Source organism: Micromonospora haikouensis (assembly GCF_900091595.1).
GTDB classification, from domain to species: Bacteria; Actinomycetota; Actinomycetes; order Mycobacteriales; family Micromonosporaceae; genus Micromonospora; species Micromonospora haikouensis.
Map to the genome: position 1 here is coordinate 1 of NZ_FMCW01000015.1, position 112,688 is coordinate 112,688.

Annotated in this window: 101 protein-coding genes, 3 tRNA genes, 1 rRNA gene and 5 pseudogenes (1 of these 110 running past the window's edge); 52 read left to right on the forward strand and 58 right to left on the reverse strand. The window is 72.9% G+C overall.

The features are described 5' to 3' along the window. Positions 1–161: ribosomal RNA gene (locus GA0070558_RS16545) — 16S ribosomal RNA — on the reverse strand; the annotation flags it as partial. A 620-nt stretch (positions 162–781) separates the two neighbouring features. Between GA0070558_RS16545 and GA0070558_RS16550 the strand changes: the two genes are divergently transcribed. Further along, positions 782–1,009, forward strand: coding sequence for a hypothetical protein (locus GA0070558_RS16550; RefSeq protein WP_077938703.1), 228 nt, complete (start codon positions 782–784; stop codon positions 1,007–1,009). Positions 1,010–1,027: 18 nt separating this feature from the next. Here the strand turns inward: GA0070558_RS16550 and GA0070558_RS16555 are convergent, their stop codons facing one another. The 6 genes from GA0070558_RS16555 to GA0070558_RS16580 all read right to left on the reverse strand — a co-directional run bounded on the left by GA0070558_RS16555 (position 1,028) and on the right by GA0070558_RS16580 (position 6,474). Next, positions 1,028–1,825, reverse strand: a complete 798-nt coding sequence (locus GA0070558_RS16555; RefSeq protein WP_091280831.1) for a carbon-nitrogen hydrolase family protein — start codon at positions 1,823–1,825, stop codon at positions 1,028–1,030. Positions 1,826–1,913: 88 nt separating this feature from the next. Beyond that, positions 1,914–3,209 (reverse strand): ATP-dependent Clp protease ATP-binding subunit ClpX, encoded by a 1,296-nt coding sequence (clpX, locus tag GA0070558_RS16560; protein WP_043966350.1) that lies wholly within the window; start codon positions 3,207–3,209, stop codon positions 1,914–1,916. Positions 3,210–3,418: 209 nt separating this feature from the next. Beyond that, positions 3,419–4,081, reverse strand: coding sequence for an ATP-dependent Clp protease proteolytic subunit (locus tag GA0070558_RS16565; protein WP_091280835.1), 663 nt, complete (start codon positions 4,079–4,081; stop codon positions 3,419–3,421). 14 nt (positions 4,082–4,095) lie between these two features. Beyond that, positions 4,096–4,737 carry an ATP-dependent Clp protease proteolytic subunit gene (locus GA0070558_RS16570; RefSeq protein WP_091280838.1) on the reverse strand — a complete coding sequence of 214 codons (642 nt, stop codon included), beginning with the start codon at positions 4,735–4,737 and terminating at the stop codon, positions 4,096–4,098. Between the two features lie 171 nt (positions 4,738–4,908). Next, on the reverse strand, positions 4,909–6,255 hold the full coding sequence (tig, locus tag GA0070558_RS16575) for a trigger factor (RefSeq protein WP_091280842.1): 1,347 nt from the start codon (positions 6,253–6,255) through the stop codon (positions 4,909–4,911). A 145-nt stretch (positions 6,256–6,400) separates the two neighbouring features. After that, positions 6,401–6,474, reverse strand: a tRNA-Pro gene (locus GA0070558_RS16580). Positions 6,475–6,700: 226 nt separating this feature from the next. Here GA0070558_RS16580 and GA0070558_RS16585 point away from each other — a divergent pair. Beyond that, positions 6,701–6,774 (forward strand) — tRNA-Gly (locus GA0070558_RS16585). 337 nt (positions 6,775–7,111) lie between these two features. Here GA0070558_RS16585 and GA0070558_RS35000 read toward each other — a convergent pair. Both GA0070558_RS35000 and GA0070558_RS16595 read right to left on the reverse strand, forming a co-directional pair. Next, positions 7,112–7,477: pseudogene (locus GA0070558_RS35000) on the reverse strand (P-loop nucleotide/nucleoside kinase family protein); the annotation flags it as partial. A 47-nt stretch (positions 7,478–7,524) separates the two neighbouring features. Next, positions 7,525–8,961 carry an RICIN domain-containing protein gene (locus GA0070558_RS16595; RefSeq protein WP_091280845.1) on the reverse strand — a complete coding sequence of 479 codons (1,437 nt, stop codon included), beginning with the start codon at positions 8,959–8,961 and terminating at the stop codon, positions 7,525–7,527. A 178-nt stretch (positions 8,962–9,139) separates the two neighbouring features. Between GA0070558_RS16595 and GA0070558_RS16600 the strand changes: the two genes are divergently transcribed. After that, a complete protein-coding gene (locus GA0070558_RS16600; RefSeq protein WP_091280850.1) occupies positions 9,140–9,577 on the forward strand; it encodes a hypothetical protein in 438 nt (145 codons plus the stop codon). Between the two features lie 20 nt (positions 9,578–9,597). Here the strand turns inward: GA0070558_RS16600 and GA0070558_RS16605 are convergent, their stop codons facing one another. Together GA0070558_RS16605 and GA0070558_RS16610 are read right to left on the reverse strand one after the other, a co-directional pair. Beyond that, positions 9,598–10,347 (reverse strand): cellulose binding domain-containing protein, encoded by a 750-nt coding sequence (locus GA0070558_RS16605; protein WP_091280854.1) that lies wholly within the window; start codon positions 10,345–10,347, stop codon positions 9,598–9,600. A 244-nt stretch (positions 10,348–10,591) separates the two neighbouring features. After that, positions 10,592–11,062: a MarR family winged helix-turn-helix transcriptional regulator gene (locus GA0070558_RS16610; RefSeq protein ID WP_091280857.1), complete on the reverse strand. Its 471-nt coding sequence runs from the start codon at positions 11,060–11,062 to the stop codon at positions 10,592–10,594. Positions 11,063–11,172: 110 nt separating this feature from the next. Here GA0070558_RS16610 and GA0070558_RS16615 point away from each other — a divergent pair, with 110 nt between their 5' ends. The 3 genes from GA0070558_RS16615 (at position 11,173) to GA0070558_RS16625 (ending at position 15,334) form a co-directional block, all read left to right on the forward strand. After that, the gene (locus tag GA0070558_RS16615) at positions 11,173–11,736 is read left to right on the forward strand and encodes a YceI family protein (protein ID WP_043966316.1); all 564 of its coding nucleotides are present in this window, start codon (positions 11,173–11,175) and stop codon (positions 11,734–11,736) included. Positions 11,737–11,777: 41 nt separating this feature from the next. Beyond that, positions 11,778–12,542, forward strand: a complete 765-nt coding sequence (locus tag GA0070558_RS16620) for a pirin family protein (protein WP_091280862.1) — start codon at positions 11,778–11,780, stop codon at positions 12,540–12,542. Positions 12,543–12,631: 89 nt separating this feature from the next. Further along, positions 12,632–15,334 carry an Hsp70 family protein gene (locus GA0070558_RS16625; RefSeq protein WP_091280868.1) on the forward strand — a complete coding sequence of 901 codons (2,703 nt, stop codon included), beginning with the start codon at positions 12,632–12,634 and terminating at the stop codon, positions 15,332–15,334. An 85-nt stretch (positions 15,335–15,419) separates the two neighbouring features. Here GA0070558_RS16625 and GA0070558_RS16630 read toward each other — a convergent pair whose 3' ends face one another. After that, positions 15,420–17,300 (reverse strand): propionyl-CoA synthetase, encoded by a 1,881-nt coding sequence (locus tag GA0070558_RS16630; RefSeq protein WP_091280871.1) that lies wholly within the window; start codon positions 17,298–17,300, stop codon positions 15,420–15,422. A gap of 265 nt (positions 17,301–17,565) precedes the next feature. Then, positions 17,566–18,120 carry a hypothetical protein gene (locus GA0070558_RS16635; protein ID WP_091280873.1) on the reverse strand — a complete coding sequence of 185 codons (555 nt, stop codon included), beginning with the start codon at positions 18,118–18,120 and terminating at the stop codon, positions 17,566–17,568. A gap of 109 nt (positions 18,121–18,229) precedes the next feature. Between GA0070558_RS16635 and GA0070558_RS16640 the strand changes: the two genes are divergently transcribed. Both GA0070558_RS16640 and GA0070558_RS16645 read left to right on the forward strand, forming a co-directional pair. Then, positions 18,230–19,462 (forward strand): GNAT family N-acetyltransferase, encoded by a 1,233-nt coding sequence (locus tag GA0070558_RS16640; RefSeq protein ID WP_091280876.1) that lies wholly within the window; start codon positions 18,230–18,232, stop codon positions 19,460–19,462. 66 nt (positions 19,463–19,528) lie between these two features. Further along, a complete protein-coding gene (locus tag GA0070558_RS16645) occupies positions 19,529–19,855 on the forward strand; it encodes a hypothetical protein (protein WP_043966308.1) in 327 nt (108 codons plus the stop codon). Between the two features lie 33 nt (positions 19,856–19,888). Here the strand turns inward: GA0070558_RS16645 and GA0070558_RS16650 are convergent, their stop codons facing one another. The 3 genes from GA0070558_RS16650 to GA0070558_RS16660 all read right to left on the reverse strand — a co-directional run bounded on the left by GA0070558_RS16650 (position 19,889) and on the right by GA0070558_RS16660 (position 22,407). Beyond that, positions 19,889–20,356 (reverse strand): ribose-5-phosphate isomerase, encoded by a 468-nt coding sequence (locus tag GA0070558_RS16650; protein ID WP_043966306.1) that lies wholly within the window; start codon positions 20,354–20,356, stop codon positions 19,889–19,891. Positions 20,357–20,447: 91 nt separating this feature from the next. Then, positions 20,448–21,647 carry a DUF1015 family protein gene (locus GA0070558_RS16655; protein WP_091280880.1) on the reverse strand — a complete coding sequence of 400 codons (1,200 nt, stop codon included), beginning with the start codon at positions 21,645–21,647 and terminating at the stop codon, positions 20,448–20,450. Between the two features lie 160 nt (positions 21,648–21,807). Further along, positions 21,808–22,407 carry a mycothiol-dependent nitroreductase Rv2466c family protein gene (locus GA0070558_RS16660; protein WP_439709611.1) on the reverse strand — a complete coding sequence of 200 codons (600 nt, stop codon included), beginning with the start codon at positions 22,405–22,407 and terminating at the stop codon, positions 21,808–21,810. Positions 22,408–22,653: 246 nt separating this feature from the next. On the opposite strand from GA0070558_RS16660, the gene pepN reads away from it, so the two are divergent. Both pepN and GA0070558_RS16670 read left to right on the forward strand, forming a co-directional pair. Next, entirely contained in the window at positions 22,654–25,209 is a 2,556-nt protein-coding gene (gene pepN, locus GA0070558_RS16665) for an aminopeptidase N (RefSeq protein WP_091280886.1), read from the forward strand. 90 nt (positions 25,210–25,299) lie between these two features. Further along, positions 25,300–25,863 carry a Uma2 family endonuclease gene (locus GA0070558_RS16670; protein ID WP_091281177.1) on the forward strand — a complete coding sequence of 188 codons (564 nt, stop codon included), beginning with the start codon at positions 25,300–25,302 and terminating at the stop codon, positions 25,861–25,863. Between the two features lie 179 nt (positions 25,864–26,042). Here the strand turns inward: GA0070558_RS16670 and GA0070558_RS16675 are convergent, their stop codons facing one another. Genes GA0070558_RS16675 through GA0070558_RS16730 form a run of 12 tightly spaced genes read right to left on the reverse strand, consistent with a single transcriptional unit; the run spans position 26,043 to position 37,097 of the window. Continuing rightward, positions 26,043–26,450, reverse strand: a complete 408-nt coding sequence (locus GA0070558_RS16675) for a DUF5130 family protein (RefSeq protein ID WP_043966300.1) — start codon at positions 26,448–26,450, stop codon at positions 26,043–26,045. Next, the gene (gene ctaJ / locus GA0070558_RS16680; RefSeq protein ID WP_431896366.1) at positions 26,437–26,745 is read right to left on the reverse strand and encodes an aa3-type cytochrome oxidase subunit CtaJ; all 309 of its coding nucleotides are present in this window, start codon (positions 26,743–26,745) and stop codon (positions 26,437–26,439) included. The genes GA0070558_RS16675 and ctaJ overlap by 14 nt, the downstream gene beginning before the upstream one ends. Positions 26,746–26,794: 49 nt before the next feature. After that, complete coding sequence (locus tag GA0070558_RS16685; protein WP_091280887.1) at positions 26,795–28,258, reverse strand: amidase; 1,464 nt, start codon at positions 28,256–28,258, stop codon at positions 26,795–26,797. 50 nt (positions 28,259–28,308) lie between these two features. After that, positions 28,309–29,430: an amidohydrolase family protein gene (locus tag GA0070558_RS16690; protein WP_256091981.1), complete on the reverse strand. Its 1,122-nt coding sequence runs from the start codon at positions 29,428–29,430 to the stop codon at positions 28,309–28,311. Then, positions 29,430–29,954 carry a 3-hydroxyanthranilate 3,4-dioxygenase gene (locus tag GA0070558_RS16695; RefSeq protein ID WP_091280892.1) on the reverse strand — a complete coding sequence of 175 codons (525 nt, stop codon included), beginning with the start codon at positions 29,952–29,954 and terminating at the stop codon, positions 29,430–29,432. Before GA0070558_RS16695 ends, GA0070558_RS16690 begins: the two co-directional genes overlap by 1 nt. 36 nt (positions 29,955–29,990) lie before the next feature. Next, positions 29,991–30,419, reverse strand: a complete 429-nt coding sequence (locus GA0070558_RS16700) for a RidA family protein (protein WP_091280895.1) — start codon at positions 30,417–30,419, stop codon at positions 29,991–29,993. After that, positions 30,416–31,204, reverse strand: a complete 789-nt coding sequence (locus tag GA0070558_RS16705) for a 2-keto-4-pentenoate hydratase (protein WP_077938672.1) — start codon at positions 31,202–31,204, stop codon at positions 30,416–30,418. Before GA0070558_RS16705 ends, GA0070558_RS16700 begins: the two co-directional genes overlap by 4 nt. Then, entirely contained in the window at positions 31,201–31,995 is a 795-nt protein-coding gene (locus GA0070558_RS16710) for a 2-keto-4-pentenoate hydratase (RefSeq protein ID WP_091280898.1), read from the reverse strand. The genes GA0070558_RS16705 and GA0070558_RS16710 overlap by 4 nt, the downstream gene beginning before the upstream one ends. After that, entirely contained in the window at positions 31,992–33,473 is a 1,482-nt protein-coding gene (locus tag GA0070558_RS16715) for a 2-hydroxymuconic semialdehyde dehydrogenase (protein WP_091281180.1), read from the reverse strand. The genes GA0070558_RS16710 and GA0070558_RS16715 overlap by 4 nt, the downstream gene beginning before the upstream one ends. Before the next feature lie 23 nt (positions 33,474–33,496). Further along, positions 33,497–34,843: an FAD-dependent oxidoreductase gene (locus GA0070558_RS16720; RefSeq protein ID WP_091280901.1), complete on the reverse strand. Its 1,347-nt coding sequence runs from the start codon at positions 34,841–34,843 to the stop codon at positions 33,497–33,499. Then, complete coding sequence (gene kynU / locus GA0070558_RS16725) at positions 34,840–36,120, reverse strand: kynureninase (RefSeq protein ID WP_091281183.1); 1,281 nt, start codon at positions 36,118–36,120, stop codon at positions 34,840–34,842. Before kynU ends, GA0070558_RS16720 begins: the two co-directional genes overlap by 4 nt. 14 nt (positions 36,121–36,134) lie before the next feature. Continuing rightward, a complete protein-coding gene (locus GA0070558_RS16730) occupies positions 36,135–37,097 on the reverse strand; it encodes a tryptophan 2,3-dioxygenase (protein WP_091280904.1) in 963 nt (320 codons plus the stop codon). Between the two features lie 145 nt (positions 37,098–37,242). Between GA0070558_RS16730 and GA0070558_RS16735 the strand changes: the two genes are divergently transcribed. The 3 genes from GA0070558_RS16735 to GA0070558_RS16745 all read left to right on the forward strand — a co-directional run bounded on the left by GA0070558_RS16735 (position 37,243) and on the right by GA0070558_RS16745 (position 39,314). Beyond that, a complete protein-coding gene (locus GA0070558_RS16735; protein ID WP_091280907.1) occupies positions 37,243–37,677 on the forward strand; it encodes an Lrp/AsnC family transcriptional regulator in 435 nt (144 codons plus the stop codon). Between the two features lie 233 nt (positions 37,678–37,910). After that, a complete protein-coding gene (locus GA0070558_RS16740; RefSeq protein WP_091280910.1) occupies positions 37,911–38,414 on the forward strand; it encodes a hypothetical protein in 504 nt (167 codons plus the stop codon). A gap of 12 nt (positions 38,415–38,426) precedes the next feature. Beyond that, positions 38,427–39,314: a class F sortase gene (locus tag GA0070558_RS16745; RefSeq protein ID WP_091280912.1), complete on the forward strand. Its 888-nt coding sequence runs from the start codon at positions 38,427–38,429 to the stop codon at positions 39,312–39,314. Between the two features lie 30 nt (positions 39,315–39,344). Here GA0070558_RS16745 and GA0070558_RS16750 read toward each other — a convergent pair whose 3' ends face one another. Next, positions 39,345–39,887 carry an HNH endonuclease gene (locus GA0070558_RS16750; RefSeq protein ID WP_043966647.1) on the reverse strand — a complete coding sequence of 181 codons (543 nt, stop codon included), beginning with the start codon at positions 39,885–39,887 and terminating at the stop codon, positions 39,345–39,347. Between the two features lie 264 nt (positions 39,888–40,151). On the opposite strand from GA0070558_RS16750, the gene GA0070558_RS16755 reads away from it, so the two are divergent. From GA0070558_RS16755 to GA0070558_RS16765, 3 genes are all read left to right on the forward strand, one after another. Further along, positions 40,152–41,231, forward strand: a complete 1,080-nt coding sequence (locus tag GA0070558_RS16755; protein WP_091280915.1) for a mechanosensitive ion channel family protein — start codon at positions 40,152–40,154, stop codon at positions 41,229–41,231. A 299-nt stretch (positions 41,232–41,530) separates the two neighbouring features. Next, positions 41,531–42,922 carry an MFS transporter gene (locus tag GA0070558_RS16760; protein WP_091280919.1) on the forward strand — a complete coding sequence of 464 codons (1,392 nt, stop codon included), beginning with the start codon at positions 41,531–41,533 and terminating at the stop codon, positions 42,920–42,922. 137 nt (positions 42,923–43,059) lie between these two features. Continuing rightward, on the forward strand, positions 43,060–43,479 hold the full coding sequence (locus GA0070558_RS16765; protein WP_091280922.1) for a globin: 420 nt from the start codon (positions 43,060–43,062) through the stop codon (positions 43,477–43,479). A gap of 49 nt (positions 43,480–43,528) precedes the next feature. On the opposite strand, the gene GA0070558_RS16770 is transcribed toward GA0070558_RS16765, so the two are convergent. The 4 genes from GA0070558_RS16770 to ettA all read right to left on the reverse strand — a co-directional run bounded on the left by GA0070558_RS16770 (position 43,529) and on the right by ettA (position 47,164). Continuing rightward, the gene (locus GA0070558_RS16770; protein ID WP_043966274.1) at positions 43,529–44,113 is read right to left on the reverse strand and encodes a type III secretion system chaperone family protein; all 585 of its coding nucleotides are present in this window, start codon (positions 44,111–44,113) and stop codon (positions 43,529–43,531) included. Positions 44,114–44,244: 131 nt separating this feature from the next. Beyond that, entirely contained in the window at positions 44,245–44,958 is a 714-nt protein-coding gene (locus GA0070558_RS16775) for a DUF8185 domain-containing protein (protein WP_091281185.1), read from the reverse strand. A gap of 71 nt (positions 44,959–45,029) precedes the next feature. Further along, on the reverse strand, positions 45,030–45,485 hold the full coding sequence (locus GA0070558_RS16780; protein WP_077938665.1) for an acyl-CoA thioesterase: 456 nt from the start codon (positions 45,483–45,485) through the stop codon (positions 45,030–45,032). 2 nt (positions 45,486–45,487) lie between these two features. Beyond that, complete coding sequence (gene ettA, locus GA0070558_RS16785) at positions 45,488–47,164, reverse strand: energy-dependent translational throttle protein EttA (RefSeq protein ID WP_077938664.1); 1,677 nt, start codon at positions 47,162–47,164, stop codon at positions 45,488–45,490. A 214-nt stretch (positions 47,165–47,378) separates the two neighbouring features. Here ettA and GA0070558_RS16790 point away from each other — a divergent pair, with 214 nt between their 5' ends. From GA0070558_RS16790 to otsB, 4 genes are all read left to right on the forward strand, one after another. Continuing rightward, the gene (locus tag GA0070558_RS16790) at positions 47,379–47,657 is read left to right on the forward strand and encodes a hypothetical protein (protein ID WP_091280925.1); all 279 of its coding nucleotides are present in this window, start codon (positions 47,379–47,381) and stop codon (positions 47,655–47,657) included. Beyond that, the gene (locus GA0070558_RS16795) at positions 47,654–48,040 is read left to right on the forward strand and encodes a hypothetical protein (protein WP_091280927.1); all 387 of its coding nucleotides are present in this window, start codon (positions 47,654–47,656) and stop codon (positions 48,038–48,040) included. Before GA0070558_RS16790 ends, GA0070558_RS16795 begins: the two co-directional genes overlap by 4 nt. Positions 48,041–48,181: 141 nt before the next feature. After that, positions 48,182–49,582, forward strand: a complete 1,401-nt coding sequence (locus tag GA0070558_RS16800) for an alpha,alpha-trehalose-phosphate synthase (UDP-forming) (protein ID WP_077938661.1) — start codon at positions 48,182–48,184, stop codon at positions 49,580–49,582. Beyond that, positions 49,579–52,185: a trehalose-phosphatase gene (gene otsB, locus GA0070558_RS16805; protein ID WP_091280930.1), complete on the forward strand. Its 2,607-nt coding sequence runs from the start codon at positions 49,579–49,581 to the stop codon at positions 52,183–52,185. The genes GA0070558_RS16800 and otsB overlap by 4 nt, the downstream gene beginning before the upstream one ends. Positions 52,186–52,329: 144 nt before the next feature. Here otsB and cobA read toward each other — a convergent pair whose 3' ends face one another. The 3 genes from cobA to cobC are packed head-to-tail and all read right to left on the reverse strand — an operon-like array spanning position 52,330 to position 55,951. Next, positions 52,330–53,574 carry a uroporphyrinogen-III C-methyltransferase gene (cobA, locus tag GA0070558_RS16810; protein WP_077938659.1) on the reverse strand — a complete coding sequence of 415 codons (1,245 nt, stop codon included), beginning with the start codon at positions 53,572–53,574 and terminating at the stop codon, positions 52,330–52,332. Further along, on the reverse strand, positions 53,571–54,683 hold the full coding sequence (gene cobT, locus GA0070558_RS16815; protein ID WP_091280932.1) for a nicotinate-nucleotide--dimethylbenzimidazole phosphoribosyltransferase: 1,113 nt from the start codon (positions 54,681–54,683) through the stop codon (positions 53,571–53,573). Before cobT ends, cobA begins: the two co-directional genes overlap by 4 nt. Further along, a complete protein-coding gene (gene cobC / locus GA0070558_RS16820) occupies positions 54,683–55,951 on the reverse strand; it encodes an Rv2231c family histidinol phosphate aminotransferase CobC (protein ID WP_256091982.1) in 1,269 nt (422 codons plus the stop codon). Before cobC ends, cobT begins: the two co-directional genes overlap by 1 nt. Positions 55,952–56,072: 121 nt before the next feature. On the opposite strand from cobC, the gene GA0070558_RS16825 reads away from it, so the two are divergent. Continuing rightward, positions 56,073–58,205 carry a transglycosylase domain-containing protein gene (locus tag GA0070558_RS16825; protein WP_091280935.1) on the forward strand — a complete coding sequence of 711 codons (2,133 nt, stop codon included), beginning with the start codon at positions 56,073–56,075 and terminating at the stop codon, positions 58,203–58,205. Positions 58,206–58,215: 10 nt separating this feature from the next. On the opposite strand, the gene GA0070558_RS16830 is transcribed toward GA0070558_RS16825, so the two are convergent. Continuing rightward, complete coding sequence (locus GA0070558_RS16830) at positions 58,216–59,607, reverse strand: cobyrinic acid a,c-diamide synthase CobB (RefSeq protein ID WP_091280938.1); 1,392 nt, start codon at positions 59,605–59,607, stop codon at positions 58,216–58,218. A gap of 221 nt (positions 59,608–59,828) precedes the next feature. Between GA0070558_RS16830 and GA0070558_RS16835 the strand changes: the two genes are divergently transcribed. Together GA0070558_RS16835 and GA0070558_RS16840 are read left to right on the forward strand one after the other, a co-directional pair. Continuing rightward, complete coding sequence (locus GA0070558_RS16835; protein WP_091280941.1) at positions 59,829–60,650, forward strand: SURF1 family cytochrome oxidase biogenesis protein; 822 nt, start codon at positions 59,829–59,831, stop codon at positions 60,648–60,650. 270 nt (positions 60,651–60,920) lie between these two features. After that, positions 60,921–61,598 (forward strand): hypothetical protein, encoded by a 678-nt coding sequence (locus tag GA0070558_RS16840; RefSeq protein ID WP_256091983.1) that lies wholly within the window; start codon positions 60,921–60,923, stop codon positions 61,596–61,598. 59 nt (positions 61,599–61,657) lie between these two features. On the opposite strand, the gene GA0070558_RS16845 is transcribed toward GA0070558_RS16840, so the two are convergent. The 4 genes and pseudogenes from GA0070558_RS16845 to GA0070558_RS16860 form a co-directional block, all read right to left on the reverse strand. After that, positions 61,658–63,295, reverse strand: coding sequence for an ATP-dependent DNA ligase (locus GA0070558_RS16845; protein WP_176734241.1), 1,638 nt, complete (start codon positions 63,293–63,295; stop codon positions 61,658–61,660). Positions 63,296–63,557: 262 nt separating this feature from the next. Further along, entirely contained in the window at positions 63,558–63,764 is a 207-nt protein-coding gene (locus GA0070558_RS16850; protein WP_043966249.1) for a hypothetical protein, read from the reverse strand. A 113-nt stretch (positions 63,765–63,877) separates the two neighbouring features. After that, positions 63,878–65,230, reverse strand: coding sequence for a dipeptidase (locus GA0070558_RS16855; protein WP_176734246.1), 1,353 nt, complete (start codon positions 65,228–65,230; stop codon positions 63,878–63,880). Beyond that, positions 65,223–65,896 (reverse strand): annotated as a pseudogene (locus tag GA0070558_RS16860) (uridine kinase family protein); the annotation flags it as partial. The gene GA0070558_RS16855 and the pseudogene GA0070558_RS16860, both read right to left, overlap by 8 nt. 125 nt (positions 65,897–66,021) lie before the next feature. Here GA0070558_RS16860 and GA0070558_RS16865 point away from each other — a divergent pair. After that, positions 66,022–66,423, forward strand: coding sequence for a rhodanese-like domain-containing protein (locus GA0070558_RS16865; protein WP_043966639.1), 402 nt, complete (start codon positions 66,022–66,024; stop codon positions 66,421–66,423). A 68-nt stretch (positions 66,424–66,491) separates the two neighbouring features. Here the strand turns inward: GA0070558_RS16865 and GA0070558_RS16870 are convergent, their stop codons facing one another. The 4 genes and pseudogenes from GA0070558_RS16870 to ssb all read right to left on the reverse strand — a co-directional run. Continuing rightward, the gene (locus GA0070558_RS16870) at positions 66,492–67,553 is read right to left on the reverse strand and encodes a hypothetical protein (RefSeq protein WP_091280956.1); all 1,062 of its coding nucleotides are present in this window, start codon (positions 67,551–67,553) and stop codon (positions 66,492–66,494) included. Between the two features lie 275 nt (positions 67,554–67,828). Next, positions 67,829–69,373, reverse strand: coding sequence for a cobyric acid synthase (locus tag GA0070558_RS16875; protein WP_091280960.1), 1,545 nt, complete (start codon positions 69,371–69,373; stop codon positions 67,829–67,831). A gap of 131 nt (positions 69,374–69,504) precedes the next feature. After that, positions 69,505–70,476 (reverse strand): annotated as a pseudogene (locus GA0070558_RS16880) (cobalamin biosynthesis protein); the annotation flags it as partial. Positions 70,477–71,217: 741 nt separating this feature from the next. Continuing rightward, a pseudogene (ssb, locus tag GA0070558_RS35220) lies at positions 71,218–71,823 on the reverse strand (single-stranded DNA-binding protein); the annotation flags it as partial. Positions 71,824–72,160: 337 nt separating this feature from the next. Here ssb and GA0070558_RS16890 point away from each other — a divergent pair. The 7 genes and pseudogenes from GA0070558_RS16890 to GA0070558_RS16910 all read left to right on the forward strand — a co-directional run bounded on the left by GA0070558_RS16890 (position 72,161) and on the right by GA0070558_RS16910 (position 78,109). Then, complete coding sequence (locus tag GA0070558_RS16890; protein ID WP_077938645.1) at positions 72,161–72,607, forward strand: HPF/RaiA family ribosome-associated protein; 447 nt, start codon at positions 72,161–72,163, stop codon at positions 72,605–72,607. Positions 72,608–72,703: 96 nt separating this feature from the next. After that, positions 72,704–73,690, forward strand: a pseudogene (locus GA0070558_RS16895) (alpha/beta hydrolase); the annotation flags it as partial. A 267-nt stretch (positions 73,691–73,957) separates the two neighbouring features. Next, positions 73,958–74,030 (forward strand) — tRNA-Arg (locus tag GA0070558_RS16900). Between the two features lie 78 nt (positions 74,031–74,108). Continuing rightward, on the forward strand, positions 74,109–75,578 hold the full coding sequence (locus tag GA0070558_RS16905) for a tyrosine-type recombinase/integrase (RefSeq protein WP_091280970.1): 1,470 nt from the start codon (positions 74,109–74,111) through the stop codon (positions 75,576–75,578). A 155-nt stretch (positions 75,579–75,733) separates the two neighbouring features. Then, a complete protein-coding gene (locus tag GA0070558_RS32850) occupies positions 75,734–75,916 on the forward strand; it encodes a hypothetical protein (protein ID WP_141722227.1) in 183 nt (60 codons plus the stop codon). Further along, positions 75,903–77,003, forward strand: a complete 1,101-nt coding sequence (locus tag GA0070558_RS32855) for an LPO_1073/Vpar_1526 family protein (RefSeq protein ID WP_141722228.1) — start codon at positions 75,903–75,905, stop codon at positions 77,001–77,003. Before GA0070558_RS32850 ends, GA0070558_RS32855 begins: the two co-directional genes overlap by 14 nt. A gap of 71 nt (positions 77,004–77,074) precedes the next feature. Next, entirely contained in the window at positions 77,075–78,109 is a 1,035-nt protein-coding gene (locus GA0070558_RS16910) for an NAD-dependent epimerase/dehydratase family protein (protein ID WP_091281191.1), read from the forward strand. Here GA0070558_RS16910 and GA0070558_RS16915 read toward each other — a convergent pair. Further along, positions 78,089–79,303 carry a hypothetical protein gene (locus GA0070558_RS16915; protein ID WP_256091984.1) on the reverse strand — a complete coding sequence of 405 codons (1,215 nt, stop codon included), beginning with the start codon at positions 79,301–79,303 and terminating at the stop codon, positions 78,089–78,091. The two genes, GA0070558_RS16910 and GA0070558_RS16915, sit on opposite strands and share 21 nt — an antisense overlap. Positions 79,304–79,503: 200 nt before the next feature. On the opposite strand from GA0070558_RS16915, the gene GA0070558_RS16920 reads away from it, so the two are divergent. From GA0070558_RS16920 to GA0070558_RS16975, 12 genes are all read left to right on the forward strand, one after another. Next, a complete protein-coding gene (locus GA0070558_RS16920) occupies positions 79,504–79,746 on the forward strand; it encodes a helix-turn-helix domain-containing protein (protein WP_091280973.1) in 243 nt (80 codons plus the stop codon). Positions 79,747–80,097: 351 nt separating this feature from the next. Further along, positions 80,098–80,340 carry a DUF6284 family protein gene (locus tag GA0070558_RS16925; protein WP_091280976.1) on the forward strand — a complete coding sequence of 81 codons (243 nt, stop codon included), beginning with the start codon at positions 80,098–80,100 and terminating at the stop codon, positions 80,338–80,340. A gap of 12 nt (positions 80,341–80,352) precedes the next feature. Continuing rightward, positions 80,353–80,562, forward strand: a complete 210-nt coding sequence (locus GA0070558_RS16930; RefSeq protein WP_091281198.1) for a hypothetical protein — start codon at positions 80,353–80,355, stop codon at positions 80,560–80,562. Further along, positions 80,559–81,458 (forward strand): ABC transporter permease, encoded by a 900-nt coding sequence (locus GA0070558_RS16935; RefSeq protein WP_091280980.1) that lies wholly within the window; start codon positions 80,559–80,561, stop codon positions 81,456–81,458. Before GA0070558_RS16930 ends, GA0070558_RS16935 begins: the two co-directional genes overlap by 4 nt. Before the next feature lie 93 nt (positions 81,459–81,551). Next, entirely contained in the window at positions 81,552–82,019 is a 468-nt protein-coding gene (locus GA0070558_RS16940) for a DUF3307 domain-containing protein (protein ID WP_091280986.1), read from the forward strand. 88 nt (positions 82,020–82,107) lie between these two features. Further along, positions 82,108–82,329 carry a hypothetical protein gene (locus GA0070558_RS16945; protein WP_091280989.1) on the forward strand — a complete coding sequence of 74 codons (222 nt, stop codon included), beginning with the start codon at positions 82,108–82,110 and terminating at the stop codon, positions 82,327–82,329. 133 nt (positions 82,330–82,462) lie between these two features. Next, positions 82,463–84,652 carry a P-loop NTPase family protein gene (locus GA0070558_RS16950; RefSeq protein WP_091280993.1) on the forward strand — a complete coding sequence of 730 codons (2,190 nt, stop codon included), beginning with the start codon at positions 82,463–82,465 and terminating at the stop codon, positions 84,650–84,652. 147 nt (positions 84,653–84,799) lie between these two features. Next, positions 84,800–85,039 (forward strand): hypothetical protein, encoded by a 240-nt coding sequence (locus GA0070558_RS16955; protein ID WP_091280996.1) that lies wholly within the window; start codon positions 84,800–84,802, stop codon positions 85,037–85,039. A gap of 41 nt (positions 85,040–85,080) precedes the next feature. After that, positions 85,081–85,326, forward strand: a complete 246-nt coding sequence (locus GA0070558_RS16960) for a DUF4326 domain-containing protein (RefSeq protein ID WP_439709608.1) — start codon at positions 85,081–85,083, stop codon at positions 85,324–85,326. Further along, entirely contained in the window at positions 85,323–85,622 is a 300-nt protein-coding gene (locus tag GA0070558_RS16965; protein ID WP_091281002.1) for a hypothetical protein, read from the forward strand. Before GA0070558_RS16960 ends, GA0070558_RS16965 begins: the two co-directional genes overlap by 4 nt. 37 nt (positions 85,623–85,659) lie before the next feature. After that, complete coding sequence (locus GA0070558_RS16970) at positions 85,660–87,627, forward strand: DUF3987 domain-containing protein (protein ID WP_141722229.1); 1,968 nt, start codon at positions 85,660–85,662, stop codon at positions 87,625–87,627. Positions 87,628–89,617: 1,990 nt separating this feature from the next. Then, a complete protein-coding gene (locus GA0070558_RS16975; RefSeq protein WP_091281005.1) occupies positions 89,618–90,181 on the forward strand; it encodes a dihydrofolate reductase family protein in 564 nt (187 codons plus the stop codon). A 125-nt stretch (positions 90,182–90,306) separates the two neighbouring features. Here the strand turns inward: GA0070558_RS16975 and GA0070558_RS16980 are convergent, their stop codons facing one another. From GA0070558_RS16980 to GA0070558_RS16995, 4 genes are all read right to left on the reverse strand, one after another. Then, positions 90,307–91,152 carry an ABC transporter ATP-binding protein gene (locus tag GA0070558_RS16980; RefSeq protein ID WP_256091985.1) on the reverse strand — a complete coding sequence of 282 codons (846 nt, stop codon included), beginning with the start codon at positions 91,150–91,152 and terminating at the stop codon, positions 90,307–90,309. A 127-nt stretch (positions 91,153–91,279) separates the two neighbouring features. Next, positions 91,280–92,125 carry an ABC transporter permease gene (locus GA0070558_RS16985; protein ID WP_091281008.1) on the reverse strand — a complete coding sequence of 282 codons (846 nt, stop codon included), beginning with the start codon at positions 92,123–92,125 and terminating at the stop codon, positions 91,280–91,282. Then, positions 92,122–92,964, reverse strand: a complete 843-nt coding sequence (locus GA0070558_RS16990; RefSeq protein ID WP_141722230.1) for an ABC transporter permease — start codon at positions 92,962–92,964, stop codon at positions 92,122–92,124. The genes GA0070558_RS16985 and GA0070558_RS16990 overlap by 4 nt, the downstream gene beginning before the upstream one ends. Before the next feature lie 64 nt (positions 92,965–93,028). After that, positions 93,029–93,994 carry an ABC transporter substrate-binding protein gene (locus tag GA0070558_RS16995; RefSeq protein ID WP_176734243.1) on the reverse strand — a complete coding sequence of 322 codons (966 nt, stop codon included), beginning with the start codon at positions 93,992–93,994 and terminating at the stop codon, positions 93,029–93,031. A 1,119-nt stretch (positions 93,995–95,113) separates the two neighbouring features. On the opposite strand from GA0070558_RS16995, the gene GA0070558_RS17000 reads away from it, so the two are divergent. From GA0070558_RS17000 to GA0070558_RS17025, 6 genes are all read left to right on the forward strand, one after another. Beyond that, entirely contained in the window at positions 95,114–97,990 is a 2,877-nt protein-coding gene (locus GA0070558_RS17000; RefSeq protein ID WP_218107005.1) for a helix-turn-helix transcriptional regulator, read from the forward strand. A 125-nt stretch (positions 97,991–98,115) separates the two neighbouring features. Further along, positions 98,116–100,869, forward strand: coding sequence for a helix-turn-helix transcriptional regulator (locus GA0070558_RS17005; RefSeq protein WP_091281015.1), 2,754 nt, complete (start codon positions 98,116–98,118; stop codon positions 100,867–100,869). A gap of 140 nt (positions 100,870–101,009) precedes the next feature. Then, the gene (locus GA0070558_RS17010; protein WP_256091986.1) at positions 101,010–101,780 is read left to right on the forward strand and encodes an MBL fold metallo-hydrolase; all 771 of its coding nucleotides are present in this window, start codon (positions 101,010–101,012) and stop codon (positions 101,778–101,780) included. 136 nt (positions 101,781–101,916) lie between these two features. Further along, positions 101,917–102,726, forward strand: coding sequence for an alpha/beta fold hydrolase (locus GA0070558_RS17015; protein WP_091281021.1), 810 nt, complete (start codon positions 101,917–101,919; stop codon positions 102,724–102,726). A gap of 14 nt (positions 102,727–102,740) precedes the next feature. Then, the gene (locus GA0070558_RS17020) at positions 102,741–103,571 is read left to right on the forward strand and encodes an alpha/beta fold hydrolase (protein ID WP_228986612.1); all 831 of its coding nucleotides are present in this window, start codon (positions 102,741–102,743) and stop codon (positions 103,569–103,571) included. After that, positions 103,568–104,362: an alpha/beta hydrolase gene (locus tag GA0070558_RS17025; protein WP_077938621.1), complete on the forward strand. Its 795-nt coding sequence runs from the start codon at positions 103,568–103,570 to the stop codon at positions 104,360–104,362. Before GA0070558_RS17020 ends, GA0070558_RS17025 begins: the two co-directional genes overlap by 4 nt. A 142-nt stretch (positions 104,363–104,504) precedes the next feature. On the opposite strand, the gene GA0070558_RS17030 is transcribed toward GA0070558_RS17025, so the two are convergent. The 3 genes from GA0070558_RS17030 to GA0070558_RS17040 all read right to left on the reverse strand — a co-directional run bounded on the left by GA0070558_RS17030 (position 104,505) and on the right by GA0070558_RS17040 (position 106,211). Beyond that, positions 104,505–105,296, reverse strand: coding sequence for an inositol monophosphatase family protein (locus GA0070558_RS17030; RefSeq protein WP_091281024.1), 792 nt, complete (start codon positions 105,294–105,296; stop codon positions 104,505–104,507). A gap of 229 nt (positions 105,297–105,525) precedes the next feature. Next, a complete protein-coding gene (locus tag GA0070558_RS17035) occupies positions 105,526–105,828 on the reverse strand; it encodes a hypothetical protein (protein ID WP_091281209.1) in 303 nt (100 codons plus the stop codon). 80 nt (positions 105,829–105,908) lie between these two features. Next, positions 105,909–106,211, reverse strand: a complete 303-nt coding sequence (locus GA0070558_RS17040; RefSeq protein ID WP_091281027.1) for a hypothetical protein — start codon at positions 106,209–106,211, stop codon at positions 105,909–105,911. Between the two features lie 307 nt (positions 106,212–106,518). On the opposite strand from GA0070558_RS17040, the gene GA0070558_RS17045 reads away from it, so the two are divergent. Beyond that, positions 106,519–107,403 (forward strand): helix-turn-helix domain-containing protein, encoded by an 885-nt coding sequence (locus GA0070558_RS17045; RefSeq protein WP_091281030.1) that lies wholly within the window; start codon positions 106,519–106,521, stop codon positions 107,401–107,403. Beyond that, entirely contained in the window at positions 107,400–107,597 is a 198-nt protein-coding gene (locus GA0070558_RS17050; protein ID WP_091281033.1) for a DUF397 domain-containing protein, read from the forward strand. The genes GA0070558_RS17045 and GA0070558_RS17050 overlap by 4 nt, the downstream gene beginning before the upstream one ends. A 54-nt stretch (positions 107,598–107,651) precedes the next feature. Here GA0070558_RS17050 and GA0070558_RS17055 read toward each other — a convergent pair whose 3' ends face one another. Beyond that, complete coding sequence (locus GA0070558_RS17055) at positions 107,652–109,085, reverse strand: glycoside hydrolase family 30 protein (protein ID WP_091281036.1); 1,434 nt, start codon at positions 109,083–109,085, stop codon at positions 107,652–107,654. Between the two features lie 230 nt (positions 109,086–109,315). Next, the gene (locus GA0070558_RS17060) at positions 109,316–109,675 is read right to left on the reverse strand and encodes a hypothetical protein (protein ID WP_141722231.1); all 360 of its coding nucleotides are present in this window, start codon (positions 109,673–109,675) and stop codon (positions 109,316–109,318) included. A gap of 254 nt (positions 109,676–109,929) precedes the next feature. On the opposite strand from GA0070558_RS17060, the gene GA0070558_RS17065 reads away from it, so the two are divergent. Further along, on the forward strand, positions 109,930–110,412 hold the full coding sequence (locus tag GA0070558_RS17065) for a DUF488 domain-containing protein (RefSeq protein ID WP_091281042.1): 483 nt from the start codon (positions 109,930–109,932) through the stop codon (positions 110,410–110,412). On the opposite strand, the gene GA0070558_RS17070 is transcribed toward GA0070558_RS17065, so the two are convergent. The 3 genes from GA0070558_RS17070 to GA0070558_RS17080 form a co-directional block, all read right to left on the reverse strand. Next, positions 110,378–111,217, reverse strand: a complete 840-nt coding sequence (locus GA0070558_RS17070; RefSeq protein WP_091281044.1) for a DUF8757 domain-containing protein — start codon at positions 111,215–111,217, stop codon at positions 110,378–110,380. The two genes, GA0070558_RS17065 and GA0070558_RS17070, sit on opposite strands and share 35 nt — an antisense overlap. A gap of 99 nt (positions 111,218–111,316) precedes the next feature. Further along, positions 111,317–111,943 (reverse strand): ribonuclease FAU-1 family protein, encoded by a 627-nt coding sequence (locus tag GA0070558_RS17075; protein WP_091281046.1) that lies wholly within the window; start codon positions 111,941–111,943, stop codon positions 111,317–111,319. A gap of 42 nt (positions 111,944–111,985) precedes the next feature. After that, on the reverse strand, positions 111,986–112,688 hold the 3' portion of the coding sequence (locus tag GA0070558_RS17080) for a dihydrofolate reductase family protein (protein WP_091281049.1). 26 nt of this gene lie beyond the right edge of the window; only the last 703 of its 729 coding nucleotides appear in the window; its start codon lies off the right edge, out of view; the stop codon is at positions 111,986–111,988.

Here is a 112,688-nt window from a genome sequence, read left to right on the forward strand (position 1 = left end):
AGCCCCCGTTTCCGAGGGTTATCCCAAAGCCTAGGGCAGGTTGCTCACGTGTTACTCACCCGTTCGCCGCTCGAGTACCCCGAAGGGCCTTTCCGCTCGACTTGCATGTGTTAAGCACGCCGCCAGCGTTCGTCCTGAGCCAGGATCAAACTCTCCAACAAAAACCTGTTGAACAATCCATCCCGACAACAAAAAGTGTTGCCAAAGGAATCCCCACCAGACCGGCAAAGCCGACCCAGCGCGGGGTATCAAACTACTTGGCACTGGCTTATCAAGCACCCTGTTGAGTTCTCAAAGAACAACCACACACCATCCGGAGCCCTACACTGTAGGGCTGCCTTCCGGGGCAACCTCTCTAACTTACCCGATCTCATCTTTGCTGTCAACCCTGTTCCCAAGGTTTACGCTCAGATTTGCTCGGGCCCACGGCGACGCACGCCGAAAAACGGCGGTCGTTTCTGTCGTGGAGAGCCGCAGACCGGCCGATCGCCGCTTCGCGGCCACCCGCCCGGCTCCTGCCGGCCCCAGCACTCTACCCGGTCGGCTTCGCGATCGCAACCCCGTCTCACCGGAGTCGCCCCGCACCGCCCGGACCAGCCTCGCTCGGCGTCTCCGCCGCGAGCCTGTGCCCGCTCTCAGCCGGTTTGTCCGGCCTCCCGCGTGCAGAGAGAAAGTTACGCGTACGGCCTCGGGAAGGCAAATCAACGCCTGTCACTGTCCCGACGGAAAGGGCCCCGCCACGCACACCGAAATCGCGCCCGCGCATGTCAGAGTGTCTGGCATGGATGACGCCCTCCCCCGCCAGGCGACGCCCCTCGCCGAAGAAGCCCTGCTCGGACTGCTGCTGCCGTTCTGGCAGCTGGTCATCGGCGCCGTGGTGGTGGCCGTCATCCTGCTCTCCGTGGGCCGGCTGGCGCGGCGTGGACGCTCGCGGATGTCCGCCGCGCTGCTCATCACGGCCACCGCCATCGCCGGGCTCACCGTGCTGGGGGTGCTCCTGCAGAGCTGACCCACGGGCCCGGGCGCTTCAGAGCCGGCGGTTCGCCAGGCTGGGCAGCTCGGTGCGAATGGTCCGGAGGCGGTCCAGGTCCAAGTCGACGACGGTGAGACCGGGACCGTCCGGCACCTGGCCGAGGACCGTCCCCCACGGGTCGACGACCATGCTCCGGCCGAAGCAGGTGCGCCCCGGCTCGTGGTCGCCGGTCTGACCGGCGGCGGCGACGAAGCACTGGTTCTCGATGGCCCGCGCCCGCAACAGGACCTCCCAGTGGTCGCGCCCGGTGTGCACCATGAACGCGGCCGGCACCACCAGCAGCGTGGCACCCCCATCCGTGGCCAGGTGCCGGTACAGCTCCGGGAACCGGAGGTCGTAGCAGATCGACAAGCCGACCCGGACGCCCTCGACGTCGACCACCACCGGCTTGTCTCCCGGCGCCACCGTCGCCGACTCCAGGTATGACACCCGGCCGGGGATCTCCACGTCGTACAGGTGGATCTTGCGGTAGGTCCCGACGAGCGCGCCCGTGCGGTCGAAGAGCAGGGAGGTGTTCCAGGTGTGGTCCCGATCCGGGCCCGCCTCGTGGAACGACCCGGCGTGCACCCAGATGCCGAGCCGCCGGGCGACGTCGGCGAAGAACCGACCCACCGTGCCGTCCACCGGCTCGGGCGCCGGCATCCGGGCTGCGGTGCCGAGATAGTCGACATACTCCGGGAGGACCGCCAGGTCCGCGCCGGCCGCTGCGGCCCGGACCAACAGGGCCTCCGCGGCCGCGAGATTGGCGGCCCGGTCGTCGCGGGAGTTCAGCTGGCAGACGGCGACACGCATGACCCTCAGCGTACGGCTGGCGGGGCCCCCGCGACAGCCTCCACCGCCGGCGGAGGGGTCGTGCACCCTCCCCGCCGGACGGGGAGGGTCAGGCGGACTTCTCCTCGCGGTCCCGGCGGGCCCGGCGGCCGGTGAACTCGCGCGGCACGATCGTGGGGTTGACGTTCTCCAGGACCACCTCGCGGGTGATCAGCACCCGGGCGGCGTCGGGGTTGCTCGGCACCTCGTACATCACGGAGAGCAGGACCTCTTCCATGATGGCGCGCAGGCCCCGGGCCCCGGTGCCGCGCAGCATCGCCTGGTCGGCGATGGCCTCCAGGGCCGGCGGCTCGAACTCCAGCTCCACGCCGTCGAGCTCGAAGAGGCGCTGGTATTGCTTCACGAGGGCGTTGCGCGGCTCGGTGAGGATCCGCACGAGGGCGGACCGGTCGAGGCTGCGGACGTTGGTGATCACCGGAAGCCGGCCGATGAACTCGGGGATCAGGCCGAACTTCAGCATGTCCTCGGGCATGACCTGGCTGAAGATGTCGTCGGTCGACCGCTCGGAGACCGAGCGGAGCCGCGCGCCGAAGCCCGTCCCGCCGTGGCCCGTGCGGGCCTCGATGATCTGGTCGAGGCCGGCGAAGGCGCCACCGCAGATGAACAGCACGTTGGTGGTGTCGATCTGGATGAACTCCTGGTGCGGGTGCTTACGCCCGCCCTGCGGCGGCACGTTGGCCACCGTGCCTTCGAGCATCTTCAGCAGCGCCTGCTGGACGCCCTCGCCGGAGACGTCCCGCGTGATCGACGGGTTCTCCGACTTGCGGGCGATCTTGTCGACCTCGTCGATGTAGATGATGCCGGTCTCGGCGCGCTTGATGTCGTAGTCGGCGGCCTGGATCAGCTTGAGGAGGATGTTCTCGACGTCCTCGCCCACGTACCCCGCCTCGGTGAGGGCGGTGGCGTCCGCGATCGCGAAGGGGACGTTGAGCATCCGGGCGAGGGTCTGCGCGAGGTGGGTCTTGCCGCACCCGGTCGGACCGAGCAGCAGGATGTTGGACTTGGCCAGCTCGACGGCGTCACTGCCGGAACCCGGCGCGCCGGCCGCCTCGGCCTGGATCCGCTTGTAGTGGTTGTAGACGGCGACCGCGAGCGCCTTCTTTGCCTGGTCCTGGCCGACCACGTAGTTGTCGAGGAACTGGCAGATCTCCATCGGCTTGGGAAGCTCTTCCCACTTCACCTCGCCGGACTCGGCCAGCTCCTCCTCGATGATCTCGTTGCAGAGATCGATGCACTCGTCGCAGATGTAGACCCCGGGGCCCGCGATGAGCTTCTTCACCTGCTTCTGCGACTTGCCGCAGAAGGAGCATTTGAGTAGGTCGCCGCCGTCACCGATCCGTGCCACCTACGTTCTCCCTGCACTCATCGGCCGGTGCACCGGCCATGACCTGCGGACGCTGCGCTCCGTCCGTCTCCGTTCGCTCGCCGGACCGTCCCGACGCAGCGGTACGGGCCCGACGTTACCCGCTGGCGGGGGTTTCTCCGACCCCCAAATCGGGCGTGTCAGAGGTCGGCCGGGAACGCGCCCGGCCGACCCCCGACCCCATGCTCGGCTCAGCTGGCCGCGTTGACGGCGAGCAGCCCCTTCTTGCGGCTGGTGAGGATCGTGTCGACCAGCCCGTACTCCTTGGACTCCTCGGCCGTCATGATCTTGTCGCGGTCGATGTCCTTGCGGACCTTCTCCACGGGCTGGTTGCAGTGCCGGGAGAGCATGTCCTCCAGCTGCGTGCGCATCCGCAGGATCTCCCGGGCCTGGATCTCGATGTCCGAGCCCTGCCCGTAGCCGCCCTCGGTGGCCGGCTGGTGGATGATGATCCGCGAGTTCGGCAGCGCCATCCGCTTGCCCGGCGTGCCGGCGGCGAGCAGCACCGCGGCGGCGCTGGCGGCCTGCCCCAGGCAGACGGTGGAGATGTCCGGCCGGACGTACTGCATCGTGTCGTAGATCGCCGTCATCGCGGTGAACGAACCACCCGGCGAGTTGATGTACATGATGATGTCGCGGTCGGGGTCGGTGCCCTCGAGCGTCAGCAGCTGCGCCATCACGTCGTTGGCGGACGCGTCGTCCACCTGGACGCCGAGGAAGATGATCCGGTCCTCGAAGAGCTTGTTGTACGGGTTGGACTCCTTCACCCCGTACGACGTGCGCTCGACGAACGACGGCAGGACGTAGCGGTTGTGCACGGCCGCGAACTGGGGCGGCAGGCTCAGGTCGGTCATCGTCAGCTCCTCGGTCAGCTCAGGGTCCCGGCGCCTTCCGGAACCTGCGCGGCTCCGGTGATCACCTTGTCGATGAAGCCGTAGTCCATGGCCTCCTGGGCGGTGAACCAGCGGTCGCGGTCCGAGTCCGCCTCGATCTGGGGCTGGGTCTGGCCGGTGTGGAAGGCCACCCGCTCCTGGAACATGCGCTTCGTGTACAGCATCTGCTCCGCCTGGATGGCGATGTCCGACGCGGTGCCGCCCATGCCGCCGGACGGCTGGTGCATCATGATCCGCGCGTGGGGCAGGGCGTAACGCTTGCCCTTGGTGCCCGCGCAGAGCAGCAGCTGCCCCATGGAGGCGGCCATGCCCATCGCCACCGTGGAGACGTCGTTGTCGATGTACTGCATCGTGTCGTAGATCGCCATGCCCGAGTAGACCGAGCCGCCGGGCGAGTTGATCCAGAGGAAGATGTCCCGGTCCGGGTCCTCCGCCGCGAGCAGCAGCAGCTGCGCGCAGATGCGGTTGGCCACCTGGTCGTTCACCTCGCTGCCGAGGAAGATGATGCGCTCCCTGAGCAACCGGTTGTAGACCGAGTCGTCGAGGTTGCCAATGTTCTCGCCACCGCGGGCATCGATCGCCCGGAGCGGCTTCGCTGGGATGTGCATGTCGGTCATGGCAGCCCTTCGCTCTCCGTACCGTCCTACCCGACACTAACCGCTCGCCCGGGCGGCAGAGTCCCGGTCGGGGCGCTTTTCGCTCTCAGCGCAGCCCCTCCGAGACGTACCCGGAAAAGGGCTCGGGCCGCCGCCCACCGCAACCGGTGGACGGCGGCCGCACCCGAGGTGTCAGTGCTCGTGGTCGTGGGCCTCTTCGCCCTCGGCGCGGATGGCGTCGAGGCTCACCTCGTTGCCCGCCGTGTCCTTGATCTTGATGCGCTCCATCACCGAGGCCAGCGCCTTGCCGCGCCGCACGTCGCCGAAGACGGCCGCCGCGCTGCCCGAGCGGACGAGCTGGTCGTAGTACTGCTGCGGGGGCATCCCGGCGCGCTGCGCGCGGTGGACGATCTCGTGGCCGAACTCGTCGTCGGAGACCTGGACCTCCTCGGCGTCGGCCAGGGTGTCCAGCAGCAGCTGGATCTTGACGCCGTCGGTCGCCGCCTCGTTGAGCTCGGCGTCGATCTGCTCCTCGGTCTTCTCCTCGGCCGCGAGGTATTCCTCCAGGGAGGCGCCGATCCGCTCCAGCTGGTCGATCATGGCCTGCTTGCGGCCCTCGACCTCCTCGCGCACGACGCCCTCCGGCGCCGGCACCCCGGCGGCCTCGACGAGCTGCTCCAGGGCCTTGTCGCGGGCGGCATAGATCTGCTCGACCCGCTTGCCCCGGGTGACCCGCTCGCGCACGTCGGCGCGCAGCTCCTCGATGGTGTCGAACTCGCTCGCCATCTGGGCGAAGTCGTCGTCCAGCTCCGGCAGCTCCTTCTCCTTGACCGTGCGCACGGTCACCGCCACCTCGGCGTCCCGGCCGGCGAAGTCGCCGCCGACGAGCTGGGTGGTGAAGGTGGTGCTCTCGCCGGCGGCGAGGCCGACGAGGGCCTCGTCCAGCCCCGGCAGGAGCTGCTTGCTGCCGACCTCGTGGGAGATGTTGGTCGCCGAGCCGCCCGGGACGTCCTCGCCGTCGACCGTGGCGTTCAGGTCGATCTGCACGTAGTCGCCCTCGGCGGCGGCCCGCTCGACGGTCTTCAGGGTGGCGAACCGCTCGCGCAGGTTCTTCACCTGCTCCTCGATCTCGCTGTCGTCGATCTGGAGCTCGTCGACGGTGACCTCGATCGAGTCGAGCTCCGGCAGGGTGATCTCGGGCCGGACGTCCACCTCGGCGGTGAAGTTGAGGGAGTCGCCGTCGTTGAACTCGGTGATCTCGACCTCGGGGCGACCGAGGGTCTTCAGGTCGTGCTCGCGGACCGCGGCGAGGATGTTCTGCGGGATGGCCTCCTGCACCGCCTCGTTGAGGACGGTGCCCCGGCCCACCCGCTGGTCGATCACGGCGGCCGGCACCTTGCCCCGCCGGAAGCCGGGCACCTGCACCTGCGAACCGATCTCCCGGTACGCCTTCTTGAGGCTCGGCTCGAGCTCGACGAACGGCACCTCGATGGCGAGCCGCACGCGCGTCGGGCTCAGAGTCTCGACGGTGCTCTTCACAGGCGTACTCCTTGACGGATCTCAGTTGAGTCTGGGCGTGATTCAGCCCATCGAGTGTAGGCGAGCCGACGCGGCCCCTCGGCAGCGCCCGGGGCACCAGGTGGGAACCGGCGGCTCCCAGGGGTGCCCCGGCCGCGGACGACAGTCGGGGTGGCGGGATTTGAACCCACGGCCCCTCGCTCCCAAAGCGAGTGCGCTACCAAGCTGCGCCACACCCCGTGGCGACGAGAAGTGTATGCCGTCGAGGCGCGGCGGGGGTGCCGGGGCCGGACGCGCCGCCTCCGCGCCGCCTCCGCGCCGTCATGTCGGCGACATCGCGGTATCCCGGGGCGGGGATACCGCCACCTCCCCGGCATGACGTGGATCATGGATACGCGCGGACAGGATGCGCGCCGAACCGGGGCACCGGGTAGGCTGTCGGCGCACCCCGTGCACCGGGGCGCACGCGGGCGTAGCTCAATGGCAGAGCTTCAGTCTTCCAAACTGACGGTGCGGGTTCGATTCCCGTCGCCCGCTCCACACCCTCCGGCCCAGCTTCAGGAGTGGTTCTCCCTGAACCCGGCCGGTCGCTGTTCCTTCGTTGCGGCTCCGGGTCCCGGTTCGTTGTCAGCCCGGTCGGCGGACCGCCGCCCGTTCGCGGTGGCCCGAGCAGGGCGACGACCGCCGCCACGACCCTCTCGACGGCCGGAGCCGCGTCGTCCGACGTGTCGACTTCGACGACGGCGTCGACGCCCTCCGGCGGTGCGAAGATCGACCGCCCCATCTCGCCCCGCCGGAACAGGGCGAGAAGTTGCTGGTCGACAGCCCCGCCACCGGCCGCCCGCGCAGCCAGTCGCCGGCCGATGACCGCCTCCCGGGCGACGACGTGCACGGCCAGCACGCGGCTGCCACCCGCGAGCAGCGCGCGCAGCAGGTCGTGGGACAGCACCGAGGACTCGACGACGAGGCTCACCCCGGAGGCGGCGAGCAGCCGGGCCGCGTCGACCATCACGGCTTCGGCCCGGAGGCTGACGGGACCACCGGCGACGTGGAAGTCCCCGGCGAGCCGTACCCGACCGTCCTCGCCGACGGAGGCGGAGGACAGGGCGAGACCGGTCTTGATCTCGTCGCGGGTCAGGAACGGGATGCCGAGGTGACCGGCCGTCGCGGAGGCGACGGTCGTCTTCCCGGCGCCCGGGCACCCGCACACCGCGATCACCACCGGCCGCTCCCGCACTGACATCCGCCGATACTGACCGGCCAGGACGTTCCCGGCTACCGGGGTCGTCGTCAGGACGGGGTACGCGACCACTGCTGGTTGGTGGCACCGCTGCAGGCGTACTGCTGGATGTCCGCGCTGTCGCCGGTGCCGGCGTTGACCACGTCGAGGCACTTGCCGCTGTGCCGGGCCCGGAGCTGGAAGTAGTCGCCGGTAGCGGCCCACTGCCACTGCTGGTTGGTGCCGCTGCCGCAGGTGTACTGGATGATGTTGGCGCCGTCGGCCGTGGACGCGTTGGCGACGTCGAGGCACTTGCCGCTGTTGGCGTTGACGACGCGGAAGTAGCCGCCGCCGGCGTCCTGGAACTCCCACTTCTGGTTGCCGCCGCCGTTCCAGGTGTACTGCCTGACCTCGGCGTTGTTGGCCGTGGAGTAGCCCACCACGTCCATCACCCTGCCGCTGTGCCGGGCGGTGACGCGGTAGGAGGCGGGCGAGTTGCCGGTGACCGTCCCGGTGGCCGTGTCGATGGTGACGGACGGGTACCAGGTCAGGCTCATGCTGGTGCTGGACGGGAAGGCGATCGGCAGCCAGACGTACTGCGAGTCGCCGACGGGGCCGCCCCAGGCGCCCGCCCAGCGGTCGCCCAGGTACAGGTAGCTGGTGGTGGAGGTGCCCTGGATGGGCAGCACGTAGGCCGGCTGGGAGCTGAACGTGTTGCTGTTGCCCACGTCGGTCCAGCCGCTCCACGGCCCGGAGATGCTCGGCGCGGTGGCGTACTTCGCCTGGTTGGGGCTCCAGCCCGTCGCTCCGGAGGTCAGCAGGAAGTACGTGCTGCCCCGCTTGAACATCGCGGGCGCCTCGCGGTGGGCGCCGTCCCAGAAGTTGCCCACGAGGGTGGCGACGTTCAGGTAGTCCGAGGTGAGCCGGTAGATGTGCAGGTCGTAGTTGTCGTCGGCGGCCGAGATCATGTACGCCGTACCGTTGTCGTTGTAGAGCGTGATGTCGCGGGACATGTGCTGTCCGAGCGGCCGGAAGCTGCCGTGGTAGGTGTAGTTGCCGTCCACGGTGGCCGACGAGGCCACGGCGGCCCGCGCCTCGTTGTAGTCGGAGCCGTTCTCCTTGTGCATCCACATCACGTACCGGCCGGTGCTGGCGTTGTAGATGACCTTCGGTCGCTCGATGTTGGCGCGCTGCAGCTCGGCGGCCGACGACTGGGTCAGCACGTTGTTGCGGAACTCCCAGGTGCGCAGGTCGGTGGAGCGGTAGACGGAGACCGCCCGGAAGGTGTTGTCGGCGTTGCGGTTCTCGCCGAACCAGTAGTAGTAGTCGCCGACCTTGAGGACACCGCCGCCGTGGGCGTGCACCACTGCGCCACCCGTGTCGGTGAACTGGGTGCCGTTGGTGACGGTCACCGGGGCGGCCGTGGCCACGGTGGTCGGCCCGACCACCGTCGCGATGGCCACGGTGAGCGCCATTCCCAGCGACAGGAGACGTCCGCCTCTGCTCATCCGATCGTCCTTCCGTCGGTCAGGACGGCCGCGCCGACCTCGACATCCGCCGCAGGGCCCCGACGCCGCGACGCGGCCGAGGCTGGGCTGCACGTGCATTAACCCATCGATGGTCACCCATGCGCAACAACTCGGTAACCGGAGTGTGGGACGCCCGCCGCCGGATTACCCTCGTGCGGTGCGGAAGCGGACACGCGTCGTCCTCGGACTGGTCACGGCCGTCGCGCTCGCCGCGCCGGTCGCCGTCGCCGGCGTCCACCTCACCCACCGCCGCGACGAGGACGGCTACCTGGCGTACCTCAAGGAGTACGGCGATCCGCACAGCGACGCCCCGGTGCCGGTGCTGCCGCCCGCCGCCGACCTGCTCGCCGAGGGCGACGCGGCCTGCGACTGGATGCGGGAGCAGCCGTACGCGCTGTGGCGGACCGCGCCGCGGTACCACTTCATCGCCGTCTACGAGCGCTACCTGCAGCGTGTCTCGGGCCGCCCACCGCGTTGGGGCACCGGCCTGCCCGACATCAACATGGTGGTGGCGGGCGCCTGGGCGTACCTCTGCCCGGCCGACTGGGAGCTACGGCAGCCCCGGCGCCGCCCCTTCGCCCCCGAGCCGGACTGAAGCACTGACCGGGCTGACGGTTAGCGGCCGCAGGTCAGCGTGGGGACGCCGGCCGCGCCGCTGGACCACACCATCATCCCGAACGTCGTCGAGGCGCCGGGCGCCAGCGTGCCGTTGTACGACGCGTTGCGGACGACGACGTCGGCCCCGCTGGTCTCCGCCACCCCGTTCCAGGCCGCCGAGATGCGCTCGTCGCCGGGCCACCGCCAGGACACCCGCCAGCCCTGGACCGGTTCGCCGCCGCTGGCGCGCACGGTGACCGTGGCGGTGAAGCCGCCGATCCACCGGTTGTCGACGGTGGCGGTCGCGGTGCACACCGACTGCTCGGTGGTGCGGGCGGGCCCACCGATGACGTACGGGTCCTTCTTGCCGTCGGGCTCGCTGAACCGGAACCAGTAGTCGGTGCCCGGGGTCAGCCCGCCGATGGTCACCGTCCCGTTGCGCTCGGGCCCGGTGAGTGCCTGGGCTGCGGGGTTGCGCCACTGCTCGGCGTCGGAGCGGCTGGTGAAGAGGAGGACCTGCATCGGCGGGTCGTAGCCGCAGGGCGGGCTGAGCAGCATCGTGTAGGTGATGGTCAGGCTCGTCGTGGTGGTCGCCGTCACCTGACCCCAGATCGGCAGGGCCGGCGGGCACGCCACGGTCGGGGTGGGGACCGGCGGCGCCGGGGTCTGCATCGGGGCGGGGGGCGCGGCGGCGGCGCCGGCCGCGCCGGCCCAGGTGGCCAGGGTCAGGGGCGCGGCGGCGAGCACCACGCCGGGCATGCGGAACATCCGTACCTCCTCGGATCGCGGGACGCGCCGACCGACTGGCGGGCAGCGGTCGGCGGCGGTCGCCGGGAGGGCGGCCCGGCGCCGGATGGCCCTGCCACCCCGCGCGCCTTCCCAGGCTGGTTCGGGGCTTCGCGCCGGCTCCCGGGCGCGCGACCCAGCGACAGCCTTCCATTCGATAAACGTCGATGCAATAAGCCGTTCCGGTCGGGCGCGGGCAGCCGTCAGGACAGCCGCCGGCGCGCGGTCAGGCCGGCCGGCGTTCGGCGTTCAGGCCGTCGACGACGCGGGTGGCGATGCGCTCCAGGGCGCGTACCTCGTCGGGGTCGAGCTGGTCGAAGACGAGCCGCCGGACGGTGTCGACGTGCGCGGGCGCGGCGGCTTCGATGGCCGCGCGGCCGGCGGCGGTGAGCACCACGAACGCGCCCCGGGCGTCCTGGGGGCACTCCTCGCGGTCGACCAGGCCCCGGCGCTGCATGCGACCGAGGTGGTGCGACAGGCGGCTCTGCTCCCACTGGAGGTCGCGTTGCAGCGCGAACGGGCGCAGCCGCCCGTCGGGGGCCTCGGCGAGCTGGACCAGCACGCCGTAGTCGGCGAAGGAGAGCCCGGAGTCGGCCTGCAACTGCCGCCCCAGCCGCGCGGCCACCTCGGCCTGCATGCGCAGGTACGCCCGCCAGGCGCGCTGCTGGTCGTCGTCGAGCCATCGGGTGCCGGTCATGACCCCAGCGTACCAGTGATGCATGACACGTCATGGACGGAATGAATGATGCGTCATGTAGGTTGAGGCCAACGTACATGACACATCATGAGACCCCGGAGGAGATCGAGATGAGCACCGCAACCGGCGCCGACCTGGCCCAGCTGACCGGCACCTACACCATCGACCCGAGCCACACCCGCATCGGCTTCGTGGCCCGGCACGCGATGGTGACCAAGGTGCGCGGCGCGTTCAACGAGTTCGAGGGCTCCGTCGCCTTCGACGCGGCCGACCCCGCCCGCACCGACGTGCGGGTGACCATCCAGGCCACGAGCATCGACACCCGCAACGCCCAGCGCGACGCGCACCTGCGCAGCAACGACTTCCTGGACATGGAGACCCACCCGGAGATCACCTTCGTCTCCACGGCGTTCCGGCAGACCGGCGAGGACACCTTCGACCTGACCGGCGATCTGACCGTCAAGGGCGTCACCAACCCCGTCACGATCCCCTTCACCTACGAGGGCGCGGCCAGCGACCCGTTCGGCAACCTGCGCCTCGGCTTCGAGGGCGCGGTGACGATCAACCGCAAGGACTACGGGGTGACCTGGAACGCGGCGCTGGAGACCGGCGGCGTGCTCGTCAGCGAGAAGATCACCCTGGAGTTCGAGGTCTCGGCGATCAAGAACGCCTGACCCCGCTCCCCCTCCCACCAGCGGCCCTGAGAGGACATCCCATGAGCGCCACGCTGACCCCCCGGGTGGACATCCGCCGGGCCGACGACCGGTACAAGACCGACATCGCCTGGCTCGACTCCAAGCACTCGTTCTCGTTCGGCAACCACTGGTCCCCCGACAACACCCACCACGGGCTGCTGCTGGTGAACAACGACGACGTGGTCCGGGCGGGCACCGGCTTCGAGACGCACCCGCACCGGGACATGGAGATCGTCACCTGGGTCCTCCAGGGGTCGCTGGTGCACCAGGACTCCACCGGCCACTCCGGCGTGATCTACCCGGGGCTGGCCCAGCGGATGAGCGCCGGCACCGGCATCCTGCACTCGGAAAAGAACGACTCGTGGCGGCTCGGCGGCGAGCGGCACACCGAGCCGGTGCACTTCGTGCAGATGTGGGTGGTGCCCGACGAGCCCGGCGTCACCCCCGGCTACGAGCAGCTGGAGATCGGCGACGAGCTGCTCACCGGCGGCCTCGTCCCGGTCGCGTCGGGGATGGACCGGCACGCCGACGCCGCCGCCATCCGGATCCGGAACCGGTACGCCGCCCTCTACGCGGCCCGGCTCCAGCCCGGCCAGAGCGTGCAGCTGCCCGAGGCGCCGTACCTGCACCTGTTCGTGCCCCGGGGCGCGGTGACCCTCGAAGGCTCGGGCGCGCTCGGCACCGCCGACGCGGTCCGCTTCACCGCCACCGGCGGGCAGCAGGTCACGGCCACCGAGCCGGCCGAGATCCTGGTCTGGGAGATGCACGCCACCGTCGCCGGCTGAGCCGGCACAGCGGCGGCCACGGGACCGGTGTCCGGCCTGCGTACGATGCGGGGCCGGACATCGGCTCGTCCCGGCGGAGGTAACGGCAGATGGCAGGCCAGCACGACGGGTTCGCCCTCGGCGTCGACCTCGGCACGTCCAACACCGTGGCCGTGCTGCGCTGGCCGGACGGGCGGACCCGCCCGCTGCTGGTCGACGGGCAGCCGGTCATCCCCTCCGGCGTGTACGCCGACACCGACGGGCGGCTGCACGTCGGCCGGGACGCCCGGCGGCTGGCGCAGGCCGACCCGGGGCGCTACGAGCCGAACCCGAAGCGCCGCATCGACGCCCCGACCGTCGCGCTGGGCGACCGCGAGTACGCCCCCGCCGACCTGCTCGCCGCGATCCTGCACGCGGTCGGGCAGGCGGCCGTCGCCGCGGTCGGCTTCCTGCCCCCGGCGGTGCTCACCTGCCCGGCGTCCTGGGACGACGCCCGCCGGCAGGTCCTCGCCGACGCGCTGCTGCGGGCGGGCTGGCCGCAGGCCGCCGAGCACACCCTGTCCGGCCCCACCCCGCCCGGCACCCGGCTGCTGCGCGAGCCCGTCGCCGCCGCCCGCTACTACGCCCAGGTGCTGCGCCGGCCGGTGCCCGTCGGCGGCTCGATCGCCGTGTTCGACCTCGGCGGCGGCACCCTCGACGTGGCGGTGCTGCGCAACGAGGGGGCCGACCCGTGGGGCGACTCGGGCTTCACCGTGACCGCCACCGGGGGCGTGCCCGACCTGGGCGGGCTGGACCTGGACGCGGCCCTGGTGGCCCGGCTGGGCGAGCGGGTGTCCGCCACCGACCCGCAGGTGTGGCAGCGGCTCACCCGGCCGGCCGACGCGCCGCAGTGGCGCGACCGGCACCAGCTGTGGGAGGGCGTCCGCGAGGCGCGGGAGATGCTGTCCCGGGCGACGGTCGCGCCGGTGGTCGTGCCGGGCCTGCCGGCGGTCGTCGAGCTGACCCGCGAGGACGTCGAAGGCGTGGCCGCCCCGCTGCTGGCCCGGGCCGTCGCCGAGACCCGGCGGGTGATCGCCGCCGCCGGCCTCACCCCCGACCGGCTCGCCGGCCTGTTCCTGGTGGGCGGCCCGACCCGGATGCCGCTGGTGGCCCGCATGCTGCACGCCGAGCTGGGCGTCGCACCGACCGTGCTGGAGCAGCCGGAGCTGCCGGTGGCCGAGGGGGCGCTGACGGACCTGCCGACCCCCCGCCCGGCCCCCGCGTCGCCGCCCGCCCCGCCCGGCGCTGCTCCGGGGCTGCCGTCGACCGTGCCCGCCCCCGCCGGGACGCCGGCCACCGCGTGGGGCGGGCCCATGCCCGTGTCGCCGCCCGCGCCCGTGCCGCCGACCGTGCCCGGATCACCCGCCGCGCCCGGGTCACCCGCCACACCCGGGTCGCCTTCGGCCGCCCGCCGACGGCGCGCGCTGTGGATCACGGTGGCGGCGGTGCTCGCCCTCGCCGGGGTGGGCGTCGGGGCCGCGCTGTGGTTCACCCGGGACCGCTACCCCGGGCTGGAGTTCCAGAACCTGGCCGAGGTCGAACGCGTCCCGGCCGGCGAGGACCGGCCGGTCGAGACCCTCACCGCGCTGCTCGGCGACGTCGGCTACGCGGCGTACCCGCTGCCGGACGACCGGCTGGAGATCGTGGCGCTCGACGCGGGGACCGGCCGCACCCGGTGGCGCACGCAGACCACGCAGACGGCGCAGCAGTGGGACGCGCTCGTCGCCGTGCCCGGGGCGGTGGCGGCCTTCGCCGACCCGATCGGCGTCGACGCGCCCCGCGAGCTGGTGGTGCGCGACGCCGCCTCCGGCGGGCAGCGGTGGAGCCGGAGCATCGGCGACGACGACCGGGTGATCTTCGGGCGGGACGTGGCGGTGCTGGTCGACACCACCGGGAACCGGCTCGTCGGGCTGCGGATGCGCGACGGGGCGCAGGTCTGGACCGAGGACAACCCGCGCGACTCGTCCGGCAACGCCCGCAGCGCCGTGCTGCCCGTCGAGACCGCCGAGGCGGCCGGCGGGCCGGCGTACGCCGACGGGACGCCCCGCGACCCGTGGCGGGGCAAGGCCGACCGGCTCGTGCAGATCGGCGCGGACCGCTCGGCCCGGCTGATCGACCTGGTCGAGGGCACGGTGCTGCGCAGCTGGCCCGCCGTCGCCGACCTCGACGACCCGATGGTCGCGCGGGACGACCGGCTGTACGTGGTCGACGACGCCGGGGCCGGCGGCTACCGGCTGCTCGGGTACGACCTCACCCGGGTGGCCGAGCCGACGGTGCTGCACAGCGCCGCCGACGACGGGCGTCGGGTGGCGGCGCTGGTGGCCTGCGGCAAGCACCGGGCGTGCCTGTTGGAGGCCCCGGCCGGCGACGCGGACCGCGCCGAGGTGGTGGCCGTCGCGGAGGGCGAGAAGGCGAGGCGCTGGGCGACGCCGGGGGCCAGGGAACTGGTGCCGGTGGGCGCGCACCTGATCGTGCGGCGGCAGTTCCCGGAGGCGACGTCCACGCTGTTCGACCCGGCGGGCCGCGCGGTGCTGCGCGACCGGAGCGGGGTGGCCGTGCGGCTGGACGCGGGCAACGTGCTGGTCTTCGCCGACCCGCTGAGCGGCGGCGAGGCCAACCGCAGCGTCGCCGGGCTGGCCGTCGGCGGCACCGGCCCGGTCGAGCTGGGCCTGGCCGAGGACGTACGCAGCGAGTCCTGCTCGTGGAACACCAGCGTGCTGCTGTGCGGCGCGGCGAAGGACTTCGTGCTGTACCGCTTCGCCCCGACGCCCTGACCCTGCGCACACACGGTGGTGGATCGCCGCCCGGCCCCGCCCGCCGGTGCGGAGCGGACGGAGCCGGGCGGCCGTCAGTCGGCCGTCAGTCGGTCCTGGCGAGGTCCCGGAAGACGGTGAGCGTGGCCGGGTCGTCGATGGTGGCCGGCACCGGCTCGTCGCGCCCCTCCACCAGCCCACGCATGGTGCGGCGCAGGATCTTGCCGGAGCGGGTCTTCGGCAGCGCCGGCACGACGGTCACCCGGCGGAACGCGGCGACCGGGCCGATCCGCTCCCGCACCAGGGCCACCAGCGCGGCGGCGAGGGCGTCCGGTTCCACCTCGACGCCGGCCTTGAGCACCACGTACCCGCTGGGCACCTGGCCCTTCAGCGCGTCGGCGACGCCGATCACCGCGCACTCGGCCACCGCCGGGTGCCCGGCCAGCACCTCCTCCATCGCCCCGGTGGAGAGTCGGTGCCCGGCCACGTTGATCACGTCGTCGGTGCGGCCCATCACGTACAGGTAGCCGTCGGCGTCGAACCGGCCGCCGTCGCCGGTCAGGTAGTAGCCGTCGAAGGTGCTCAGGTACGACCGCACGTACCGCTCGTCGTCGCCCCAGAGGGTCGGCAGGCAGCCCGGCGGCAGCGGCAGCCTGATCACGATCGAGCCGTCGACGCCCGCCGGCACCTGTTCGCCCCGCGAGTCGACCACCCGCACGTCGTAGCCGGGGACCGGCACCGACGGCGAGCCGGCCTTGATCGGCAGCGGTTCGAGGCCGCGCGGGTTCGCCGCCACCGGCCAGCCCGTCTCGGTCTGCCACCAGTTGTCCACCACCGGCACGCCCAGCCGCGCCCCGGCCCAGGCGAAGGTGTCCGGGTCGAGCCGCTCCCCGGCCAGGAACAGCGTGCGCAGGCTGGTCAGGTCGTACCGGCGGATGCGGGTGCCGTCCGGGTCCTGGCGGCGGATCGCCCGGATCGCGGTGGGAGCGGTGAACAGGGCGGCCACCCGGTGCTGGGAGACGACCCGCCAGAACGCCCCCGCGTCCGGGGTGCCGACGGGCTTGCCCTCGTAGAGCACCGTGGTCGCCCCGGTGAGCAGCGGGCCGTACACGATGTAGGAGTGGCCGACCACCCAGCCGACGTCGGAGGCGGCCCAGAAGACGTCGCCCGGCCCGATGTCGAAGACGTTGGCCATCGACCAGCGCAGCGCCACCGCGTGCCCGCCGTTGTCGCGTACGACGCCCTTGGGTCGGCCGGTGGTGCCGGAGGTGTACAGCACGTAGAGCGGGTCGGTGGCGGCGACGGGGACGCAGTCGGCGGGCTCGGCCCCGTCGAGGGCGTCGTCCCAGCTGACGTCGCGGCCGGGGGTCAGCGGGGCGGGATGCTGGGGCCGCTGCACGATCACGCACCACTGCGGGGCGTGCTCGGCCTCGGCGAGGGCCGCGTCGAGGATCGGGTGGTAGGGCACGATCCGGTCCACCTCGATGCCGCACGAGGTGGCCACGACGACCTTGGGCCGGGCGTCGTCGATGCGGACGGCCAGCTCGTGCGTGGCGAAGCCACCGAACACCACCGAGTGCACCGCGCCGATCCGGGCGCAGGCCAGCATGGCGACCACCGCCTCCGGGACCATCGCCAGGTAGAGCAGCACCCGGTCGCCCCGGCCGACCCCGAGCCGGCGCAGTGCCCCGGCGAACCGGGCGGTCGCATCAAGCAGCTCGGCGTACGTGTAGGTGCGGGTGACGCCGGTGACCGGGCTGTCGTGGATCAACGCCGGCTGGTCGCCCCGCCCCGCCGCCACGTGCCGGTCCAGGGCGTTGTGGCAGGTGTTCAGCTCCCCGTCGGGGAACCAGCGGTACAGCGGGGCCCGGGTGTCGTCGAGGATCCGCTGCGGGGGCCGGTGCCAGTCGATCTCCGCCGCCGCGTCCCGCCAGAATCCCGTCGGGTCGGCGATGCTCCGCTCGTACGCTGCTCGATACGCGCCCATCGGGCCATGATCGCCGGGGGCGGCGGGTGAGGACGACGGCCGATCGGCTCCGGTGCGCCGGACGTACCCCCCGGGTCGCCGAACGGCGCTGCGGCCGCGCGCCGAACCCGGGCCGGACGGTCGGCCGGTCCCGCCGGGGCGGATGAAGGCCCGCCGGGTGGGTATGCGGCGTCGGCCTGGTGAGGAACGGCCCGCGTCGCGCGGGCCGCGACGGCGACGCCCGGGCGGCCCGGCCCACGGCCGACCGCCCGGGCGCACCGGGGACTCAGTTGCCGGTGACCCAGTTCCAGGCGGAGACCACCCACTCGGTCTGCTGGAGGTAGGCGACCCCCAGGCCGACCAGGAAGACGGCCGTCACCAGGTGGGCGCCGCGCGCGCTGCGCCGGACCCGCCCGAGCTGCCGCTCCAGGACGACCCGGCCGAGCAGCCGGGACAGCCCGAACAGACCGGCGGCGACCAGCAGGCTCAGCAGGAAGGTGAGCACCGGCGCGCCCAGGTTGCCCCGCCCGGAGATGGCCCAGATGCCCCAGCAGACGAAGGCGAAGAGGGCACCGGCGGCGCTCCACTCGCCGCCGACCCGGAGCTGGTTGAGGTGCCAGCTCAGCGGCCGGCGGGGCGCCGACACGTTGGACCACTGCCCATCGTGCCCGTCGTGGCCGCCGTGCTCGACGGTGGGGAACTGCTCGGTGCGCGGCGGGCGCCGCTGGCCGACGGACGCCACGCCCCGGCGGAAGGCGTCGGGCTGCGGCGGCACCCCGACACCCGGCTGCGGCGGCACCTCGACCGTGCGCTCCGCCCACGGCTGTGTCTGGTCTGCCATCTCGTGTCCTCCCCCTGACCGATGCCGGCGTCGCCGGCCCGCCATCTCCGAGGGTAACCAGCCGGCAAATCCGCTCGCCCGTGCGTGCGCCGTGGGATAGACACGGGCGATGACCGATACTGCGCTGCCGATCACCGTCGGCCGGGCCGGCGGCTTCGACGAGCTGGCCCGCCTGTTCGAGATCGCGTTCCACACCACCCTTCCCGCCGAGACGCGCGAGGCCGAGCGAAGCATCTGGGAGCCGCAGCGCAGCCTGCTGGTCTTCGACGGCGCGGACCTCGTCGCGTCCGCCGGGGCGTACACCCGGGAACTGACCGTGCCGGGGGCGGTCGTCCCCGCCGCCCACGTGACCATGGTCGCGGTGCTGCCCACCCACCGCCGCCGCGGCCTGCTCACCCGGCTCATGCGCCGGCAGCTGCGCGAGGTGCGCGACGCCGGCCGGGAGCCGGTGGCCGTGCTGTGGGCCAGCGAGGGCCGGATCTACCCCCGCTTCGGCTACGGCCTCGCCGCCCAGCAGCTCGCCGTCGAGTGCACCACCACCGAGCTGCGGCTGCCCGCCCCGACCGCCGCCGAGGGCCGGCTGCGCCTGGACCGCCCGGCCGCGCGGCAGGCCGAGCTGGCCCGGGTGTACGACCGGCAGCGCGCCGACCGCCCCGGCTGGTCCGACCGGGACGACCGGTGGTGGCGGTACGTGCTCGGTGACCCGGCCGACCAGCGCGACGGCGCGACGGAGCGGCGGGTGCTGCTGCACGAGGCCCCGGACGGCGAGGTCGACGGGTACGCGCTGTGGCGCTCCCGGCTCAGCCAGGACGCGGGTGGCGTGTGCGGGGTGACCGTCGTCGACGAGGTGGTGGCCGAGAACGCGACGGCCCGCCTGGCGCTGTGGCGGCTGCTGCTCTCGCTCGACCTGACCCGCCGGCTGTCCTACCGGGGGCCGGTGGACGATCCGCTGCTGCGCCTGGTCAACGAGCCGCGGCGGCTGGAGCCCCGGGTGTCCGAAGCGCTGTGGGTGCGGGTGGTGGACGTGCCGGCCGCCCTCGCCGCCCGCCGGTACGCCGCCGTCGTCGACATGGTGGTCGAGGTGACCGACGAGCTGCTGCCGGAGAACGCGGGGCGCTGGCGGCTGACCGGCGGCCCGGACGGCGCCCGCTGCGTGCCCGCCGACGCCCCGGCCGACCTGGCCTGCGACGTGCGGGCGCTCGGCGAGCTGTACCTGGGCGGGGTGGGGATCACCACGCTCGCCGACGCCGGGCGGGTCGCCGAGCTGCGCCCCGGTGCGCTCGCCGCCGCCGGCCCGGCCTTCTCCTGGCACCGGGCCCCGTCGGGGATGGGCGTCTTCTGACACCCTGGTTGCGTCGGGCCGGCCCGGGCGGGGCGCGGGGGCGGTCCCGGGCGGTACGGTCGACGGATGGGTGACGCGGAACGACGGCGACGCCGGTCGAGGCACCACACCGACGGCGAGACCCCGGCCGCCGCCACGGCCGGCACGCAGGACGTGGCGGCCGAGCCGCCGCGCCGCCGGCCCGCCCCCGGCGGCGACGACCGGGACGGCGGCGAACGGGGCCTGCGCGGCCTGGTCGGCCCCGGCTCCTCGCAGGTGGGGCCCCGGGCGGCGATGCGGGCCCGGGACGCCGCCCGGCCGACCGAGGCGGACCTGGCCGAGGCGGAGCAGCGGGTGGTCGTCGTCCGGCGCAACTGGGTGCCCCGCGAGGACCTGCCCCGCTCCGGCCGCTGAGCTGCGCGGGGCGGGGCAGGTCCTCGCGCCGGGTCAGGGCAGCTCGGGCAGCTCGCGGGTCTGCTCGTACGCGGCGACCTGCTCGATCCGCCGGGCGTGCCGGGGGTTGCCGGAGAACGACGTGGTGAGGAACGCCTCGACGATGGCGGTCGCCTCGTCCAGGGTGTGCTGGCGGGCGCCGACGGCCACGATGTTCGCGTCGTTGTGCTCCCGGCCGAGCTGGGCCGTGTCGATGTTCCAGGCCAGCGCCGCCCGGACGCCGGCGACCTTGTTCGCGGCGATCTGCTCGCCGTTGCCCGAACCGCCGATGACGACGCCGAGGCTGCCCGGATCGGCGACCACCCGGGTGCCCGTGTGCAGGCAGAACGCCGGGTAGTCGTCGTCCGGGTCGAAGACGTGCGGCCCGACGTCGACCACCTCGTACCCCTGCTTGGCGAGGTGGCTGGCCAGGTGCACCTTCAGCTCGAAACCGGCGTGGTCGGATCCCAGATAGACGCGCATACCGCGCAGTCTGTCAGGCCGGCTCACGCGCCGACGCGCGGGCGGCGGCGCGGAGCCGGTTTTTGCACAGAAGCGCAGTTCAGGGTGTTGCTCAGCGGGGCAGCTCGGCCACCACGAGGCCGCCGCGGGCCTTCGGGGTGAACCAGGTGCTCTTGCGCGGCATCTTCTCCCGGGCCAGGTTCACCGCGACGAAGTCGTCGACGGTCACCGGGGCGATCAGCACGGCCAGCTCGGCCCGGCCCGCCTCGACCTCGCCGGTCAGCCAGCTCGCCGGGTAGTCGCCGCCGACGTACGTGATCCGCTTGTCGCCGGGGTCGAGGCCGAGCGCGTCGCGCAGCAGCACCCGCTCGACCAGGGCGTGGTCGAGGTTCTCCAGCCGGCCGCCGTCGACGTGCGGCAGGCGCACCGCGTACCCCTGGTCGGGGAGCCGGAGCGCGACGGTGCCGCCGGCCGTCGGGACCTCGACCGGGCCGTCGACCGGCTCGACCTCGGCCCCGGCGGCGCGGAGCCGGTCGAGCAGCTCGGCCGGGGTGACGGTCAGCTCGCTGACCAGCCGGTTGTAGGGCTGGATGGCGACCGACGCGGGGGTGGTCACCACGGCCAGGAAGCGGGGCAGGCCGCCGGTCTGGGCGGCGAGGCTGCGGTGGTTGCCGTCGGCGACCACCAGCTCGCCGCCGCCGGCGAGCGCGGTCAGCGCGTCCTGCTCCGGGCCGGGGCCGAGCAGCCACACGGCGTGCGTGCGCCCGGCCTGATCGGTGTCGGTCGCGGCGGGCGCGCCGGCCGTCTCGGTCGCCGCCGCGAGCGCGGCGTGCAGCTCGTCGCCCCGGCCGGTCTGGAGCAGGAGTACGGGCGAGAGCAGGTGCCCGAGCGCCTCGGCGAGCGCGACCCGCTCCCGGACCTTGGCGATGAACACGTCCTCGTTGCGGATGACCAGGCCCGGCTCGTCGGCGCTGGTGGAGATCTGGTCGGTGTCGACCATGGCGAACATCCCGTACGCGGTCTCCTCCCCCGGCGCGCTGATCCGGTAGAGGACCACGACCTGCTCGGCCGGGGTGTAGCTGCCGTCGGCCTTCGCCTCGGCGAGCCGGGTCACCGCGTCGGGCAGCGCGTCGAGGAACGACTTCCCCAGGCTCTCCGGGGCCCGGTGGGGCATCTCGATGCCGAGGGCACTGTGCGGGTTCGCCTCGATGATCGCGGTGATCTCCGCGTCGTCGGCGAACTCGTCGTAGTTCTGCGCGCCGGTGCCGCCAGTGGTGATCCAGGCCCGGGCGATCGGATGCACGACCGTCATGTCCGCTGACGCTACCGCCGCGGGGTTACGCCGCGGGCCGCACCCCACCCGAGTCCACCAACTGAACGGGGCCCCGCCGGTCGCGCCGCCTGGGCGGCGCGACCGGCGGGGGTGAGAGGGGAACCCTTCTCTGCCGCAGGCGTTAAGAAGGGGCCCTTCCTTACTCGAAGCTGGGGCCGACCTCGCGGGAGCGCTTCAGCTCGTAGAAGCCGGGCGTGCCGGCGACCAGCAGGACGCCGTCCCAGAGCCGGCCGGCGGCCTCCCCCTTCGGGCGCGGGGTGACCACCGGGCCGAAGAACGCCACCGGCGAGCCGTCCGGGCCCGGCGCGTGGATCACCGGGGTGCCCACGTCCTGGCCGACCGGCCGCATGCCCGCCTCGTGGCTGGCCCGCAGCGCCTCGTCGTAGTCGGTGGAGTCGGCGGCGTCGGCCAGCTCCGGGCCCAGCCCGGCGTCGGCGAGCGCGGCCACGTACAGGTCCCGGCCCAGCTCCTCCTTGCCCAGGTGGATGCGGGTGCCCAGCGCCGTGTAGAGGGCGCGGACGGCGTCGGGGCCGTGCTGCTGCTGCACGGCGACGCACACCCGCACCGGGCCCCAGCCGGCCTGCATGAGCTGCTGGTACTGCTCGGGCACGTCCCGGCCCTCGTTGAGCACCGACAGGCTCATCACGTGGAAGCGGACGTCCACGTCGCGGACCTGTTCCACCTCCAGCAGCCAGCGGGAGGTCACCCACGCCCAGGGGCAGATGGGGTCGAACCACATGTCGACGGCGACACGGTCGGTCACGTGAGGTTCCCTTCGCGACGGGAGGGCCGAAAGCCGGCGCCTCGTCCCTCGATCCTCACCCCACGGCGCATCGACCGGTAGCGGAATGAGAGCGTGAGCTCGACCACCGCGAGGTGCCCTCGCATGGAAGACTCGGATCGGAACCGGTCGCCACGAGCGAGCGGTGGGCTGGCGCCGCGGCGGCGCACGGCGAGAGTGGGATGGAGACGAACAGTGCCGGGAGTGCGCAACCTGACCCAGGTGGAGGCCACCGAGCGGGCCCGCCTGCTTGAGGTGACCGGGTACGACATCAGTCTGGACCTGTCGACCGCCGTGCAGGCGGCCGACGGACGCACCTTCCGGTCGGTGACCGAGGTCCGGTTCCGCTGCGCCGAGCCGGGTGCGGCCACCTTCATCGAGGCCGCCGCCGAGTCGGTCCGGTCGGCCACCCTCAACGGCGTCCCGCTCGACCTGTCGGGCTGGTCGGCGGAGAAGGGGCTGGCGCTGCCCGGCCTGGCCGCCGAGAACACCCTCGTGGTGGACGCCGACTTCGCGTACTCCAACAGCGGGCAGGGGCTGCACCGCACGGTCGACCCGGTCGACGGGGAGACCTACCTTTACAGCCAGTTCGAGACGGCCGACGCGCAGAAGGTGTTCGCCTGCTTCGACCAGCCCGACCTCAAGAGCGTCTACACCTGGCACGCCACCGTCCCGGAGCACTGGCGGGTGGTGTCCAACATGCCGGTGGCCCGCGAGGAGCCGGCCGGCGAGGGGCTCAAGGCGGTCCACTTCGCCCAGTCGGCCCGGATGAGCACCTACATCACCGCGCTCTGCGCCGGCCCGTACCACGAGGTGCGCGACAGCCACGACGGCATCGACCTCGGGGTCTACTGCCGGGCGTCGATGGCGCAGCACCTCGACGCCGACGACCTGTTCCTGATCACCAAGCAGGGCTTCGACTTCTTCCACGAGCAGTTCGGGGTGCGCTACCCGCTGCCCAAGTACGACCAGCTCTGGGTGCCCGACTTCAACGCCGGGGCGATGGAGAACTTCGGCTGCGTCACGCACGCCGAGTCGCACTACATCTTCCGCTCGCAGGTCACCGACTTCGAGTACGAGCAGCGGGCCAACACGATCCTGCACGAGCTGGCGCACATGTGGTTCGGTGACCTGGTCACCATGCGCTGGTGGAACGACCTGTGGCTCAACGAGTCGTTCGCCGAGTGGGCCAGCCACTGGTGCAACGCCCACGCCACCCGGTTCACCGACGCGTGGACGACGTTCCTGTCGATCCGCAAGAACTGGGGCTACCGGCAGGACCAGCTCTCCTCCACCCACCCGGTCTACTGCGAGATGCCGGACCTGGAGGCCGTCGAGGTCAACTTCGACGGCATCACGTACGCCAAGGGCGCGAGCGTGCTCAAGCAGCTCGTCGCGTACGTCGGCGAGGAGCCGTTCCTGGCCGGGCTGCGGGCCTACTTCGGCAAGCACGCCTGGGGCAACGCCACCTTCGACGACCTGCTGTCGGAGCTGGAGGCGGCCTCCGGCCGGGAGTTGCGCAAGTTCGCCGCCCAGTGGCTGGAGACCGCGCAGGTCAACACGCTGCGCCCCGAGGTGACGATCGGCGCGGACGGCAGCTACGAGCGGGTCGTGGTGCGGCAGGAGGCCCCGTCGGGGCACCCGACGCTGCGCACCCACCGCATCGGCGTGGGCCTGTACGACCTGACCGACGGCCGGCTGGTGCGCCGCGACCGGGTCGAGGTCGACGTGACCGACGAGGCGACCGAGCTGACCGACCTGGCCGGGGTGCGGGCCGCCGACGTGCTGCTGCTCAACGACGACGACCTGACGTACGCGAAGCTGCGCCTGGACGAGCGGTCGATGGCCACGGTGGTGCAGCACATCGCCGGGTTCGAGTCGTCGCTGTCGCGGGCCCTGTGCTGGATGGCGGCGTGGGACATGGTCCGCGACGCCGAGCTGTCGGCCCGCGACTACCTGGCGCTGGTGCTGGCCGGGCTGCCCGCCGAGACCGACATCAACCTGGTCACCGCCACCCTGCGGCAGTCGGTGGTGACCACCCTCAACCTGTACGCCGACCCGGCGTGGGCCCCGACGGGCTGGGCGGAGCTGGCCCGCGCCGCGAAGGCGACGCTGGCCACCGCCGAGCCGGGCAGCGGGCTCCAGCTCGCCTGGGCGCGCGCGTACGTGCAGGCGTCCCGCTCGGCGGAGGACCTGGCCGCCGTCCGGGGCTGGCTGAACGGGGTGGACGTGCCCGCCGGGCTGGCCATCGACACCGAGCTGCGCTGGGTGATCCTGCAGTCGCTGGTGAGCAAGGGCGTCGGCGGGCCGGCCGAGATCGAGGCGGAGCTGGCCGGCGACCGCACCGCCAGCGGCGAGCGGGAGGCCGCGTACGCGCACGCGCTGGTGCCGACGCCGGAGAACAAGGCGGCGGTCTGGGCGCAGCTCACCGGCCCCGACGCGCTGCCGAACTGGCGCAACCGGGCGCTGTTGCAGGGCTTCGCCCCGGCGGTGCAGGCGGAGCTGGTCGCGCCGTACCGGGAGCGGTACTTCGAGGTGGTGGACCAGGTCTGGGCGCAGCGCGACAGCGAGCCGGCGCAGGAGTTCGTGCAGCTGGCGTACCCGACGCAGCAGGTCTCCGAGGACACGGTGGCCGCCACGGACGCCTGGCTGGCCGCCGCCGGCGACAAGCCGGCGTCGCTGCGGCGGCTGGTCGCCGAGGGCCGCGACGCCGTCGTGCGCGCGCTGAAGGCCCGCGAGCGCGACGCCCGCAGCGCCTGACCCCACGTGGTACGCGGCCCGGGGCCGACGGTGGACGCGAGTCCACCGCCGGCCCCGGGGCGTTTAGTGTGGCGTGAGGAGGTGGACGCGATGGCACAGCCGACGTACGGGTGGCAGCCGCCGGGGCGCGGCTGGCGCGAGGAGGACCTGCGCGACCTGCCGGAGAACGGGAACCGCTACGAGATCATCGACGGGAGCCTGCACGTGACCCCACCGGCCGGACCGGACCATCACGAGCTGGCCGACGACATCCGGATGGCGCTGCGCCAGGCCGCTGCGCCGGGCTGGCGGGTCATCCGCGAGATCGGTGTGCGGGTGCCGGGCGGCAACCTGATCCCCGACGTCACGGTGCTGCGGCCGACCGCCCCGCGGGAACGGATGTGGGCCGAGCCCGCGGATGTGGCGCTCGTCGTCGAGGTCGAGTCACCCAGCAGCCGCCGGCACGACCGGTTCACGAAGCCGGCCCTCTATGCCGAGGCCGGCGTTCCCGCCTACTGGCGGGTGGAGCGGGGCGACTTCGGGCCGGTCGTGTACCGCTACGAGCTGGCCAAGGACGACCACTACCGCCTGCTCGGCACCGTGGGCCCCGATGACCCCGTGCAGGTCGCCGAGCCCTGGCCGATGACGCTCGACCCGGGCCGCTGGCCCCGCTGACGGCACCGCCCCGCCCCGCCGGACCGGCACGCCCCGCCGAACGCACGGACGCCCGGTCCGCTGTCGCGGACCGGGCGTCGCCGTCGTGTGCGGTGCTGCTCGCCGTGGGCTCCTGCTCGCCGTACGGGTGGTGAGAAGGGTGCCCTTCTCGACCGTATGCGTTAAGAAGGGGCCCTTCCTTACGCCCGTCCGGCGTGGCTGGCGAGCTGGTCGAGACCGCTGATGATGCCGCCGGCCAGGTCGCCGCCGCCGAAGGCCGCCACCATGGAGAGCGCGGCGAGCTTCGCGTAGGTGTCGGGGATGCGCTTGCGCGCCTGCCGCCCGGTGACGATCTCGAGCTGGCGCTGGTTGGGCGACACCGCGATCAGCACGGACCGGTCGGGGTCGGCGAGCTGGCGGTGCAGCCGCTGGGCGTGCGCGCGGATCGGCTCGTCGAGCCCGCCGACGTAGACCGAGAAGACCAGCCCGGTCCCCTGGTCGGCCAGGCGGAGCGCCTCGTCGATGCGCAGCAGCTGGCGGGTCGAGAAGGGCCCGTCCAGCACCTCGGGCGGGGTGCCCGCCTCGGCCTGCTTCTCACCAACGGTCACTTGCGCCTCCGGTTCCACCAGCCGGCGCCTCGACGCCGGCCCGGTCAAGCTTGTGGCTGGTCAGCGCCGGCGCCTGCGCGCCCGCCGCCAGCGCGGTGCCGGCCGAGTCGGCCAGCTGCTCCGGACGGCCCAGGAACCAGACCGGAGTGAAGTCGAAGGGTCGACCCGGCCGGTAGCGCTTGGCACCGCCACCGGAGGACCGGCCACCGGCGAACGCCAGCGCGGTGATCACCAGCACCACGGCCGCCGGGATGCCGACGAAGATCAGCAACGTCTCGGTAACAGACAATCCCAACGCCCCCAGGCGGAAAGAGAGACCAGGAACTTCCGGGTCGGTTGGACGATCATGACATCGGCTCGCCGACTCCGCTCGTATTCACGTTAGCGGAGCCCACGGCCCGCCAGACTGCGGGGTGGCGATCCCACCCGCCACTGGCGTGCTCAAGCTGCGCGGCGACACCGAGAAGGGTCGCGTCGGCACCGTACCGGCCGGTGAGCAGGACCCCGACGGGCAGCCCCTCGGCGGTGCGCCCCAGCGGCAGCGACACGGACGGTTCCCCCGTGACGTTGAACACGGCGCAGTACGGCGAGAACCGCCGTTGCAGGTCGAAGTCGCGCTCGGGGTCGCCGTCGGCGGTGAACCAGCCCACCGGCGCCTGCGGCGCTGCGAGGGTCGGGCAGAGCAGCAGGTCGCAGCCGGCGGTGCGGCGGGCGGCCCGGCGTACCTGCGCCTGGAGCTCGCCGAGGGTGCCGGTCAGGGTGCCGGCGGAGATCTCCGCGCCGCGCGAGCGCAGGAGGCGGGTCAGCGGCAGCAGCCGGCTCTCCCGCTCGGGCGGGACGGGGGTGAGCGCCAGGACATACCACACGATCTCGAACAGCGGCCACACCTCGGGGCCGAACGGCGCGGGGACGTCGACCACCTCGTGCCCGGCGTCGGCGAGCAGCGCGGCGGCGGTGTCGACGGCGGCCACGCAGTCGGGGTGGACGGGCTCGTCGGCGAGCATCGGGGCGGTGAACCGGCCGACCCGCAGCCGGCCGGGCGCGCCGCCGCGGGCCGCGCCGAGGTAGCCGCCGTCGGGCGCGGGCGGCGGCAGGTAGGGCTCGCCGGGCACCGGCACCGCCATGACGTCGAGCAGCGCGGCGACGTCGGCGACGGTGCGCCCCAGCGGCCCGTTGATCGGCAGGCCGAACGCGCCGAAGCCCAACGGCCCGCCGGGGACCGCGCCCCGGCTGGGCTTGTGGCCGACGAGGCCGCACAGCGAGGCGGGGATGCGCAGCGAGCCGCCGCCGTCGGAGCCCTGGGCGACGGGGACCAGCCCGGCCGCGACCGCCGCCGCGGCTCCGCCGGAGGACCCGCCGGCCGTGTACGCCAGGTCCCACGGGTTGCGGGCCGGCGGCGCGACCAGGCCCTCGGAGTAGAGCGAGCAGCCCAGCTCGCTGGTGGTGGTCTTGCCGAGGCTGACCAGCCCGGCGGCGCGGATGAGCCGGACGACGTCGGCGTCGAGCGGGGGCACCAGGTCGGCGAAGGCCGCCGAGCCGAACGTGGTGCGCACCCCGGCGGTGAGCGTCAGGTCCTTGATCGCGGTGGGCACGCCGTGCAGCGGGCCGCGCCCCTGCGCGGGGGCGGCGTCGGCCGCCCGCGCCGCCTGGCGGGCCGCCTCGCCGGTGACGGTGACGAACGCGCCGACGGTGTCGCCGAGCGCGTCGACCCGGGACAGGTGGTGCTCGACCAGGTCCACGCTGGAGCACTCGCCGCGTGCGATCGCGGCGCCCTGCTCCAGGGCGGTCAGGTCGTGCAGCTCGGCCACCCCGCCCATCCTGCCCGACCCCGCCCCGCCCCGCCGCCCGACACGACCGGTCACCGCGGCGTCTTGTCGTCCTCCAGCAGGCCCGCCCAGTCGCGGTCGATCGACAGCAGCTCCCGGATCGCGAACCGTCGCTCCAGGCCGAGGAAGCGCAGGGCGTTGGTGGAGAGGAGCTTGGCGCGCTGCCCGGCGGTGAGGAAGTCCGCCTCGCGGACCACCCGCCCCGCCGGCCGCTCCCCCAGCGGGTACGGGTAGTCGCTGCCGACCAGCACCCGGTCCTCCCCCATGGTGTCGACGAGCAGCCGCAGCGCCGCCGGGGCGAACACCACCGAGTCGACGCAGAACCGGTCGACGTACGCGCTGGGCGGGGCGGCGGACGCGCCCCGGACCAGGTCGCCCCGGCGGTGCCAGGCGTTGTCGGCCCGGCCCAGCCAGAACGGGAAGCTGCCGCCGCCGTGGGCGAAGCAGATCCGCAGCGTCTCCGGCACCCGGTCGAACACCCCGCCGAGGATCATCGCCAGCACCGACAGGTGCGTCTCGGCGGGCATCCCGGCCAGCCAGCGGGCCATCCACCGGTCGAGCCGGGGGCCGTCCGGCATGTCCCACGGGTGCACGAAGACGGGCGCGCCGACGTGCGCGCAGTGCTGGAGGAAGGTGACCACGCCCGCGTCGTCGAGGTCGCGGTCGCCGACGTGGTTGCCGATCTCCACCCCGACGTGCCCGGCCGCGAGGCAGCGGTCCAGCTCGGCGCAGGCCGCGTCCGGGTCCTGCAACGGCACCTGGCAGAACGGCACGAGCCGGTCGCCGCCGCCGGCCGTGACCTCCAGCGTCAGGTCGTTGAAGATCCGGGCGACCTTCGCCGCCTGGTCGGCCGGGCGGTCGTAGGAGAAGAACACCGGCGTCGGCGAGACCACCTGCACGTCGACCCCGTCGGCGGCCATGTCGGCCAGCCGGGTCGGCGCGTCCCAGCACTCCGCCCCGACGGGCCGGAACTCCGTCTCCCCCACCATGATCATGGCGGCCCGCTCGGAGTCGACCCGCAGCCAGGGCCAGCCGGACCCGCCGCACGCCGCGCCGAGGTCCGGCCACCCCTTCGGTACGACGTGCGTGTGCACGTCCACGACGGGTGCGCCCCCGTCCGGGGCGGGTGAGTGTGACGCGGGCCCGGCCGTCATCAGCCCTTGCCCGGGTGCAGCGCGCCGCAGTCGCCGCAGGTGCGGGCGGCCTCGTCGGCGTAGAACGCGCCGAACACCGGGGGCAGGTCGGCGGCGATGTCGCGGACCTGCAACTCCACCTCGTGCACCTTCGCCCCGCACTGCGGGCAGTACCACTGGAACTTCTCCAGCGTGCCCTCCTCGCGGACCCGCTCGACGACCACGCCGATCGAGCCAGCCTCGGGGCGCTGCGGCGAGTGCGGGGTGTCGCGCGGCAGCATCCACATCTGCCCCTCGCGCACGTGCACCGTACGCGGCCCCTCCGGCGTCATCAGGTTGACGTGCATGTTGCCCTTGACCTGGTAGAAGAACTCCTCGTACGGGTCGACGTGGAAGTCGGTGCGCTGGTTGGGCCCGCCGACGACCATCACGATGAAGTCGTCGCCGCCGGGGAACATCTCCTTGTTGCCCACGGGCGGCTTCAGCAGGTGCTGGTTCTCGGCGATCCAGCCGGGGAAGCTGAACGGCTCGGCGATCTCACTCACGACTGACCTCCCGAACTCACGACTGACCTTCCGACGTCACGACTGACCTTCCGCCGGAAGAAGTGCCACGGCCTGCATCTCGATCAGCAGGTGCGGATGCGGAAGCTGGTGCACGGCCACCGTGGTCCGGGTCGGCCCGTCCGCGTCGAAGAACTCCGCCCACACCTCGTTGTAGCCACCGAAGTCGTTCATGTTGACCAGGTACGAGGTGACCTGCACGAGGTCGGCCAGGTCCGCGCCGACCGAGCGCAGCAGGTCCCGGAGGTTGCCGATCACGGCCCGGGTCTGCTCCCGGATGTCCAGGTCGGTGGTGCCGAACTCGTCCACGGCGACGCCGGCGAACGTGTTGTCGGGCCGCCGCGACGACGTACCGGAGACGAAGACGAAGCCGCCCGCGACCTTGACGTGCGGGAACGCCCCGCGCGGCACGGCCTTCCCCGCCACCACCCGAGCCCGCCCGCTCACGACGCCGCCCCGGGCGACGCCGCCCGCAGCGACGCGACGCCGAGCTTCTCGACGACGGCCCGCACGTGCGCGCCCGGCCGCAGCGGCACGGCGGCCGTCGCGGCCCCGGCGAGGAACACCCAGCCGGAGCGCAGCCGCACCCCGTGCCGGCCGGCGAGTCGCAGCCCCTCGTCCAGGGCCCGGCGCGGGTCGCCGAGGATCGCCGCGGTCGAGCCGACCTGCGCGATGCGCCCGTCGACCTCCAGCAGCACGCCGAGGTTGTCCAGCCCGTCGGGCACCGGCGACCAGGGCCCGATCGTGAACACGCCGGCCGAGGTGTTGTCGGCGATCACGTCCGGCAGGGAGAAGGTGAAGTTCGCGTACCGGGAGTCGATCAGTTCGATCGCCGGGGCCACGGCGCGCACCGCGTCGGCGAACGACCCGACCGGCTCGCCCGGCTCGGGCACCCGGTCCAGCAGGAACGCCACCTCCGGCTCGACCCGGGGATGGATGAAGTCGGCCACGTCGACCGTGCCGCCGTCGGGCACCCGCATCACGTCGGTGAGCCGCCCCCAGATCACCTCGTCGACGCCGACCTGGGCCATCTTCGCGCGGCTGGTCAGCCCCATCTTCAGCCCGACGAGGCGCTCGCCCCGGTCGAGCCGGCGCTGCACGAGGGCGGTCTGCACCGCGTACGCGCCGTCGACGTCGAGGCCGGTCTCGGCGGCGAGCTGGCCGATGGCGGTGGCCGTGTCGGCCGCCTCGCCCAGCTTCGCGGCGATGCCGGCGGTGTCCACCCCGATCATGACTTCTCCTCGCTGAAGCAGGTCCGCACCGAGCCGAGCCCGGAGATCCGCGCCTCGTACGCCGCGCCGGGCGTCACCGGCGCCATCGGCCCGAGCGCCCCGGAGAGCACCACGTCACCGGCGCGCAGCGGGTCGCCGGCGCGGGCAAGGGTGCCGGCGAGCCAGCCGAGGGCGTGCAGCGGGTTGCCGAGGCACGCCGCGCCCGCGCCGACCGAGACGGGCTCCCCCGCGTGCTCCAGGACCATCCCGCACAGCCGCAGGTCGACGTCGGCGAGCCGGCGCGGCGCGGCACCGAGCACGAACAGCCCGCTGGAGGCGTTGTCGGCGACGGTGTCGACGATGGAGATGTCCCAGCCGGCGACCCGCGAGTCGACGATCTCGATAGCCGGCAGCACGTGGTCGACGGCCCGCAGCAGGTCGACGGTGGTGGGCCGCCCGACGGTGAGGTCCGCGCCGAGCACGAAGGCGATCTCCGCCTCCACGCGGGGCTGGAGCAGCCGCCCGATCGGCACCTCGTCGCCGTCGGCGACGGCCATCGCGTCGGTCAGCACGCCGAAGTCCGGCTCGTACACGCCGAAGCCGTCCTGCACGGCCCGGGAGGTCAGGCCGATCTTCGCGCCGACCCGGCGCTCGCCCCGGCCGTGCCAGGCCCGTGCCTGGCGCTGCTGCACGAGGTACGCCGACGCGACGTCCCCCTCGGGCAGCAGCCGGCCGCGCAGCGGCGGGCAGGGCTTGCCGCTGGACCGGGCCTCGGTCAGCTCCCGGGCGGCGGCTTCGATGTCGACGGTCATGTGAGGTCCACGCAGACGTTGGTGAGTTCGGAGTAGAAGTCGAGGGAGTGCACGCCGCCCTCGCGGCCGATGCCGGACGCCTTCACCCCGCCGAACGGGGTGCGCAGGTCCCGCAGGAACCAGGTGTTGACCCAGACGATGCCGGCGTCGAGGCGGGCCCCGGCCCGGTGCGCCCGGCCCACGTCCCGGGTCCACACGGTCGCGGCGAGGCCGTACTCGGTGCCGTTGGCCAGCGCGTACGCCTCCTCCTCGGTGTCGAACGGGGCGACGTGCACCACCGGGCCGAAGATCTCCTCGCGGTTGGTGCGGGCGTCGGGGCGCAGGCCGGTGAGCACGGTGGGCCGCACGTACGCCCCGCCGTCGCGGGCATCGCCGAAGGCGGGCGTGCCGCCGCCGGCCCGGAACTCGGCCCCCTCGGCGCGGGCCAGGTCGTGATAGCCGAGCACCTTGTCCCGGTGCTGGTGGGAGATCAGCGGCATGTTGACGGTGGCCTCGTCGGCGGGCCACCCGTACGCGAGTGCGTCGGCCGCCTTCGCCAGCCGCCCGACGAACTCGTCGAACACGGGCCGCTGCACGTAGATCCGCTCGGTGCACAGGCACACCTGGCCGCCGTTGGTGAAGCTGGACCGCACCGACCCGGCGACGGCGGCGTCGAGGTCGGCGTCGGCGAAGACCAGGCCGGCGTTCTTGCCGCCCAGCTCGAACGAGACGGCCTTCACCCCATCGGCGGCGGCCCGCATGATCGCCCCGCCGGTGGCGGACTCGCCGGTGAAGGTGATCGCGTCGACGTCCGGGTGGTGGGTGAGGAACTCGCCGGCCGAGTCGGGGCCGAAGCCGTGCACCAGGTTGAACACCCCGTCGGGCACCCCGGCGGCGGCCAGCGCCTCGGCGAGCAGGGTCGCCGAGGCGGGGGTCTCCTCGCTGGGCTTGACCACCACGGCGTTGCCGCAGGCCAGGGCCGGGGCGACCTTCCAGGTGAGCAGCAGCAGCGGCAGGTTCCACGGGACGATCACGGCGACGACGCCGACGGGCTTGCGCACGGCGTAGTTCAACGCCCGCCCGCCGGTCGGGGTGACGGTGGTGAACGACTCCGTCGGGGCGGTCGCCACGATCTCCGCGAACGCCCGGAAGTTGGCCGCGGCCCGGGGCACGTCCAGCGTGCGGGCCTGGCTGATGGACTTGCCGGTGTCGGCGACCTCGGCGGTGACCAGGTCGGCGAAGCGGCGTTCCAGCTCGTCGGCGACCCGGCGCAGCACCTCGGCGCGCTCCCGCTCCCCCGTCCGGCCCCACGGCCCGCGCAGCGCCGCCCGGGCGGCGGCCACCGCGTCGTCGACGGTGGACCGGTCGGCCTCGACCACCTCGAAGACCGGCTCGCCGGTGACGGGGCTGTGCTTGGTGAACCGCCGGCCCGCGTCGACGAACTCCCCGCCGACGAAGTGCCGCAGCAGCGGCGGCCCGCCGGCCGCCCGCCCGGCCATCAGGCCCGGATCCCAGGTCACGCTCACCGCCGCCGTCCCCGGGTCCACGCCGCGCCGACCGCGCCGACCGCGCCGGCCAGCAGCGCCGCCGTGCCGGCGGCCACCGCCCCGAGCGCCGCCTGCTGGCGGCGCACCCGCCGCCGCACCCGCGCGTACGGGGTGGTGGAGAAGGACACCAGCTCGTACTGGGAGACGTACCGCCCGGGCAGGGCCCGCTCCAGCGCGTGGTCGAGGCGGCGGCGGGCCTGGAAGACCGGGGAGGCCACCTTGTCGCGCATCTCCACGAAGTTGGCCAGCGCCATCCGGGCGATCGCCTCGGCGTCGCCCTGCCGCCGCGCCTGGAACAGCGGCAGCGCCGCCGCCCAGTCGTCGGCGCACTCGTCGAGGCAGTGGTCCAGCGCCACCACGTCCTCGAACGCGCAGTTCGCGCCCTGGCCGTAGAACGGGACGATGGCGTGCGCGGCGTCGCCGAGCAGCCCGACCCGCCCGCCCGCCTGCCACGGGGTGCAGCGGACGGTGCCGAGCACCCCGACCGGGTTGTGCTGGTAGTCGTCGACCAGGTTGGGGGCCAGCGGCAGCAGGTCCGGGTAGTGGGTGGCGAAGTGCCGTTCGATCGCCGCCGGGCTGGTCAGCGAGGCGAAGCTCGCCGTGCCGTGGGTGGGCCAGAACAGCGTGCAGGTGAACGAGCGGTCGGGGTTGGGCAGGGCGATCATCATCGACGTGCCGCGCGGCCAGATGTGCAGGGCCGCCGGGTCGAGGGCGAACTCCCCGCCGACCGGCGGGACGGTCAGCTCCTTGTAGCCGTAGTCGAGGAAGTCGAGGCTCTCCTGGAGCACCCCGTACGCGAGGAGTTGCCCGCGCACGGCGGAGCCGGCCCCGTCGGCGCCGAGGACGACCGGCGCGGCGGCCGTGGTCTTGCCCTGCGGGGTCTCGAAGGTCATCTCGCTGGTGGCCGGGTCGAGGCCGACGAGCCGGTGGTCGAACGCGACCCGCACCCCGGGCAGCGCGGTGGCGGCGGTGAGCAGGGCGTTGTTGAGCGCGCCCCGGCTGATCGAGTTGATCGCCCGGTCCCCGGTGGCGCTGTACGACTGGAACGTCGGCTCACCGACCACGGGGTGGATCATGCGCCCGCGCATCGGCAGCGCGTCGGCCAGCACCTGCTCGGCCAGGCCGATGCGGCGCAGCGCGTCGAGCCCCCGCTCGGACAGCGCCAGGTTGATCGAGCGGCCCCGCTCGACGCGGCCGGTGCGCGGGTCCGGCCGCCGCTCGTAGAGGGCCACCCGGTAGCCGCGCCGGGCCAGGAAGCAGGCCAGCAGGCAGCCGGCCAGCCCGGCCCCGACGACGGCGATCTCCTCGCGTTCGGGGTTCATGGGGTCACCTCCGCGACCGTCGCGGCCAGCGCGTCGGCGACCCGCCAGCAGTCGTGGTACGTCGAGTAGAGCGGCACCGGGGCGAACCGGACGACGTCCGGCTCCCGGGCGTCGGCGACCACCCCGTGCTCGTGGCGCAGCCGCTTGGTCAGCTCCCCGGCGCTGCCCGCGCCGATGCGCACGGAGAGCTGGCAGCCCCGGCGGGCCGGGTCGCGGGGGGTGACCACGGTCAGCGGCCGGTCGGCGGTGACCTCGTCGAGCAGCCGCTCCAGGTAGCCGGTGAGCCGCAGGCTGCGTTCCCGCAGCGCCGGCATGCCGATCGAGTCGAACAGCTCCAGCGAGGTGCGCACCGGGCCCATGGCGAGGATCGGCGGGTTGGACACCTGCCACGCCTCCACGGTGGCCGGCGGCCGGGACGTCGGGGTCATCTCGAACCGGGTGGCAGCGTCGGTGCTCCACCAGCCCTCGAAGCGGGGCAGGTCGGCCCGGCCGAGGTGCCGCTCGTGGACGAAGACGCCGGCCAGCGCCCCCGGGCCGGAGTTGAGGTACTTGTAGGAGCACCAGGCGGCGAAGTCGACGCCCCAGTCGTGCAGCGCGAGCGGCACGTTGCCGGCGGCGTGCGCCAGGTCCCAGCCGACGACCGCACCGGCGGCCCGGCCGGCGGCGGTGATCGCCGGGATGTCCAGCAGCTCGCCGGTGAGGTAGTTGACCCCGCCGAGCAGCACCAGCGCGATCGTGTCGCCCTCGGCGGCGAGCAGGTCGGTCACGTCGGCGGTGCGCAGGGCGTCCTCGCCGGGGCGGGGGCGCAGCCGCAGCACGGTGGCGTCGGGGTCGAGGCCGTGGAAGCGGGCCTGGCTGCGCACCGCGTAGCTGTCCGACGGGAAGGCGGCGTCCTCGATGACGATGCGGGTGCGCCGCCCGGCCGGCCGGTAGAAGCTGACCATCAGCAGGTGCAGGTCGACGGTGAGGGAGTTCATCACCACGGCCTCGGTGGGCCGCGCGCCGACCAGTCGCGCGACGGGCCCGGTCAACAGCTCGTGGTACGGCAGCCAGGGCCGCTGCCCCTCCAGGTGCCCCTCGACGCCGAGGCGGCCCCACGCGTCCAGGTCTGCCAGCAGCTCGGCGCGGGTGGCCCGGGGTTGCAGGCCGAGCGAGTTGCCGGCCAGGTACGCGGCCTCCGGGTAGCGCCCGCCGTCGGCCGGCGGCACGTGGAACAGGTGCCGGTGCCCGGGGTCGGCCTTGTCGAGGCGGTGCGCCTCGCTCTCCGCGACGGTCATCGTGTCCTCCCCGCTCACATCGCCGTCCGGGCCGACCACAGCTCGGGGAAGACCACCCGGGCCATGCTGCGCTGCAACCAGGCCAGGCCGGCGGAGCCGCCGCTGCCGACCTTCGCGCCCATGGTGCGCTGGACCGCCTTGACGTGGTTCCACCGCCAGTCGCCGAACTGCTCGGCCACCTCGGCCAGCGCCTCGCCGAGCAGCCGCAGCTCGTCGCCCGCCCCGCCCGCGCCGGCTTCCTCGCCGGTTGTCTCCCCGTCGCCGGCTTCCTCGCCGCCGGCTCCCTCGCCGTCGTAGATCGCCACCCAGGCGGCCTCCACCGCCGGGTGCGGCCGGTGCTCCTCGGCGACGTCGCGCCCCAGCACCTCGGCCGGCACGGCGAAGCCGCGCCGGGCCAGCAGGGCCACCACGTCGTCCCACAGGCTCGGGGCGGCCAGCGTGGCGCGCAGCTCGGCGTGCACCTCGGCCTGCCGGCGGAACGGCCGGATCAGGGCCGCGTCGCGCAGGCCGAGCGTGAACTCCAGGTGCCGGTACATCGCCGACTGGAAGCCGGAGCCCTCGCCGAGCAGGTTGCGGAACCGGTTGAAGTCGGCCGGGGTCATCCAGCGCAGCCCCTTCCAGGCCGCGTTGAGCCCCTCCAGGTGCAACGCCGCGCGGCGCAGCGGGGCCAGGGCGGCGCGCACCCGGTCGGCGCGCAGGCAGCGCTGGGCCTCGCGCAGCTCGTGGCGGGTCAGCCCGAAGTACAGCTCCATGATCTGGCTGACCATCAGGAAGGACATCTCGCCCGGGTCGTCGCTCAGCGGCTGCTGCAACCGGTGCAGGGTGCTGGCGTGCACGTACGCGTCGTAGGGCACCCGGTCGGCGAAGTCCAGGGTCGGTTCGCCGCCGTTGCGGGCCGCCCGGGCCGCCCGCTGCCGCGGGGTCGCCGGACGGACCACCGTGGCCGGTGCGGGCACCCGCAGGTCCGTCTGCTCCACCTGTCGTCTCCTCCATGAGCCGGGTAGCGTCATGGTGCCCCGGTCGACCGGCCGAACGGAATGCCGATTCGACGGCGCTGCCGCCCTTCGACCTGCGAAGCCAAAGCCGAAACCCCCATCCACCTTTCGGAGAGGAAGGTCAGGCGTGGACGACATGGACTGGGCGCTGCTGCGGGAACTCCAGGCCGACGCCCGGCTCTCGTACAGCGAGCTGTCCCGGCGGGTGCACCTGTCGCCGCCGGCCGTGGCCGGACGGGTCCGCCGGCTGGAGGAGTCGGGGGTGATCACCGGCTACCACGCCCACGTCGACCTGGCCCGCGCCGGCCGCACGGTGGTCGCCCTGATCCGGATGTCCTGCTACGGGTCGCGGTGCATCCTCAACGACCCGGACGTGCCGGGTTGGCCGGAGATCATGGAGATCCACCGGATCACCGGCGACGCGTGCAGCGTGCTGCGGGTGGCGGCCGGCTCGATCGGGGACTTCGAGCGGGTGATCGACCGGCTCGCCCCGTACGGCCAGCCGTCGAGCACGATGGTCCTCTCCACCCCCCTGGCCTGGCACCCCGTCACCCGCCTGTAAGGAAGGGCACCTTGTTAATGCTTTCTGTATAGGAAGGGCCCCCTCCTAACACCTGCCGACCCGCCGCGCGGACCCGTGGCGGCATCCCGGCGCGAGCGCCCCTGGGCGCGGGGTTTGCCCCCGGGCCAAAGGGAATGCAGGGCGGACTTGTCCCGGGGAGGATTCCGGTGCCCGTGCACCGGGAGGGGGGAACAATGCGGGGACTTACCGCGTCACAACGCGCCCATCCGGCCATGCGGGCCATGCGGGCCGTGCTGACCGTACTCGGCCTGATCGGGGCGTTCGTCCTGTTCGCCGGCGCGCCGGCCCGGGCCGGGGAGAACACCTTCATCGAGGTCACCCCGAACAGCGCCCAGGCCGGCACCCGGGTCGACATCCGGGCGAGCTGCGACAACGACAACAACCGCCAGGCCGACGTGCAGTCCGACGCGTTCGGGCGGGTCGTGCTCCGGCCGAACAACGGCTTCCTGACCGGGGCGGTCACCATCCCCGGCAACAAGCAGGCCGGCGACTACTCCGTCGAGCTGCGCTGCGCCAACGGTGGCACCGCGACGACCACCCTCACCGTGCTGAACATGACGCAGCCGAGCAAGGGCCCGAACACCGGTGCCGGCGGCACGGCCGGCGAGGGCCGGGGCACGGGCTCGCTGCTGCTGGTCGGCGGCCTGGTGGCGGCGGCCGTCGCGGCCGGGTTCGGCGCGTTCGGCTCCCGCCGGCAGACCGGGACGCGGTCCTGACCGGGATTCGTCATGGCCCGACGTACCCGCGCCGACGCCACGGCCCGACGCGAGCGCGACCGGCGGGACCGCGCCCGGCGGACGCGGCGCAGGCCGGTCCGGGCGGCGGCCCGGCTCGTGGCCCGGGGCTGCGGCCGGTTCGCCCGGGTGGCCCGGCAGGCGTTCTCCGCCAGCGTCACCACCGTGGGGCCGCCCGGCCACGCCGTGACACCCGGCCGCGCCGGGCCCGTCGGCGCGGCGGACCCCTCCGGTACGGCCGCCCGCCGGTGGCAACGGGCCGTCCGCCGGGGCCCCGGGTTCCCGGTGCTGTTCGTCGCCGCCCTGATGGTGTTGATCGTGGCGATGCTCGGCGTCGAACAGGTGACGGGGCACAGCCTCCTGCCGGACCGCTTCATCGCCGGGCTGCGGCCCCCGCCGAAGAAGTTCCCGGTGCTGCCGGCCAGCCGGCCGGTGGGCATCGCGAGTGCGCCGATCGGCCTCGACGCCCCGGTGCACGACGTGGGCATCGCCGCGGACGGCAGCATCGGGGTGCCCGACGCCGACCGCGCCCAGGAGGCCGGCTGGTACGACCAGGGCCCGACCCCCGGCCAGTACGGCCCGGCCGTGATCGTCGGCCACGTCGACACCCGCACCGGGCCGGCGGTCTTCCACGAGCTGAAGGAGCTGCGTTCCGGCGACCGGGTCGAGGTGCGCCGGGCCGACCGCTCCGTGGCCATCTTCGAGGTCGACGAGGTGCGGCGCTACGCCAAGGCCCGGCTGCCGGTGGACGAGGTCTACGGCGACTTCAGTCGGCCGGGGCTGCGCCTGATCACCTGCGGCGGCGCGTGGGTCGGCGGCGAGACAGGGTACGCCGACAACGTGGTGGTGTACGCGTCCCTGGTGAAGGCGCGCACCACCTGACGCGCACCGCGCCGGCGGAGGACACGCGGCTCAGGCCGCCGCCTCGGTCTCGGCCTCGCGCAGGTCGAGCCAGTCCGCCCAGCGCGGATCGGGGGCCCGGTGCCCGAGCACCCGCCAGGCCGTCCCCTTCGGCACGGCGGGCGGGGCGTGCAGCCGCCAGCCCAGCTCGGCGGGGGTCTTGTCGCCCTTGGTGTGGTTGCACCGGGCGCAGGCGGCCACCACGTTCTCCCAGGCGTGCCGGCCGCCCCGGCTGCGCGGGAAGACGTGGTCGATGGTCTCGGCGGGGCCCCGGCAGTAGGCGCACCGCCAGCCGTCCCGGGCGAAGATCGCCCGCCGGGAGAGCCCGACGTGGGCGCGGTAGGGCACCCGCACGAACCGGGTGAGCCGGACCACGGAGGGCACCGGGAGCGCGTTGCGGGCGCTGTGCAGGATCCCCTCGCCGTCGGCGACGCAGACGGCCTTGGCGGAGAGCACGAGGATGGCGGCGCGACGCACCGACACGACACACAGCGGCTCGTAGGTGGCGTTGAGAACCAGCGCGCCGGAGCCCACCGTGGGTCGTATGTCAGGCATCGAGCTCACCCTCCCGGTCCAGCTGCTCCCACCGCTGGCACGCCGGGCGTGCCCCGCGCAGGGCGGAACGACGCCGGCGTCGGCGGGATCACCGACGTCCGTTGCGCCAATCGTCCCTGATAAGGCCCCGGATTGCACGTACTAATCCGGGGTCCCTCGCCGAAGCATTCCGGGGTTGTGTCAGGATGACCGGTTCCGCACGGTCCGCCCCGGCGTATGCGCCCCGCTGCCGGCCGGTCGCGGGCGGTGGGGTACGAAAGCAGGGTGAGCGCCCCCAGCCTGTTCCTCGCCGCCCTTCCCGCCGCCGCGGCCGCCGTCGTGGCCCCCGGAGCGTCCCCGGATCCGTCGCCGAGCGCGGACTGCCAGGGCAGCACCTCCTGCGAGTGGTTGTACGAGACGAGCGGCTCGGCCTGGTTCGCGGAGGGCAGCTACTGGATCCTGCTCAAGCCGCTGCGGGTGCTGCTGATCCTCGCGCTGGCCCTCATCGCCCGGTGGGCGCTGCACCGGATGATCAAGCGGCTGGTCCGGACCACCGCCGACGGGGTGCCCACGCTGCTGCGCCCGCTGCGCGAGCGGGTGCCGACCGCCGCCCACGAGCCCGGCGAGTTCATCCCCGAGCGGCGGCGGCAGCGGGCCGAGGCCATCGGCTCGGTGCTGCGCAGCATGGTCACGGCGTTCGTCTTCGGCATCGCGCTGCTGATGATCCTGCGGGAGTTCAGCTTCGACCTGGCGCCGCTGCTGGCCAGCGCGGGCATCGCCGGCGTGGCGCTCGGCTTCGGCGCGCAGAGCCTGGTCAAGGACCTGATCGCCGGGCTGTTCATGCTGGTCGAGGACCAGTACGGCGTGGGCGACACGGTGGACCTGGGCGAGGCGACGGGCGTGGTGGAGTCGGTCGGCCTGCGGGTCACCACGGTCCGCGACGGCCGGGGCGTGCTCTGGTACATCCGCAACGGCGAGATCGTCCGGGTGGGCAACAAGAGCCAGGGGTGGGCGCTGGTCGTGGTGGACCTGCCGATCGGCTTCGCCGGCACCGAGGAGGCGACGGCGGTGCTGCGCACAGCCGCCGCGTCGGTGGCCCTGGACCCGGACCTGGCCCCGGAGATCGTGGAGCAGCCCGACGTGCTGGGCGTCGAGCAGATGACGGTGGACGGCGCGGTGATCCGTACGGTCGTGAAGACCACCGCGGACGGGCAGTTCGCGGTGGGCCGGGAACTGCGCCGGCGGCTCGCCGAGGCGCTGGAGAACTCGGGCATCACCGCCAAGATCGCCGCGGCCCGCCTCTATCCGGGCGTCCCCCTGCGGGCCGCGGACGACACGGCGACCGGCCAGGGCGGGGCCACCTGACCCGGCTCCGCCGCCACCGCCGCAGCGGCCCCACCCCGCTCCAGGCACCGAGAACCGTCGATGACCTGCGGTTTTGTTGACCGAGAATACAGGGGTCGCGGACCGTGCGGCCCCTCGGGTATCGTCCGTTCGTTCAGTCGGAGATGCGACGATCAATCCGTTCGCCCTAGCTAGTTGTCAGACGATCGGGCAGAATCCGGTACGCACGCCACCTGCCGGAGCGTGATCACGTCTCGCTGATCCGTAGATCTGACGACGGTTCCCGGTCAGGCCATCACGAGTGGCCCACCGTGGGAACGATGGAGGCCACGGTGTCCGACGAGCGACCCTCCCAGGAAGGGCCGGCCACCTTCCGCGAGGTGTTCGCCCAACGGGAGTACAGGGCGGTCTTCACCGCCAGCGCGCTCTCCTGGATCGGCGACTTCATCGCCAAGGCCGCGGTCACGGTGCTGGTCTACCGCGAGACGCAGTCCGTGGGCTATTCCGCCGCCGCGTTCGCGGTCAGCTTCCTGCCCTGGCTGATCGGCGGCCCGCTGCTGGCCACGCTGGCCGAGCGCTACCGCTACCGCTCGGTGATGGTGGCGTGCGACCTGATCCGCATGGCCCTGATGGTGCTGGTCGCCCTCCCGGGCAACGAGCCGTGGCTGATCCTCTGCCTGCTCTTCGCGACCACCCTGGCCAACCCGCCCAGCCAGGCCGCCCGGTCCGCGCTGATGCCGCTCATCCTGACCGGCGACCGGCTGGTGGTCGGGCTCTCGCTCAACAGCAGCACCGGCCAGGCCGCCCAGGTGCTCGGCTATCTCATCGGCGCGGCCCTCGCCGCGTTCGACCCGACCCTCGCCCTGCTGGTCAACGCGGCCACGTTCGCCCTCTCGGCGGCCCTGGTCCGCTTCGGCGTCCAGGACCGGCCGCCGGCGATGACCAGTGCCCACCGCAGCCACCTGCTGCGGGAGACGGGCGACGGCTTCCGGATCGTCTTCGGCACCCCGGTGCTGCGGGCGATCGCCCTGCTGGTCTTCAGCGCCATGCTCTTCTCCATCGTGCCGGAGGGGCTGGCCGCCGCCTGGGCCCGCGAGGGCGTCGACGACGGCATGGACAGCGGCGTCGCCCAGGCCGTGATCATGGCCGCCAACCCGGTCGGCTTCATCCTGGGCGGGCTGCTGGTCAGCCGGGCGGTCGCCCCGGCCCGCCGGCTCGTGCTGATCCGGCCGCTGGCGGTGCTCGCCCCGCTCGTCCTAGTGCCGTCGCTGCTCGACCCGCCGCCGCTGGTGGTGGCGCTGCTCGCCGGCCTGTGTGGCTTCGCGGTCGCCGGGCTGCTCCCGGTCGCCAACGGTCTCTTCGTCCGCGCGCTGCCCAACGGCTACCGGGCCCGGGCGTTCGGCGTGATGGCCACCGGGGTCCAGGTGATCCAGGGCCTCGCGGTGCTGGTCACCGGCCTGCTCGCCGAGCGCTTCCCGATCCCGGTGGTGGTCGGGGGGTGGAGCGCGGCCGGCGTGGTGCTGATGCTGCTCACCGCCGCGGCATGGCCGACGCGGGCGGCGATCGACACGGCGGTCGAGGCCGCCGGCAACGCGGGCGCGCCAACCCCGGCCGGGGGCGGCGAGCCTCGACCCCGGCCGGCCGCCGCGGGGGGCGGACACGAGGGTGGCACGCCGGGCGAGCGCGGCCGGGCCAGCCAGGCGGTGAGCTGACCCGCCCGGGGGCCGCCATCGCGGGCCGCCCGACTCCCCTCGCCGGCCGGACCGCCCCCGCCCCGCTGTGACGAGGTCGGCAGCGCACGGGCCGGTTGGCCCCCGCCGGCTCCGGCCGCACCTGGCAGGATGGAGCGGTGAATCCCACCGGTGAGTCCGAGCGTGCCGTGACCCTCTTCGAAGCGGTCGGCGGCGAACCCACCTTCCGCAAGCTGGTGGACGAGTTCTATGCCGGCGTCGCCACCGATCCGCTGCTGCGGCCGATGTATCCGGAGGAGGATCTGGGCCCGGCCGCGGACCGGCTGACGCTGTTCCTCATGCAGTACTGGGGCGGCCCCAACACCTACTCCGCCCAGCGGGGGCACCCCCGGCTGCGGATGCGGCACGCCCCGTTCCGCATCGGTGCCGCCGAGCGCGACGCCTGGCTGCACCACATGCGACGGGCCGTGGACCGGCTGGATCTGCCGCCGGAGATCGCCACCGCGCTCTGGGACTACCTGGAACGGGCCGCCTACTTCATGGTCAACGTCATGGAGGACCCGGCCGGACCGACCTGACGCGGTCCCGCCCGGGCCGCCGGCGGCGACCCGGGCGGGACCGTACGGGTCAGAGCAGGGCGCCCTCGTCGTGCAGCCAGTCCACGAAGGTGGTGGCCACCGCGGCCCCGCAGTCGAGCATCTCCACCAGCAGCGCGTCGTGCGCCCCGGCGCCGAGCGGCACCTGGAGCTCCGCGTAGATCGGCAACTGCCCCCGCTCGGTGGGGTCGCCGATGTAGGCCTTGCAGAACCGTCGGGTGTGGTTCCACTCGTTGACCACCCGGTAGGCCCGGTCGGCCCAGTCGGGTGGGACCGTGGCGTGCGGGCGGGCCCGCATCACCAGGATTTCGTCCTCGGGACCCTCCAGGGTGACCAGCACCGCGTGCCGCTCCCACATGGCCAGCAGGTTGCCGTCGCCGTCGGCCAGGTAGCGCACGTCCAGCAGGTCGAGCGCGTCGCAGACCCGGCGAAGGGTGACCGGCGCGATGGTGGCCGACATGTCGGCGATCATCGGCCGATCGACGGACGGGCAGTCGTCGCCCGGTTGACGTGGGGCCGGTGGTCCGACCCGGACGGTGCTGTCCACTGTGATCCCGCTTCGAGTTTCCGGTTCGCCGCCAACGGCGGGACCGGGGCGCCATGACCACCACGGCATCGCTCGCGCACCTCACTCCCCAGCGGATCCAGCCGCCTACGGTGCGTTGGATCCGAGGATGGACGGTACCCGGACAGCCGGGTTGTGGCATCCCCCCAACGACAGCACCAGGCCAGAAGAATGACCGCCGGTCATACTTTCGGATGAGTCCCGAGCGGCGTAACGGCAAGATCCGCGACCTTCTGCGACCACACGGCTCCGTATGGTCCCACCAGGCCGACCCATCGGCCGGCCATCCTCACCTGAACGTCACCGCCTCCGGCCCCCGCACCGAGGCTCGCGGCGGCCCCGACGGCGTTGCCGGGGCGGCCCAGGAAGCCCATCCGCACCAGCCCCTGGACCAGCCGCTGGGCGACCTCGACCGGGGGGCCGGGCGGGTCGTCCGGGGTGACCACCACCGCGACGTGGTCGAGCAGGGCGTCGCGCAGCGCCCGCTGCCCCACCGCCCGGCCGGCCACCCCGTGCGCGGCGGCGTCCCGCAGCGTGCCGGCCGCCGCCGCCGCGATCCGCCACAGCTCCCCGGCGGGCAGCAGCTCCACCGACCGGCTCGCCGGCGGCGGCAGCGGCCAACGCCACTGCGCGTCCCGCCGCGCGGGCAGGTCGCCCGCGCCGGACGACAGCGCGGCCAGCAGCTCCCGGGCGGCCACCGTGACGTCACCGCACCCCGGCCCGCCAACGGTCCGGACGGCCAGCACGCCCCACGGCAGCCGGGCCCAGAGCGCCGTCCGGCCGCCCGCCGCGCCCGGCTCGCCCACCGGCGGGGCCGACCGCAGCCGGACCGGCGCGGCCGGGTCGAGCCGGACCAGCCGGGCCAGGAACGCGCCCGCGTCGGCCGCCCCGGTCAGCCCGTGCCCGCCGGCCGGGCCGGGATCCGTGCCGGCCGGGCCGGGGCCCTGCGGGCGCGCCGGGGCGCCGCTCACGCCGGCCTCCCGGACGTGCCGCCGGGGGCGTACGACAGCAGGAAGGCCCGCTCCTCGTCGGTGATCCGCCGGGGCCGCTGGGCGGCCAGGTCGAACGGGACCAGCACCGAGCGGGCGGTGCTGGCGAGGGTGTCGCCGTCGTACAACTCGTAGGCGACGGTGAACCGGGACGCCCGGATCTCCTCCACCCACAGCTCGATCCGGACGGTGGGAGCGGCCTCCGCCGTGGCCCGGCCGAGCGCGTAGTCGACCGGGCGCAGGTAGTCGACCTCGTGCCGGCGGATGACGACCCCGTCGGCGAACGAGCCGACGCCCCACGCCTTGCCGCCGGCGAACATCAACGCCACCCGCGCCTCCTCGTAGAGGGTGAGGAAGCGCGAGTTGTTGATGTGGCCGTACGCGTCCAGGTCGGACCAGCGCAGCGTGCAGTGGTAGACGAAGCGGTCCGCCATGCTCAGTCGCGGGTGAGCTTGCGGTAGGTCACCCGGTGCGGGCGGGCCGCCTCGGCGCCGAGCCGGTCGACCTTGTTCTTCTCGTACGCCTCGAAGTTGCCCTCGAACCAGAACCACTTCGCCGGGTTCTCGTCGTCGCCCTCCCAGGCCAGGATGTGCGTGGCGACCCGGTCGAGGAACATCCGGTCGTGGGAGATGACCACGGCGCAGCCGGGGAACTCCAGCAGCGCGTTCTCCAGGCTGGAGAGGGTCTCGACGTCGAGGTCGTTGGTCGGCTCGTCGAGCAGGATGACGTTGCCGCCGATCTTGAGCGTCAGCGCCAGGTTGAGCCGGTTGCGCTCGCCGCCGGAGAGCACCTTGGTCGGCTTCTGCTGGTCGGGGCCCTTGAACCCGAACGCCGCGATGTACGCCCGCGACGGCATCTCGACCTTGCCCACCATGAGGTGGTCGAGCCCGTCGGAGACGACCTCCCAGACCGTCTTGTCGCCGGCCAGGCCCTGCCGGTTCTGGTCGACGTACGACAGCGAGACCGTGGGGCCGACCCTGACCTCGCCGCCGGTGGGCTGCTCCAGCCCGACGATGGTCTTGAACAGGGTGGTCTTGCCGACGCCGTTGGGGCCGATGATGCCGACGATGCCGTTGCGCGGCAGCGAGAACGACAGGTTGTCGATGAGAATCCGGTCGCCGAAGCCCTTGGTCAGGTTGTGCGCCTCGATGACGGTGCTGCCCAGGCGCGGGCCCGGCGGGATCTGGATCTCCTCGAAGTCCAGCTTCCGGGTCTTCTCCGCCTCGGCGGCCATCTCGTCGTAGCGGTCGAGGCGGGCCTTGGACTTGGTCTGCCGCGCCTTGGCGTTGGAGCGGACCCACTCCAGTTCCTCGGAGAGGCGCTTCTTCATCTTGGCGTCGCGGCGGCCCTCGACGGAGAGCCGGGCGGCCTTCTTCTCCAGGTAGGTGGAGTAGTTGCCCTCGTAGCCGATGGCCCGGCCCCGGTCCAGCTCCAGGATCCAGCCGGCCACGTTGTCGAGGAAGTAGCGGTCGTGGGTGATGGCCAGGACGGTGCCGGCGTACTTCGCGAGGTGCTGCTCCAGCCACTGCACGCTCTCGGCGTCCAGGTGGTTGGTGGGCTCGTCGAGCAGCAGCAGGTCGGGCGCCTCCAGCAGCAGCTTGCACAGCGCCACGCGGCGGCGCTCGCCGCCGGAGAGCTGGGTCACGTCGGCGTCCGGCGGCGGGCAGCGCAGCGCGTCCATGGCCAGTTCGAGCTTGGAGTCGATGTCCCAGGCGTCGGCGGTGTCCAGCTCCTCCTGGAGCTTGCCCATCTCCTCCATCAACTCGTCGGAGTAGTCCGTCGCCATCTGCTCGGCGATCTTGTTGAACCGCTCCAGCTTCGACTTGATCTCGGCGACCGCCTCCTCGACGTTGCCGAGGACGGTCTTGGCGTCGTTGAGCGGCGGCTCCTGGGCGAGCAGGCCGACGGTGTAGCCGGGCATGAGCCGGGCCTCGCCGTTGCTCGGCCGGTCGAGCCCTGCCATGATCTTGAGGAGGCTGGACTTACCGGCACCGTTCGGGCCGACCACACCGATCTTGGCCCCCGGCAGGAAGTTCAGCGTCACGTTGTCCAGCACGACCTTGTCGCCGTGCGCCTTGCGCGCCTTTTCCAGGACGTAGATGAACTGGGCCACGGTGCGGGCTACCTCCGTTGATTGCTGGTCTCGACGCGTCGGGATGCGGGCGCGGGCTCCGGGGCCCCTCGCCGCCGCCGGCCGGGGGCCGGCCACGACGCACGCCATCGTCAATCCTGACAGGTACGCCGAGCTGCGCCCACATCACCCCGCCCAGGCGGTACGCCAGCGCGCCTCCTTGCCCCGCCCGGTATAACCGGATAGCTTTCGCGGTATGACCAAGAAGATCGCCATCAGCGTTCCCGACGACGTGGCGCAGCGGCTGGCCGAGGAGCCGAACGTCTCGGCGTTCATCACCGAGAGCGTCCGGCAGCGGATGGCCGGGGAACGCACCCGTCGGGCACTGCGGCAGGTCGGCTTCCGGTTGACCGAGGCGGGTCTCAGCGAAGCCGGGCAGCGGCTCGACGAGGCGCAGGCGAAGATCACCCCCGAGCTGCGGGCCAAGGCGGCGGCGCTGCTGGGCGAGGCGTCGCGCGGACGGCTGGCCTCGTGAGCGAGGCCGGCCTGGTGCTCGACACCTCCTGCCTGCTCGCCTATTCCGAAGGGACCGAGGCGGTCGGCGAGCAGATCGCCAAGGTCGCGGACAAGCTCCAGGCCGTGGTCGTCCCCGCCCTCTGCCTGGCCGCCGCGTACCGGCAGGTGACCAGCGACGGCTGGCCGCTCCTGGACATCCTCGGCGACCTCGAACAGGTGGTCGTCACTCCCGTCGAGCACGACATGTGCGCGATCCTCGGTGGCTGGTCGCGAACCCTGGGGAGCATGGACCTGGCGCAGGCGGCGATGGAGGCCGCCCGGGCGACGACGCCGATCATGACGGACCGGCGCGAGGTGCTGGGCGAGGTGCTGCCGAAGGAGTGGCCGATCATCGATCTGTGAGCCGGGCGGCCGACGTGATCACCTTCACGGTTCGGCCAGCGTGGGACGGGTAGGTAACTCCGGCACGGGGCCCCAGACGCCGCAGCTACGCTCAGTACGCTCAATCGCGGTGGACCCGTCAGCACCCGGAGGTGGCCGAACGTGACCGTCCGTAGTTCCTTTGTCGTCGTGGCGAACCGACTACCGGTCGACGAGGTGAACACCCCCGAGGGGCGGCAGTGGCGACGCAGCCCCGGTGGCCTCGTCACCGCCCTGCACCCCGTCCTCGCCGAGCACCAGGGGACCTGGGTCGGCTGGGCCGGCGGCACCGGCCCCGCCCCCGAGCCGTTCGACCTGGAGGGCATCCGGCTGCACCCGGTGCCGCTGAGCGCCGACGAGCTGGAGCGCTACTACGAGGGCCAGTCGAACGCGACGATCTGGCCGCTCTATCACGACGCGGTGGAGACACCGGCGTACAAGCGGCGCTGGCGCGAGGCGTACCGGCTGGTCAACGCGCGGTTCGCGGAGGCCGCGGCGGAGGTCGCGGCCGAGGGCGCGACGGTCTGGGTGCAGGACTACCAGCTCCAGCTCGTCCCGGCGATGCTCCGCGAGCTGCGCCCCGACCTGCGGATCGGGTTCTTCCTGCACATCCCGTTCCCGCCGATCGAGCTGTTCATGCAGATGCCGTTCCGCACCGAGATCCTGCGCGGGCTGCTCGGCGCGGACCTGATCGGCTTCCAGCAGCGGCTCGCGGCGCAGAACTTCGTCCGGCTGGCCCGGCACCTGCTCGGGCTGCGCTACGAGGGGCAGATGATCCAGGTCGACGGCCGCCAGGTGAAGGCGGGCGCGTTCCCCATCTCCATCGACACGAAGGAGATGGAGCGGCTGGCCGAGGACCCGGCGATCCAGTCCCGGGCCAAGCAGATCCGCGAGGAGCTGGGCAACCCCCGGACGATCATCCTGGGCGTCGACCGGCTCGACTACACGAAGGGCATCGAGCTCCGGCTCAAGGCTTTCCGCGAACTTCTTGCTGACGGAAAGTTGACAGTTCCGGACGCGGTTATGGTGCAGGTGGCGACGCCGAGCCGCGAACGGGTGGAGCACTACCAGGCCCTACGGGTCAAGGTCGAGCGCGAGGTTGGCCGGATTAATGGCGAATTCGGCAGGGTCGGCGTGCCGGCGGTGCATTATCTGCATCAGTCGTACAGTCGCAGTGAGTTGGCGGCGATGTACGTGGCCGCCGACGTGATGATGGTGACCCCGCTGCGAGACGGAATGAATCTGGTGGCCAAGGAGTACGTGGCATCGCGCGCCGACCAGGGCGGCGCGCTCGTGCTCAGTGAGTTCGCCGGCGCCGCGACAGAGCTGCGCCAGGCGTTCCTGTGTAACCCGCACGACCCGGACGCGGTCAAGGACGCGTTGCTCAAGGCCGTGCACGTGGAGAAGCCCGAGGCCCGCCGCCGCATGCGGGTCATGCAGCGCCACCTGCGTACCCACGACGTGGGGCACTGGGCGAAGTCGTTCCTCACCGAGCTCGGTGTGCCTGATACGGAGGTTGCGTGAACACGTCCGTCCACGACGGGGCGGCCCCGGCCGCGGGAGTGCTGGATCCGGACCTGCGGGCGGCCATCGGGCGGATAGCCCGGGTCCCGCAGCTCCTGGTCGCCTGTGACTACGATGGCACCCTCGCGCCGATCGTGGAGGACCCGAGCAAGGCCGTGCCACTGCCCGAGTCGGTCGCCGCCGTCCGGGCGCTCGCCGCGCTGCCGCAGACCACCGTCGCCGTGGTCTCCGGCCGGGCGCTGCGCGACCTGGCCGCGCTCTCCCGGCTGCCCAGCGAGGTCCACCTCGTCGGCAGCCACGGCTCCGAGTTCGACATCGGCTTCGTCGAGCGACTCTCCCCCGAGCTGATCGCCGTGCGCACCCGGCTGCGCGACGCGCTGCGCGAGATCGCCAGCGCCCACCCGGGCGTCCGGCTGGAGCGCAAGCCCGCCAGCGTCGCCGTGCACACCCGCGGGGTGGACCCGAAGGTCGCCGCCGCCGCCGTCGACGCGGTCCGCTCCGGCCCCGCCACCTGGGACGGCGTCACCGTCACCCAGGGCAAGGAGGTCATCGAGCTGTCGGTGGTGGCGACCCACAAGGGCACCGCCGTCGACCAGCTCCGCACCCAACTCTCGGCCAGCGCCGTGCTGTTCATCGGCGACGACGTCACCGACGAGAACGCGTTCGGCAACCTGCACGGCCCCGACATGGGCATCAAGATCGGCCTTGGCGAGACGAAGGCCGACTACCGGGTCGGCGAGCCCATCGAGGCCGCCCGCGCGCTGGGCCTGCTGCTGGAGACCCGGCGGCACTGGCTGTTCGGGGAACGCGCCGTCCCGATCGAGCGGCACTCGATGCTCGCCAACGGGCGTACGGTCGCGTTGCTCACCCCCGAGGCCAAGGTCACCTGGCTCTGCCACCCCAAGCCCGACTCGGCGGCGATCTTCGCCGACCTGGTCGGCGGCAGCCCGGCGGGGCACTTCAGCGTCGCCCCCGAGCGCGGCGGCATCCCGCTGGGCCAGCGCTACCGTTCCGGCACGATGACGGTGGAGACCCGCTGGTCGGGCCTCACCGTCACCGACTGGCTGGACAAGCCGGCCCGGGAGACCACCCCCGACGGCCCGGCGGTCGTCACCGGCGACTCCGCCCTGGTGCGGGTGCTCACCGGCTCCGGGAAGGTGCGGGTGGAGTTCGCCCCCCGGCCCGAGTTCGGCCAGGTCGCCACGCAGCTCCAGCCGGTCGGCGACGGGCTGCTGGTGCTCGGCTCCAACGAGCCGATCGCGCTCTACTCCCCCGGAGTGCAGTGGCAGGTCGACAACGACGGCGGGTACGAGACGGCGAAGGCCGTCGTCGACCTGTCCGCCGCCGGTGGTCAGGTGGTGCTGGAGCTGCGCTTCGGCACGCACAGCCTGGAGCACCACCGGCTGACGGTCCACGAGCGGCAGGCCGCCGCCGAGCAGCCGTGGAAGGACTGGGTGGCCTCGCTGCGGCTGCCCGCCACCGCCCGGGACCTGGTCGCCCGCAGCGCGCTGACCCTGCGCGGCCTCTGCCACGAGGCCACCGGCTCGATCCTCGCGGCGGCGACCACGTCGCTGCCCGAGGAGCTGGGCGGCGTGCGCAACTGGGACTACCGCTACTGCTGGCTGCGCGACGCGGCGATGACCGCGCGGGCGCTGGTCGACCTCGGCTCCACCGAGGAGGCCGAGGGGCTGCTGCGCTGGGTGGACGGCTGCATCGAACGCACCGGCGGGCACCCCGAGCGGCTGCACCCGCTCTACACCGTCGACGGGTACGAGCTGGGCGCCGAGGCGGTCATCGACACCCTGCCCGGCTACGCCGGCTCCCGGCCGGTGCGGGTCGGCAACCTCGCCAACCACCAGCTCCAGCTCGACGTGTTCGGCCCGATCGCCGACCTCATCGCCGCCGTCGCCGACGCCCGGGGCTCCGTCCGCGAGGACGAGTGGCGGGTGCTGGAGAACATGGTCGAGGCGGTCCGCCGCCGCTGGCACGAGCCCGACCACGGCATCTGGGAGGCCCGCCTCCCCCCGCGGCACCACATCTTCTCGAAGGTGATGTGCTGGATGACCGTCGACCGGGCGCTGCACGTGGTGCGGCAGCACAGCGGCGAGGACCGGCCCGAGTGGGTGGAGCTGCGCGACCGGATCGGCGCCAACGTGCTGGAGTACGGCTGGCACGCCGACGTGGAGGCCTACAGCGTCGCGTACGGCGACGAGGACATGGACGCCTCCTCGCTGTGGATCGGCCTGTCGGGCCTGCTCCCCGGCGACGACCCGCGCTTCCTGTCCACCGTGCTGCGCATCGAGGCCGACCTGCGCAGCGGCCCGGTCGTCTACCGCTACCACTGGGACGACGGCCTGCCCGGGCGCGAGGGCGGCTTCCACATCTGCACGGCGTGGCTGATCGAGGCATACCTCCGCACCGGCCGCCGCACCGACGCGGAGGAGCTGTTCGCCCAGATGGTCGACACGGCGGGCCCGACGGGGCTGCTCCCCGAGCAGTACGACCCGCTGGCCGAGCGCGGGCTGGGCAACCACCCGCAGGCGTACAGCCACCTCGGCCTGATCCGTTGCGCCCTGCTGCTGGACAACATGCTCAAGCAGTGACCGAGGTGTAAGGAAGGGCCCCCTGTTAACGCATTGCGCATAGCAGGGGGCCCTTCTTAACGCCCGATCTCGTGGGTTCGGCACGGGAAGGGCCCCGCACGGGTGAGGCCGGCACGGGCAGCGCCGGGCGGGTGGCGGGCGGGGTCAGCCGTCGAGCGCGCCCACCACGTCGCCGACCACCACGACCGCCGGGGGCCGCAGGCCCGCCTCGGCCACGTCGGCGGCCACCGCACCGAGCGTCGAGCGCAGGCTGCGCTGGTCGCCGGTCGTGCCCTCCTGCACCACCGCGACCGGCGTGTCCGCGGGCCGCCCGTGCCCGATCAGCGTCCCGGTGATCGCGGCGAGGTTCTTCAGCCCCATCAGGATCACCAGCGTGCCGCGCAGCCCCGCGAGGGCGTCCCAGCGCACCAACGAGGCCGGCGAGTCGGGCGCGACGTGCCCGGAGACCACGGTGAACTCGTGCGCCACCGCGCGGTGGGTGACGGGGACGCCCGCCGCCGCCGGGGCGGCGATCGAGCTGGTCACCCCGGGGACCACGGTCACCGGCACCCCGGCCGCCGCGCAGGCCAGCAGCTCCTCACCGCCCCGACCGAAGACGTACGGGTCGCCGCCCTTGAGCCGCACCACGAACGCCCCGGCCAGGGCCCGGTCGACGAGGATCCGGTTGATCTCCTCCTGGGCCCGCGACGGCCCGTACGGGATCTTGGAGGCGTCCACCAGCTCGACGCCCGTGCGCAGCTCGTCGAGCAGCAGCCCCGGCACGAGGCGGTCGGCGACCACCACGTCGGCCTCGGTGAGCAGCCGCCACCCCTTCACGGTGATCAGCTCCGGGTCGCCCGGCCCGGCCCCGACGAGCGCCACCCGCCCGCGCCCGGCGGCAGCGTTGTTAACAGGGGCCCCCTCCTCTACAGAATCCGTTAACAGGGGGCCCTTCCTTGCACCGAGGAGGTCGCGGACGGCGTCGCGGACCGTCATGGCGCGGCGGGGGTCGCCGCCGCCGAGGACGGCGACCGTCACCGGGCCGTGCCGGGTGACGGCCGGCGTCCACGCGGTCGCGGCGGCCCGGTCGTCGGCCCGGACGCAGAAGATCCGCCGCTCGGCGGCGGCGGCGCTGACCGCCGCGGCGGCCACCGGGTCGTCGACGGCCGCCTGCACCAGCCAGGCCCCGTCCAGGTCGTCGGGGGCGAAGCGGCGCGGCTCCCAGTGCAGCCGGCCGGCGTCGACGTGGGCGCGCAGCGCGGGGGTCAGCTCCGGCGAGACCAGCAGGACGTCCGCGCCGGCGTCGAGCAGCGCCGGCACCCGCCGGGTGGCCACCGCTCCCCCGCCCACCACGACCACCCGCCGGCCCGCCAGGCGCAGACCCAGGGGGTACGGATTGGGTGCGCTCACTTCTCGGCCACCCCCGCCGAGTCGAACGTGGCCACCTCGTGCAGCACCCGGACCGCGCCGGTCACCACGGGCAGGGCCAGGAGCGCGCCGGTGCCCTCGCCGAGGCGCAGCCCGAGGTCGATGAGCGGGTCGAGCCCGAGGTGGCGCAGCCCGGCCGTGGCCCCCGGCTCGGCGGAGCGGTGCCCGGCGACCAGCGCGCCGACCGCGTCCGGGGCGAACGCGACGGCGGCGAGCGCGGCGCTGACCGCGATCACCCCGTCGAGCAGCACCGGCACCCGGCGGGCGGCGGCGCCGAGGATCAGCCCGGCCAGGGCGGCGTGCTCCAGGCCGCCGACGGCGGCGAGGACGCCCAGCGGGTCCGCCGGGTCGGGGGCGTGCCGGGCCAGCGCCGCCCGCACCACCCCGATCTTGCGGGCGTACGTGGGGTCGTCCACGCCGGTGCCCCGGCCGGTCGCCTCGGCGGGGTCGACGCCGGTGAACGCGGCGACCAAGGCGGCGGCCGGGGTGGTGTTGCCGATGCCCATGTCGCCGGTGAGCAGGATGCCCGCCCCGGCGTCGATCAGCTCACGGGCGATGCGGATGCCGGTCTCCACGGCGGCGAGCGCCTCGTCGCGGGTGAGGGCGGCGGTGACGGCGAGGTCGCGGGTGCCGGGGCGCACGTTCGCCGCCACGAGGCGGGGCGTCCTGGTGGCGGCGGGGCGCCCCGCCGGGTCGCCGGGCGGACCGTCCGCCTGGGCGGGGACGGCCGGCGGCAGCGGGGTGGCGACGCCGACGTCGACGACGGTGACCGAGGCGCCGGCCTGCCGGGCGAACGCGTTGACCACCGCGCCGCCGGCCAGGAAGTTGCCGATCATCTGCGCGGTGACCTCCTGCGGCCAGGGGGTCACCCCTTGGGCGTGCACGCCGTGGTCGCCCGCGAAGATCGCCACGGCCGCCGGCTCGGGCAGCGGCGGCGGGCAGGAGCGGGCCAGGCCGGCGAGCCGCACCGAGAGCTCCTCCAGGACGCCGAGCGAGCCGGCCGGCTTGGTGAGCCGACCGTGCAGCTCACCGGCGGCGACCATCGCCGGCTCGTCGAGCGGCCGGATCGCCGCGATGGTGGTGTGCAGCATCATGCCTCCAGGATCTCCGCCAGCACCTGGGCGAAGGCGTCGGTGGTGGCCCGGTCGCGCACGGCCACCCGCAGCCAGTCTGCGCCGAGGCCGGGGAACGTGTCGCCCCGGCGTACCGCCCAGCCGCGCTCGCGCAGGCGCTGCCGCACCCCGGCCGCGCCGGGCAGGTGGACCAGCACGAACGCGCTGGCCGGGTGGCCCGCGACGCGTACGCCGGGCAGGGCCGACAGGCGGGTCACCAGGTGGTCGCGGTCGGCGGCCAGCTCGGCGGCGATGGCGCGCTCGGCCGCGACGGCGGTCGGGGACGCGCAGGCGGTGGCGGCGGCGAGCGCCGGGGTGGAGACCGCCCACAGCGGCTGGGCGGCGGCGAGGCGGGCCAGCAGCGGGGCCTCGCCGAGCAGGTAGCCGATCCGCAGCCCGGCCAGTCCCCAGGTCTTGGTGAGGCTGCGCACGACGACAAGGCCGGGCAGGTCCCGCCGGGCGGCGAGGGACTCGGGCTCGCCGTCGACGCCGGGCGCGGCGGTGGTGTCGGCGAACGCCTCGTCGACGACGAGGACGCGGCCGGGTCGGGCCAGCGCGGCGAGGTCGGCGGCCGGGTGCAGCACGGAGGTGGGGTTGGTGGGGTTGCCGACCATGACGAGGTCGGCGTCGGCGGGCACCCGGGCCGGGTCGAGGCGGAAGCCGTCGGCGGGGTCGAGCAGCACCCGCTCGACGGAGTGCCCGGCTGCCCGCAGCGCGGCCTCCGGCTCGGTGAACTGGGGGTGCACGACGACCGGCCGGCGTGCGCCGGTCAGGGCGCGGGCGAGCAGCACGAAGCCCTCGGCGGCCCCGGCGGTGAGCAGCACCTCCTCCGGGGAGCGGCCGTGCCGGGCCGCGACGGCAGCGCGGGCGGGCCGGGGGTCCGGGTACGCGGCCAGCTCGCCCAGGGCCGCGGTGATCGGGTCGGCCAGCCAGTCCGGCATCGGGGCGCGGCGGACGTTGACGGCGAGGTCGACCAGGCCGTCGCCGACCTCGGCGTCCCCGTGGTGGCCGAGGTCGGGACCGTCGGGGACGGGACCGTCGTGGCCGAGGGCCGGACCGGCCTGACCGGGGGCGATGCCGGCCTGGCCGGGGGCGATGCCGGCCTGACCGGGGGCGATGCCGGCCTGACCGGGGGCGGTCCGGTCGGGGCCCGGTCCGTCGGGGCCGGGGTCGGGAGCGGGGTCGGTCCCGACGGTGGCGTCCGGCTCGTCCCGGGTGGGTGGTGGCGGCACCAGGTGAGCACGCATGTCCGCGATCCTGCCGGGAAGCCGCCGCGCGGGACAGCGCATCCCGGCGTGGGCCGCGTCACCCGCCGCCGGTTTATGAATTGTTCTCACGGACGAATCGGAAATGTCATAACTTGACCCCGTGAGCTACCGACCCCTTGCCTCCGCTGGTCGTCTCGTCCCTCTCCTGCGCGCCGGGCTGATCGCCGGCATCGTCATCGCCGGCGCGCTCTACCCGCTGGCCGCCGTCACCGGCCTCGGCGCCAAGGCCACCGCGCACGCCGGTGAGCAGAAGGCCGACATCCTGCGCACCGCGCTGCCCGCCGAGACCTCGTACGTGTACGCGCCCGACGGACGCACCGTGCTGACGATGTTCTACGAGGAGTACCGCCGCTACACGAAGCTGTCCGACATGTCCCCGAACATTCAGCAGGCCATCGTGGCCGCCGAGGACAGCCGCTTCTACCAGCACCGGGGCGTCGACCCGAAGGGCGCCGCCCGCGCCTTCGTCGCCAACTCCCAATCCGGCGGGGTCTCCCAGGGCGCGTCGACCCTGACCATGCAGTTCGTCCGGATGACCCTCCGGGACAGCGCCAAGACCCCGAAGGAGGTCCAGGAAGCCACCCAGCAGACCAGCCTGCGCAAGGTCAAGGAGATGCGGATGGCGCTGGACGTCGAGAAGGAGCTGACCAAGGAGCAGATCCTGGAGCGCTACCTCAACTCGGCGTACTTCGGCCACCGGGCGTACGGCATCTACGCCGCCGCGCAGATCTTCTTCTCCAAGACGCCGGCCACCCTCAGCCCGGTCGAGGCGGCCACCCTCGCCGGCCTCGTCAAGTCGCCCTCCGAGTACGACCCGGCCAGCTCCGACCAGAAGGACGCCACCGGCCGGCGCAACTACGTGCTGGACCGGATGGCGCAGCTCGGCTACCTCAGCCCGGACGCCGCCACCGCGGCGAAGGCCGAGCCGATCCGGCTCAAGCTGACCGACCCGCCGAACGACTGCGCGTCGCTGCCGGCGACGTACCAGACCTGGGGCTTCGCCTGCGACTACCTGAAGAACTGGTGGAGCGCCCAGCCCGCGTTCGGGGAGAACCGGCTGGAACGGATGGACAAGCTGCGCCGCGGCGGCTACCGCATCGTGCTCAGCATCGACCCGAAGATCCAGGCGGCGGCCGAGAAGAACGTCGGGGCCAAGGAGAACACCGGCAGCCCGTTCGCCAACGGCATCGTCGTCGCCGAACCGGGCACCGGGCGGATCAAGGCGATGGCGGTGAACCGCAACTACTCGCTGGACGTCAGCGAGAACGGGCCCAGCTCCAACCCGGAGGCGTCGCCGAAGGTGAAGGCCAACTACCCGAACACCGTGGCGCCCCTGCTCGGCGGCGGCGACCTCCCCGGCTACCAGGCCGGATCGACGTTCAAGATGTTCCCGATGCTGGCCGCGCTCAACGCCGGGATGCCACTGTCCACCGCGTACGACTCGCCGTACCGGTATCAGTCCGCCGTGTACGACGGGTGGGCCCCGTCCAACGCCAGTGCCGCGATGACCGGCCGGCAGACCATGTGGTCCGGGTTCGGCAAGTCGGTGAACACCTACTTCGTCCAACTGGAGGAGAAGGTCGGGGCGGACGCCGCCGTACGGCTCGCCGAGCAGCTCGGGCTGCGCTGGCGCACCGACGTCGACCGCGATCAGGCGTCGCCGACCAAGGCCAAGAAGTGGGGCGCGTTCACCCTGGGCGTCTCCGACGCCACCCCGCTGGAGATGGCGAACGCCTACGCCGCGATCGCCGCCGACGGGCGGTACTGCGAGGCGATGCCCGTCCAGTCCATCAGCAAGCGGGACGGCACCCCGGCCACGTACACGACGGCCGGCGGGATCGAGCGGGAGGTCGCCAAGCCGCGCTGCCGGCAGGTGGTCAGCGCCGACGCGGCCCGCGCCGCCACCGACGCGGCCCGCTGCCCGACCGGCGACACCCCGGCGAAGGGCAGCTGCGGCGGCTGGTCGACCGCCGACAGCGTGCGCGGCACGGTGGGGCGCCCGGTGGCCGGCAAGACGGGTACGACCGACAGCACCCGGTCGGCCTGGTTCGTCGGCTACACACCGGAGCTGGCGGCGGCGAGCTTCATCGCGGACCCGGACAACCCGTTCAACGCGGTCGGCGACGGGCAGTCCCAGATCCCGATCGCGGCGGTGGCGAACACCCTGCGCGACGGGCTGAAGGGTCAGCCCACCCGCCAGTTCACCCCGCCCTCCGACGCCATCGTCGGCTGACCGGCGACGGTCAGGCGGGAGCCACGAGCGTCGCGGCGGCCCGGGCCGCCGCGACGACCCGCGCACCGACCCCGGGCTGCCCGGCCCAGTGCACCATCAGCTGGGAGGCGTGCACGCCCCGCCAGACGAACCCCTCGGGCGCGCCGCCGTCCCAGCTCCACGCCGGGGCCTGCCCGGCCCGGGGGGTGAGCACCGCCCGGTGCTCCTTGTAGCCGACGACCGTCGCACCGGCCGGGGCCAGCACGCTGTCGGTGCGGGCGGTCGCCGACCGGTAGCCGACCACCACGCCGTCGCGGCTGGCGCCCACCGCGTCGAGCACGCCGCACATCGGCAGCCCGTCCAGCTCCCGGGCCAGCCAGAGCAGGCCGGTGCCCTCGGCGAGCACCGGCCGCCCGGTGCGGGCCAGCTCCGCCACGGCGATGCAGAGCCGACGGTTGGCGGAGAGCTGCTCCGCGTACGACTCGGGGAGGCCGCCGCCGACGACCAGCGCGGCCGCCCCGGCGGGCAGCGCCTCGTCGCGCAGCGGGTCGAAGCGGACCACCTCGGCGCCGGCCGCCCGCAGCAGCTCGGCCGTCTCGACGGGGCCGTAGTCGCCGCCCGACCCGCCGGCCACCGCGATCACCGGGGACGCGCCGGCCGGCACGGGCCCCGACGGGTCCGCCGGCTCGGCCGGCTCCGGCGACCAGGGCTCGCCCGGCACCGGCGGGGCCGACCTGGCCAGCGTCAGCAGCCGGTCCAGGTCGAGCGTGGCGGCCACCGCCTCGCCGAGCCGGCGGACCGCCCGCAGCGCGTCGGCGTCGCGGCCGACCACCGGGGCCAGGCCGTGCCGCCGGGCCGGCAGCACCGGGGGCAGCTCGTGGCGGCGCACCGCGCCGTAGACCGGCACGCCGACGTCGTCGAGCGCCTCGCGCAGCATCGCCTCGTGCCGAGGCGAGGCCACCCGGTTGAGGATCACCCCGCCCAGCCAGAGCTGCTCGTCGTACGCCCGGAAGCCGTGCACCAGGGCGGCCACCGACTGCCCCATCGACGCCACGTCGACCACCAGCACCACCGGGCTGCGCAGCGCGATCGCCACGGCGGCGGTGGACTCCGTCTCCGGCTGGCCGGCGACCGAGTCGTACAGCCCCATGGTGCCCTGCACCACGGCGAGCCCGGCACCGGCGGCACCGTGGCCGAACAGCGCCGGGACGCGCTCGGGCCCGACCAGCCGGGCGTCGAGGGTGCGCCCCGGACGGCCGGCGGCGAGCCCCAGATAGCCGGCGTCGACCTGGTCCGGCCCGACCTTGAACCCGGCGACGTCGAGGCCCCGCTCGGCGAAGGCGGCGAGCAGCCCGAGCGCCACCGCGCTCGTGCCGTGACCCGAGGACGGCGCGCTGAGCACGAGGCGCGGCACGACGGTCATCAGCGACTCCTCCGGCGGGGGTGGTACGCGGCGGAGGTCGGCCCCCCGATCCGCCCGCGTGACGATACCCGCCCGGACGGACGCCCGGCGGCCGCCGAACGGCTCGCGTCGCGGGGGAAGGGTTGCGTCGCGCGGTCGCGCCGGAGGGGCGCGCCGCGCCGCCCGCCACCGGGTCGGGGCCGGTCGCCTGGTGACGGCGGTCCTGCGGGTAGCCTCGACGCGTGTACCGGTTCCTCCTGACGCCACGCTGGCTGGGCATCCTCGCGCTGACCCTGGTCGCCGCGGCCGTGATGGTGCTGCTCGGCAACTGGCAGCTGGACCGCTACCGGGGCCGCACCGCGATCAACGAGCGGATCGACGCCGGCAGCCGGATGACGCCGGTGCAGCTGCGCGACGCCGTGCCGGCCCCCACCGGGGGCGGCGGCACCGCCGGCCCGGCCCCCGCCGACGAGGCCACCTGGTCGCGGGTCACCGTGACCGGCCGGTACGACACGACGAACATCGTCCTGGTCCGGGGCCGGACGGTCGACAACCGGGTCGGCTTCGAGATCGTCACCCCGCTGGTCCTCGCCGACGGCACGGCCGTGCTCGTGGACCAGGGCTGGGTGCCGCCCGCCCCGGGCGGGGCCCTGGCGCAGCCGCAGCTGCCGCCGGTGCCGCCGGGCGAGGTGACCGTGGTGGGCCGGGTGCACCCGACCGAGAGCGGCGCGGGGGCCGTCGACCGACGCGACGGCCGGCTGGAGACCCGGCGGATCGCCGTCCCCCGGCTGGCCCGGGAGCTGCCCTACCCGGTCTACGGCGCGTACGTCCTGCTCGACGAGCAGACGCCGGCCGCCGACCCGGTCTTCCAGGCGGTGCCGATCGGGCACACCAACAACTGGCAGAACTTCGGTTACGTGGTGCAGTGGTGGATCTTCGCCGTGATGACGCTCTTCGGCTACGGCTGGGTGGCACGGCGGGAGGCCCGCCGGGAGGCCGGGCTGGACGGGCCGGCGAAGCCACTCGACCGGGCCGCCGAGCCCTCCCCGAGCACCCCCGCCTGACCGCCGCCGGGCCCACCCCGAGCGCCCCGCCTGACCGTCGCCGAGCATTTCTCCGGCCGGGCTCGCTGCGGAAACCGGACACTCGGCGGGTCGCCGGGGCGCGACGGGAAGTTGTAGTGTCCGCCGGGTGATCGACTACCGTGGGGGGTCGCGGTGACCCCTGATCCCACGCCGCCACCACACCCGCCGGAGCCGCCCGCCTCGGGCCCGCCCTTCCCGGAGCTGCCCTCGCCGGGGCCGGCTTCCCCGGGCCTGCCTTCCCCCGAGCCGGTGACCGCGACGCATCCGTCGACCGACCCGTGGGCGGTCACGCCGCGCTCGACGACGTACTCGACCCCACCGGCGGGCTTCCCGGCCACCGCCGACCCGTTCGCCCCGCCGCCGGCCACGGCTCCGTTCCCGGTGCCGCCGGCCGCCGCGCCGTACTCGGCGCCGCCCGGCCCGTACTCCGCACCGCCGGGCACGGGCGCGTTCTCCGCCCCGCCCGCCACCGGCCCGTACTCCGCGCCGCCTGGCCCCGGACCGTACTCGGCGCCGCCGGCCGGGCCCTACCCGCCGGCGCTGGCGGGCCCGCTCGGGGCCCCGCAGTACGGGGCGTCCTCCGTGGTGGCGGTGCAGATCGGCGAGATCATGGTCACCCCGCCGGAGATCCGCACCCCGGCCGGCGTGCTGCCCCTGGCCGGGACGCAGTGGCACGTCGCCGACTACTGGCAGACGGAGCAGAAGGTCGCCACCTGGGCGATCGTCTGCGCCGTGCTCGGCTTCTTCTGCCTCACCATCTTCAGCCTGCTCTTCCTGCTGATCAAGGAGACCCGGCACTACGGCACGGTGCAGGTGACGGTCAGCAACGGCCCCCACCAGTACGTGGCCCGCATCCCCGTCACCGACCAGGGGCAGGTCATGCACATCAACAACCAGGTCAACTACGCCCGGTCGCTGTCAGCCTGACCGGTCGTGTCGGGCAGGTGGTGGTATCCGCAGCTCGGGATGCCGCCACCCGCCCGACATCACGACGGCAGGTGGCCGACGTGCAGCGCCCGGACCGCGTCGATGGTGTCCGCCTCGGCGGCGGTCTTGTCGCTGCGGTAGCGGACCACGCGGGCGAAGCGCAGCGCCATCCCGCCCGGGTAGCGGGAGCTGGTCTGCACCCCGTCGAACGCGATCTCGACCACCTGCTCGGGGCGGACCCGCACCACCCAGTCGCCGCGCTCCACGGCAAGGGCGAGGAACCGCTCGGTCTGCCAGCGCAGCACCTCGTCGGTGAGCCCCTTGAACGTCTTGCCGAGCATGACGAACTCGCCGGTGGCCGGGTCCCGCGCGCCGAGGTGCAGGTTGGACAGCCAGCCGCTGCGCCGGCCGCTGCCCCACTCCACGGCGATCACCACCAGGTCGAGGGTGTGCCGCGGCTTCACCTTGACCCAGGCCGCGCCGCGCCGCCCGGCGTCGTAGGGCGCGTCGGGGTTCTTGACCACCACGCCCTCCTGCCCGGCGTCGAGCGCCGCGGCGAAGGCCGCCCCGGCCGCCTCGGTGTCGTCGACCGTCATCCGGCCGACCAGCAGCGTCGGGTCGACCGCGCCGGCCAGCGCCGCCCACCGCTCGCGGCCGGGCCGGTCGATCAGGTCGTCGCCGTCGAGGTGCAGCAGGTCGAAGAAGTACGGTGTCAGCACCGCCTCGCCCGTGCTCTCGGCGGCGGCGCGCACGGCCGGGGCGACCGGGGCGAGGCCGTCGGCGACGGGTGCCGACACGGGCGTGTCGTCGGACGAGCCGGCCCCGGCGGCCGGTGCGGAGCGGCGGGCGGCCCGGCTGGAGGTCTGCTGGAACGGCAGCGGCCGGCCGGTGTCGTCCAGCCCGATGGCCTCGCCGTCGAGCACCAGCTCCCGGGCGGGCAGCGCCCGCACGGCGGCGACCACCTCGGGCACCCGGTCGGTGATCTCGTCCAGGCTGCGGGTGAAGACCGCGATGTCGGGGCCGGAGCGGTGCACCTGGATGCGGATGCCGTCGAGCTTCACGTCGACCACGGCGGGGACGCCGGTCGCGGCCAGCGCGTCGTCGACCGTGGGGGCGCTGGACGCCAGCATGGGGGCGAGCGGCCGGCCGACCCGGAGCCGGAACTCGGCCAGCGCCGCCGCGCCGCCGCCCAGGGCGGCCACCGCCACGGCCCGCAGGTCACCGGCGAGCAGCAGCGCCCGGCGTACGGCGGCCAGCGGCACGTCGGCGGCGCGGGCGACCGCGTCGGCGAGCAGCCCGGCCTGGGCGCCCTGGCGCAGCTCGCCGCTGAACAGGCCGCGCAGCATCCGCTGCTCGTCGGCGGTGGCGGCGGCGAAGAGCCCGTGCAGGAGTTGCCGGCGGCGGGCCTGGGAGCCGGGGCCGGCCACCGACGCGATGTCGTCGATCGCGGCGTCGACCGCGCGGACGGTCAGGGTCGGCTCGGCGGCCGGCGGCGGCAGGTCGCGCAGCCCGGCCCAGCCGACGCCGGTCTGCCGCTGCCGCAGCTCACCGGCGAGCCAGCCGGCGCCCGCCGGGACCTCGGCGGGGTCGAGCGCCCGCAGCGCCGCCGCGAGCAGGTCCACCTTGGCCCGCCGGCCGGTGGTCGCGCCCACGGCGGCGGAGGTGGCCGCCAGGTCGAGGAACCGCACGCACCTCATCCTGCCAGCCACCCCCGACACCGCTGGGGATACGCGGAACGCCACCGGAAGTTGCCGCTTCCGGAGCCGCCGCGTCACCCCGGCCCGGCACCCGTGCCGGATGCCCGGACCGCCCGGTCCCCGCCGCCCCCCAGCGTGCGGGGACCGGTGTCTCGGTGGAGCCCGGCCCGCGCCGACCGCGCCCGGCCGGTCGCGCCACGACCGCACGGCCGGCTGGCCGCGACCGCGACCGGACAGCTGGCCACGGCCGCAGGCCGCACGGTCAGGCCGCGACGGGCTCCTCGATGCGCAGGCCGCGGGCGCGCACCTCGTCGGCGACGCGGGAGAGCAGCGCGTCGAGCGTCACCAGGGCGGTGGAAAGGTCACCGAGCTGTTCCTTGAGCGTGTCCTCGGACCACGCGGAGACGTCCACGTCCCCCAGAGCGCTGACGGCGGCCCCGAGCCGCGCCATCACCTCGTTCGTACTCATGTTCGAAAGGCTATACCAGGCTGTCCCGCGACACGCCGAAAACACCCCGATGAACTGGGACGTTACGGTTCCGTCACCTAACTCCGGTTCGTGCCGGCGGCGTCACCCGCGCCTCAGCGGCCCCGCTCCGCCGCCGCGGCCACCTTCGCCAGCAGCAGCGCCTCGGCCGCGCAGACCCGGGCGAACTCGCCGAGGTGCAGGCTCTCGTTCGGGCCGTGCGCCCGGGCGTGCGGGTCCTCCACCCCGGTCACCAGAATCGCCGCCTGCGGGAACATCTCCTGGAACGTGGCGATGAACGGGATCGACCCGCCGATGCCGATGTCCACGGGCTCGGTGCCGTCCCAGGCCGTACGGAAGGCGTCGCGGGCCGCGTCGAACATCGGGCCGGACGCGTCGATGACGCACGGGGCACCGTCGTGCTCCAGCGTCACCGCCACCCGGGCGCCCCACGGGGCGTGCTTCGTCAGGTGCTCGCGCACCGCCGCGTACGCCCGCTGCGGGTCGTCGCCCGGCGCGAGCCGCACGCTCAGCTTGGCCTTCGCCGCCGGGACCAGGGCGTTCGGGGCCTCGCCGGTGGCCGGGGCGTCGATGCCGAGCACGGCCAGCGCCGGCTTGGTCCAGATCCGGTCGGTGATCCGGCCGGTGCCGATGAGCGACACGCCGTCGACCAGCCCGGCCTCGGCCCGGAACCGGTCCTGCGGGTAGTCCACGGTCGCGCCCTCCCGGCCGGACAGCCCGGCGACCGCCACGTCCCCGGCGTCGTCGTGCAGCGTCGCCAGCAGCCGGACCAGCGTCGTCAGCGCGTCGGGCACCGCGCCGCCGAACATGCCGCTGTGCACGGCGTGGTCCAGGGTGCGGACCTCCACGAAGCAGTTGACGATGCCGCGCAGCGACGTGGTCAGCGCCGGCACGCCGACGTCCCAGTTGGCCGAGTCGGCGATCACGATCACGTCCGAGGCGAGCGCGTCGCGGTGCTCGGCGAGCAGCCGCTCCAGCGAGTCCGAGCCGTACTCCTCCTCGCCCTCGACGAAGATCACCACGCCGACGGGGAGCCGGTCACCGAACGCGCGCAGCGCCGCGACGTGCGCCATGATCCCGGCCTTGTCGTCGGCCGCGCCCCGGCCGTAGAGGCGGCCGTCCCGCTCGACGGGCTCGAACGGGTCGGACTCCCACAGCGACAGGTCGCCCACGGGCTGCACGTCGTGGTGGGCGTAGAGCAGCACGGTCGGCGCGCCGGGCGGGGCGGCCCGCGTCCCGATCACCGCCGGCTGCCCGCCGGACCGCACGATCCGCACGTCGAGGTCGCAGCCGCGCAGCAGCTCCGCCACCGCCTCGGCGGACCGCTCGACGTGCGAGTGGTCGAAGCCGTCGAAGGCGATGCCGGGAATGCGGACGAGTCGTTCCAGGTCGGCGCGGACGCCGGGCAGTTCCCGCGCGACGGCGGCCCGCACCTCGGCGTCGGACATGATCGGTGAGGTCATGACCGGCATCGTATGCCGGCCTTACCGAGGCCGGCGGCGGACGTACTCGGTGCCGGGGTCGTGCGGCACGTCCGGCGCGCCGTCGACGACCAGGTCGACCGCGTCGGCCGTGCCGTCGGCGGCGAAGTGCGCGCGCTCACCGACGTGCCAGCGGCGCAGCTCGGGCAGGATCCCCGGCCCGTCCCGGGCGACGGCCCGGGTCAGCCGCAGCTCGGCGGGCGCGGTGACCAGCACCGACAGGGTCAGCTCGGGCCGGACGGCCGCCCGCGCCGCCGACACCCCCTCGACGATCACGACACCGGCGGGCGGGACGGGCACCTCGCCGGGCAGGAAGCGGTGCCGCACCCAGCTGTACCGCCGGTAGGACCCCGGCTGACCGGCCCGCAGCGGGGCGAGCACCCACCGCTCCAGCCGGGACCAGAAGGTGAGCTGGTCGGGCCAGCCGTCGAGCAGGTCGTCGGTGTGCACCACCGGTGGTCGCCCGCCGCCGGGCAGCGCCGCCAGGGCGTCCGCGAGGCGCGCCGCGAAGAGGCTCTTGCCCGCGCCGCTCGGCCCGTCGACCGCCACCAGTCGGGTACGCCCCAACCGCGCCGGCCCGGCCAGCACCCGCCGGCCCAGCCCGGCGTACGTCTCGACGACCGGCACCCCCACGGCCCCGACGCTAGCGGTCCGCCCCGGCGGGCACGTCGGCCGTACGTCGTCCGGTCGAACCGAGGCCGTTTCGTTGCGCGGAGTCCCCGGGCCGCAGGCATGATCGTGCCGTGCGCCACAACGTGATGAGCCCGGGCATCGACGCCCTGCTGGAACAGGCCCGTTCGGGGGTCCGCCGGCTGACCCCGCACGAGACGGTCGAGGCGGTACGCCTCGGCGCGCTGCTCGTCGACACCCGCACCGATGCGCAGCGCCGGGATCAGGGCGACCTGCCCGGCGCGGTCGTCATCGACCGGACGGTGCTGGAGTGGCGGCTCGATCCGGCCAGCGAGTGGCGCATCCCCGAGGCCACCGGGTACGACCGGGAGATCGTGGTGGTGTGCCGGCAGGGCTACAGCTCCAGCCTGGCCGTGGCGAGCCTGCGGACGCTCGGCCTGCACCGCGCCACCGACCTGGTCGGCGGCGTCGAGGCATGGCGGGAGGCGGGGCTGCCGATGTCCGACCGCCCCGCCGACATCCGCTACTGACCGCCCGCTCGCTACTGACCGCCCGCTGGCGGTGCTGGCCGGGCGGCGGTGCTGGGACCGGGCGGCGGTCAGGCCGGCTCGGTCACCCGGCCCAGCCAGTGGGCCGCCTCGGCCTCGGTGAGCGCCCCGTCGACCGTCAGGGCCGCCGACATCAGCGGGAACCGCCGGATGTTGTTCCAGCTCCGCTGGTACGGCGGCGGGTCGAGGACCACGACGCGGGCACCCTCGAAGAGCGGGATGTCCGCCGGGGCGCCCTCGTTCCAGATCCACTTGCCGTGCCCGTCGACCAGGTTGAAGCTGCCCACGACGGTGCCGCCGAACCGGTCCTCGGGCGCGTCGGTGGCCACCTCCACCCAGGCCGGGTCGACGGTCAGCCCCTCGATCAGCCCCCGCTCCGCCGGGCCGGCGAGCGCCCCGGCCAGCAGGGTGTGCAGCTGGAAGTTGTCGGCCACCCCGTCGATGGTGACCCGCCAGCCCCGGCCCGTGGCCCGGTGCAGCACCAGCAGCCGCTCGCCGTCGAGCACCCGCAGCAGGCCCAGGACGCACTCCAGGTCGGGCCGCTCGCCGGCCAGCCCGGCACCGACCTCCAGCAGCCGCTCCCGGTGCGGGAACGAGGCGCGCACCGACGCGGACTGCTGCAACAGGGTGATCACGGGCATCGCCCAGGTGCCGGCCGCGTACCAGCCCTGGACCGCGTCGATGGCGGCGGCCTCGTCGTCGCACGCCTCCGTCAGGGCGGCGAGCGCGTCGTCCATCGTGGCGGTATCGTCGGGGTCGGGCAGGGCGTCGTCGCCGCGTACCCGCTGCCAGCCGGAGCGGAAGCGGTGCGCGCCGGCCAGCGCGGCGGCGAGCCCGTCGGCGGCCGGGGTGACCAGCTCGTCGGGGCGGGCCCCCAGCTCGACCAGCGCGCCGCAGAGGACGGAGAACTGGCCGCCCGCGCCGGTGCCGAGCTGCGGCAGCAGCGCCACGCACCGGGGCAGCACCGCGTCCAGCTCCGCCACGGACGCCTGCTGCGCCGCCTGCCAGACCCGCGCCACGGCCCTGGTCATGGCGTCACCGTCGCGCCCGCGCACGGCCGCCTCGACGTCGGCGACCCGGTCCGCCAGCTTCCCCCTGCGATTGAAGATCATCGGCGCAGCCTAGCGAGCGCGCCGGGCCCCGACGGCCGCCGACGGGGGTGGCGGCGACCCGGGATCCGACTCGCGGTCGCCGACCTGCGCGTGTCCGGACATGTGCGACACGTCACTGCCGGCGAGGTACCCGGGAGCCGGTCGGCGCGACGCTCGCTCCGCATGGCCGGAGCCCGTTTCGGCGCGGCGCGCCGGGTTCCGGGTGGGTTCGGCGCGACGCGCTGGATGGCTGAGGGCCGGGTCAGCGCGGCGCTCCGGATGGCTGGGGTACCGGGTCAGCGCGGCGCTCCGGGTGGGACGAACGGCAGGCCGGCGGGCGGACCGGACTCGATCAGCCGCCACAGGGCCGCCGTGTCGAGGTGCTCCTCGACCAGGTCGCCGAGCAGGTCCAGGGAGCGCTCGCGGGCGGCGGCGAAGCTGGTGTCCGGGGCCACCCGGAACCCGGTACGGCCGGCGAGGCGGGCCGCCTCGGTGAGGAACCGGCGACGGAACGCGTCGGACTCGAAGGCCCCGTGCCAGTGGGTGCCGCACACCGCGCCGCGCACGGCCCCCTCGCCGGTGCCGTCGGCGTACGCCAGCAGGGGCGGCAGCCCCGGGTCGGCCGACGAGACGTGCCCGTGGTGGATCTCGTACCCCCGGACCGGGACGCCCGGGTCGGCGGCGGCGGTGCCGGCGGCCTGCCGGACGGTCTTGCGCGCGGCGAAGGTGACCTCGACCGGCAGCAGGCCCAGCCCCGCGACGCTGCCCGCGCGGCTCTCCACCTCGTCGTGCACGGCCCGGCCGAGCATCTGGAAGCCGCCGCAGATGCCCAGCAGCGGCTTTCCGGCCGCCGCGTGCGCCGCCACGGCGTCGGCCAGCCCGGTCTCGCGCAGCCAGGCCAGGTCGGCCACGGTGGACTTCGAGCCGGGCAGCACGACCACGTCGGCGGCGGCCAGCTCGGCCGGCTCCACGGTCAGCCGGACCCGGACGCCGGGCTCGGTGGCCAGCGCCTCCACGTCGGTGGCGTTGCTGATCCGGGGCAGCCGGACGACCGCCACGTCCAGCCAGTCCGTGCCGTGCGGGGCCGCCGGCCGACCGAGCACCCGGCCGTACGCAAGCGAGTCCTCCGCGTCCAGCCACAGGTCCAGGTGCCAGGGCAGCACCCCGTACGTGGGGCGCCCGGTGACCCGGGCCAGCATGTCCAGCCCCGGCCGGAGCAGCCCGAGGTCGCCCCGGAACTTGTTGATCACGAAACCGGCGACCAGCGCCTGGTCGGCCGGGTCGAGCAGGGCGACCGTGCCGAACATCGAGGCGAACACCCCGCCCCGGTCGATGTCACCCACCACGATCGTGGGCAGCCCGGCGTGCCGGGCCAGCCCCATGTTCACGTAGTCGCCGGCCCGCAGGTTAATCTCCGCCGGGCTGCCGGCCCCCTCGCAGACCACCACCTCGTACGCCTCCCGCAGCTCGGCCAGCGCGGCGAACGCCGCCTCGGCGAGGCGGGGCCGCAGGGCGTGGTAGTTGCCGGCGGTGACCGTGTCGACGGCCTCGCCGAGCAGCACCACCTGGCTGGACCGGTCGCTGCCCGGCTTGAGCAGCACCGGGTTGAACCGCAGGTCGGGGGCGATTCCGCAGGCCGCCGCCTGCATCGCCTGAGCCCGACCGATCTCCCCGCCCCGGCCGTCCGGGCCGACCACCACTGCCGAGTTGTTCGACATGTTCTGCGCCTTGAACGGGGCGACCTTCACCCCGCGCCGGTGCAGCCAGCGGCAGATCCCGGCGGTGAGCACGCTCTTGCCCGCGTCGGAGGTGGTGCCGGCGACCAGCAGCCCCCCGCTCACCTGCCCTCTCCCCCGCCCCACCGGCCCGCCCTCGCCGCCGCGGTCCTCGTCAGGGCGGTCCCCGCCGCCGCCGCGGTCCTTTTCAGCGCGGTCCCCGCCACAGCAGCGCCCGCCGCGGTGGTCCTCCTCAGCACGGTCCTCGCCGCCGCGCCGACCAGCCGGCCGACCGTCACCGGGTAGGCGGCGGCCAGCCCGAGCGCGGCCAGCCCCACCGCCCCGGAGATCCGCGCCGCGCGCTTCAGGTGCCGCGCCTCCGGACGGGGCCCGTCCCCGAGGTACGGCCGCACCTCCGACCGCCCGAAGTAGACGTTGCGCCCGCCCAGCCGCACGCCGAGCGCGCCCGCCATCGCCGCCTCGCACTGCCCTGCGTTCGGGCTGGGATGGTCGTCACGGTCGCGCAGCCACACCCGCCAGGCCCGCCCCCGGTCGCCGTGCGCCGTCGGGGCCACGGCGACGGTGAGCAGGCCGGTCAGCCGGGACGGCACGAGGTTGAGCAGGTCGTCGAGGCGGGCCGACGCGGTGCCGAAGCGGGCGTACCGCGGCGACCGGTGACCGACCATCGCGTCGAGCGTGTTCGCCGCCCGGTAGCCGAGCAGGCCGGGCAGCCCGGCGACCGCCCCCCACAGCAACGGGGCGACCACCGCGTCGGAGGTGTTCTCGGCGACGGACTCGACGGTGGCGCGTGCCAACTCGGGCTCGTCCAGCATCGACGGGTCCCGCCCGCACAGGTGCCCCAACCGGCGGCGGGCCGCCGGTACGTCCCCGCCGCGCAACGCGCGACCCATCACCTTCGCCTCGTGGCGCAGGGTGCGCCCGCCGAGCACCGTCCAGGTGGTGGCGGCCACCAGCACTGCCCGAGCGACCGGCCGGTGCCGGGTGCCCACCGTCGCCGCCGCCCCGACCAGCACCGGCACGCCCACGGCGAGCGCCGTGAACGCCGCACCGGCTGCCCGGTCCGGCCGGTAGACGCGCCGCTCCAGCGCCCCGGCCGCCCGGCCGAACCCGGCCACGGGATGCCAGCGTCGCGGGTCGCCGAGGAGGGAGTCCAGCGCGTACCCCGCCACCAGCCCTGCCGCGTTAGCCACGGCGATCGACTGCCGCACCTGGCACCACCTCCGGCCGGCAGCCTAGCCGCCGCTCCTCAGCGGGGCGGCGTCATGCCGCCCGGATCGGGGTCCGGGACCGGGGCCGGGCACCGCTCGGGCGAGGGTCGGCCGGGCCGGGCACCGCTCGGGCGACGTCATGTCGGCGACATGGCGTTATCCCGGCGCCAGGACACCGCCATGTCCCCGACATGATCACTCCTCCGGCCGGAGCCCGCCCCGTGCCGGCCGCCCGACCGGCGTGCGCCCCGTGCCGCGCCTCGGTCAGCCTGCCGCGCTCGGTCGGCGTCCGCCGCCGGGCCGTCAGGCCGGTGCGCCGACCCGGCCCCGACCCCGCCGACCGCGCCGGGTCGGGGTCACCCCGTCGGTCCCGCCGCCAGCCTCCTCGCCGACCTCCTGGCCGGACGGCGCGGAGCCGTCGGATCCGGCCCCGGCGGACAGCTCGTCGTGCCCGGACAGGCCCAACGGGCCGCCGGACGGGGACGGCAGCGGGCCACCGGACGGGGACGGGCCAGCACCGGCCACGCCCGCCCCGGTCAGCTCCTCGTCGTCGCCGAACGCATCCACCCCGCCGAACGGGCGACCAGCGCCACCCGAGCCACCCGAGCCAAGGGCGCCATCCGCGCCGGCACCGCCGCCGATCCCGCCGTCCTCACCGAGCCCGCCGTTGCCGCGGAACCCGCCGTCCCCGTCCTTGCCACCGAACCCGCCGATCCCGCCACTGGCGTCGAACCCGTCGTCCTCACCGAGCCCGTCGTCGTCGCCGGAGCCGTCGTCCAGGTCGTCCCGTTCGTCGAGTTCGTCCAAGCCACGCGGGTCGAAGGAGGCGCGGGCCGGGGCGAAGTCGTCCGGCTCGAAGTCCTCGTCGTAGGGGCGGCCCTCCGGCCCGCTGGGGGCCTGCCCGCGCGGGACCCGCTCGGTCGGCTCGCCGTGCACCCGGCTCTCCGCCTCGGCATCCTCGACCGTGCTGGTGGCCACGTTCGGCCGGTTGCGCAGGAACCGCCCACGCCCTCGGGACAGGTCGTGGCCGACGGCGACCGCCTCCAGCTCGTACACCGTGCGGTGGTTGCCCGCGTCGTCGGTCCAGTCGCGCGTGTAGAGCCGCCCGGCGACCACCACCGGGTCGCCGACCATCACGGAGGCGGCCACCCCCTCGGCCAGCTTCCGCCAGCAGTTGACGCGGACTCGGAGGCTGTTGCCGTCGACCCACCGGCCGCTGCCCCGGTCGAGCCGGCGGGCGGTGGAGGCCACCTTGAAGTTGGCCACGAGCGTGCCGCTCTGGGTGGTACGCCGCCACTCCGGCGCCGTCAGAACATTGCCGACGACCGTTACGTAGGTATCGAACATCGTCCCTCCAAGAAGAGATCGGGGTTGCCATCGTGAGTCGACTCGCCGCCGACACTGGCCGCCCCGGCCAGCCCGCCGCCACCGCGAGGCCGCCGCCTGTGGACAAGCCGACGGCCTGTGGACAAAGACCTGATCAAGCTCGGATGTGCTAGGCCCCCGGCCGGGAAGCGGCACGGGCGACCCGCCAGAGGCGTTTCCGGACGGCCCGTGACTGGGTACAGCTTTGATCAAGCGAGCACCACCGACGGCACGCCGTCCGATCAGAAAGGCCACGGGACATGACTTCCTGCCGACCCCGTACGACCGGTTCCGTCCGCACGGACGGCGAGGCGCAGCGATGAGCGCCGTGGCGAACCCCGCGACCGTGGCCGAGTGCCTGCGCGTCGGGGCCGGTTTCTCCCAGGGCGACCGGAACTGGATCGCCGAGCAGTTCGCGACCCTTGACGCCCGGCTGGCCGGCTTCCACGCCGACGCCACCGAGCTGGAGGTGTCGGTGAAGGACCGGGAGGCGCGGGGGCAGAAGGTCACCCTGGAGTGCTGGATCGCCGGTCGGCAGAAGATCGTGACCACCTCCGCCGAGGAGGACCTGCACGCCGCGCTCAACGACGTCCGCGACGACCTGCGCCGCCGGCTCAACGACGCCAAGACCCGGCAGGAGCCGCGCAACAACAAGCGGCTGCGCGACACCGGCCAGCCCGAGGCGGGCCTGCCTGGCACCGAGCTGGACGACACCGACGCCGACACCGGCAGCGACGCGCCCCGGGCCGACGCCGAGACCGCCTGATCCGATCCCCGCCGGGGAGGTGGTGTCCGCCACGGCGGGCCGCCATCTCCCCGGCGGGGCTACCGTCGGGTAGCTTGCGGGCGTACCGTCGCGGTCGTGGAACCGGATGTGCTGGGGCCGCCGTACGAGCGGCAGACGATCGACCTGGGCACCGACGACGAGGGCCCGGTCGTCGCGACCCTGGTCCGCCGCCGGGCCGACCGGCCGACCCGCCGCGCGGTGCTCTACGTGCACGGGTACGTCGACTATTTCTTCCAGACCCACGTGGCCGACTTCTACGCCGAGCGGGGCTGGGACTTCTACGCCCTCGACCTGCGAAAGTACGGCCGCAGCCTGCTCGCGCACCAGACCCCGAACTTCTGCCGCGACCTCGGCGACTACTTCCCCGAGCTGGACGCCGCCGCGAAGATCGTCCGCACCGACGACGGCCACGACACGCTGCTGGTCATGGGCCATTCCACCGGCGGCCTCGTCATCTCCCTCTGGGCGCACGCCCGACGCGACGCCGGCATCGTCGACGGGCTCGTGCTCAACAGCCCCTTCTTCGACATCAACGCCCCCTGGGTGGTCCGCAGACCCCTCGCGGCCGCCGTCTCGCGCCTGGGCCGCAGCGCGCCGCGCCGCCGCCTCCCCTTCGGCCTCGGCACCGTGTACGGCGAGAGCCTGCACGCCGACCATCGGGGCGAGTGGACGTACGACCTGGCGTGGAAGCCGCTCGCCGGGTTCCCGGTCCGGGCCGGCTGGCTGAACGCGGTCCGCGCCGGTCAGCGGCAGCTCCGCGCCGGCCTCGACATCCCGGTGCCGGTGCTGCTGGCCTGCTCGACCCGCACCTTCCGGGGCACGAAGTGGCACGACTCGGCGGCACTCGCCGACGCCGTCCTGGACGTGGAGCACATGGTCCGCTGGGCGCCCCGCCTCGGCCGGCACGTGACCCTGGCCCGCTTCGACGGCGGCATGCACGACCTGACCCTCTCCGGCCCCGCCGTACGGGAGAAGGTCTTCGTCGAGGTGGGCCGGTGGGCGGAGGCGTTCCTCGCCGCCGGCCCAACGCCCGAGGAGCCGACGCCCAGGGAGCCGACCTCTGGGGAGCCGACGACGTCTGGGGAGCCGGGCGGCGCACCGCCGGCCGAGGAGTCGGCCGACCAGCCGACGCCCGAGGTGCCGGCAAGTCGGGCACCTGCAGAGGCGCCCACGCCGAGCGCGGAGGCCGCCGCAGCGAGCTGACCGGGCGAAACAGGGGTGCCCGCCGGCACCGGGCCGTGCGACGCTGAACGCGCGTCGACGGGCCGCCCCGTCGCGCCGGGCACCCTCGGCGCGGCGGTACCCTCTTGGCGCGAGACCCACCAGCGCGCGCCCGTAGCTCAGCGGATAGAGCAGGGGACTTCTAATCCCAAGGCCGCAGGTTCGAATCCTGCCGGGCGCACAGGTACTTCTCCCATCCGACCGGCTCGCGTAGAGCTATTCGTGGAGCCATCGAGCTACCGTCGGCTCTGTGGCAGGCATGAAGCGGCAGCGCGGCGAGATCATGAAGCTCCCCAGCGGGTCACTCCGCGTAAGGGTCTATGCGGGTGTCGACCCGCTCACCGGCAAGCGGCACTACCTCACCGAGACCGTCCCGGCAGGCCGGAACGCCGAGCGCGAGGCCGAGAAGGTGCGGACCCGCTTCCTCAACGAGGTTGACGAGAAGCGCAACCCGCGCACCCGAGCGACGCTGAACCAACTGCTTGACAAGTGGTTGGACGTCGCCGACATCGAGCCGACCACCCGCATGGGCTACGTGAACAAGCTCAACAAGCATGTCCGGCCGGTGCTCGGCAAGCTGGCACTGACCCGGCTCGACGCCGAGACGTTGGAGTCGTTCTACGCGAGCCTGCGCCGCTGCCGCGACTGGTGCGGCGGGAAGGCGTTCGTGAAGCACCGCGTGGAAGGTGAGCACACCTGCACGGCGAAGTGCCGGCCGCACGTCTGCAAGCCGCTCAGCGCCTCATCAGTGCGCCAGATCCACTGGATTCTCAGTGGTGCGTTCAGCCGGGCTGTCCGGTGGCGCTGGATCGCCGTCAACCCCGCCGGGCAGGCCGAGCCACCCGCGCCGCCGCACCCCGACCCGCAGCCGCCGAACCCGGCCGAAGCCGCGCGCATCATCAACGAGGCGTGGCGCGATCCGGACTGGGGGGCGCTGGTCTGGCTCGCCATGACGACCGGCGCCCGGCGCGGCGAGCTGTGCGCGCTGCGCTGGCATCACCTCGACCTGGCCGCTGGCGTCCTGACGCTGCGGCGCAGCGCCTACCTGGACGAGAACGGCGAACTGCGGGAGAAGGACACCAAGACGCATCAGCAGCGGCGGGTAGCGCTCGACCCGGAAACGATCGAAGTGCTGCGGGAACTGCATGGCCGGTACCTCGACCGCCTGGCCCAGCTCGACGCGGACGCCGATCCCGCCGACTACGTCTTCTCCCCCGAGGTGGACAACAGCCGCGGCTACCGCCCCGACACGATCACCCAGCGGTACGGCCGGCTCGCCGCCCGGCTCGGCATCGCGAGCCACATCCACGCACTGCGCCACTACTCGGCAACTGAGTTGATCAACGCGGGTGTCGACGTGCGAACGGTCGCCGGCCGGCTCGGTCACGGTGGCGGGGGCACAACGACACTGCGGGTCTACGCAGCCTGGCTGTCGGAGTCGGACCAGCGTGCAGCCGGGACCCTAGCCGCCCGGATGCCACCACGCCCCGCCGCGCCTATGCAGCGCACGGCGGAGAACAGCCCGTACCGCGTTATTGCGGCAGAGCTTCGCGAGCGGATCGCGACCGGCGCGCTGCAGTCCGGCGAACAACTCCCTACGGTTGCCGAGCTGGCGGCGGCGCACGGCGTCTCAGTCGGCACCGCCCACCGAGCTGTGGCACTGCTGACGGCGGAAGGTTTGGTGAGCGCTATCCGAGGTCGCCGCGCGACCGCGGCGGGTCCCGAGTGACGCTCACCCAAACCTGGTATCTGCAGTGCTCGACATTGGTTCTACAACGTTCGTCGCGGATCCGACAGCTGGCGGGTGGTCCCGCCCTCACGAGTATGCAAGCGATCCAACGGATCTTGTGGGAGAATCTCATCTCCCTCGCAAAGGAGAGACGCGTGGACTGGACTGAAATTGCCGCCGCAGCAGCAGGCGTATTACTTGGCATAGCCGGAGATCGGTCGCTGATCGCAATCGGCCGAAGGCGAGTGCAGAAGCAGGTACAAAAGGCTGGAGATTTTTCGAGCCAGACTCAGGTGGGCGGCAACTACACCCAAGAGAAGGACCATGTGGAAAGGTAAGCAGCGCCAGTCAGCGGGAAACGATTCCACGCAGATTCAAACCCAGACGCTCGTGGTCGTCCAGGGCGTAACGGAAGAACGTGCTGCCGAAATAGCCGAAATCACCGCAAGAAAGGTGGCGAGTGAATTCACTGCAGACGCCAGAAGCGCCGCCCAGGCGAGAATTGGCAGCTTCGATCAACAGCTAGTGGCAGAATTTGCCACTAAGGGGCTATTGGAGACATTCAGAGACCCCGGATTTCAGATCTTACTAAACAAGGCGCAGATGCAGGCCGCCGCAACGGAAAACGAGGCGGACCACGAGCTACTCACCAAGCTTCTTGCCGAACGCGCCTCAGACCAGCGAAAGCCGATTCATTTAGCAGTAACTCGCGCAGCCGAGGTAATCGATTCTATCGACGAAACCACGCTTGCAGGGATGACCCTTCTATGGTACAGCCTCGACACATTCTCGGCATCGACCGACCCTCTGCAGAGCCTGATCGGTCGAGAGGGAAACTACCACGACCTGCTTAATGCGGGCCCACTACCAAAAGGGACCGCATGGCTCGACGACCTGGATCTATTAGACCTCATAAGCGTCGATCACTCGCAGGCCCGGACCATGAAGCCACTCGAAGACCTTACAATAGACCGGAGACCCGGACTCTTTTCCAGAGGGCTTAATGAGGACGAAGCAAATGAGATGCGGCGCCGACTGGATGCACTAAGCGAGGGCCTCGCTTCGCTAGTAATGCCACATAGTCTCGCTCCGGGCTACTTCAGGATCAATGCCGCAAGCCTGGGTGACCATCGAGAGATTGCAGAAAGGAAAGGACTATCAAGCGGACAGACGAAGCTACTCGAAAAGATATTCGAGGACTGCTCCTGCGGAACAGTCGACCCAGACGTCAAGAAGAAAGCCATAGATTTCATCGAAGGGCTGCCCAATTATTCGAAAATCCGAACTTGGTTCAACGGATTCAACTCGCAGGTCGCCATCAGGATTACCGCTCCCGGAATTGCCATCGCTTATTCGAACGCAAGGAGATTCAATAGTCTCGCCGGACTAGACAAGCTCTCTAACCTTCTAACCAGAAGGCCCTAGGACCGTTTTCCTTGTCCTCGCCTTCTGACTGCCCCTGCCCGCTTCAGCCGATACCAGGCATGATGAGATACATGCGTATGCTGGTGCTCGGAGGAACGTGGTTTGTAGGTCACGCGATCGTGACAGCAGCTCTCGATGCGGGCTGGGATGTCACCACGTTCAACCGAGGCAGCTCCGGGCCAGACGTCGGCGGCGTCCTGGCAGTCCGGGGCGATCGTGCTAGAACTTCTGACATTACCTCTCTGGCCTCTGCCGGCCCTTGGGATGCCGTGGTCGACACCTCGGGCTACGTGCCTAGGAACGTCTTCGGCGTGGCTCGCGCGCTCGCGCCCGTCGCCGATCGCTATGTCTTCATGTCGACGGTCAGCGTCTACCGAGACTGGCCAACAAGGCCACTGAGCGAACGCTCCGACGTGCTCTACTGCTCGCCAGACGCCGGCCCCGACTACGGCACCGATACCGAGGACGGGCCGACCCAATACGGCTACCAGAAGGCCGGTTGCGAGGCAGCAGCAGTAGCCGCGTTCGGAACGGATCGGACCACGATCCTACGCCCCGGTGTGGTGCTCGGCCCGCGTGAGTACGTCGGCCGCCTGCCGTGGTGGCTGCGCCGCGTGGCTGCTGGTGGGAACGTTCTAGCCCCCGGCTCCCCCGACCGCACCATCCAGCCGGTCGACGTACGCGACCTGGCCGCGTTCGCACTCCACACCATCACCGAAGGCTTCTCGGGCGCGTTCAACGTCTGCGCCCCGGTCGACGGCGCCACCTTCGGCGGGCTCCTGGCGGACTGCGCCCACGCAACCGGGTCTGACGCCTCCTTCGACTGGGTGCCCGATGAGGTGTTGCTCAACCACGGCGTCCGGCAGTGGTCCGAGCTACCTCTCTGGCGCACGTTCGACGGCGTTTGGCGCGTCGACACCGCCAGGGCGCAGGCATCCGGCCTACGCTGCCGGCCGCTCTCCCTGACCGTCCGCGATACCTGGCGCTGGATGGTGGAGAGCAGCGAGGCCAGCAGCCACGATCGGGCCGCCGAGATCGGCATCAGTCGGGAGAAGGAAGCTCAGGTGTTGGCCGCCTGGCACCGGTCAGGTGAGCGGACGAGCTGAGGTTTCCGACAACCACGCCGAGATGCGATCGGCGAGCTGGCGCGCGTCCGCGTCTCGGTTCCAAGGCGGCTGGCTCAGGAGGCGCTCTATCCGCGACAGCCGACCGGTCAGCGAGACGTTGCGCTTCTGCGGCGGCAGGTCCAAGACGGTACGCAGCGCTTCGGCTGCGCCATCCTTGTCTTGCATGTGGAGGTGAGCAGCGGCTACGTCGATCTGCGTCCCGTTGATCTGCGAGTACGGCCGCCTGGGCGAGGGCAACGCCTCGTACACCTGCAACGCCTCTCGGGCGTACCTCGCGGCCTGCTCGCCATTGCGGAGGTCAAGCCATGCTGCCGCCGCACATGCCGCCGCCCGAGCCTCGCCGAATGCGAACTCCCCACCGGTAGAGGTGGCGAGTTCGTCGGGTCGCCCCGCTGCTGATTCTCTGTCTCGCTGGGCTGCTTCCAAGACGGCCGCGACTGAATTAGAATCGGCGAGCAGGGCATGAGAGCGGGCAGCAATATAGCGAAGCCTCAGTCTCGGCTCACCCTCCGGTGCCGCTCGCATGGCACGAGCAAAGTAGCTCAGCGCGGAATCAGGCTCGTTTCGCCAGTTGGCGAGAGTCATTTGCAGGCCGTAGGTCCATGCCTTCAGTGACGCATGTCCGGCCAGATCGGCGTACTGCGTCGATGCCCTGGCCAGTGCCGCCGACTCGTTCCAATGCCCGAGGTCGAAGGCGGTAGAGGCCATCAGGGAAGCGCTCTGGCCGATGATCACGTAGAGATCAGCCAGGTCAACAGGCCGACGGGTGCGTTCGACCAACACCCTTGCCTCGTCCCGCAACCGCCGCGCTCCGCTGAACACATCGAAGGCTGCCATGCCTCCCGACCGGGCGAGCAGCGTCACGTCTTCCTGCAAGGATTCGATAGATTCATGCGGCAAAGAAAGGCTCAGTAGCAAGGAATCGTTGGCGACCGAGTCGGCAGCAGCGCTCACGGCATCTACAACAATCCCGCCGCCGCCGGCAATTCCCTCCGGATGCGCTCCGTCGAGCGATTCGAAGAACCGGGACCTAACAGAATCCGAGACGCGATCTAAGGCTGCATTCAGCAGGTCTTGATTCGCATTTCCAGGAACGGTGGCGGGCCGACTATGCCAGTACGCGACCGTCCTTGTCGCGATCCCGAGCCACCCCGCGAACCCCTCGTTAGTCATTCCTGCGGCAGCTTGCAGCGAGCAGGCAAGATTCCCTGTCCACCGACCTACCGTCGCCACCATGGTCTCCCGAGCCTGCAAGTTGCATCGAGTTGCCGCCCGTTGCACTGGCTTTGCATGGGCGCTCCGCCCCTTTTCGACTTCACTGGGTCTCAGCAAGACGAACGGAACACCAACCACAGACTACTGAGGAGACTCCCGTGGCTGAACCCCTCGCCTCCAAGAACGATCGCCCCCGGTTCCGGTCGGTCGCGGATACCGCAGCGATTCTCGGCATGTCGGAGGTGACCCTCTACCGGGCGATTCACGCCGGCCAGTTCCCCGCGATCAAGGTCCGTGGCCGCTTCGTGATCCCGACGCGGGCTATCGACGACATGGAGGCATCGGCGCTGGCGTACGGCCTGGTGGACGCCAGCAACCACACGCTGCGACCCGCTGGGTAACCGCTACCGAGCGGCCCGCTTTGGCCCCGGCGGCGCGGGCGGGACGCTGTGCACCCGTGCGAGCTTCCGGACGTAGGCACCGCTGAACGGCGACAGCCGCTCAACCTCGGCTGGACCGACGCCATCGCGGAGCGCCGCAACCACCGCTGCAACCACCGCTTCGCGTGCGGCTTCATGAGCAGCTTCGGTACGCCGATACCGCTTCGTAGCTGCTGAAAGCTCGTCTCGCGCATCACTCATCGGACCAACATACCGCTACCCCCTTGCGCAACAGACCCGCGTATCGCTACCTTGTTGCGCAACAGAGGCGCGCATCTGAGAGCGCGCCAGAGCAATCAGAAGGGACACGAAGTGACTGAGTCGAACCACTCTCCCGAGATCGAGCCGAGCGCGGCCGACCTCGCCGAGATCGAGCAGGAGTTGCCGCTGATTGAGGCTGAGGTGTTGTTGCTCGACGCGCAGATCATCGTGCTGACCGGCGAGGCCGGTCCGTCCGAGTTGGACTGGCAGCGGCTTCGTCGGGCGCAGCGTCGGGTGTTGCGGGAGGCGCGTGCCCTGCTCGCCATTCGGTCGGCCGCCGGCCGGGCCGCGTAGGCGGTGGCCACGGTGAGCCGTCGATTCCCGATCCCCCGCCCCGCCGATGACCCGCGCTTCACGTTCGGTCTGGCGCTGGACGTGGCGCGCGTGCTCGCCGAGCACGGTTACCCGTCGATGGCCGAGTCCTACGACGGCTGCGGTGCTGACCTGCTGGCGCTGCAAGACGCCCTGTTCGGCCTGATCTACGCCCCCACCGACACCACGGAGGTTCCGTCGTGACTGCCCCCACCATCAACGGCACCCGCTACCCGCAGCCGGTAGAGACGCTGCTGCCGGCCGCCCGCGCCTTGGACCTGCCCGCCGGGCAGCAGTTCCCGTCGCGCAACCGGTTGATGCGGGAGTTCCGCATCGGCGCGGCGAAGGCTGACGAGATCCTCGCCCGCCTCAAGTCCGAGCACGCCACCCGTACCCGGGCCGAGACGCTGCGGACCGCGATGATCGTGCGTGGCGCGCTGCTGACCCCCGAGACGGACACCACCGGCACGGCCGCGCCCCGGTTGGACTACCCGGAGCCGATCGGCCCGGACCCGCTGCCGACCCCGGCCGCACCCGAGTCCATCCCCGTATCCGACCCGGTGCCGGTCGCCCCGGTGGAGATCACGCCGGTCGAGCAGGATGCGCCGGTCAGCGTGGTCAGGCACCCGGACACGACCGCCCCGACCGCCGCCGACGCCGCGCCGGCTACGCGGGTGCGGTCGGCGGTGGCGTGGCCGGTGGTGCTGCTCGCGCTGCCCGCGTTCGTCGCGATCTGGTCCGGGTGGGTCGGGCTCGGCGGGCTGACCGGGTTCGGGATCGTGCACCCGCTGCCCGGGATCGCGGACGGGTTCAGCCTCAACACCGCGATCACGCTCCCGATCGGCGTCGAGACGTACGGCGCGTACGCGCTCTACGTGTGGCTCTCCGGTCGGGTGCCGAACGTGGCGCGCAGGTTCGCGAAGTGGTCCGCGCTCGGCTCCCTCGCGGTGGGCGCGCTCGGCCAGGTCGCCTACCACCTACTCGTCGCCGCCGGCATCACCTCGGCCCCGTGGTGGATCACCACCGCCGTCGCGTGTCTCCCGGTGGCCGTGCTCGGCATGGGCGCCGCCCTGGCGCACCTCGTACGCGCTCACGACTAGCTCTGCCCGGCGGCACAGCCCCACGGCCTAGGAACCAGTGCTGTGCCGCCGGCCCTCACCCCTCAACCCTCACGGACATCAGGAGAGACCACCATGTTCGCAGACCCGACCGGCACCCGCGCCGCCACGTTCGCTGCCGTGTTCGTCGCCCTCTACGTCGCCCACCAGGTCGCCGACCACTGGGTACAGACCCAGCATCAGGCCGACTGCAAGGGCCAGCCCGGATGGGCCGGCAGGATCGCCTGCGCCGCCCACGTCACCACCTACACCCTCACCGCGCTGATCGCCCTGCTGTTCCTGATCGCCGGCACCGGCCTACGCCTCGACCCCTCCGGCGTCGCCGTCGGCCTGGCCGTGTCGGCGGTCACGCACTACATCGCCGACCGGCGCACCCCGCTCCAGCGCATCGCCGCCGCCCTCGGCTCCGCCCGCTTCTACACCCTCGGCACCCCCCGCCCCGGCCACGACGACAACCCCAGCCTGGGCACCGGCGCCTACGCCCTCGACCAGTCCTGGCACATCGGCTGGCTGTTCGTCGCCGCCCTGTTCTGCGCGGTCTGACCGCCCCCGTAGGGCATCCGCCCACCACCGGATGCCCACGCGGAGGCCGCCAGACCAACTGGACGGCACAACCGGGAGGACAACCACCGTGAAGTGCAAGGACTGCGGCAAGAACACCAACGACATCGTCACCACCAGCCGGGGCCCCCTCGCCCGGTGCGAGTGCGGCGGCTGGACGAAGGTCAACAGCTCGACCGGCGTCAACATCACCGGCGACATCAACGTCAACGGCACCTGCGCGATCGGCCCCGGCGCGGTCGCCATCGGCAAAACCGGCAGCAAGAAGGACAAGAAGAAGGGTCGCCGCTGATGGCCGCCCGGTGCCGCTGCTGCGGCGCAACCGACAAGTAGCCCTGCCCGGCGGCGCGGCCCCTCGGCCTAGGAACCGTGCCGCGCCGCCGGCCCTCCCCGAATCGACAGCCGACCACGGAGGAACACCCATCATGACGTCCCCCCACGATGACGACCGGTTCGACTGGCAGGCCGCCGAAGCCGACGTGACCTCCGGCCCTGACGCTGAGGTGGTCGACCTGGACGCCGCCCGCGCCGCCCGCACCACCCCCGACCCCGCCGACAGCAGCGACAGCGGCGGCGGGCCGCTGCTGGTCGACTCCGCCGACGCGCAGCGGTCCCCGCGGTTCACCCTGTCGGGTGCGCGGGCGGGGCAGCGTCGCCCGATCCTGCCCGCCTGGCTGCGCTCCCGTGCCGAGCTGGTCGACGTGATGCGCTGGGCGGTAGGGCACCTGCTGCACACCTCCGCCTACCACGGGCTGCGGGTGCCGAAGTACGTCGGCAAGCTCGCCTTGCGTTCCCCGGCCGGCGCCGCCCGGCTCGCCTCGGGTGGGGTGCGGTGGGTGTTCGACTGGGAAGGCGAGCACCTGCGGCAGTCGACGTCGCAGACCCGCGACGGTGAGCTGTACCTGAAGCTGTCGAAGCAGCGTGACCGGCGGGTGCGGTGGCGGGGCATCGTCGCCACCTTCACCCTGTCGATGTCCCTGGCCGGTGGTGTGGCCGTGGCCCTGGCCCCGGGATGGGCGCAGTGGGCGATACCCGCCCTGCTCGTCACCCTGTGCGGAATGGTGGGACAGCCGGCCGACAAGCCGCTGCTCGACACCGCCGTGGTCATCCCCCGCGTCGCCCGCCTCACCTCCGACGTGGTCGTGCGCGCCCTGGCCGTGCTCGGCATCGCCGGCATCACCCAAGCCATCGCCAAGCAAGGCACCAAGGCAATCGCGTTCACGGCCCCGATCACCCGCGACGGCCCCGGCTGGCGAGCCGACATCGACCTACCCCCCGGCGTCACCGCTGGGGACGTGATCGAGCGGCGGGATCGGCTCGCCGCCGGCCTCACCCGGCCTCTGGGCTGCGTGTGGCCGGAGGGGCAGCCGGAGGTGCACCCGGGGCGGTTGCTGCTGTGGGTGGGCGATCAGGACATGGCCGCGACGCCGCCGAAGCCGTGGCCGCTACTCAAGGCGGCCGGGGGTTTCGATCTGGGGCGGCCGGTGCCGTTCGGTACCGACCCGCGCGGGCGGATCATCTCCTTCGAGCTGCCGTACACGAACGTGCTGATCGGGTCGATCCCCGGCTACGGCAAGACCGCCGCCACCCAAGTCCCGCTGCTCGCCGCCGCCCTCGACCCCTACGCGGAACTGTGGTGCTTCGACTTCAAAGGCACCGGCGGCTTGGACCCCCTCGAAAAGGTGTCGGCGCGGTACGCGTCGGGGCAGGACGACGACACCGCCGAGCAGGGCCTGATCGCGTTGCGGGAGCTGCGCAAGGAATGCCAGCGCCGCGCCGCCGTCATCAAGGGCCTCCCCAAGACGGTGTGCCCGGACAACAAGGTCACCCCCGACCTCGCCCGCCGCCGCAAGCTTGGCCTGCACTGGCTCGTGGTCGCCCTCGATGAGGTGCAGGAACTCTTCTCGCACCCGGAGTTCGGCAAGGAAGCCGGCGAACTGGCCGAGAAGGTCATCAAGCTGGGTCGCGCCCTGGGCGTCATCCTCGTCGTCGCCACCCAACGGCCCGACGCGAAGAGCCTGCCGACCGGGGTCAGCGCGAACGCGGGTACCCGGTTCTGCCTGCGCGTCATGGGACAGATCGAGAACGACATGATCCTCGGCACCTCGGCGTACAAGAACGGCATCCGGGCGACCATGTTCGCCAAGAAGGACAAGGGTGTCGGCTACCTCGTCGGCGCGGCCGACGACGCCCAGATCGTCCGCACGTTCTACATCGACGGGCCCACCGCCGAGAAGATCACCGACCGGGCACGCGCTCTACGTGAGGCTGCCGGGACGTTGACCGGTCACGCGGTCGGGCAGGCCCCGGCCACCCCGGCGGCGCGGCGAGACACGCTGCTCGACGACATCCTCACCGTGGTTCCGGTGACGGAGCCGAAGGTGTGGGCCGAGACCCTCACCGAACGCCTGGCCGACCTGAACGCGGACGCGTACGGCGACCTGACCCGCGACCAGTTGACCGCCGCGTTGAAGCCGTACGGGATCACCACGGGGCAGGTGTGGGGCACCGACCCGGCCACCGGCAAGGGCGCGAACAGGCGCGGCATCGACCGGCAGCACATCGCCGACGCGGTCGCGGAGCGTAACAAGCGGCGGGGAGACAAAGCCGCCTAACCCGGACAGCCGTCGGGTGCTAGGTCTAGCGGCACCCCCCGCTAGACCTAGCACCCCCGCTAGCACCACATCCCAACCCTGGCCAGCGCCCTAACAACTAGCGGCGACGGCCCTCTACGCCCCCGATCCGGCCTGTGGAGGCATTTCGTGACCCCCATCCTGCTGCTCGCTAGCCTCGCCGCCCTCGTATACGCAGCGTCATACCTGGCCGTGTGTGCGGTGTCCCCGTGGGGACGCTGCCACCGCTGCCGGGGCCGGCGCTCTCACCGCACCGCCATCGGCACCCGACGCGACTGCCCCCGCTGCGACGGCACCGGCATCCGCGTCCGCACCGGCCGTCGACTCCTCGACCACATCCGCACCGAGCACCGCGACGGCCAGCAGTGACCGCCCGCCGCATTCAGCGCCGTCGCACCGCCGGATGGCGGATGCCCGCCGGTGCCGTCTACGTCGGCCGGCCCTCCCGCTGGGGCAACCGCTTCGGTGCCGACAACACCCGCGCCAGCCGGGCCGGCGCGGTCGCCCTGTTCCGGCGCTGGGTCGCCGAGCACCCTGAGTACGCCGCCGCCGTCCGTGCCGAGCTGGCCGGCAAGACCCTGGCCTGTTGGTGTCCCCTCGACCAGCCCTGCCACGCCGACGAACTCCTGCGCATCGCGAACGAGGTGACCCCGTGACCCGCCCCGGCCGCGACGGTCACACCGGTTGGTGTGCCCGTGGCCACCGCTGCAACCTCGGCGAACACCGATCGGCGGAGATCGTGGTCGACCTGCCCGGCCACGCCCGCGCCGTCCTCGTCCGCGTACGCGCCAGCGACGGCCGCGAACACGCCGAGATCCGCGTACGCATCGCCCTGGCCGACGTCGACCCGGCCGCCCGCCGCCAGCTCGGCACCCTCCTCGCCGGCCTCCGCGACCTCGTGACCCACACCGCCGCGAACCGGAAGCCGCGCCCCGGCCGCGCCGCCGCCTGACCTACCCCCGTCCGCCTCACGACAGGAGCACGTCATCGTGACCCGACCACCCGCGCACGACCACGCCGCCGAACAGGCCGTGATCGGCGCTGCACTGCTCAACCCGTCCGTCGTCGCCGACCTCGCCCCCACGCTCGCGCCGGCCGACTTCCACCGGCCCGCCCACGGGCGGCTGTGGGAAACGCTCTGCGCCATGCACGCCGCCGGGGAACCCGTCGACCCGATCGCCCTGGCCGCCCGCCTCGCCGCAACCGGCGACCTCGCCAAAGTCGGCGGCGCACCGTACCTGCACACCCTGATCGCGGCCGTGCCCACCACGGCGAACGCCGGTCACTACGCGCGGATCGTGGCCGACCATGCCCGCCGCCGCCAGGTCGCCGACCTCGGCACCTACTTCGCCGAGAAAGCCGACCAGGGCGCCGACGTCGCCGACGTCCTCGCCACCGGCCGCGCCATGCTCGACCACGCCGCCACCGGCACCCAATGGGCACCCCTGATCCCGCTCGGCGACCGCCGACACCTCCCCGCCTTCCCCGCCTACGTACTGCCCGACTGGGTCGCCGAACACGTCTACGCCGTCGCCGAGTTCACCCAAACCCCGGTAGACCTCGCCGGCTGCATCGCCCTCGCCGCCCTCTCCACCGCCGCCGGAGGCCGCGCCGAAGTCGAAGTACGCGGGTCCTGGCGCGAACCGACGAACCTGTTCACCGTCGTCGTCCTGCCGCCCGGCTCCCGCAAGTCGGCGGTGTTCGCCGCCATGACCGGGCCGCTGCTCGCCGCCGAGAAGACCCTTGTCGAACGGACCAAACCGGCGATCGTGGAAGCCGAACTCGCCGCCCGCGTCGCCGGCAAAGCCGCCGAGAAAGCCGCCATCGCCGCCGCGAACGCCGACACCACCGGCCGAGACACCCTGCTCGCCGAGGCGACCGCCGCCGCGATGAACGCCGACGCCGTCACCGTCCCCGTCCTACCGCAACTCGTCGCCGACGACGTCACCAGCGAAGAAGCCGCGTCCCTGCTCGCCGAGCAAGGCGGACGCCTCGCCGTGCTCTCCCCCGAAGGCGGCATCTTCGCCACCATCGCCGGCCGCTACTCCGGCACCCCCAACCTGGAAGTGTTCCTCAAAGGCCACGCCGGGGACATGCTGCGCGTCAACCGACGCTCCCGCGCCCCCGAACACGTCGAACACCCCGCCCTCACGTTGGGCCTGGCCGTGCAACCCGACGTACTGCGCGACATCGCCGACATGCCCGGCTTCCGCGGCAAAGGACTCCTCGCCCGCATCCTGTTCAGCCTGCCCGAGAACACCGTCGGCCGACGCAAGATCGGAGCCGACCCGGTACCCGAACCCATCGCCACCGCCTACGCCGCCAACCTCGGCGCCCTGGTCGCCACCCTCGCCGAATGGACCGACCCCGCCGTACTCCCGCTCACCCCCGAAGCCAACGAACGGGTGCTGGACATCGAACGCGCCGTAGAGCCACGCCTCGCCCCCGGCGGCGCGTGGGGACACGTCGTGGACTGGGGCAGCAAATACACCGGCGCGGTGGTCCGCATCGCCGGGCTGATCCACCTCGCCGAACACCTCCGCGACGGCTGGGGCAAGCCCGTCACCGCCGAGACTGTCGAACGGGCCGCGCTACTCGGCGAGTACTACGCCGCGCACGCCCTGGCCGCGTTCGACGACATGGGCACCGACAAGACCACCCGCTACGCCCGACACGTCCTCGCCTGGATCGAACGCACCAGCTCGGCGACCTTCACCAAGAAGGAGCTGTACCGGGCCGTCCGCAGCCAGATCCCCACCGCCGCCGACCTCGACCCCGTCCTGTCACTACTGGAGATCCACGGGTACGTGCGTCAGCTTGACCCGCCCGTCCGCACCGGTGCCGGACGGCCACCGTCGCCCGCGTTCCTCGTCCACCCCGACGTGTACCAGACCACCGGCACCGTCCACCCCTCCCCGCGACGGTCGGCCGCAGACCCGCGTAGCCCACTGGTCTAAATGGCCGCAATGGCAGAAACCCCGCTGAGTCGGGGTTTCTGCCATTCTCGCCATTTAGACCAGCGACCGACTGATGCCGCCACGCCCGCCCGCTGCTGCGAGCGGTGGCCCCTCTCGTCGTCCCACTGGTCTCCGGCCAGGTCGGATAGACGACAACGCTAGGTTGGGCGGTTCCCTTTGCGTCCCTCCCGCAGCCAGGCAACGGCACTGCCCGCTGCCACCAAGGTGCAGGCCCCGAAGGTCACGGGCACCCACCACGGCCCGTCCGGGTCCAACGCCGAAGCGACCGTCAGCCATAGGCAGAGGAGCGCAAGCACCAACCAGGCGATCGCGAACCAGGGCCTACCTCGTTGAGCTGCCAAAACGATCCCCTCACATAGACTGAGACTCCGGCAATGAGCCGCCTTAGCCTACGGGCTGCCCTGTGCAACATCAGCTCAGGAACCGTGTTGATTACTACGTTCTGCAACGACACCCTCAATCAACCAGCACCGTCCGTATCCATCGGATGCTCGACTGCGAGTTCTGCTACCCAACATGGACTGCCGAACCGGGAAGGCCGCGGGCGCAGTTCTGGAAGCACCGGGACAGTGCTCTGAGCTGGGTCCTACCATGTCGGTCACCTGACGTGTGATCCACGGCCCCGCTAGTCACAACGAAGGGAAGGCGCGCATGTCGAAGTCAGAACCCAAGAAGTGTCTCTTCTGCGGAAGCACTCGCGCGATCACCAAAGAGCACGTACTCCCCAAGAACTGGCAGAGAGCATTCGGGGATGATCCATTCGATCGGATTGACGAAGGCTGGCGCTTAAACCCCGCAGGGGAAGCAGTTCAGGCAGACCGCACTGTACGCGCAAAGCCTTTTAGCCGTTGGGTACGCGAGGTTTGCAAGCTATGCAACGAAGGATGGATGAGTCGACTCGAAGACACACAAGCCGGCCCCCTTGTTCAGGATATGGCCAAGGGTCGAGTGAGAAGTTATTCATCGATCGATCTGGCACATGTAGCCAGATGGGTCGGCAAAACGGCGATTATGATCGAGGCGCTAACCCAAATGCGAAGGGCATCCGGCCAAGATCAGCGGGATTCCCTGAGAGAGGGCAAGATGCCGCCCAGGCTCCAAGCTTGGGCACTCCCTTTTACTGAAGGCGATTCTGTCTATTATCACGCCACAGGCGAGGCTTTAGTAACCAGAGACGGAGCAATGCTGCCCTACTTCATTACTTCTATTGCGGTCCTCAAAGTACACTTCCTAGCCATACATTACTCAGAGGGATTGGAGTCAACCTTCTTCCGCATCAACTTGGTCGACCACCTAGGGGCACCTTTAGGTGCTGCTACACACACCCAAGCATGGCCGCCCAGTTTCTCCGATGCGAACACTTCGCCGATGCTCAGGCACCGTCGAATCCAGCATCACCTGATGGCCAGCGTAATTAGCGGCACCGACTAGAGACTTCCTCACCCAATCCGTCTGCGGCGGCCTTTCGCACCGACCGCCGGACGCTTGCGTAGCAACTGCTAGCGCCAGGCGAGGAACGACAGCGGGGCGCCGGACGCGCGCCCAGGAGGCTTCGGCACGCGCGGCCCATCAACACCCCTCGACAGGGGATTACAATCAGTCACCACACCACAGAGCGCTTCGGACTCGCCTTCATGGCCACCCGTAGAGCTATTCGTGGTGCGAAATGCAGGATACCAGCGAAAGCGGAGCGGCTCAGAGTAAGAGTCTTCGCAGCTAGGGAAGCTCCTGAAGCCAGTGATCGGAACGTGAATGCCACTTCTAATCCCAAGGCCGCAGGTTCGAATCCTGCCGGGCGCACATCCCCCACCACAGGCCACCAGCCCGGTGTCCATGATCAGGACAACCGGGCCCGGCGGGCACGCCGCCTCTTCCTCCGGTCAGCCGGCCCTCGGTGTGGCCTGACCGATGATTCTTCCGCGCCGTGCTGGTCTGTATGCCGAGCACCAACCCACGAGAGGCTGGCACGATGCGGAAACTGACCTTCGGCATGAACCTGAGCCTGGACGGCTACATCGCCGCGCCCGGCGACGACCTCGGCTGGAGTGTGCCGAGCGACGAGTTGTTCCAGTGGTGGTCCGACCGGGTGGGGGCGACGGGCACGGGGCTGTACGGGCGCAGGCTGTGGGAGATGATGAGTTCCCACTGGCCGACCGCCGACCAGCGGCCGGGTGCCACCCCGGCGGAGATCGAGTTCGCCCGCCGCTGGCGGGACATGCCGAAGGTGGTGTTCTCCTCGACGATCAGCACGGTCGACTGGAACGCGCGCCTGTTCACCGGCGACGCGGTCACCGAGATCGCGCGGCTCAGGGCCGAGGACGGCGGCTCCCTGGACATCTCCAGCCCCACCCTCGCCGCCGGGGCCATGCGCGCCGGGCTGATCGACGAGTACACGCTCGTCACCCACCCGGTCCTGCTGGGCGGCGGTAAGCCGTTCTTCACGGCCCTCGACAACTGGGTGAACCTGACCCTGGTGGAGACCCGGACGTTCCCTGACGGCGTGGTGCTGACGAGGTACGAGACCAGGCGCTGAGCACGGCCACAGGTTCGGGTCCCGCCAGCGCGCCGACACCCAGCGAGCGGGCGACGCCGACGTGCCCGGTCACGCTCCCGGCGATGGTTGCCGGGCAGCGTGACCGGGCCTGGGCCCGCGACGGGTCAGTGCGGGTCGCCGGACAGGGAGGTGCGCCGCTGTGACGCCATGACCAGGGAGTAGACGTTCTCGCGGAGTTCGCCGAAGAGCGCCGTCTGCTTGGTCGCGATCTGGTCGCGGGGCCGGTCGAGTTCGACCGGCAGATCCTCGACGACGACGGACGGCCCCTGCGACAGCACGACCACCCGGTCGGACAGGTAGACGGCCTCGTCGATGTCGTGGGTCACGAACAGCACCGTCGTGCCGGTCTCCGCCCAGACCTTGAGCAGCAGGTCCTCCAGGCTGGCCCGGGTCTGGGCGTCCACCGAGGCGAAGGGCTCGTCCATGATCAGCATTTCCGGCCGTACGGCGAGACCCCGCGCGATGGCCACGCGCTGTTGCATGCCGCCGGAGAGTTGCCACGGGTGCAGCGCCGCGGCGTGGGCCAGGCCCACCATCTCCAGTGATTCCCGTACGCGGTCGCGGATCTCGGTGCGGGGCAGGCCGCGGTCCCGCAGGGGGAGGGCGACGTTCTTCTCGACGGTGAGCCAGGGGAACAGCGATCGGCTGTAGTCCTGGAAGACGACCGCGACGCCGTCCCGCGGGCCCGACATGCGTTCCCCCCGGAACATGACGTTCCCAGTGGTGATGGGCAGGAGCCCGGCGATGCACATCATGAGGGTCGTCTTGCCGCAGCCGGACGGGCCGACGACCGACACGAACTGGCCGGCGTGCACGGCGAAGTCGATGCTGCGGACGGCCAGCACGTCGCCCTTGCGCGAGGGGTAGGACTTTCCGAGTTCCTGTACGGCCAGCATGGGCGTGTCGGTGCCGGGGCCCGGTTGGTGCGGTTGGATCGTCACGGGATTCATCCGGGACTCCTCTACCTGATGTCGTTGTCGTCGGCGGTGCGGGGAGTTGTCAGCACGGGAACTGTCGACGCGGGGAGTGGTCGGCGCGGGGAACTGTCGGCGCGGGGAGTTGTGGGTGCGAGACCCGCTAGTGGCCCTCCGCGCCCTCCGGCCGCACGTTGCGGTGCCACCTGAGCAGCACCCTCTCGACGACGGCGAAGATGGCGTTGAAGAGGATGCCCAGCAGCGCCAGCAGCACGATGGCCGCCCACAGTTCCGGGAATCGGAACAGCCGCTGCTGGCTCACGATGTAGAAACCGAGGCCCGCCGTGGCGGCGTACAGCTCGGAGATCACCATGAGCACCAGGGCGATCCCGATGCTGATCCGCATTCCCACGAAGATCGCGGGGCTGGCGCCGGGCAGCAGGACCTGGAGGAAGTAGCGGCGTCGGGTCAGCCGCATGCTCCTGGCGGCGGTGACCACCGTGCGGTCGAGTCCCCGTACCCCGTCATAGGTGTTGATGAGGATCGGCCACAGGCAGCCCAGGGCGATGAGGAAGACGTTCATTCCGCTGGTGATGCCGAAGAGCACGATGGCGATGGGCAGGAGCGCGGTCACCGGCACGGACATGCCCAGCCGGATCAACGGGTTGAAGAACGCTCCGGCGGGTCGCCACACCCCGATCAGGATGCCGGCGCTGATGCCGATCGCCGCCGCCGCGCCGTAGCCGAGGCCGAGTCGGGCGAGACTGGGCAGGACGTCGACCCGGAACTGGTCGCTGAGGAAGAGCGACGACGGCGAGCCGGAGAGCCAGGTGTCGACGAACGCGACGAAGATCTGCGACACCGGCGGGACGAACAGGGACCCGGCCAGCCGGGCGGCGATCTCCCACACCACCAGCAGGGCCGCGAGCAGCCACAGCGACTGCACGCCGCGTCCCATCGCCTGCGCCGAGGCGGCCAGGCTCGACCGCTTCGCACCGTGATCGCTCATCGTCCGCTCTCCCGTTGGGCCTGGCCCCAGGGGACCACCAGGCGTTCGACCAGGTTGAAGCCGTAGTAGAGGGCCATTCCGAGCAGCCCTACGAGGAGGATCCCCGCGTAGACGAAGTCGGGTCGTTGCGCCTGCTGGTACGTGGTGATCACCGTGCCCACCCCGCTGGTGGCGCCGAGCAGTTCGGCCGAGAGCACCACGATGAGCGCCGTCGAGCTGGCCACCCGCAGGCCGGTGGCGATGGACGGGGCGGCCGAGGGCAGCACGACTCTCGTCAGCAGCCGCGTTCTGCCCCAGCCCATGCTCCGGCCGGTGGCCAGCATGAGCGGTTCGGTGTCGCGCACGCCGTACATGGCGTTGAGCAGGATCGGCCAGAAGATCGCGTAGATCGCCAGCGACACCTTCATCTGGGTGCCGAGGCCGAACAGCAGGATGGCGATCGGCAGGAACGCCGAGGAGGGGATCGACCGGCCGGCGTGCACGACCGAGGACGAGGGCCGGTAGAACGCGGAGAAGTAGCCGAGGGTCAGGCCCAGCGGGATGCCGACGGCGCTGGCGGCGAGCATGGCGAGCAGCCAGGCCCACAGGGTCTGCGCCACCTCCGTCAGGAACGTCGCGTCGACGAGGAGTTCGCCGGCCCGCCGCATGGTGGCCGCCGGGTACGGCAGGGAGTCCGCCGAGACGGCCCCGGTGCGTACCACGAGTTCCCACACCACGAACATCGTCGCGATGCCCGCCAGCCCGTACGCCCAGTCGGGCGTCGGGCCCCTCCGGCGTGCCGCGGTGGGCACGCCGGAGGGCGACGGGGCGGGGACATCAGCCTTGACCGGGTGGCTCACTCGAACATCCGACACCCCTGTCACGTCCTCTCCCTTGACGGTCGGTCGGTCGCCGGCAGACGGTTCAGGACCGGGCGAAGTCGGTGACGAAAGGCTCAAGATCGGGCTTCTTCTGCATCATCTTGAGGTCGACCATCTGCTGTGCCATCCGGTCCAGCGCGGCGAGGTCGACGGCGGCCTCGATGGCGTTCTGCGGCTGGGCGGCGAGGGTCTCGGCCGGCACCTTCTGACACTCGGAGAGCAACCGGAACGACTCGTCCTTGTTGGCCGGGTCGTTGAGCTGCTGGGCGGTCTCGGTCATCGCCTCGTGGAAGCGCTTCGCCGCGTCGCCCTTGGCCACGAAGCTCTTCGCGGCGACGTAGGTCGCGATGTAGACCTTGTTGCTGCTGGCGAAGGGGTCCGCCAGGCTGCGTACGCCGTCGTTGTTGTTGCCGAGCAGCGAGTAGCCGAGCTGGGCGGCGTCGACCCGCCCGCTGAGCACTGCGGGGATCTGCTCGGCGAAGGGCAGCGCCACGAAGCTCACGCTCTCCGGCTCGACCCCGTTGGCCTTCAGCCAGCTCGCGGTCACGATCTGGTTGATGCCGTTGATCTCATTGACCGCGATCTTCTTGCCGGCGAGGTCGGCGGGCGACGTGATCGGGGAGTCCTTGCCGACGAAGACGCCCTGCGCGGGCTTGGCCGGCGGCAGCGCGTTGACGTTGGCGCCGGACACCATCTGGATGGGGAAGCCGGTGTTGTAGGCGTTAATCGCGGTGTATCCGTTGACGTACCCGAAGTCGGCCGCCCCGGAGAGCACCGCGGCGACGGCGGCCGAGCCGCCCCCGGACCGGACCAGCTCGACGTCGAGGCGGTGCTTCACGTAGACGCCCTTCGAGATCGCCCAGGTGTTCCAGATTTCGCAGCCGAACGTCGTGACGGAGACCTTCGTCGTGGCGTTCGCGGAGCCGGCGGCGTCGTAGCCCCCGCCGCAGGCGCTGGCGAAAAGCAGGGCGGTGACGGCCGCCGCCGCACCGATACGTCGTGAAATCATCTTGTCACTCCTATGTGTCCACACGGGACCCGGCATTTCCCACCGGTGCTGGCAACAGCAGGAACCGGTGCCGGGTAGGCGCTTGTCGGTTACGACGCGATACGGGCTCCACCGCTGCGAACTCGCCCGCCTGGCACTGAATCGCCCTGCGGTCTCGGTTCGACGCGTCTTGCCCTGGCTTGGAAGGGGGTGTGTGTGACCGCGTGCCTGCTTCGGTGGGATCCGGCCCGGTGCCGCAAGGGGCCTCGGGCGGATTCACGGAATGGCCGAGCAGGGTTGGTCGCCGGTCGGTTCAGGCTGACGGGCTGCACCCCAGCAGCACCCTGACGCCTCGCCGACTTGGAGCGAACGTACGTGCCACCAGGAACCCTGTCAAGATGCGGAATGGGATCTCGCATCGCGTGAGGGGGCGAGCCGGCACAGCCGCCCGTCCCGACCGCCCGACAGACAGGGTGAGCAGGCGTAACGATACGTCTTCACCGGTTGACGGGGCAGGCGGCGGCTAGCTTCTCCAGCAGACAGCGCCGGCCCGTCGACCCGGGAGTGGCCATGAGCTTGGAGACGCCCCCCGAGGCAGTTCCAGCCATCTCCCGCGCGCCGATCGGCCATTGGAAAGGGCCGGAGTTCCCCGCCATCCGCCCCGGCACCGGGGCCGGGAAGGCGCTCGTCCCGTTCTGATCGGGATCCCCGCGTCTCGTAGCACCCTGCCCACAACCGGGCGGGCCGTTCGCACCAGCCACCGCTCTGTCCGCCCACGTGGCGGGCGGCCGGCGTGCTGGTGGTCGAAGAGGCACGAGACGCTGAGCAGCACGACGCGTGGCCCCGGCACACCCCTCGCCCTCGAAGGCGGGCCGGTGGCCGACGCGGCGTACCTGCATCTCCCGCCCGGAAGGCCCCGACGCATGGAGGCCGAACCCGCTCCCGAGACCCCAGCCGGGCAGGCGGATTCGGTCCCCTGACCCCAGTGCGCGCGGCGGCCGGCGACGTCCGGGACACCACCCGCGGTCGGCCCTCACCCAGGATCTCGGTACTGCCGCAGCACGGTTCGCGGTGCGACGATGACAGCGTGCGCAGACGTGAGAACCAGTTGCGGTCCCGGCGACACGTCCGTAACCAGTCGTGGCCGACGTGACCTGGGGCGGGCCGCCTGCCGCAGGTGATCGGCGCGCCCGGCTCCTCGGCCGGGACGACGAGCTACGGCGGATCGACGAGTTGCTGACGGCGGCCTCTGGTGGCCGCGGCGGTGGGCTGGTGGTCAACGGCGAGCCGGGGATCGGAAAGACAGCGCTGCTGGAGGCGACGGCCTCGGCGGCGGAGGGCTTCCGGCTGCTGCGCCTGGACGGCTACGAGGCGGAGTCCGCCATCCCGTTCGCCGGGGTGCACCGGCTGACGATTCCGCTGCGCGATCACGTCGTGGTCCTTCCACAGCGGCAGCAGCAGGCGTTGCAGGTCGCAACCGGGCTGGCGGACGGCCCGCCGCCGGATCGTTATCTCGTCGGCCTCGGCGTGCTGGGCCTGTTGACGGCGGCCGTCGTCTCGACGTCGCCGGTCGTGTGCGTGGTCGACGACGCCCATCTTCTCGATGCCGAGTCCCTGGACGTGCTGGCGTTCGTGACTCGTCGCCTGGAGGCGGACCGCGTCGCGTTCGTGTTCGCCGCCCGGGACGAGCCACAGGTCGCGGAACGGCTGGCCGGGCTGCCCGTACTTCGCCTACTCGGCCTGGCGACGGGGCCCGCGGTGCGGCTGCTGACGTCGGTGTCGCGGGAGCCGATCGATCCGGCGACGGCCGCGCGGGTCGCCGCCGCCACCGGGGGCAATCCGCTGGCGCTGATCGACCTGGCCGACGAGCTGAGCGTGCGGGAGCTGACCCAGTCCAGCGTCGGCGCCGAGCCGATTCCGGTGGGTGGCCGCCTGGAGGCCTTCTATCTGCGTCAGGTACGCCGGGCAACGCCGCAGCAGCAGTTGTGGCTGTTGATCGCCGCGGCCGAGTCGACGGGCAACGTGGACCTGGTCCGGACGGCGGCGCGGCGGCTCGGGCTCGCCGGCACGTGGGGCGACGAGGCGGAGCTGCGGGGACTGGTCGAGTTCGGCACGTCGCTGCGATTCCGTCACGCGCTGGTGCCCTCGGCGACATACAACGGCGCGGCGGGGGCCGAACGTCGCCGGGTCCACGGTGCGCTGGCCGAGGCGGCGGAGTCCCTGGGTCTGGTCGAGTTGGCGGCCTGGCACGCGGCCAAGGCGACGATCGGCACCGACGAGCACGTCGCCGACCGGCTCGAACGGGTGGCGGAGCTGGCGGGGCGGCGCGGCGGGTTCATGTCCCGGGCCGGGGTCCTGACGCAGGCGTCGAGGCTGACCCCGCCGGGGCCGGTCCGCAACGGCCGGCTGGTCGCGGCGGCCGAGGCCGCGTTGGCGGCGGGGGCGGCGGGGCTGGCGCGCAGCCTGGTGGACGAGGTGAGCGCGGAGGCGCTGGAGCCGGTCACCCGGGGCCGGCTGACCCGCGTCCGGGTCGACCACGCGTTCTTCACCGCCGGCCCGGACGTGGTACGCGGCCCCGCCGACATGCTCACGGCGGCCTCCTGCTTCCACGGCCACGATGCGGCGGCGGAGCAGGAGGCGCTGCTTCTGGCGTTCCTGCGTGCGCTCGTCGTGGAGCGGTTGGGGCGTGACGTCCCGCTGCCGGCGCTGGGCCGGCGGCTGCTCGACGGCGCAGGTCTCGGCCACAACGCAGAGCGACACAACGGCGCGGAGCGCGGCAACGGCGCGGAGCGAGACAACGGCGCGGAGCGAGACAACGGCGCACAGCGAGACAACGGCGCGGAGCGCGGCGACAGCGTCGCCGCGACGATCCTGCGCGCCCTGGGCACGTTCATCCTGCGGCCCTATCGGGAGGCCGTGCCCGAGTTGCGGGTCGCGCTGGCGGCCATCGACGGTCTCGACGGCACCGACCTGCTGAAGTACGGCGTGATCAGCGTCGCGCTGACGACGGCGTTGTGGGACGAAGCCGCGATCCGCCGCTGCCTGGAGCGGACCGCCGCGACCGCCCGGGACCTGGGCTCGGTGCAGATGCTCGACACCGCCCTGTGGGTCCTGTCGCTGTCCCTGCTGCACATCGGCACTCCGCGTGCGGCGCAAGAGCACATCGACCAGGTGCGCGAGCTGCGCCGGGCCATCGGCTACGACGCCGAGCACGTCGTCAACGCGGCGCTGCTGGCCTGGTCCGGTGGCCCCCGCGAGGGGGTGGAGGCGATCGCCGAGGCGGCACGGGCGTCCGGCTTCGGCGGGGTGCACGCCTCCGGGGTGTCCGCGCTGGCCGTGCGCGACCTGGCCGAGCGCCGCTACCACGACGCGTACGCGCGGCTGAAGCCGCTCATGGACACGCCGTTCCTCCAGGTGACGCCACTGAACTACGCGGACTTCGTCGAGGCCGCCAGCAGGATCGGGCGCACCGACGAGGCGGTCGGGTTCGTGGAGCTCCTGGAGGACATGGCGGCGGTCAACGGCTCGGCCTGGACGAGGGGCCTCGCGCAGCGGGCGCGCGCCCTGGTGTCCGGCGACACCGACGCCGAGCGGTGGCACGCTGCTGCCGTCGCGACGCTCGGGCCGACCGCGTTGACCGTCGAGCTCGGCCGGTCGCACCTGGTCCACGGCGAGTGGCTGCGACGACGCAGGCGTCGCCGGGAGGCCCGGGAGCAGCTCAGCCGGGCGGTCGGGATCTTTGACGACGCCGGTGCGCCGGCGTTCGCCCAGCGGGCCCGCACCGAGTTGGCGGCGATCAGCCGGTCGCCGACGGCCGACGAGCCGCCCCGGCGGCTCGACCTGACCCCGCAGGAGCTGGCGGTCGCCCGGCTCGCCGCCGCCGGGGCGACCAACGCGGAGATCAGCGCCACGATGTTCATCAGCCCGAACACCGTCGACTATCACCTCCGCAAGGTCTTCCAGCGGCTCGGCGTCACCTCCCGACGACAGCTCGCCGGCCGCCTCGACCAGTCGTGACCCCGGGGGACTACGTGCGGCACGTGGTCCGCGCCCGCTGACGGGCCCGCAGGCTGGAGGGGCCGGGTCGGCGGGCGGGCCGCCGCTCACAGCCGGGTGGCGCCGAGAGGGAGGGGCCGCCGTCGATGGTCCAGTCAGGTGACGGCCGAACGGCAGTGCACGGTCGGCACGACGAACTGGCCGCCGTCGCGCGCCTGCTGGCCGACGGCCGCGCGGGCCGGGGCGCGGCGCTGGTCGTACGCGGGCAGGCCGGGATCGGCAAGAGCGCGCTCCTGTCCGCCGCCCGCCGGTGTGCCACCGACGCCGGCATGCTGGTGCTCGCCGCGAGCGGGGCAGAGGCGGAGTCGGCGCTGCCGTTCGCGGGGCTGCACCAGCTCCTGGCCCCGCTGCTGGACGACCTGTCGTCGCTGACCCCACGACTACGGGGCACGCTGCGGGGCGCGTTCGGGCAGGAGGGGACCCGGCCGGACCTGTTCACGATCGGCCTGTCGGTGCTGGAGCTGCTCGGGGAGCGGGCGGCCAGGACCCCGCTGCTGATCGTGGCGGAGGACGCGCACTGGCTGGATCCGGAGACGCTCGACGTGCTCGTCTTCGTCGCGCGCCGCCTCGCCGTCGAGCCGATCGTGGCGATCATGGCCGTCCGTGCCCCGCACGCCGACGTGCTCGCCGGTGCCGGCATCGGCCAGCTGCACCTCGACGCACTCGACGACGACGCCGCCGGGCGGGTGCTGGCCGACCATGCGCCCGGGCTCCCGCCGGGCCTGCGCAACCGGATCCTGGCGGAGGCGGCGGGCAACCCGCTCGCCCTGGTGGAGCTGCCCCGGTGCGTCACGTCCGGGAGCCTCGACGAACTGCCGGAGCTGCTGCCGCTCAACGAGCGGCTGGAGAGCGCGTTCGCCGACCGGTTCGGGCAGTTGCCCGCGCCGACCCGGGCGGTCGTCGCCGCGTTCTCCGCCGACACCACCTGCCGGTTGCCGGTCGTGCTCGCCGCCGCCCGGGCGCTGACCGGCACCGACGTGGCCGTGGACAGCTTCCAGCCGGCGATCGACGCGGGCCTGTTGCAGATCCAGGGGCGGCGGCTGCAGTTCCGGCACCCGCTGATGCGCTCGGCGGTGTACCGCTCCGTCAGCGACTTCGCCCGGCTCACGGTGCACTCGGTGCTGGCCGACGCGCTCGCCCACGACCCGGACCGCCGGGCCTGGCACCGCAGCGCCGCGGTTCTCGGCCCGGACGAGGAGGCCAGCGCGGAGCTGGAGGCCGCCGCCGCGCGGGCGCTCGAACGGGGGGCGCTGGGCGTGGCGGTGGCCGACCTGGACCGGGCCGCCGACCTCACCGACAGCCCGGCGCGCCGTTCGTCGCTGCTGCTGCGGGCGGCGGAACTCGCGTCGCAGTTGCACGACCGTACGGTCGCGGGGCAGTTGGCCGCCAAGGCCGACCCGGCGGCGGGCGGTCCCGCCGACCGGGGCCGGCTGGCCCTGGTCCGCGACATCGTCGATCCCGGCGACATGGGCGACCCGGGCCGCATCGACCTGCTCTGCGACCTGGCGGTGGAGGCGCACGCCGCCGGTGACACGGACCTGGGGGCGCTGCTGTGTTGGCGGGCGGCGTCGCGCTGCTGGTGGGCCAGCCTGCCCCCGGAGGTCGGCGCGCGGGTCACGGCCGTACTCGGCAAGCTCGGCCTCGCCGACGACGATCCGCGCACGGTGGCGATCGCCGCCTACGCGCAGTCGGAGGCGCTCGGTGCCGCGATCCTGCGGCAGTTGTCCACGCTGGTGCCCGACCGTGCCGACGTCGACGGCATGCGTTCCCTGGGTGGGGCGGCGCTGGTCCTCGGCGACTTCGTCACCGCGTCGTCGTTCATGGCGACGGCGGCTGCGGGCTACCGGGCCGGGGGCCGGGCGGCGTTACTGGCCCGCACCCTGTCCTCCGCCGGGTACATCCGGCTGTGGCTCGGCCGGTGGCCGTCGGTGCGGGCCGACCTGGAGGAGGCCGAGGCGCTCGCCGAGGAGACCGGCGACCACTTCTGGGTCGTCGCCGCCCGGGCGGCGCGCGCCATGCACGAGGCGATGTGCGGCGACAGCGACGCCGCGCTCCGGCTCGCCGACCAGGTGCTGTCCAGCCCGCTGGCGGCGGGGGTGCGGTTCGCCACCCAGGCCGCCCAGCACGCCCGCGGGGTCGCCGCGAACGCCGCCGGGCACCACGACGAGGCCCTCGACCTGCTCGTGCGCACGTTCGATCCGCAGGAGGTGACGTTCCACCTCGACATGTCCGGCTGGGCGCTGCCGGACCTCGCCGACGCGGCCGTCCGGTCGGGACGGCAGGACGAGATCCGGGGCATCGTGGCCCGGGCCGCGCAGCGGGCGGCGCGTTTCCCGTCGCCGATGCTGCACCATTCGCTCGCCTACGCCGTCGCCGTGCTCGCGCCCGAGCGGGAGGCGGGCGCGCGGTTCGCCGAGGCGTTCGCCCTGGATCTCGGGGCGTGGCCGGTGCACCGGGCCCGGCTGAACCTCGCGTACGGTGCGTGGCTGCGCCGCCGCCGGCACATCCTGGAGTCGCGGGTGCCGCTGCGGATCGCCCGGGACGGCTTCGAGGCTCTCGGCGCGGCGGCCTGGGGCCGGCTGGCCCGGGAGGAGCTGCGCGCCGCCGGGGAGGAGAGCACGGGGCGTGCGGTGCCGTCGCGGGAGCAGTTGACCGCGCAGGAGTTGCAGACGGCGATGCTCGCCGCGGCGGGGCTGAGCAACCGCGAGATCGGCCAGCGGCTGTTCGTGTCGCACCGCACGGTGAGTTCGCACCTCTACCGGATCTTTCCGAAGCTCGGCATCACCGCCCGGTCGCAGTTGCGCGAGGCGCTCGCCGCGCTCCCGCACGGCACCGGCTGACGCGCCGGCCGACGCGGTCGACGTACGGCAGTCAACGTACGGATGCGTGCCACCCACAGCCCGTGCATCGTTGGCCACGGCGCGTGCCCACCGCCGCGCGATCGGACGACGTGAGGACGGCATCGTTGAAGGACGTACGAGTGACGCACATCGGGGGCCCGACGGCCCTCATCGAGGCGGCCGGCTGGCGCATCCTCACCGACCCGACGTTCGACGGTCCCGGCCGCCGCTACTCGTTCGGCTGGGGCACCAGTTCCCGCAAGGAGCACGGTCCGGCCCTCGACCCCGACGATCTCGGGCCGGTCGACGCCGTCCTGCTCAGCCACGACCACCACGCCGACAACCTCGACGACCGGGGCCGCGCCTTCCTCGCCGGAGTGCCGGTCGTCGTCACCACCGTGCCCGGGGCGCGGCGGCTGGGCGGCGGCGCGCGGGGGCTGCGCCCGTGGGCGCGCACGGAGCTGGCCGCCCCCGGCCGGCTGACCATCGAGGTGACCGCCACGCCGTGCCGGCACGGTCCGCCGCTGAGCCGCCCGATCACCGGTGCGACGGTCGGTTTCGCGCTGCGCTGGGACGGCCAGGAGCACGGGGTCCTCTGGATCACCGGGGACACCGTGCTGTATCGCGGCGTGCGGGAGGTGCCGCTCCGGATGACGGTCGACACCGTGCTGCTGCACCTCGGGGCCGTGCGGTTCCCGATCACCGGTCGGCTGCACTACAGCCTGACGGCGGCGGAGGCCGTCGAGCTGTGCACGCTGGTCCGCCCGCGCACGATCGTCCCCGTGCACTACGAGGGCTGGTCGCACTTCAGCCAGGGGCGGGCGGCGGTCGAGGAGGCGTTCGCCGCCGCGCCCGACGGGTTGGGCGACCGCCTGCACTGGTTGCCGCTGCGCCCCCGGGACCGCCGCTGACCGGCCGAGCGGGCGGCGCCGCGCCGGCGGATCGGCGGTACGCACCGTCGGAGGACCGTCAACGTACCGATGCCCGGAGCAGGTGCGCTCCCCCACGCTGATTGGCACATCGACCTGCACGGAAGGAGCCCGACCGATGCACACCACTCGTCGTACCCTGCTCGCCGGAACCGCGGCGGTCGCCACCGGTGCCCTTGTCGGGGCGCCCGCCGCCGCGGCCCAGGCGCGGCCGGCGGCCGGGACGAAGCCGACCGTCGTGCTCGTGCACGGCGCGTTCGCCGACGCCTCCGGCTGGACCGAGGTCGCCCGCCTCCTGCGCTGCGACGGCTACCCGGTGATCGCGCCGGCCAACCCGTTGCGCAGCGTCTCCGCCGACTCGGCCTACCTGGCCAGCATCCTCACCACGCTGCCCGGCCCGCTGGTGCTGGTGGCGCACTCGTACGGCGGGATGGTCATCACCAACGCCGCCGTCGGCAACCCGAACGTCAAGGCCCTGGTGTACGTGGCGGCGTTCGCCCCGGACCAGGGCGAGACGTTGCAGGGGCTCCAGTTGCAGTTCCCCGGCAGCAAGCTCGACGAGGCGGCGCTGGACTTCCGCCCCTACCCGACCCCCGACGGCGTCGGCAGCGTCGACGGCTACGTCAAGCCGGCCGTGTTCCGCGACGTGTTCGCCGGTGACCTGCCGCAGGCCACCACCGACGTCATGGCGGCCACCCAGCGCCCCGGCGACGTCCACACGCTGCTGGAGCCGTCCGGCGCGCCGGCCTGGCGGTCCATCCCGAGCTTCTACCTGGTCGCCCGCAACGACAACCTGATCCCGCCGGCCGCGCAGCGGTTCATGGCGCAGCGGGCCGGTGCCCGCACCACCGAGGTCACCGCCTCGCACGTCGCGATGATCTCGCAGCCGCGGGCCACCGCGAACCTCATCAAGACCGCGACCCGCTGAAGGGACCGACCATCATGTACGTGACCGCCGCCGACGGCGCACAGATCTACTACCAGGACTGGGGTGCCGGCCGCCCGGTCGTGCTGTCGCACGGCTGGCCGCTGAACTCCGACAGCTGGGAGGCCCAGGCCCTGTTCCTGGCCGGCAACGGCTACCGGGTCGTCGCCCACGACCGGCGCGGCCACGGCCGCTCCACCCGCACCTGGCACGGCAACGAGATGGACACCTACGCCGACGACCTCGCCGCCGTCCTCGACGCCCTCGACCTGCGGGACGTGACGCTGGTGGGGTTCTCCACCGGCGGCGGCGAGGTCGCCCGCTACATCGGCCGCCACGGCACCGGCCGCATCGCGCAGGCCGTGCTCGTCTCGGCGGTGCCGCCGTACATGCTCCAGGGTCCGGACAATCCCGGCGGCGTGCCGGTCGGGGTGTTCGACGCGATCCGCGCCGGCTCGCTGGCCGACCGGTCGCAGACCTACCGGGACCTCGCCGACGGCCCGTTCTTCGGCAACAACCGTCCCGGCGTGCACGTGTCGCAGGGCATCCGCGACGCGTTCTGGTTGCAGTCGATGGCCGCCGGGCACCGCAACGCCTACGAGTGCATCGCCGCCTTCTCGGCCACGGACTTCCGCCCCGACCTCGCCCGGTTCGACGTGCCCACGCTGGTCGTCCACGGCGACGACGACCAGGTCGTACCGTTCGAGGTGGGCGGCATGGCGTCGGCCGCGCTCATCGCGAACGCCAGCCTGCTCGTCTACCCCGGGGCTCCGCACGGCATCACCGACACCCACAAGGAGCAGCTCGGCGACGACCTGCTCGCGTTCCTGAAGGAGTACGACTCATGAGCACGATCGTCCTGGTCCACGGCCTCTGGGTCACGCCGCGCAGCTGGGAGCACTGGGTGCCCTACTACGAGGCGCAGGGGCACACCGTCCTCACCCCGGCCTATCCCGGCTTCGAGGTCGAGGTCGAGGCGCTGCGGGCCGACCCGACGCCGATCGCCACCGTCACGGTGCCCGACACCGTCGCGCACCTCGAAAAGATCATCACGGCGCTGCCGGAGAAGCCGATCATCATGGGTCACTCGTTCGGCGGCACCCTGACCCAGCTCCTGCTCGACCGGGGCCACGGCGCTGCCGGCGTCGTCATCGACTCGGCCCCGCCGGAGGGCATCCGGGTCACCCCGCCGTCGCAGATCAAGTCGCTGTTCCCGATCCTCAACAACCCGGCGAAGCGGCACCAGGCGGCCGGGTTCACCCCGGCCCAGTTCCACTACGCCTTCACCAACACCCTCTCCGAGGAGGACGCCCAAGCGGCCTACGACCGTTACGCGATCCCCGCCCCCGGCAGCTGGGTCTGGGCGTACGGGCTGCTCGCCAACTTCACCCCCGGCAAGCAGGAGACCTGGGTGAACTTCCGCAACGAGCAGCGCGCCCCGCTGCTGTTCATCGCGGGCGGCGCGGACCACATCATGCCCCCGTCGGTGAACCGGTCCAACGCCCACCACTACAAGGCCCCCGGCACGGTCACCGACTTCCACGAGTTCCCCGGCCGCTCCCACTGGACGTGCGCCGAGCCCGGCTGGGAGCAGGTCGCCGACTACGCGCTGGACTGGGCCCTGCGGCACGCCCGCTGAGCGGGGGTGCCGGCGACTGCGGCGCAGGCACGGCGGGTCGTCGCCGCGCCTGCGCCGCAGTCCGCGGAGGCGAAGCCACGAGGACGGGCGGAACCGTGGCGCAGGTGCGCCGGGGATCGTGGGCCCGCCGAGCCGACGGGGCTCACGCGCCGCCACGGATGAGGGCCAGCAGGGCGGCATGCGTCCGATCGTCGGCGGCCACGACGAGCCCACCGACGCCGGTGTGCAGCGGTTGGCCGTCGATTCCGGTGACGACGCAGCCGGCCGCCTGGCAGAGGGCGATCCCGGCGGCGAAGTGGACGCTGTCGCGCAGGTGGCCGTCCGTGACGTACGCGGCGCGGCGTCCGGCGGCGACCCAGGCCACGGCCAGGGTCGTGGACACCACGCGGGGGCGGAACTGCTCGATGAAGCCCTCGTCGGCCAGCATGCGGGCGGCCATGAAGGTGTCCCTGTTCGGGAACGGCGGGTCGAGGTTGACGTCGACCAGCCTGGACCCGGCCGACGGGACGAGCCGCTCGTCCCCGCCCCGGCTGCGCACGTACGCGGCGTCGCCGTCGGTCCAGAACACCTCCTCGGCGAACGGGTCCGCCGAGGCGGCCACCGCGGTGCGCGTCCCGGTCCGGAGCGCCACGTTGACCGAGACCAGCATGTTCCTCGCGGCGTAGTTCACCGTTCCGCACAGCGGGTCGACCAGCCACACGCGGCCGTTATCCTCCCGGCCCCTGCGTCCGCCCTCCTCACCGAGCACGACGTCGTCCGGACGCGCGACGCGCAGGACGTCGACGATGGCCGCCTCGGCGGCGATGTCGGCGGTGGTGGCGAAGTCGCCCCCGGCCTTGTCGATGCGCCCCAACGCCGATCCGTAGTGGGCCCGGACGACCGCAGCACCGGCATTCACCGCATCGAGGACCAGCACCACATCGGAGATCGACATGAATCGACCCTAGACGAGCAGCTCCGATATCCAGGCACCCCACCCCACCCCCACCCCGCCCCGGATGCGTCGATCTTGCACTTTCGGCCCCACAGAAGGGCGCTTCATCCCTTTCGCCCGGGCCGCAACTGCATGATCGACGCGGCAGGGTGGGGCGGGGGCCGGCGGGGGTGGGGGCGGGGGCGGGTAGGGAGAGCGGCGGGGGAGGCGATAGGCGGTTGGTGGGCGCCTACGACCGCTGGCCGGGGTTCGGAACAACTCGCCTGGATGCCGCACCGCTGCCAGTCGCGCGTCGACCGGGGTCGGGGCGGGGCGCAGGGGCGGGCCGCAGCACGCGCAGCCCGCCCGGCCGCACGAAGATCGACCGGCGGGCGACGGCGTCACCCTTGCCGTCGAGTTGGTAGACGTCGAGCCACACCCACCCGTCGTAGGTGATCCAGTCGAGCACCCGGACGACCCGGCACCTGATCGGCTCGACGAACTGCACGCTGGCCGCCCGGGTCACCTGCACCAGGTCGCCCGCCTTCGGCAGCGGCGCATCCCGCACCGGCGCATCCCGCACCGGCGCGCCCGTCGCCGCCACGCCAGACCGCCCCACCGGACGGCCGCCGGTCACGGCCCCTCCCCCGGCCCGCGCCGCCGCCCCGCCCCGGGCCGCCGCCGGCCGCCCTGCCCCGCCCCGAGCCGATCGACCTCCCCCGGCCCAGGCCGACTGTCCTCCCCCGACCCGGGCCGACCGCCGTCCTCCCCCGGCCAGTGCGCGCGGCGGATCGGGATGCGGTGCCGGGCCCGGCAGGGCAGCTCCGCGCCGCAGCGGCACACCCTGCGCCAGCGCTTCCAGCTCCAGACCGGCCGGTGCCGGCGGGCGAGCGTCAGGGCGACGGCGACCACGTACTCCTCGTACGTCACGCGCATCGGGCGTCCTTCCCGAGGGATGGCGCCGCCGAAGAACAGCGCCGCCGAAGAATTGCGCCGCCCCGCCCGCGCGTGACTCGCAACGAGCGGGACAGCGGGCCGGCAGGGGGGCAACAGGTCATTGCCGACGCCATTTCTGGCACCCCGCACCACCCTGCCGACATTCAACAGAATGCAACCCGCCCACCACCTTGCGCAACACAACCCGCCCCCTCTAGCCTCGATTCGAATCACCCCCCGAGGAATGGAGGAAAGAAATGCGCGGGAATGGGCGGAGAATGTTGCACGAGGGGCATGGTGATGTTGCATGACGGATGAAACAAGCGGGTCGACGGTCCCCCGGCGGCAGCTCGGCAGGCTGCTCACGCAGCTTCGCGAGGACGCCTCGGTCTCGCTGGACGCCGCCGCCGAGGGGCTGGACTGCTCGCGGCAGAAGGTGTGGCGCATCGAGAAGGGCCTGGTGCCGGTGCGGGTGGTGGACGCCCGCGCCATGTGCGAGATCTACCGCGCGCCGGAGGACATGAAGACGATCGTCACCGGCCTGGCGAAGGAGACCCGCGCCAAGGGCTGGTGGCACTCGTACGGCGAAATCGTCCCGCCCTGGTTCTCCCTCTACGTCGGGCTGGAATCGACCGCCGCCCTCATGCGGCGATACGACTCGGAACTGATCCCGGGGCTGCTCCAGACGCGCGAATACGCCGCCGAACTCTTCCGCCGCAAGAATCCCACGATGACCGAGGCCGAGCGGGAGAAGCTCGTCGAGGTGCGGATGCACCGTCAGCACGTGCTGACCCGGCGGCTGCCCAGCGCGCCCACGCTGAAGGCGGTGCTGAGCGAGGCCGTGCTGCGCCGCACCATCCCCGACCGGCGGGCGATGGCCGGGCAGCTGCGCCACCTGCTCGACATGGCCGCGCTGCCCAACGTGAGCCTGCGCATTCTCCCGCTGGCCGCCGGCCCGCCGCTGGCCAGCGAGACGGGCACCTTCGTGATGCTGGACTTCCCGCAGGCGTTCGGCCGGGCCGCGACCGAGCCGACCACCGTCTACCTGGAGAACATCACCGGCGCGCTCTATCTCGACCGGCCGGCCGAGGTCGCCGCCTACGAGCACGTCTGGTCCGACCTGGAAACGCTCGCCTCCGATGAGGCAGAATCAGAGAAAATGATCAACATGATCATCGAGGAGCGCGCATGACTGACCTTGCCGGTGCCGTCTGGCGCAAGAGCACCCGCAGCGGCGGGAGCGGCGGCGACTGCGTCGAGGTGGCCGCCAACCTGCCGGGCGTCGTGGGCGTACGCGACAGCAAGGACCCGGCCGGGCCGGCGCTCCTGTTCGCCCCGACGGCCTGGACCACCTTCGTCAGCCGGGCGGGCCGCGACCCGCGCTGAGCGCAACCGGGGCCGCCCACCGTGCCGGCGGGCGGCCCCGAAGCCCACAAGGGGTCAGCCGCGCCCGGGGTGCCCGCCGACCAGGGTGGTCAGCGAGCGCGGCGGCAGCTCGACCGTCGCGTGCGCGCCGCGCCCCGAGACGAGCCCGTCGACCTGCTCCAGCCTGTGCGTCGAGTCCGTGAGGTAGGCGGTCGGCCGCCGCAGGTCGACGCTGGTCCGCACCGCCTCGGTCGAGGTGTTGATCACCTGCACCACCTCGGTGCCGTCGGCGTTGCGGTAGGCCGACACCGCCAGGCCCGCCGGCGCGCCGTCGACACCGATCCGCACCGCGCCGGGTCGAATGAACCTGCTGTACGCGGCGAAGGCGTACAGCCGGGACGACACCCGGTAGCTGTCCGTGGCGTTGTCGACCTGCACGAGGGCCGCCGTCGCGCCCCGGGAGGACCCGAGCCAGTAGACGAAGGCGCTGGCGTCGGCCTTCGCGAGGGTGTCGTGGATGCGCTGGGCCACGGCGATGCCGTCGGTGCCCTTGCCGCTGTCCCACGCCTCGTTCCAGCCGTCGGCGGTGCTCGACGGGGCCCACTCCGTCATCCAGGTCGGAGCCGTGGTCGGCAGCGGGCGATCGGAGGGGCTGGCGTAGCCGTGCCCGGTGAACAGGTCCAGGTGGCGGCGGGCCTCCGGGTCCGCCTCGATCGCCTGCGCGTACGCGTCCGACTGCTGCCAGCCGAACGAGTCGCAGCACACCAACCCCACCCCGGCCTGCTCGGCGATGGGGCCGAGGACCTTCACGAACTCGGCGGCCTGCGCCGGGGTGAAGCGCATCGAGGCGTACGGGGCCGTCCAGTCGGGTTCGTTGGTGAACCCGATCTCGTCGAGCCGGATGCCCTCCTGCCGGTAGAACCTGGCGTACTGCACGAGGTAGCGCGCATACGCCTCCCGCCAGTCGCCGCCGGCGCAGGTGACGCCCGACAGGCCGCAGAGGCTGCCGCCGTTGGCGTCGGTGCCGCTGTCCTTCATGTATCCCGGCGCGCTCCACGCGTCGGCGTAGAACCGGTTGATCCCGCGCTTACGCGCCTCCTTGGCGTACCAGACCTGGCCGCCGTCCCAGCCGTCCCACTGGTAGTTCGGGGTGGCCGTCGGGCCGCCCGGGTCGGTCGGCTGGATGGACAGCATGTTGTCGTACACGTCGGTGGCCGACGAGCCGATGCCGAGCCGCAGGATCGTCGGCGCGGCGCCCTTGCGCCGGTCGAGGAGCAGGTCGAGGACCTCGGCGCGCTTCGCCTCGGACAGGTCGTGGACCAGCGTGGCGCGTTGGAACGCAATCGAATAGCCGAAGCCGTCGATGCTCTGGTGGATCTCGGCCCGGTCGAGGTCGAGGCTCAATTGTGGGCCCGGCGGGGTGCCGGCGTGGGCGGGTGTGCCGGCCAGGACGGTGACGGCTGCGACGGCGGTGGCGACAGCGCTGGCGACATTGCGGGATCGAAACACGAAGTTCTCCTTGACGTCGCGCGGGAGACACTCCGGGCATACTACAGACATTGACGCTCATCGTCGGGCAACGATTCTTCCGAGACGGAAGCAGGAAATGCCAACGACCACGCACAGGAAGATCGGCCGGCTCGCGCGGGCCCTGGCCGCCCTCGCCGCCGCCACGGCCGTCCTCGCCGCCACGACCACGCCGACCACCCCACCGCGAAAGAAATGCCGGCGGCGGCCGGTCAACGGAGGTGTTCGCAGGGCACTTCCGCACCCGGCCCCCGCCCGGTCACCGCACGAAGCGTGATCGGCGCGGGGCCGGCGTTGACCACTGCCAGCAACCCGCCCATCTGGAGAACACCCGCGCCGTCGGAAGAGCCGCCACCACCCGAGGCGGGGAACGCCACGAGTGAGACCGACGCAGTGCGCTGCCGCTCCTCCCGCGCGTCCCGCAGCTCGTCGATTCCGACACCGCCCAGCACGACGCCGGCCAGAAGGGCGGCGACGAGTCGCACGTTCCTCCGCAGCCCGCTCGGGTGGCGGTCGGCAGCGATGCCGCCCACCTCCGCCGGCTCGCGGCCGCCCTCGTCCAGATCGATCACGTCCCGCCGCCCCGACACGCCACGAGCCTAGACCCGCCCGCCACGCACGCCCGACGAGTGAGCGGAGACCAAGAGATCTTGGAAGAATTCGGCCCTTGGAGGGGCAACCAGCTTCCAAGATCTCCAAGGCATGGACGCGACGCGTCGTCGCAGCGGTGAGCGCGCCAAGTCACGCCCGTTCGGGCGGACCGCACGACCAGGAACGGTTCCGGGTGTCGGTAGGCCAGGCAGGCAACGCATGAAAGAGTGTTCCAATGAGCGCCGCCTTAGCTACGAGTAGCCGCACCGGCATCCTGGGTATCGGCTACGAAGGTCGGTCCATCGACGAGTTCGTCCGTGAACTCTCGGGCCTGGGGGTCGCCCGCCTGGTAGACGTCCGCATGACGCCGATCTCGCGGAAGCGCGGCTTCAGCAAGACGGCCTTGAGCCAGGCGCTCGCCGCGCAGGGGATCGCCTACGATCACCACCGCGAGCTGGGCAACCCGAAGGAGAACCGCCCCGGCTTCGGGGGCAGCGCGCAGGAGTTGGAGTCGGCACGTGCGGTGTACGCCTCCAGGCTGCGCCGCGCCGAGTCGTTGGCAGCGCTCGACGCGCTCGCCGAGGTGGCGCAGCGCGAACTGGTAGCCCTGCTCTGCTTCGAGGCGGACGAGAGCCGCTGCCACCGCCGGGTCCTGATGCAGGCCCTCGAAGGCCGGCTGCCGCCTATCGTTTCGGCCAGTACACTCCCAGCACGCTGAAGACGTGGACGCGCTTGGCCTGGTTGCCGACATAGAAGGCGACGGCGCGGTTCGGCGCACACATCTCCCCCAGGAACTTGGCCTCCAGTGCCTCCCGAAGCGCAGCATCGGAGTAGCCGTCGAATCGGCGCTGTAGCGCGACCAGCTCCCAATCGATGACGTGCTGCCTGTGCCCGTTGCACCCGGATTCGTGACAGCGGTAGTGGTAGGCGGCCTTGAAGCGGGGCGCTTGCAACGGAGACTTGCTTCGGCCGCTGAAAAGATCCGGCTGGTTCGCGTACGCCTCGATCTTGCGTTGCTCCTCAGCGGTCCAACCAGGATGTGGCACGACCTTGAGGGCACCAACTTCCTTGGGACGCACCAGAGCCAACGATTGCGCGTCGGAACGCTCCTGCGCCTCACGGTTGAGCCGGCACATCGAGTCCTCGACTGCCGGGTCGAGCAACGGCTGCCGCGACTTCCAGCCGTCGAGATGGCGTTTCTTCCGGATCCGGTCCATGATCGGCTTCCAGCTCTCGCGCCGCTGGTCCTGCCGCGCCGGCTTGGCATCGACAGTGACGATGTCGTACTTCTTGAACGCCTCGTCGCTGTCGAGGTGCCGGAAGTTGATCGGATAGAGGCGCACCCAGGTCGGCCTCAACACGTCCGTCCGCAGCCCCGCCACGCAGACGGTTTCTCCATACTTCTCAGAGGGATTCGGGGCGGCCTTCACGGTGATCAGGAGTTGAAGCCGAACCATGCGGTCGTCGGCAGGCTTCGGATCGGGCCCAGCTTCGCCGGGACCGAAGAGCGACATCTGGGCCACGCGCGCCTCCAGCCAAGATAGCCGTAAGTAGCCGTACGGTCACAAGAACATTCAGGTTCTCATGCCATCGACGATGCGCATAGGGCCGCCCCGCGTCCGCTACCCGTCTGCCAGAACCTCGCTCCATCCGGCAGGCAGATCGGGGTCGGGCCAGGACGGATCCGGACGGAAGTCGACATGGGTCCCGTCGAACGGATAAGCGCGGTCCTCGGCCAGCCTGATCAGGCGCTTGCCCTCGCGGCGGACGGCATCCGCCGTATCCGCATCCGGATACAGTGGATGCCCTACCCGCGCGGCCAGCTCGTCCTCGTCCTTCCATCGCCAGTTGCGCTGCGGATCGATCACGACATCGAGCAGCAGATCGGTGGTGTCGACGCCGCCGACGTGACGGACGTACGGCGTTTCCAGGTTGACGTACCACCCGACGAAGCCGCCCTCCGCGAAGAACCACCAGACGGAGTACGACGCCTGGGGCAGCATCAGCACCAGGATGTCGTGCCGACGCCATGCCTGGCGGACGAGCCGGGGTCGGCGCATCCGGTCGATGGGCAGTTCATGCTGCGTCTTTCCGTCGGCGTCGACCAGGTTGGCGTACTCCCTGCCGGCCGGCTTCCAGAGCAGCAACCCCGCGTCGTCGTCGCTCACCACCCGCATGGGGTGGACCACGGTGACGGTGTCGGCCCGCACGTGCCGGCGAAGCAGGGTCTGGCCCGGCGTAAAGGACATGGTGCGAACTGTAACGAGCCCCTACCCCAGGCCGCCCTACTGCTACTCGGCGGTCCTCGTCGGGCCGCCGCCGCTGCCCCGGTCGTCGAGCACGAGAGGGGCGCGACCGCGCACCGCGTACCGGATGTGGGTGACCTCCGGCGTGGCGACGACCCGGGTCGGGGTCAGCTCGATGGCCTCCTTCTCCCCCAGGTCGAGGCCGGCGTCGGGGCCCAGGCCGGGGCCGGCGTCGAACAGCCGCAGCCCGCCGCCGAGCACGACCGGCACGATGTGCAGTTCCAGCGCGTCGAGCAGGCCGGCCCTGAGCACCTGCCGGACGAGGCTGCCGCCGCCGGCCACGGCGACGTCCCGGCCGCCGGCCGCCGCGCGGGCCTGAGCGACGGCGCTGGCCACGCCGTCGGTGACGTACGTGAAGCTCGTGCCGCCACCGCGCACCAGGGTCTCGCGGGGGCGGTGGGTGACGACGAAGACGGGCGCGCGGAACGGCGGCTCGTCGCCCCACGGGATCTCGCCGCCGTCGGCCATCCGCCGCCCCATCACGTACGCGCCGGCCGCGCCGAAGGACTCCGCGACGATGTCGGAGTTGGCGTCCTGCTCGCCGCCGGCGAAGCCCTGGCGTTCGCGCCACACCATCGCGTTGGTCACCCACCGGGTGACCCGGAAGAAGCCGGCGCTCTCGGCCGAGTCCATCCAGTCGCCGTCGCCGGTGTGCCGGGGGCCGGCGTAGCACCCGTCCAGCGACACG

What these genes read in the sequence shown, in the direction of transcription:
- GA0070558_RS16670 (WP_091281177.1), top strand. Translation starts at nt 25,300, where the DNA reads ATGGCACAGCCGACGTACGGGTGGCAGCCGCCGGGGCGCGGCTGGCGC.
- GA0070558_RS17075 (WP_091281046.1), bottom strand. Translation starts at nt 111,943, where the DNA reads ATGTCCTTTACGCCGGGCCAGACCCTGCTTCGCCGGCACGTGCGGGCC.
- GA0070558_RS32855 (WP_141722228.1), top strand. Translation starts at nt 75,903, where the DNA reads ATGTGGAAAGGTAAGCAGCGCCAGTCAGCGGGAAACGATTCCACGCAG.
- GA0070558_RS16595 (WP_091280845.1), bottom strand. Translation starts at nt 8,961, where the DNA reads ATGAGCAGAGGCGGACGTCTCCTGTCGCTGGGAATGGCGCTCACCGTG.
- GA0070558_RS16940 (WP_091280986.1), top strand. Translation starts at nt 81,552, where the DNA reads ATGTTCGCAGACCCGACCGGCACCCGCGCCGCCACGTTCGCTGCCGTG.
- GA0070558_RS17005 (WP_091281015.1), top strand. Translation starts at nt 98,116, where the DNA reads ATGGTCCAGTCAGGTGACGGCCGAACGGCAGTGCACGGTCGGCACGAC.
- GA0070558_RS17045 (WP_091281030.1), top strand. Translation starts at nt 106,519, where the DNA reads ATGACGGATGAAACAAGCGGGTCGACGGTCCCCCGGCGGCAGCTCGGC.
- GA0070558_RS16870 (WP_091280956.1), bottom strand. Translation starts at nt 67,553, where the DNA reads ATGATCTTCAATCGCAGGGGGAAGCTGGCGGACCGGGTCGCCGACGTC.
- GA0070558_RS16555 (WP_091280831.1), bottom strand. Translation starts at nt 1,825, where the DNA reads ATGCGTGTCGCCGTCTGCCAGCTGAACTCCCGCGACGACCGGGCCGCC.
- GA0070558_RS16620 (WP_091280862.1), top strand. Translation starts at nt 11,778, where the DNA reads ATGAGCGCCACGCTGACCCCCCGGGTGGACATCCGCCGGGCCGACGAC.
- GA0070558_RS16565 (WP_091280835.1), bottom strand. Translation starts at nt 4,081, where the DNA reads ATGACCGACCTGAGCCTGCCGCCCCAGTTCGCGGCCGTGCACAACCGC.
- GA0070558_RS17020 (WP_228986612.1), top strand. Translation starts at nt 102,741, where the DNA reads ATGTACGTGACCGCCGCCGACGGCGCACAGATCTACTACCAGGACTGG.
- GA0070558_RS16640 (WP_091280876.1), top strand. Translation starts at nt 18,230, where the DNA reads ATGACCGATACTGCGCTGCCGATCACCGTCGGCCGGGCCGGCGGCTTC.
- GA0070558_RS16975 (WP_091281005.1), top strand. Translation starts at nt 89,618, where the DNA reads ATGCGGAAACTGACCTTCGGCATGAACCTGAGCCTGGACGGCTACATC.
- cobC (WP_256091982.1), bottom strand. Translation starts at nt 55,951, where the DNA reads ATGCGTGCTCACCTGGTGCCGCCACCACCCACCCGGGACGAGCCGGAC.
- GA0070558_RS16645 (WP_043966308.1), top strand. Translation starts at nt 19,529, where the DNA reads ATGGGTGACGCGGAACGACGGCGACGCCGGTCGAGGCACCACACCGAC.
- GA0070558_RS16950 (WP_091280993.1), top strand. Translation starts at nt 82,463, where the DNA reads ATGACGTCCCCCCACGATGACGACCGGTTCGACTGGCAGGCCGCCGAA.
- GA0070558_RS16630 (WP_091280871.1), bottom strand. Translation starts at nt 17,300, where the DNA reads ATGGGCGCGTATCGAGCAGCGTACGAGCGGAGCATCGCCGACCCGACG.
- GA0070558_RS16610 (WP_091280857.1), bottom strand. Translation starts at nt 11,062, where the DNA reads ATGACCGGCACCCGATGGCTCGACGACGACCAGCAGCGCGCCTGGCGG.
- GA0070558_RS16745 (WP_091280912.1), top strand. Translation starts at nt 38,427, where the DNA reads ATGGCCCGACGTACCCGCGCCGACGCCACGGCCCGACGCGAGCGCGAC.
- GA0070558_RS16985 (WP_091281008.1), bottom strand. Translation starts at nt 92,125, where the DNA reads ATGAGCGATCACGGTGCGAAGCGGTCGAGCCTGGCCGCCTCGGCGCAG.
- GA0070558_RS17025 (WP_077938621.1), top strand. Translation starts at nt 103,568, where the DNA reads ATGAGCACGATCGTCCTGGTCCACGGCCTCTGGGTCACGCCGCGCAGC.
- GA0070558_RS16750 (WP_043966647.1), bottom strand. Translation starts at nt 39,887, where the DNA reads ATGCCTGACATACGACCCACGGTGGGCTCCGGCGCGCTGGTTCTCAAC.
- GA0070558_RS16650 (WP_043966306.1), bottom strand. Translation starts at nt 20,356, where the DNA reads ATGCGCGTCTATCTGGGATCCGACCACGCCGGTTTCGAGCTGAAGGTG.
- GA0070558_RS16660 (WP_439709611.1), bottom strand. Translation starts at nt 22,407, where the DNA reads ATGTGGTTCGACCCCATCTGCCCCTGGGCGTGGGTGACCTCCCGCTGG.
- GA0070558_RS16625 (WP_091280868.1), top strand. Translation starts at nt 12,632, where the DNA reads ATGGCAGGCCAGCACGACGGGTTCGCCCTCGGCGTCGACCTCGGCACG.
- GA0070558_RS16855 (WP_176734246.1), bottom strand. Translation starts at nt 65,230, where the DNA reads ATGTCCGACGCCGAGGTGCGGGCCGCCGTCGCGCGGGAACTGCCCGGC.
- GA0070558_RS16905 (WP_091280970.1), top strand. Translation starts at nt 74,109, where the DNA reads ATGAAGCGGCAGCGCGGCGAGATCATGAAGCTCCCCAGCGGGTCACTC.
- GA0070558_RS17040 (WP_091281027.1), bottom strand. Translation starts at nt 106,211, where the DNA reads ATGCGCGTGACGTACGAGGAGTACGTGGTCGCCGTCGCCCTGACGCTC.
- GA0070558_RS16915 (WP_256091984.1), bottom strand. Translation starts at nt 79,303, where the DNA reads ATGACTAACGAGGGGTTCGCGGGGTGGCTCGGGATCGCGACAAGGACG.
- kynU (WP_091281183.1), bottom strand. Translation starts at nt 36,120, where the DNA reads ATGACCGTCGCGGAGAGCGAGGCGCACCGCCTCGACAAGGCCGACCCC.
- GA0070558_RS16910 (WP_091281191.1), top strand. Translation starts at nt 77,075, where the DNA reads ATGCGTATGCTGGTGCTCGGAGGAACGTGGTTTGTAGGTCACGCGATC.
- GA0070558_RS16605 (WP_091280854.1), bottom strand. Translation starts at nt 10,347, where the DNA reads ATGTTCCGCATGCCCGGCGTGGTGCTCGCCGCCGCGCCCCTGACCCTG.
- GA0070558_RS17050 (WP_091281033.1), top strand. Translation starts at nt 107,400, where the DNA reads ATGACTGACCTTGCCGGTGCCGTCTGGCGCAAGAGCACCCGCAGCGGC.
- GA0070558_RS16980 (WP_256091985.1), bottom strand. Translation starts at nt 91,152, where the DNA reads ATGAATCCCGTGACGATCCAACCGCACCAACCGGGCCCCGGCACCGAC.
- GA0070558_RS16960 (WP_439709608.1), top strand. Translation starts at nt 85,081, where the DNA reads ATGCCCGCCGGTGCCGTCTACGTCGGCCGGCCCTCCCGCTGGGGCAAC.
- GA0070558_RS17030 (WP_091281024.1), bottom strand. Translation starts at nt 105,296, where the DNA reads ATGTCGATCTCCGATGTGGTGCTGGTCCTCGATGCGGTGAATGCCGGT.
- GA0070558_RS16635 (WP_091280873.1), bottom strand. Translation starts at nt 18,120, where the DNA reads ATGGCAGACCAGACACAGCCGTGGGCGGAGCGCACGGTCGAGGTGCCG.
- GA0070558_RS17015 (WP_091281021.1), top strand. Translation starts at nt 101,917, where the DNA reads ATGCACACCACTCGTCGTACCCTGCTCGCCGGAACCGCGGCGGTCGCC.
- GA0070558_RS16710 (WP_091280898.1), bottom strand. Translation starts at nt 31,995, where the DNA reads ATGACCGTCGACATCGAAGCCGCCGCCCGGGAGCTGACCGAGGCCCGG.
- GA0070558_RS17065 (WP_091281042.1), top strand. Translation starts at nt 109,930, where the DNA reads ATGAGCGCCGCCTTAGCTACGAGTAGCCGCACCGGCATCCTGGGTATC.
- GA0070558_RS16865 (WP_043966639.1), top strand. Translation starts at nt 66,022, where the DNA reads ATGAGCCCGGGCATCGACGCCCTGCTGGAACAGGCCCGTTCGGGGGTC.
- GA0070558_RS16615 (WP_043966316.1), top strand. Translation starts at nt 11,173, where the DNA reads ATGAGCACCGCAACCGGCGCCGACCTGGCCCAGCTGACCGGCACCTAC.
- GA0070558_RS16655 (WP_091280880.1), bottom strand. Translation starts at nt 21,647, where the DNA reads ATGACGGTCGTGCATCCGATCGCCCGGGCCTGGATCACCACTGGCGGC.
- GA0070558_RS16760 (WP_091280919.1), top strand. Translation starts at nt 41,531, where the DNA reads ATGGAGGCCACGGTGTCCGACGAGCGACCCTCCCAGGAAGGGCCGGCC.
- GA0070558_RS16995 (WP_176734243.1), bottom strand. Translation starts at nt 93,994, where the DNA reads ATGATTTCACGACGTATCGGTGCGGCGGCGGCCGTCACCGCCCTGCTT.
- GA0070558_RS16715 (WP_091281180.1), bottom strand. Translation starts at nt 33,473, where the DNA reads ATGGCCGGGCGGGCGGCCGGCGGGCCGCCGCTGCTGCGGCACTTCGTC.
- GA0070558_RS16770 (WP_043966274.1), bottom strand. Translation starts at nt 44,113, where the DNA reads ATGCCGTGGTGGTCATGGCGCCCCGGTCCCGCCGTTGGCGGCGAACCG.
- GA0070558_RS16720 (WP_091280901.1), bottom strand. Translation starts at nt 34,843, where the DNA reads ATGAACCCCGAACGCGAGGAGATCGCCGTCGTCGGGGCCGGGCTGGCC.
- GA0070558_RS16690 (WP_256091981.1), bottom strand. Translation starts at nt 29,430, where the DNA reads ATGACGGCCGGGCCCGCGTCACACTCACCCGCCCCGGACGGGGGCGCA.
- GA0070558_RS16890 (WP_077938645.1), top strand. Translation starts at nt 72,161, where the DNA reads ATGAGCGCCGTGGCGAACCCCGCGACCGTGGCCGAGTGCCTGCGCGTC.
- cobT (WP_091280932.1), bottom strand. Translation starts at nt 54,683, where the DNA reads ATGCTGCACACCACCATCGCGGCGATCCGGCCGCTCGACGAGCCGGCG.
- GA0070558_RS16705 (WP_077938672.1), bottom strand. Translation starts at nt 31,204, where the DNA reads ATGATCGGGGTGGACACCGCCGGCATCGCCGCGAAGCTGGGCGAGGCG.
- GA0070558_RS16570 (WP_091280838.1), bottom strand. Translation starts at nt 4,737, where the DNA reads ATGACCGACATGCACATCCCAGCGAAGCCGCTCCGGGCGATCGATGCC.
- GA0070558_RS16830 (WP_091280938.1), bottom strand. Translation starts at nt 59,607, where the DNA reads ATGACCGTCGTGCCGCGCCTCGTGCTCAGCGCGCCGTCCTCGGGTCAC.
- GA0070558_RS16740 (WP_091280910.1), top strand. Translation starts at nt 37,911, where the DNA reads ATGCGGGCCATGCGGGCCGTGCTGACCGTACTCGGCCTGATCGGGGCG.
- GA0070558_RS16780 (WP_077938665.1), bottom strand. Translation starts at nt 45,485, where the DNA reads ATGGCGGACCGCTTCGTCTACCACTGCACGCTGCGCTGGTCCGACCTG.
- GA0070558_RS16850 (WP_043966249.1), bottom strand. Translation starts at nt 63,764, where the DNA reads ATGAGTACGAACGAGGTGATGGCGCGGCTCGGGGCCGCCGTCAGCGCT.
- GA0070558_RS16790 (WP_091280925.1), top strand. Translation starts at nt 47,379, where the DNA reads ATGACCAAGAAGATCGCCATCAGCGTTCCCGACGACGTGGCGCAGCGG.
- GA0070558_RS16845 (WP_176734241.1), bottom strand. Translation starts at nt 63,295, where the DNA reads ATGAGGTGCGTGCGGTTCCTCGACCTGGCGGCCACCTCCGCCGCCGTG.
- GA0070558_RS16550 (WP_077938703.1), top strand. Translation starts at nt 782, where the DNA reads ATGGATGACGCCCTCCCCCGCCAGGCGACGCCCCTCGCCGAAGAAGCC.